The organism is Streptomyces sp. VRA16 Mangrove soil (assembly GCF_017377775.1).
GTDB lineage: Bacteria > Actinomycetota > Actinomycetes > Streptomycetales > Streptomycetaceae > Streptomyces.
The window spans coordinates 113,973-226,815 of record NZ_JAFVLN010000010.1 but is presented as its reverse complement, the minus strand read 5'-3'; the positions used below and the strand labels follow the sequence as shown (position 1 = coordinate 226,815).

103 protein-coding genes and 1 pseudogene (2 of these 104 only partly in view) are annotated in these 112,843 nt (G+C 71.5%); 56 read left to right on the top strand and 48 right to left on the bottom strand.

Annotated features, from left to right (window positions below):
• Positions 1-958, top strand: partial view of an amidohydrolase gene (locus tag J3486_RS26570; RefSeq protein WP_207824549.1) — the 3' portion only. The gene continues 314 nt to the left of window position 1, outside the view; only the last 958 of its 1,272 coding nucleotides appear in the window; its start codon lies off the left edge, out of view; it ends in the stop codon at positions 956-958.
• A gap of 31 nt (positions 959-989) precedes the next feature.
• Here the strand turns inward: J3486_RS26570 and J3486_RS26565 are convergent, their stop codons facing one another.
• Positions 990-1,934: a hypothetical protein gene (locus tag J3486_RS26565; RefSeq protein WP_207824547.1), complete on the bottom strand. Its 945-nt coding sequence runs from the start codon at positions 1,932-1,934 to the stop codon at positions 990-992.
• Positions 1,935-2,211: 277 nt separating this feature from the next.
• Here J3486_RS26565 and J3486_RS26560 point away from each other — a divergent pair, with 277 nt between their 5' ends.
• From J3486_RS26560 to J3486_RS26530, 7 genes are all read left to right on the top strand, one after another.
• On the top strand, positions 2,212-3,273 hold the full coding sequence (locus tag J3486_RS26560; protein WP_207824544.1) for a BMP family protein: 1,062 nt from the start codon (positions 2,212-2,214) through the stop codon (positions 3,271-3,273).
• A 256-nt stretch (positions 3,274-3,529) separates the two neighbouring features.
• A complete protein-coding gene (locus tag J3486_RS26555; protein ID WP_207824542.1) occupies positions 3,530-4,579 on the top strand; it encodes a BMP family protein in 1,050 nt (349 codons plus the stop codon).
• A 223-nt stretch (positions 4,580-4,802) separates the two neighbouring features.
• The gene (locus tag J3486_RS26550) at positions 4,803-6,380 is read left to right on the top strand and encodes an ABC transporter ATP-binding protein (RefSeq protein ID WP_207824720.1); all 1,578 of its coding nucleotides are present in this window, start codon (positions 4,803-4,805) and stop codon (positions 6,378-6,380) included.
• A gap of 2 nt (positions 6,381-6,382) precedes the next feature.
• Positions 6,383-7,522, top strand: coding sequence for an ABC transporter permease (locus tag J3486_RS26545; protein WP_207824540.1), 1,140 nt, complete (start codon positions 6,383-6,385; stop codon positions 7,520-7,522).
• Positions 7,522-8,784, top strand: a complete 1,263-nt coding sequence (locus tag J3486_RS26540) for an ABC transporter permease (protein WP_207824538.1) — start codon at positions 7,522-7,524, stop codon at positions 8,782-8,784. Before J3486_RS26545 ends, J3486_RS26540 begins: the two co-directional genes overlap by 1 nt.
• Positions 8,781-9,179: a cytidine deaminase gene (locus J3486_RS26535; protein ID WP_207824535.1), complete on the top strand. Its 399-nt coding sequence runs from the start codon at positions 8,781-8,783 to the stop codon at positions 9,177-9,179. Before J3486_RS26540 ends, J3486_RS26535 begins: the two co-directional genes overlap by 4 nt.
• Positions 9,180-9,319: 140 nt before the next feature.
• On the top strand, positions 9,320-10,078 hold the full coding sequence (locus tag J3486_RS26530; protein ID WP_207824534.1) for a class I SAM-dependent methyltransferase: 759 nt from the start codon (positions 9,320-9,322) through the stop codon (positions 10,076-10,078).
• A gap of 10 nt (positions 10,079-10,088) precedes the next feature.
• On the opposite strand, the gene J3486_RS26525 is transcribed toward J3486_RS26530, so the two are convergent.
• Entirely contained in the window at positions 10,089-10,469 is a 381-nt protein-coding gene (locus J3486_RS26525) for a hypothetical protein (RefSeq protein ID WP_207824532.1), read from the bottom strand.
• A 133-nt stretch (positions 10,470-10,602) separates the two neighbouring features.
• Between J3486_RS26525 and J3486_RS26520 the strand changes: the two genes are divergently transcribed.
• The 3 genes from J3486_RS26520 to J3486_RS26510 all read left to right on the top strand — a co-directional run bounded on the left by J3486_RS26520 (position 10,603) and on the right by J3486_RS26510 (position 13,897).
• Positions 10,603-11,823 (top strand): beta-ketoacyl synthase, encoded by a 1,221-nt coding sequence (locus J3486_RS26520; RefSeq protein WP_207824530.1) that lies wholly within the window; start codon positions 10,603-10,605, stop codon positions 11,821-11,823.
• 110 nt (positions 11,824-11,933) lie between these two features.
• Positions 11,934-13,211, top strand: coding sequence for a thymidine phosphorylase (locus J3486_RS26515; protein WP_207824528.1), 1,278 nt, complete (start codon positions 11,934-11,936; stop codon positions 13,209-13,211).
• 95 nt (positions 13,212-13,306) lie between these two features.
• The gene (locus J3486_RS26510) at positions 13,307-13,897 is read left to right on the top strand and encodes a Uma2 family endonuclease (RefSeq protein WP_207824526.1); all 591 of its coding nucleotides are present in this window, start codon (positions 13,307-13,309) and stop codon (positions 13,895-13,897) included.
• Between the two features lie 2 nt (positions 13,898-13,899).
• Here J3486_RS26510 and J3486_RS26505 read toward each other — a convergent pair whose 3' ends face one another.
• Positions 13,900-14,829: an AEC family transporter gene (locus J3486_RS26505; RefSeq protein ID WP_207824525.1), complete on the bottom strand. Its 930-nt coding sequence runs from the start codon at positions 14,827-14,829 to the stop codon at positions 13,900-13,902.
• Positions 14,830-14,919: 90 nt separating this feature from the next.
• Here J3486_RS26505 and J3486_RS26500 point away from each other — a divergent pair, with 90 nt between their 5' ends.
• Positions 14,920-15,378, top strand: coding sequence for an STAS domain-containing protein (locus tag J3486_RS26500; RefSeq protein ID WP_207824523.1), 459 nt, complete (start codon positions 14,920-14,922; stop codon positions 15,376-15,378).
• Here J3486_RS26500 and J3486_RS26495 read toward each other — a convergent pair.
• Both J3486_RS26495 and J3486_RS26490 read right to left on the bottom strand, forming a co-directional pair.
• On the bottom strand, positions 15,286-16,266 hold the full coding sequence (locus J3486_RS26495; RefSeq protein WP_207824521.1) for a sigma-70 family RNA polymerase sigma factor: 981 nt from the start codon (positions 16,264-16,266) through the stop codon (positions 15,286-15,288). The genes J3486_RS26500 and J3486_RS26495 overlap by 93 nt on opposite strands.
• A gap of 131 nt (positions 16,267-16,397) precedes the next feature.
• Positions 16,398-17,696 (bottom strand): MFS transporter, encoded by a 1,299-nt coding sequence (locus J3486_RS26490; protein ID WP_207824519.1) that lies wholly within the window; start codon positions 17,694-17,696, stop codon positions 16,398-16,400.
• A gap of 62 nt (positions 17,697-17,758) precedes the next feature.
• Here J3486_RS26490 and J3486_RS26485 point away from each other — a divergent pair, with 62 nt between their 5' ends.
• Entirely contained in the window at positions 17,759-18,727 is a 969-nt protein-coding gene (locus J3486_RS26485) for a LysR family transcriptional regulator (protein ID WP_207824517.1), read from the top strand.
• A 54-nt stretch (positions 18,728-18,781) separates the two neighbouring features.
• Positions 18,782-19,588 carry a hypothetical protein gene (locus tag J3486_RS26480; protein ID WP_207824515.1) on the top strand — a complete coding sequence of 269 codons (807 nt, stop codon included), beginning with the start codon at positions 18,782-18,784 and terminating at the stop codon, positions 19,586-19,588.
• On the opposite strand, the gene J3486_RS26475 is transcribed toward J3486_RS26480, so the two are convergent.
• Positions 19,576-20,328 carry an alpha/beta hydrolase gene (locus J3486_RS26475; protein ID WP_207824513.1) on the bottom strand — a complete coding sequence of 251 codons (753 nt, stop codon included), beginning with the start codon at positions 20,326-20,328 and terminating at the stop codon, positions 19,576-19,578. The genes J3486_RS26480 and J3486_RS26475 overlap by 13 nt on opposite strands.
• A 167-nt stretch (positions 20,329-20,495) precedes the next feature.
• Here J3486_RS26475 and J3486_RS26470 point away from each other — a divergent pair, with 167 nt between their 5' ends.
• Positions 20,496-21,644 carry an adenosine deaminase gene (locus J3486_RS26470; protein ID WP_207824511.1) on the top strand — a complete coding sequence of 383 codons (1,149 nt, stop codon included), beginning with the start codon at positions 20,496-20,498 and terminating at the stop codon, positions 21,642-21,644.
• A 142-nt stretch (positions 21,645-21,786) separates the two neighbouring features.
• The gene (locus J3486_RS26465; protein ID WP_207824508.1) at positions 21,787-22,146 is read left to right on the top strand and encodes an ATP-binding protein; all 360 of its coding nucleotides are present in this window, start codon (positions 21,787-21,789) and stop codon (positions 22,144-22,146) included.
• 70 nt (positions 22,147-22,216) lie between these two features.
• Here the strand turns inward: J3486_RS26465 and J3486_RS26460 are convergent, their stop codons facing one another.
• The 5 genes from J3486_RS26460 to afsQ1 all read right to left on the bottom strand — a co-directional run bounded on the left by J3486_RS26460 (position 22,217) and on the right by afsQ1 (position 25,951).
• Entirely contained in the window at positions 22,217-22,417 is a 201-nt protein-coding gene (locus tag J3486_RS26460; protein WP_207824506.1) for a PspC domain-containing protein, read from the bottom strand.
• Positions 22,418-22,496: 79 nt separating this feature from the next.
• Positions 22,497-23,039 carry a VanZ family protein gene (locus tag J3486_RS26455; RefSeq protein WP_207824505.1) on the bottom strand — a complete coding sequence of 181 codons (543 nt, stop codon included), beginning with the start codon at positions 23,037-23,039 and terminating at the stop codon, positions 22,497-22,499.
• A 67-nt stretch (positions 23,040-23,106) separates the two neighbouring features.
• Positions 23,107-23,712 carry a hypothetical protein gene (locus tag J3486_RS26450; protein ID WP_307804947.1) on the bottom strand — a complete coding sequence of 202 codons (606 nt, stop codon included), beginning with the start codon at positions 23,710-23,712 and terminating at the stop codon, positions 23,107-23,109.
• Positions 23,709-25,277: a HAMP domain-containing sensor histidine kinase gene (locus J3486_RS26445; protein ID WP_207824503.1), complete on the bottom strand. Its 1,569-nt coding sequence runs from the start codon at positions 25,275-25,277 to the stop codon at positions 23,709-23,711. Before J3486_RS26445 ends, J3486_RS26450 begins: the two co-directional genes overlap by 4 nt.
• Entirely contained in the window at positions 25,274-25,951 is a 678-nt protein-coding gene (gene afsQ1, locus J3486_RS26440; protein WP_207824500.1) for a two-component system response regulator AfsQ1, read from the bottom strand. Before afsQ1 ends, J3486_RS26445 begins: the two co-directional genes overlap by 4 nt.
• Before the next feature lie 192 nt (positions 25,952-26,143).
• Between afsQ1 and J3486_RS26435 the strand changes: the two genes are divergently transcribed.
• Positions 26,144-26,908, top strand: coding sequence for a SigE family RNA polymerase sigma factor (locus tag J3486_RS26435; RefSeq protein WP_207824498.1), 765 nt, complete (start codon positions 26,144-26,146; stop codon positions 26,906-26,908).
• A gap of 160 nt (positions 26,909-27,068) precedes the next feature.
• Here J3486_RS26435 and J3486_RS26430 read toward each other — a convergent pair whose 3' ends face one another.
• Positions 27,069-27,761: an ATP-binding protein gene (locus J3486_RS26430; protein WP_207824495.1), complete on the bottom strand. Its 693-nt coding sequence runs from the start codon at positions 27,759-27,761 to the stop codon at positions 27,069-27,071.
• 97 nt (positions 27,762-27,858) lie between these two features.
• Between J3486_RS26430 and J3486_RS26425 the strand changes: the two genes are divergently transcribed.
• Positions 27,859-28,269, top strand: coding sequence for a hypothetical protein (locus tag J3486_RS26425; RefSeq protein WP_207824494.1), 411 nt, complete (start codon positions 27,859-27,861; stop codon positions 28,267-28,269).
• A 3-nt stretch (positions 28,270-28,272) separates the two neighbouring features.
• Here J3486_RS26425 and J3486_RS26420 read toward each other — a convergent pair whose 3' ends face one another.
• Positions 28,273-29,703, bottom strand: a complete 1,431-nt coding sequence (locus J3486_RS26420) for a DHA2 family efflux MFS transporter permease subunit (protein WP_207824491.1) — start codon at positions 29,701-29,703, stop codon at positions 28,273-28,275.
• 7 nt (positions 29,704-29,710) lie between these two features.
• A complete protein-coding gene (locus J3486_RS26415; RefSeq protein WP_207824489.1) occupies positions 29,711-30,304 on the bottom strand; it encodes an NADPH-dependent FMN reductase in 594 nt (197 codons plus the stop codon).
• 130 nt (positions 30,305-30,434) lie between these two features.
• Between J3486_RS26415 and J3486_RS26410 the strand changes: the two genes are divergently transcribed.
• Positions 30,435-31,184: a TetR/AcrR family transcriptional regulator gene (locus J3486_RS26410; protein WP_307804946.1), complete on the top strand. Its 750-nt coding sequence runs from the start codon at positions 30,435-30,437 to the stop codon at positions 31,182-31,184.
• A 79-nt stretch (positions 31,185-31,263) separates the two neighbouring features.
• Here J3486_RS26410 and J3486_RS26405 read toward each other — a convergent pair whose 3' ends face one another.
• The 6 genes from J3486_RS26405 to J3486_RS26380 all read right to left on the bottom strand — a co-directional run bounded on the left by J3486_RS26405 (position 31,264) and on the right by J3486_RS26380 (position 39,134).
• Positions 31,264-32,163, bottom strand: a complete 900-nt coding sequence (locus J3486_RS26405; RefSeq protein ID WP_207824485.1) for an aldehyde dehydrogenase family protein — start codon at positions 32,161-32,163, stop codon at positions 31,264-31,266.
• The gene (locus J3486_RS26400) at positions 32,156-33,592 is read right to left on the bottom strand and encodes an aldehyde dehydrogenase family protein (protein WP_207824484.1); all 1,437 of its coding nucleotides are present in this window, start codon (positions 33,590-33,592) and stop codon (positions 32,156-32,158) included. The genes J3486_RS26405 and J3486_RS26400 overlap by 8 nt, the downstream gene beginning before the upstream one ends.
• A 6-nt stretch (positions 33,593-33,598) precedes the next feature.
• Positions 33,599-34,567, bottom strand: coding sequence for a deoxyribose-phosphate aldolase (gene deoC, locus J3486_RS26395; protein ID WP_207824718.1), 969 nt, complete (start codon positions 34,565-34,567; stop codon positions 33,599-33,601).
• Positions 34,568-34,717: 150 nt separating this feature from the next.
• Positions 34,718-36,178, bottom strand: a complete 1,461-nt coding sequence (locus tag J3486_RS26390) for a M20/M25/M40 family metallo-hydrolase (RefSeq protein WP_207824482.1) — start codon at positions 36,176-36,178, stop codon at positions 34,718-34,720.
• Positions 36,171-37,235: a DUF917 family protein gene (locus tag J3486_RS26385; protein ID WP_207824479.1), complete on the bottom strand. Its 1,065-nt coding sequence runs from the start codon at positions 37,233-37,235 to the stop codon at positions 36,171-36,173. Before J3486_RS26385 ends, J3486_RS26390 begins: the two co-directional genes overlap by 8 nt.
• Positions 37,236-37,502: 267 nt before the next feature.
• Positions 37,503-39,134, bottom strand: coding sequence for an OPT/YSL family transporter (locus J3486_RS26380; RefSeq protein WP_207824477.1), 1,632 nt, complete (start codon positions 39,132-39,134; stop codon positions 37,503-37,505).
• A gap of 236 nt (positions 39,135-39,370) precedes the next feature.
• Between J3486_RS26380 and J3486_RS26375 the strand changes: the two genes are divergently transcribed.
• Entirely contained in the window at positions 39,371-40,156 is a 786-nt protein-coding gene (locus J3486_RS26375) for an IclR family transcriptional regulator (RefSeq protein ID WP_207824475.1), read from the top strand.
• A gap of 203 nt (positions 40,157-40,359) precedes the next feature.
• Positions 40,360-40,983 (top strand): PH domain-containing protein, encoded by a 624-nt coding sequence (locus J3486_RS26370; protein ID WP_207824473.1) that lies wholly within the window; start codon positions 40,360-40,362, stop codon positions 40,981-40,983.
• 84 nt (positions 40,984-41,067) lie between these two features.
• On the opposite strand, the gene J3486_RS26365 is transcribed toward J3486_RS26370, so the two are convergent.
• From J3486_RS26365 to J3486_RS26350, 4 genes are all read right to left on the bottom strand, one after another.
• Positions 41,068-42,267, bottom strand: coding sequence for a glycosyltransferase family 39 protein (locus tag J3486_RS26365; protein ID WP_307804945.1), 1,200 nt, complete (start codon positions 42,265-42,267; stop codon positions 41,068-41,070).
• A gap of 152 nt (positions 42,268-42,419) precedes the next feature.
• The gene (locus tag J3486_RS26360; RefSeq protein WP_207824469.1) at positions 42,420-44,192 is read right to left on the bottom strand and encodes a phospho-sugar mutase; all 1,773 of its coding nucleotides are present in this window, start codon (positions 44,190-44,192) and stop codon (positions 42,420-42,422) included.
• A gap of 49 nt (positions 44,193-44,241) precedes the next feature.
• Positions 44,242-45,078: a purine-nucleoside phosphorylase gene (locus J3486_RS26355; protein WP_207824467.1), complete on the bottom strand. Its 837-nt coding sequence runs from the start codon at positions 45,076-45,078 to the stop codon at positions 44,242-44,244.
• Positions 45,079-45,250: 172 nt separating this feature from the next.
• Positions 45,251-45,688: a gamma-glutamylcyclotransferase gene (locus tag J3486_RS26350; protein ID WP_207824465.1), complete on the bottom strand. Its 438-nt coding sequence runs from the start codon at positions 45,686-45,688 to the stop codon at positions 45,251-45,253.
• Between the two features lie 77 nt (positions 45,689-45,765).
• Between J3486_RS26350 and J3486_RS26345 the strand changes: the two are divergent.
• Together J3486_RS26345 and J3486_RS26340 are read left to right on the top strand one after the other, a co-directional pair.
• Positions 45,766-47,244, top strand: a pseudogene (locus tag J3486_RS26345) (NAD(P)H-quinone dehydrogenase); the annotation flags it as partial.
• Between the two features lie 222 nt (positions 47,245-47,466).
• Positions 47,467-48,399: a DeoR/GlpR family DNA-binding transcription regulator gene (locus J3486_RS26340; protein ID WP_229378650.1), complete on the top strand. Its 933-nt coding sequence runs from the start codon at positions 47,467-47,469 to the stop codon at positions 48,397-48,399.
• A gap of 24 nt (positions 48,400-48,423) precedes the next feature.
• On the opposite strand, the gene J3486_RS26335 is transcribed toward J3486_RS26340, so the two are convergent.
• Entirely contained in the window at positions 48,424-49,038 is a 615-nt protein-coding gene (locus J3486_RS26335; RefSeq protein ID WP_229378603.1) for a TetR/AcrR family transcriptional regulator, read from the bottom strand.
• A 115-nt stretch (positions 49,039-49,153) separates the two neighbouring features.
• Between J3486_RS26335 and J3486_RS26330 the strand changes: the two genes are divergently transcribed.
• Both J3486_RS26330 and J3486_RS26325 read left to right on the top strand, forming a co-directional pair.
• The gene (locus J3486_RS26330) at positions 49,154-50,146 is read left to right on the top strand and encodes a response regulator transcription factor (protein WP_207824458.1); all 993 of its coding nucleotides are present in this window, start codon (positions 49,154-49,156) and stop codon (positions 50,144-50,146) included.
• Between the two features lie 129 nt (positions 50,147-50,275).
• A complete protein-coding gene (locus J3486_RS26325) occupies positions 50,276-50,995 on the top strand; it encodes a hypothetical protein (RefSeq protein WP_207824456.1) in 720 nt (239 codons plus the stop codon).
• A 110-nt stretch (positions 50,996-51,105) separates the two neighbouring features.
• Here J3486_RS26325 and J3486_RS26320 read toward each other — a convergent pair whose 3' ends face one another.
• A complete protein-coding gene (locus tag J3486_RS26320; protein ID WP_207824453.1) occupies positions 51,106-52,878 on the bottom strand; it encodes a biotin carboxylase N-terminal domain-containing protein in 1,773 nt (590 codons plus the stop codon).
• A gap of 353 nt (positions 52,879-53,231) precedes the next feature.
• Here J3486_RS26320 and J3486_RS26315 point away from each other — a divergent pair, with 353 nt between their 5' ends.
• Positions 53,232-53,723 (top strand): hypothetical protein, encoded by a 492-nt coding sequence (locus J3486_RS26315; protein ID WP_307804954.1) that lies wholly within the window; start codon positions 53,232-53,234, stop codon positions 53,721-53,723.
• Here the strand turns inward: J3486_RS26315 and J3486_RS26310 are convergent.
• The 4 genes from J3486_RS26310 to J3486_RS26300 form a co-directional block, all read right to left on the bottom strand.
• Complete coding sequence (locus J3486_RS26310; protein ID WP_207824450.1) at positions 53,695-54,303, bottom strand: nucleoside triphosphate pyrophosphatase; 609 nt, start codon at positions 54,301-54,303, stop codon at positions 53,695-53,697. The two genes, J3486_RS26315 and J3486_RS26310, sit on opposite strands and share 29 nt — an antisense overlap.
• Positions 54,304-54,316: 13 nt before the next feature.
• Positions 54,317-54,445, bottom strand: coding sequence for a morphogenic membrane protein MmpB (gene mmpB, locus J3486_RS44760; protein WP_267878239.1), 129 nt, complete (start codon positions 54,443-54,445; stop codon positions 54,317-54,319).
• A gap of 71 nt (positions 54,446-54,516) precedes the next feature.
• Positions 54,517-54,720, bottom strand: a complete 204-nt coding sequence (locus J3486_RS26305) for an acyl-CoA carboxylase epsilon subunit (RefSeq protein WP_207824447.1) — start codon at positions 54,718-54,720, stop codon at positions 54,517-54,519.
• Positions 54,721-54,731: 11 nt separating this feature from the next.
• Positions 54,732-56,339, bottom strand: coding sequence for an acyl-CoA carboxylase subunit beta (locus J3486_RS26300; RefSeq protein ID WP_207824445.1), 1,608 nt, complete (start codon positions 56,337-56,339; stop codon positions 54,732-54,734).
• Positions 56,340-56,461: 122 nt separating this feature from the next.
• Here J3486_RS26300 and J3486_RS26295 point away from each other — a divergent pair, with 122 nt between their 5' ends.
• The 5 genes from J3486_RS26295 (at position 56,462) to hutH (ending at position 62,485) form a co-directional block, all read left to right on the top strand.
• On the top strand, positions 56,462-57,334 hold the full coding sequence (locus J3486_RS26295) for a biotin--[acetyl-CoA-carboxylase] ligase (RefSeq protein WP_207824443.1): 873 nt from the start codon (positions 56,462-56,464) through the stop codon (positions 57,332-57,334).
• Between the two features lie 286 nt (positions 57,335-57,620).
• Complete coding sequence (locus J3486_RS26290) at positions 57,621-58,742, top strand: adenylate/guanylate cyclase domain-containing protein (protein ID WP_207824440.1); 1,122 nt, start codon at positions 57,621-57,623, stop codon at positions 58,740-58,742.
• A gap of 40 nt (positions 58,743-58,782) precedes the next feature.
• Entirely contained in the window at positions 58,783-59,586 is an 804-nt protein-coding gene (locus tag J3486_RS26285) for an enoyl-CoA hydratase/isomerase family protein (protein WP_207824438.1), read from the top strand.
• A gap of 96 nt (positions 59,587-59,682) precedes the next feature.
• Positions 59,683-60,834 (top strand): diguanylate cyclase domain-containing protein, encoded by a 1,152-nt coding sequence (locus tag J3486_RS26280; RefSeq protein ID WP_207824436.1) that lies wholly within the window; start codon positions 59,683-59,685, stop codon positions 60,832-60,834.
• 58 nt (positions 60,835-60,892) lie between these two features.
• Positions 60,893-62,485, top strand: coding sequence for a histidine ammonia-lyase (gene hutH / locus J3486_RS26275; protein WP_374194770.1), 1,593 nt, complete (start codon positions 60,893-60,895; stop codon positions 62,483-62,485).
• A 63-nt stretch (positions 62,486-62,548) separates the two neighbouring features.
• On the opposite strand, the gene J3486_RS26270 is transcribed toward hutH, so the two are convergent.
• The gene (locus J3486_RS26270) at positions 62,549-62,833 is read right to left on the bottom strand and encodes a hypothetical protein (RefSeq protein WP_207824425.1); all 285 of its coding nucleotides are present in this window, start codon (positions 62,831-62,833) and stop codon (positions 62,549-62,551) included.
• 109 nt (positions 62,834-62,942) lie between these two features.
• Here J3486_RS26270 and J3486_RS26265 point away from each other — a divergent pair, with 109 nt between their 5' ends.
• The 8 genes from J3486_RS26265 (at position 62,943) to J3486_RS26230 (ending at position 73,927) form a co-directional block, all read left to right on the top strand.
• Complete coding sequence (locus J3486_RS26265; RefSeq protein ID WP_207824424.1) at positions 62,943-63,290, top strand: hypothetical protein; 348 nt, start codon at positions 62,943-62,945, stop codon at positions 63,288-63,290.
• Positions 63,291-63,557: 267 nt separating this feature from the next.
• Positions 63,558-64,826 carry an Ig-like domain-containing protein gene (locus J3486_RS26260; protein ID WP_207824422.1) on the top strand — a complete coding sequence of 423 codons (1,269 nt, stop codon included), beginning with the start codon at positions 63,558-63,560 and terminating at the stop codon, positions 64,824-64,826.
• 138 nt (positions 64,827-64,964) lie between these two features.
• Complete coding sequence (locus J3486_RS26255; RefSeq protein ID WP_207824419.1) at positions 64,965-66,449, top strand: ABC transporter permease; 1,485 nt, start codon at positions 64,965-64,967, stop codon at positions 66,447-66,449.
• Positions 66,450-66,480: 31 nt separating this feature from the next.
• The gene (locus J3486_RS26250) at positions 66,481-67,170 is read left to right on the top strand and encodes an ABC transporter ATP-binding protein (RefSeq protein WP_207824418.1); all 690 of its coding nucleotides are present in this window, start codon (positions 66,481-66,483) and stop codon (positions 67,168-67,170) included.
• A gap of 213 nt (positions 67,171-67,383) precedes the next feature.
• Entirely contained in the window at positions 67,384-68,883 is a 1,500-nt protein-coding gene (locus J3486_RS26245) for an ABC transporter permease (RefSeq protein WP_207824416.1), read from the top strand.
• Between the two features lie 57 nt (positions 68,884-68,940).
• On the top strand, positions 68,941-69,627 hold the full coding sequence (locus J3486_RS26240) for an ABC transporter ATP-binding protein (RefSeq protein WP_207824414.1): 687 nt from the start codon (positions 68,941-68,943) through the stop codon (positions 69,625-69,627).
• A gap of 108 nt (positions 69,628-69,735) precedes the next feature.
• Positions 69,736-73,071 (top strand): S8 family peptidase, encoded by a 3,336-nt coding sequence (locus tag J3486_RS26235; protein WP_207824412.1) that lies wholly within the window; start codon positions 69,736-69,738, stop codon positions 73,069-73,071.
• An 85-nt stretch (positions 73,072-73,156) separates the two neighbouring features.
• Positions 73,157-73,927, top strand: coding sequence for a group II truncated hemoglobin (locus J3486_RS26230; protein WP_207824410.1), 771 nt, complete (start codon positions 73,157-73,159; stop codon positions 73,925-73,927).
• On the opposite strand, the gene J3486_RS26225 is transcribed toward J3486_RS26230, so the two are convergent.
• On the bottom strand, positions 73,924-74,808 hold the full coding sequence (locus J3486_RS26225) for a helix-turn-helix domain-containing protein (RefSeq protein WP_207824408.1): 885 nt from the start codon (positions 74,806-74,808) through the stop codon (positions 73,924-73,926). The two genes, J3486_RS26230 and J3486_RS26225, sit on opposite strands and share 4 nt — an antisense overlap.
• A 128-nt stretch (positions 74,809-74,936) precedes the next feature.
• On the opposite strand from J3486_RS26225, the gene J3486_RS26220 reads away from it, so the two are divergent.
• Positions 74,937-75,980: an NAD(P)-dependent alcohol dehydrogenase gene (locus J3486_RS26220; RefSeq protein WP_207824406.1), complete on the top strand. Its 1,044-nt coding sequence runs from the start codon at positions 74,937-74,939 to the stop codon at positions 75,978-75,980.
• Positions 75,981-76,074: 94 nt separating this feature from the next.
• Entirely contained in the window at positions 76,075-76,449 is a 375-nt protein-coding gene (locus J3486_RS26215) for a DUF1330 domain-containing protein (RefSeq protein WP_207824405.1), read from the top strand.
• Here the strand turns inward: J3486_RS26215 and J3486_RS26210 are convergent.
• The 3 genes from J3486_RS26210 to J3486_RS26200 all read right to left on the bottom strand — a co-directional run bounded on the left by J3486_RS26210 (position 76,400) and on the right by J3486_RS26200 (position 80,852).
• Positions 76,400-79,273, bottom strand: coding sequence for a family 43 glycosylhydrolase (locus tag J3486_RS26210; protein ID WP_207824404.1), 2,874 nt, complete (start codon positions 79,271-79,273; stop codon positions 76,400-76,402). The two genes, J3486_RS26215 and J3486_RS26210, sit on opposite strands and share 50 nt — an antisense overlap.
• Before the next feature lie 248 nt (positions 79,274-79,521).
• Positions 79,522-79,881, bottom strand: coding sequence for a GntR family transcriptional regulator (locus tag J3486_RS26205; RefSeq protein ID WP_207824402.1), 360 nt, complete (start codon positions 79,879-79,881; stop codon positions 79,522-79,524).
• On the bottom strand, positions 79,875-80,852 hold the full coding sequence (locus tag J3486_RS26200) for a DUF1648 domain-containing protein (protein ID WP_207824400.1): 978 nt from the start codon (positions 80,850-80,852) through the stop codon (positions 79,875-79,877). The genes J3486_RS26205 and J3486_RS26200 overlap by 7 nt, the downstream gene beginning before the upstream one ends.
• Positions 80,853-81,140: 288 nt before the next feature.
• Between J3486_RS26200 and J3486_RS26195 the strand changes: the two genes are divergently transcribed.
• Positions 81,141-81,626 carry a carboxymuconolactone decarboxylase family protein gene (locus J3486_RS26195; protein ID WP_207824398.1) on the top strand — a complete coding sequence of 162 codons (486 nt, stop codon included), beginning with the start codon at positions 81,141-81,143 and terminating at the stop codon, positions 81,624-81,626.
• Here J3486_RS26195 and J3486_RS26190 read toward each other — a convergent pair.
• Positions 81,587-82,222, bottom strand: coding sequence for a DUF4291 domain-containing protein (locus tag J3486_RS26190; protein ID WP_207824397.1), 636 nt, complete (start codon positions 82,220-82,222; stop codon positions 81,587-81,589). The genes J3486_RS26195 and J3486_RS26190 overlap by 40 nt on opposite strands.
• 252 nt (positions 82,223-82,474) lie before the next feature.
• Between J3486_RS26190 and J3486_RS26185 the strand changes: the two genes are divergently transcribed.
• Complete coding sequence (locus J3486_RS26185; RefSeq protein ID WP_207824395.1) at positions 82,475-84,535, top strand: restriction endonuclease; 2,061 nt, start codon at positions 82,475-82,477, stop codon at positions 84,533-84,535.
• A 34-nt stretch (positions 84,536-84,569) separates the two neighbouring features.
• Here the strand turns inward: J3486_RS26185 and msrA are convergent, their stop codons facing one another.
• The 3 genes from msrA to J3486_RS26170 all read right to left on the bottom strand — a co-directional run bounded on the left by msrA (position 84,570) and on the right by J3486_RS26170 (position 87,949).
• Positions 84,570-85,238 carry a peptide-methionine (S)-S-oxide reductase MsrA gene (gene msrA / locus J3486_RS26180; RefSeq protein ID WP_207824393.1) on the bottom strand — a complete coding sequence of 223 codons (669 nt, stop codon included), beginning with the start codon at positions 85,236-85,238 and terminating at the stop codon, positions 84,570-84,572.
• A 445-nt stretch (positions 85,239-85,683) separates the two neighbouring features.
• A complete protein-coding gene (locus tag J3486_RS26175; protein WP_207824392.1) occupies positions 85,684-86,673 on the bottom strand; it encodes a hypothetical protein in 990 nt (329 codons plus the stop codon).
• Positions 86,674-86,851: 178 nt separating this feature from the next.
• Positions 86,852-87,949, bottom strand: a complete 1,098-nt coding sequence (locus J3486_RS26170; RefSeq protein WP_207824390.1) for a hypothetical protein — start codon at positions 87,947-87,949, stop codon at positions 86,852-86,854.
• 56 nt (positions 87,950-88,005) lie between these two features.
• On the opposite strand from J3486_RS26170, the gene J3486_RS26165 reads away from it, so the two are divergent.
• Positions 88,006-89,175, top strand: a complete 1,170-nt coding sequence (locus tag J3486_RS26165; protein WP_207824389.1) for a cystathionine gamma-synthase — start codon at positions 88,006-88,008, stop codon at positions 89,173-89,175.
• A gap of 4 nt (positions 89,176-89,179) precedes the next feature.
• On the opposite strand, the gene J3486_RS26160 is transcribed toward J3486_RS26165, so the two are convergent.
• From J3486_RS26160 to J3486_RS26150, 3 genes are all read right to left on the bottom strand, one after another.
• Positions 89,180-89,434 (bottom strand): hypothetical protein, encoded by a 255-nt coding sequence (locus J3486_RS26160; protein ID WP_207824386.1) that lies wholly within the window; start codon positions 89,432-89,434, stop codon positions 89,180-89,182.
• Complete coding sequence (locus J3486_RS26155) at positions 89,431-89,922, bottom strand: sigma factor-like helix-turn-helix DNA-binding protein (RefSeq protein ID WP_207824384.1); 492 nt, start codon at positions 89,920-89,922, stop codon at positions 89,431-89,433. The genes J3486_RS26160 and J3486_RS26155 overlap by 4 nt, the downstream gene beginning before the upstream one ends.
• Positions 89,923-90,001: 79 nt before the next feature.
• Positions 90,002-90,490 (bottom strand): MarR family winged helix-turn-helix transcriptional regulator, encoded by a 489-nt coding sequence (locus J3486_RS26150; RefSeq protein ID WP_207824715.1) that lies wholly within the window; start codon positions 90,488-90,490, stop codon positions 90,002-90,004.
• 175 nt (positions 90,491-90,665) lie between these two features.
• Here J3486_RS26150 and ilvA point away from each other — a divergent pair, with 175 nt between their 5' ends.
• The 3 genes from ilvA to J3486_RS26135 all read left to right on the top strand — a co-directional run bounded on the left by ilvA (position 90,666) and on the right by J3486_RS26135 (position 93,971).
• A complete protein-coding gene (gene ilvA, locus J3486_RS26145) occupies positions 90,666-91,913 on the top strand; it encodes a threonine ammonia-lyase (RefSeq protein ID WP_207824382.1) in 1,248 nt (415 codons plus the stop codon).
• Between the two features lie 229 nt (positions 91,914-92,142).
• On the top strand, positions 92,143-93,129 hold the full coding sequence (locus J3486_RS26140; protein ID WP_207824380.1) for an ATP-binding cassette domain-containing protein: 987 nt from the start codon (positions 92,143-92,145) through the stop codon (positions 93,127-93,129).
• Complete coding sequence (locus J3486_RS26135; protein ID WP_207824375.1) at positions 93,126-93,971, top strand: ABC transporter permease; 846 nt, start codon at positions 93,126-93,128, stop codon at positions 93,969-93,971. The genes J3486_RS26140 and J3486_RS26135 overlap by 4 nt, the downstream gene beginning before the upstream one ends.
• A gap of 80 nt (positions 93,972-94,051) precedes the next feature.
• Here the strand turns inward: J3486_RS26135 and greA are convergent, their stop codons facing one another.
• Entirely contained in the window at positions 94,052-94,549 is a 498-nt protein-coding gene (gene greA, locus J3486_RS26130) for a transcription elongation factor GreA (protein WP_207824374.1), read from the bottom strand.
• A 163-nt stretch (positions 94,550-94,712) separates the two neighbouring features.
• Positions 94,713-95,120 (bottom strand): DUF4307 domain-containing protein, encoded by a 408-nt coding sequence (locus tag J3486_RS26125; RefSeq protein WP_207824373.1) that lies wholly within the window; start codon positions 95,118-95,120, stop codon positions 94,713-94,715.
• Positions 95,121-95,251: 131 nt separating this feature from the next.
• Between J3486_RS26125 and mca the strand changes: the two genes are divergently transcribed.
• The gene (gene mca / locus J3486_RS26120) at positions 95,252-96,133 is read left to right on the top strand and encodes a mycothiol conjugate amidase Mca (protein ID WP_207824372.1); all 882 of its coding nucleotides are present in this window, start codon (positions 95,252-95,254) and stop codon (positions 96,131-96,133) included.
• Positions 96,126-96,368 (top strand): hypothetical protein, encoded by a 243-nt coding sequence (locus tag J3486_RS26115; RefSeq protein WP_207824371.1) that lies wholly within the window; start codon positions 96,126-96,128, stop codon positions 96,366-96,368. The genes mca and J3486_RS26115 overlap by 8 nt, the downstream gene beginning before the upstream one ends.
• A 209-nt stretch (positions 96,369-96,577) precedes the next feature.
• Here the strand turns inward: J3486_RS26115 and J3486_RS26110 are convergent, their stop codons facing one another.
• Positions 96,578-99,775, bottom strand: a complete 3,198-nt coding sequence (locus J3486_RS26110; protein ID WP_207824714.1) for a tetratricopeptide repeat protein — start codon at positions 99,773-99,775, stop codon at positions 96,578-96,580.
• Positions 99,776-99,894: 119 nt separating this feature from the next.
• Between J3486_RS26110 and J3486_RS26105 the strand changes: the two genes are divergently transcribed.
• The 6 genes from J3486_RS26105 to J3486_RS26080 all read left to right on the top strand — a co-directional run bounded on the left by J3486_RS26105 (position 99,895) and on the right by J3486_RS26080 (position 108,990).
• Positions 99,895-101,934 carry a thioredoxin domain-containing protein gene (locus J3486_RS26105; RefSeq protein WP_207824370.1) on the top strand — a complete coding sequence of 680 codons (2,040 nt, stop codon included), beginning with the start codon at positions 99,895-99,897 and terminating at the stop codon, positions 101,932-101,934.
• Between the two features lie 220 nt (positions 101,935-102,154).
• Entirely contained in the window at positions 102,155-103,384 is a 1,230-nt protein-coding gene (locus J3486_RS26100; protein WP_207824712.1) for a glycosyltransferase, read from the top strand.
• Positions 103,381-105,018: a phospholipid carrier-dependent glycosyltransferase gene (locus J3486_RS26095; RefSeq protein ID WP_207824368.1), complete on the top strand. Its 1,638-nt coding sequence runs from the start codon at positions 103,381-103,383 to the stop codon at positions 105,016-105,018. The genes J3486_RS26100 and J3486_RS26095 overlap by 4 nt, the downstream gene beginning before the upstream one ends.
• Entirely contained in the window at positions 105,015-106,205 is a 1,191-nt protein-coding gene (locus J3486_RS26090) for a glycosyltransferase family 2 protein (protein WP_207824362.1), read from the top strand. Before J3486_RS26095 ends, J3486_RS26090 begins: the two co-directional genes overlap by 4 nt.
• Positions 106,202-108,631 carry a galactose oxidase early set domain-containing protein gene (locus J3486_RS26085; RefSeq protein ID WP_207824361.1) on the top strand — a complete coding sequence of 810 codons (2,430 nt, stop codon included), beginning with the start codon at positions 106,202-106,204 and terminating at the stop codon, positions 108,629-108,631. The genes J3486_RS26090 and J3486_RS26085 overlap by 4 nt, the downstream gene beginning before the upstream one ends.
• A 50-nt stretch (positions 108,632-108,681) precedes the next feature.
• Positions 108,682-108,990: a hypothetical protein gene (locus J3486_RS26080; RefSeq protein WP_207824360.1), complete on the top strand. Its 309-nt coding sequence runs from the start codon at positions 108,682-108,684 to the stop codon at positions 108,988-108,990.
• A 42-nt stretch (positions 108,991-109,032) separates the two neighbouring features.
• Here the strand turns inward: J3486_RS26080 and J3486_RS26075 are convergent, their stop codons facing one another.
• The 3 genes from J3486_RS26075 to J3486_RS26065 form a co-directional block, all read right to left on the bottom strand.
• Positions 109,033-109,644, bottom strand: coding sequence for a TetR/AcrR family transcriptional regulator (locus tag J3486_RS26075; protein ID WP_207824359.1), 612 nt, complete (start codon positions 109,642-109,644; stop codon positions 109,033-109,035).
• A gap of 11 nt (positions 109,645-109,655) precedes the next feature.
• Positions 109,656-111,221, bottom strand: coding sequence for a DHA2 family efflux MFS transporter permease subunit (locus tag J3486_RS26070; RefSeq protein ID WP_207824357.1), 1,566 nt, complete (start codon positions 111,219-111,221; stop codon positions 109,656-109,658).
• Positions 111,222-111,344: 123 nt separating this feature from the next.
• Positions 111,345-112,043 carry a hemolysin III family protein gene (locus J3486_RS26065; RefSeq protein ID WP_207824354.1) on the bottom strand — a complete coding sequence of 233 codons (699 nt, stop codon included), beginning with the start codon at positions 112,041-112,043 and terminating at the stop codon, positions 111,345-111,347.
• Positions 112,044-112,354: 311 nt separating this feature from the next.
• On the opposite strand from J3486_RS26065, the gene J3486_RS26060 reads away from it, so the two are divergent.
• Positions 112,355-112,843: the 5' end (the start) of a phosphoenolpyruvate carboxykinase (GTP) gene (locus J3486_RS26060; protein WP_207824345.1), read on the top strand. Its footprint extends 1,353 nt past the window's final position; only the first 489 of its 1,842 coding nucleotides appear in the window; the start codon lies at positions 112,355-112,357; its stop codon lies beyond the right edge, outside the window.

Genomic DNA, 112,843 nt, shown 5'->3' with positions numbered 1-112,843 from the left:
CGACGCGCTGCCCATCCCGGACACCAAGCTCAACTGCGCGTACCGGTCCACGGTCCCGGACCGCGCCCACGCCTGCGGCCACGACGTGCACACCACCGTGGTGCTCGGCGCCGGGCTCGTCCTCGCCGCCCTGCACCGCGAGGGCCGGCTGCCGCACCCGGTGCGGCTGATCTTCCAGCCCGCCGAGGAGGTGCTGCCCGGCGGCGCGCCCGACGCCATCGAGTGCGGGGTCCTGGACGGCGTACGGAAGATCGTCGGGGTGCACTGCGACCCGAAGGTGGAGGCCGGGCGGATCGGGCTGCGGCACGGCGCGATCACCTCGGCCTGCGACCGTCTGGAGGTCACGCTCGACGGGCCCGGCGGGCACACCGCGCGTCCGCACCTGACCACCGACCTCGTCATCGCCGCCGCCAAGGTCGCCACCGAGGTGCCCGTGCTCGTCGGCCGCCGGGTCGACGCGCGCTCCGGCCTGTCGGTCACCTGGGGCCGCCTGGAGACCGGCCACGCGTGCAACGTGATCCCGCAGCACGCCGAGCTCTCCGGCACCGTGCGCTGCCTCGACCTCGACGCCTGGCGGCAGGCGCCCGACCTGGTGCACGCCGCGATCTCCGAGATCGCCGACCTGTACCGGGCCAAGCCCGTCGTGAACTACGTGCGCGGAGTGCCGCCCGTCGTCAACGACCCGGCGGTGACGGACCTGTTGCGGGACGCGATGATCGCCCGGCTCGGCCCCGACTCCGTCGAGGACACCCAGCAGAGCCTGGGCGGCGAGGACTTCTCCTGGTACCTGGAGCACGTCCCCGGCGCCATGGCCCGGCTCGGCGTGAAGGCGCCGGGCGACCGCACCAGCCGTGATCTGCACCAGGGCGACTTCGACGCCGACGAGTACGCGATCACCGTGGGCGTGGAGCTGTTCACGGCGGCCGCGCTGCTGGACGCGGCGACCCCCGACGACTGACCGTCCGCGCGCCGCCGTCGCGCGGCGCGCGTCACGTGCAGTGCGGCCCCGAGCGCGCCGCCCCGGTGAGGGCCTTCGCGAGCGAGCGCCCGGAGAGGGCCTTCGGCCCCGCGGGGGCCCCGGGGGCCGGGCGGGGCACGTCGTAGGCGAACACCGTGGGGCGGTCGTCGCAGACCGCCCGCGGGAAGTCGCGGTCGTCGAGGAGCGCGGTGAGAGCCGGCTCGTTCACCACGGCGATCCGGGCGACGACGACCCGGCCCGTCCCGCCCTCGTACGACAGATCACAGTTCAGTCCCTCGGACAGCGAGCCCACCGTTTGCTCCCGCACTCGTTCGCCGTGGGGGCCGGTGAGCGGGCCGAGGGTGAGGCCGGGGATCCCGCAGACCCGGGACGGGTCGGGGGAGCGGGCGGGCCACGGCACGAAGTAGCGGCCCGAGGCCGAGGTGCGGCCGTCGAGCCCGCCGCCCGCGCAGCGCTGCGTCGCCGCCATCAGGAGCCGGGCCATGCCGCCCGCGTCCCCGGCGCCCCGCGTGACCGCCACCTCGACGACCGGCAGCGGGCCGCCGCCCGACGCCTTGCGCGCGCACGCCGGCGACGGCAGCGTCCAGCCGCCGGACGCGTCGAAGACGCCGGGCGCGGCGGCCTCCGCGTAGAAGTGCCGGGCGCCCGAGACCTGCCAGTCGCCGCGCGTGAACGGGAAGCCGGCCCGCTCCCCGGTGACCGCGACCCGCAGCCGCCGCTCCTCGGACCCCGGCACCCAGCTCGCGTAGGTCACCACGCACGACGCGGCCGACGTCTCGCGCGCCGTCACCCGCCCCAGCGGGCCGCCGCCGAGCGCCCCGGCCGCCTCGTCCGGCGCGACCGTGCCGTGGCAGAGCCGGTCGGGCACGAAGAGGTTCGTGCTGAAGTACAGGAACCCGGCGACGAGCGTGATCTGCGCCGCCAGGGCCACCCCCGCCACCCCTGTGAGCAGCACGGACCGTCTGCTTCGCCGCCCGTCGCGCCGCGTCATGCGGAATCCCCCTCCGAAAGGTGTGTCGCCCAGGCACACAAGTGTCCTACGGTGGCCGGATGTTGCCCGCGATACGTCCCCTCTTCGCGCCGTTCGTCACGCTCTTTCACGCGGACGTAACCGACCCCCGGCACGAATCGGTAACGGCGGGAGCCAAGGACGTTACGGAGGGGTTCTACGCGCGTTATCGTGCGCCGAACTGAGCGCCGTACCGGGCGTGTTGGAGAATGGGGAGATTCTGATGCGTCGAATATCGCGGGTCACGCGAATCGCCGTCGCCGTCACCGGCCTGGCGCTCGCCGCCACGGCCTGCGGCGGCACCAGCAGTGAGAAGAACAGCGGGGGCGGTTCGGGCAAGAAGGACCTGGGGCTCGCCATCGCCTACGACGTCGGCGGCCGCGGCGACCAGTCGTTCAACGACTCCGCCTACGAGGGCGTGAAGAAGGCCGAGGCGGAGTACGGCTACAAGACCGCCGAGGCCGAGCCGAAGGACGGCGAGTCCGACGACGACAAGGCGGCCCGCCTCGCCAACCTGGCGAAGGCCGGCTACAACCCGGTCATCGGCATCGGCTACGCCTACGGGCCGGCGATGAAGACGGTCGCCGCGAAGTACCCGAAGACGACCTTCGGCATCGTCGACTCCGTCGTCGAGGGCAAGAACGTCGCCTCGCTGGTCTTCGCCGAGAACGAGTCCTCGTACCTGGTCGGCGTCGCCGCGGCCAAGGCCACCAAGTCGAACCACGTCGGCTTTGTCGGCGGTGTCGACAACGAGCTGATCAACAAGTTCCAGGCCGGCTTCGAGCAGGGCGTCGCCGACACCAAGAAGGGTGTCAAGGTCGACGTCCAGTACCTCGACGACGACCCGGCCAAGGGCTTCGCCAGCCCCGACCTCGGCGAGGCCGCCGCGGACAAGCAGCTGGAGGACGGCGCCGACGTGATCTACCACGCCGCCGGTCTCTCCGGGCAGGGCGTGATCAAGGCGGCCGCCGCGAAGAAGAAGTGGGTCATCGGCGTCGACTCCGACCAGTACGGCCAGAGCACGCTGGCCGCGTACAAGAAGTACATCCTCACCTCCGCGCTCAAGGAGGTCGGCGGCTCGGTCTACGCGCTGGCCAAGTCGGTCCACGACAAGAAGCCGCTGACCGGTGTGCAGACCTTCGACCTCAAGGTGAACGGCGTGGGCGCCGCGGAGTCCAACCCGGAGTTCAAGACGATCCCCGGCCTGGCCGACGCGGTCGCCAAGGCGAAGAAGGGCATCGTCGACGGCACGATCAAGGTGGCGACCAAGCCGAAGAAGAAGTGACCCGCTGATCCCGCACCGCGGGACACGGACGTCATACGTACAACGCCAGGCGGCGTCAGGGGCGGGCGCGGAATCTCTTCCGCGCCCGCCCCTCGTTGCGTTCGAAAACGGCCGCCGATCGCAGGTATGCGGCTTTGCATCGCCCCGATAACGAGATGGACAGAAGGGGTTTTATGTTCTGTCTACGCGCGTTACTCTGCGGCGAACTCAGCGTCGGCCCCTGTCCCTCCGGCGCTTGTACGAAGGAGCTCTTCCCATGCGCCGGGTTTCCCGCATAGCGGTCGCAGGCACCGCCACCGCCTCTCTCGCCCTTGTCCTCTCTGCCTGTGGCGGCACCTCGTCCGACGCCTCGTCCAAGTCCTCCGGCGGCAAGGACAAGGGCCTCGCCATCGCGTACGACGTCGGCGGCAAGGGTGACCAGTCGTTCAACGACGCCGCGTACGAGGGCCTGCAGAAGGCGAAGGCGAAGTTCGGCTACGAGGTCGCCGACCAGGAGCCGAAGGACGGCGAGTCCGACGACGACAAGACCGCCCGCCTGGTGAACCTGGCGAAGGCCGGTTACAACCCGATCGTCGGCATCGGCTACTCCTACGCCCCGGCCGTCGCCGAGGCCGCGAAGAAGTACCCGAACACGACCTTCGGCATCGTCGACGACGCCTCGGTCAAGGGCGACAACATCGCCGACCTGGTCTTCCAGGAGAACGAGGTCTCCTACCTCGCCGGCGTCACCGCCGCCCTGAAGACCAAGACGAACACGGTCGGCTTCGTCGGCGGTGTCGACAACGCGCTGATCAACAAGTTCCGGGCCGGCTTCGAGCAGGGCGTCAAGGACACCAAGAAGGGCGTCAAGGTCGAGAAGCAGTTCCTCGACGAGGACCCCGCCAAGGGCTTCGCCTCCCCGGACCTGGGCAAGGCCGCCGCCGAGAAGCAGATCGAGGACGGCGCCGACGTGGTCTACCACGCGGCCGGTCTCTCCGGTCAGGGCGTCATCGAGGCCGCCGCGGCCGAGAAGAAGTACGCGATCGGCGTCGACTCCGACCAGTACAGCCAGAAGGCGCTCGCCGCGTACAAGAAGTACATCATCACCTCCGCCACCAAGGGCGTCGCCGAGTCGATCTTCAAGCTCGCCGAGTCGGTCAAGGACGGCAAGCCGCAGACCGGTGTCATCACCGGCGACCTGAAGTCCGGTGAGGTCTCCCTCGCCGACTCCAACCCGGAGTTCAAGAACGACAGCAAGCTCCAGGCCGCGCTGAAGAAGGCCGAGGCGGGCATCATCGACGGCTCCATCAAGGTCGCCGCCAAGTAAGGCAGCTCAGCAGTAACCCTGCGAAGGGGGCAGCCCGGACCGCGCGTGCGAAGCGGTCCGGGCCGACCCGTCGGGCCCGTGGGCAGGACACATTTCGTAACCGGGGGAGACTTCTTCCCCCCTTCCCGCCCATGGGATCCTGCTCGGACCCGAACTCACTTCTCGCACACCGCTGTTGGGGCGCTACGCGTGTAGGCGGCCCCCCTTCCCAGGAGAGTGCGCCATCGCCACGTCAAGCTCCCCGCCGGCCGACGCCGTCACCCCCGCCTCCGTAGCCGCCGTAGAACTCAAGGGCATCACCAAGCGGTTCCCCGGAGTCGTCGCCAACCACGACATCTGCCTGACCGTCCGCAAGGGCACCGTGCACGCCCTCGTCGGCGAGAACGGCGCGGGCAAGTCCACGCTGATGAAGATCCTCTACGGCATGCAGAAGCCGGACGAGGGCACCATCGCCATCGACGGCGAGCAGGTCAGCTACTCGTCGCCGGCCGACGCCATCGCGCGCGGCATCGGCATGGTCCACCAGCACTTCATGCTCGCGGACAACCTCACGGTCCTGGAGAACGTCGTCCTCGGCAGCGAGAAGCTGTACGGGATCGGCTCCAAGGCCCGCCGCAAGATCCTGGAGATATCCGAGCGGTACGGCCTCGGGGTGCGCCCGGACGCCCTCGTCGAGGACCTCGGCGTCGCCGACCGGCAGCGCGTGGAGATCCTCAAGGTCCTCTACCGCGGCGCCACCACCCTGATCCTCGACGAGCCGACCGCCGTGCTCGTCCCGCAGGAGGTCGACGCGCTCTTCGCCAACCTGCGCGAGCTCAGGGCCGAGGGCCTCTCCGTCATCTTCATCTCGCACAAGCTCGGCGAGGTCCTCTCCGTCGCCGACGAGATCACCGTCATCCGGCGCGGCACCACGGTCGGCACGGCCGTCCCCGCCGAGACCACCCCCAAGCAGCTCGCCGAGCTGATGGTCGGCAGCGAACTGCCCACCCCCGAGACCGCCGAGTCCACCGTCACCGACCGCCCGGTGATCGAGGTCGAGGAGCTGCGGCTCGCGGCCCCCGGCGGCGGCAAGCCGCTGCTCGACGGCATCACCTTCACCATCCACGCCGGTGAGGTGCTCGGCCTCGCGGGCGTCGAGGGCAACGGCCAGACCGAACTCATCGAGGCCCTCATCGGCCTGGAGAGCGCGGACAGCGGCGTCATCAGGATGCTCGGCGACGACATCACGGGCCTGCCCACCCGCAAGCGCCGCGAGAACGGCGTCGGCTACATCCCCGAGGACCGCCACCGCCACGGCCTGCTGCTCGACGCGCCGCTGTGGGAGAACCGCATCCTCGGCCATGTCACCGAGCGGCCCAACAGCAAGGGCTTCTGGCTCGACCCGAAGTCCGCGCAGGCCGACACCGCGCGGATCGTCGAGGAGTACGACGTGCGCACCCCCGGCATCGACGTCACCGCCGCGTCGCTGTCCGGCGGCAACCAGCAGAAGCTGATCGTCGGCCGCGAGATGTCGCACAAGCCGAAGTTCCTGATCGCCGCCCACCCCACCCGCGGTGTGGACGTCGGCGCGCAGGCGCAGATCTGGGACCAGATCCGCGAGGCCCGCCGCGAGGGCCTCGCCGTGCTGCTCATCTCGGCCGACCTCGACGAGCTGATCGGCCTGTCCGACACCCTCCGGGTCATCTACGACGGCCGCCTGGTCGCCGACGCCGACCCGGCCGCCATCACCCCGGAAGAGCTGGGATCCGCCATGACCGGTGCCGCATCGGGCCACCTGGAGCACACGGAAGACGGTGCCTGACCATGAACATCAGCAAGCGCTGGGATTCCGAGCGGATCCTGCTCGCGGCGGCCGGACCGGTCATCGCCCTCGTCGTGGCGTTCGTCCTGACCTCGGCCGTGCTGCTCGCTTCCGGGGTCAACCCGGTCGAGCCGTTCTCGATCATGTTCGAGCAGGCGACGTTCTCCGACGTCCAGGTCCTTATCATCAACAACGCCGCCGGTCTCTACATCGGCGCGCTCGCGGTGGCCATCGGCTTCCGCATGAACCTCTTCAACATCGGTGTCGAGGGCCAGTACCGGCTCGCCGCCTGTGTCGCCGCCATCGTCGGCGCGCACGTCGCCTTCCCGGCCTTCCTGCAGATCCCGCTGCTGATCCTGTCGGCCGCCGTCACCGGCGCGCTGTGGGCCGGCATCGCCGGTGTCCTCAAGGTGACCCGCGGCGTCAGCGAGGTCGTCTCCACGATCATGCTGAACTCGATCGCGGCCTCCGTGATCGCGTACCTGACCCTGGAGGACGCCTTCGGCGTCGCCGTCGGCAACAACCGCACCACCGGCGTCATGGACAAGGCCGGCTGGTTCCCCGGCTTCGACCTGGGCGCCGAGGTCGGCACCGTCTACGGCTTCGTGGTCGTCGCCGTCCTGCTCGGCGTCGTCTACTGGGTGATGCTCAACCGCACCCGCTTCGGCTTCGACCTGCGCACCTCGGGCGCCTCGGAGACCGCGGCCGCCGCCTCCGGCGTCTCGGCGAAGAAGATGGTCCTCACGGCCATGCTGCTGTCCGGCGCCGTCGCGGGCCTCGCCGGTCTGCCGACGCTGCTCGGCTCGACGCACACCTTCTCCGACTCCTTCCCGGCCTCGCTCGGCTTCAACGCCATCACGGTGGCGCTGCTCGGCCGCAACAGCCCGGGCGGCATGGCGTTCGCCGCGCTGCTGATGTCCTGGCTCTTCAAGTCGGCCGACCCGCTCGACCTCCAGGGCTACAGCTCGGAGATCGCCACGATCATGCAGGGCCTCATCGTGATCGCCGTCGTCGTCTCCTACGAGGCCGTACGCGTCTGGGGCACCCGCCGCCAGCAGCAGCGGGTCGGCGCCGAACTCGCCGCCGGCCATGTCCTCGGCACCACCGACTCCCACGACAAGACCCAGAAGGTGGCCGCCTGATGAGTACGGCTCCCGTCCTCGACAAGACGCCGGCCGCCGCCCCCGCGGCCCGCCGCAAGCTCAGCCTCCCGGTCCTGCTGCTGATCGTCGCCGGGCTGCTCTGCCTGGTCTCCGCGGTCCGGCTCATCACGGACGCGAACGGTCTGACCTCCGTCAGCCAGATGTCCACCGCGCTCCAGCTCGCCGTCCCCATCGGCATGGCGGGCCTCGGCGGCCTGTGGGCCGAGCGGGCCGGCGTGGTCAACATCGGCCTCGAAGGCATGCTGATCCTCGGCACCTGGTTCGGCGCCTGGGCCGGCTACCAGTGGGGTCCGTGGGTCGGCGTCGTCGCCGCCCTGATCGGCGGCGCGCTCGGCGGCCTGGTGCACGCCATCGCCACCGTCACCTTCAACGTGAACCACATCGTCTCCGGTGTGGCCATCAACATCCTCGCCCTGGGCGCGACCCGCTACCTCTCCGTCCTCACCTACGACGGCATGGAGGGCGCCACCTCCCGGCAGTCCCCGCCGGTGCCGAGCCTCGGCGAGTTCACCGTCCCCGGCATCGCGGACGCGCTCGACGACATCAACAAGCACGGCTGGTTCCTGGTCTCCGACGTCGCGGGCCTGCTCGGCGGCGTCATGACCGGCGTCTCCTGGCTGACGCTGATCGCGGTGCTGCTGATCCCCGCCTCCTGGTGGATCCTGTGGCGCACGTCGTTCGGTCTGCGGCTGCGCTCCTGCGGCGAGAACCCGACGGCGGCCGAGTCCCTCGGCGTCAACGTCTACAAGTACAAGTACCTGGCCGTGCTGATCTCCGGCGCCCTCGCGGGCCTCGGCGGCGCGTTCCTGTCGATGGTCTCCTCCAACTACTACCTGGAGGGCCAGACCGGCGGCCGCGGCTACATCGGCCTCGCCGCGATGATCTTCGGCAACTGGATGCCCGGCGGACTCGCGCTCGGCGCGAGCCTGTTCGGCTACAGCGACACCCTCAAGGTCCGCGGCGGCACGGAGAACACCCACGCGCTGCTCCTGCTCATCGCGATCCTCGCGCTCCTCGCGGTCGCCTGGCTGATCTGGAAGAAGAAGTACGTCGGCGGCGTCGTCACGCTCGCCGTCTCCGTCCTGCTCTTCTTCTGGTACGCCTCCACCGACTCGGTCCCGAGCCAGGTCGCCACGGCCATGCCGTACGTCCTGACCATGATCGTGCTGGCACTCTCGGCACAGCGCCTGAGGATGCCGAAGGCGGACGGACAGCCGTACCGGAAGGGCCAGGGCAAGTGACCTCCTCGACCGATGCCGACTGGGAGTCGCTGCGGCAGGCGGCGCGCGAGGCGATGGCCCGCGCCTACGCCCCGTACTCCGGCTTCCCGGTCGGCGCGGCCGCCCGTGTCGACGACGGCCGCACGGTCACCGGCTGCAACGTCGAGAACGCCTCGTACGGGCTCGGCCTGTGCGCCGAGTGCGGCCTGGTCTCCCAGCTGGTGTCCACCGGCGGCGGCCGCCTCACGCACTTCACCTGCGTGGACGGCAAGGGCGACATCCTGATGCCGTGCGGCCGCTGCCGTCAGCTCCTGTACGAGTTCGGGGGCAAGGAACTGCTCCTGGAGACGTCGGCCGGGGTGCGCACCCTGGGCGAGATGCTGCCGGACGCGTTCGGGCCCGAGCACCTCGACTGACTCCGTCGCGTCCGTGACGCGCGATTCCGGCCGTCTCTCCTTCGGGAGGGGCGGCCGTTCCGCGTTCCCCGCGGGACCGGGGGATCAACGTTTCGGCAAAGTGCGGGCCCGCCCGGCGGCCGCGCGGCGATCATGACCGTATGACGCCCCGTCCCCAGGGCCTGGCCTTCGACCGGGCAGCCGCCAGTTACGCCGCCAACCGCCCCTCCTACCCGCCCGCCCTCCTCGACGCGGTCGAGGAACTCGCGGGCCGCCCGCTCAAGGGCGCCAGGACCGCCGACATCGGCGCCGGTACGGGCATCGGCACCGCCCTGCTCCACGCGCGCGGCGCACAGGTCGTCGGCGTCGAACCGGGCCCCGGCATGGCCGCCGAGTTCCGCCGCACACTGCCCGGCGTCCCGCTGGTCCGCGGCGACGGGGACCGCCTCCCGCTCGCCTCCGCCTCCTTCGACCTGCTCACGTACGCCCAGTCCTGGCACTGGACCGACCCGGCCAGATCCGTCCCCGAGGCGCTGCGCGTGCTGCGTCCCGGCGGCGCGCTCGCCCTGTGGTGGAACGACCAGGACAGCTCCGCCGGCTGGGCCGCCGACCAACTCGCCCGGCTGCGCCGCTTCCTGGGTGCCGACGACACCGCGGCCGCGACGACGCCCGACCCGATGGCCCGCTTCCACCGGCTGCCGCCCGGCCTCGACTTCGCCCGCCGCCAGGTCGACTGGCTCCGCCGCTCCACCCTCGACACCCATCTGGCCACGCTCGCCAGCTACTCCGACTTCCTCGTCCGCGACCCGTCCGACGTCGCGGCGTTCCTGGCCGCCGAACGCGACCTGCTGACCGGGCTGTTCCCCGCCGGGGTGGTCGAGGAGCGGTACGTGGTCAGCCTGGCGGTCGCCAGGCCCTGAGCGCCGTCGCTCACTCCACCAGGCCGCGCTCCTTCAGGACACCGGCGCACTCCGTGGGCACTACCACGGCCGAAAGCCTGAAGGTGGGCCCGGCCGATGAGAGGGGGACCGGGGTCGGGCCCGGGGTGGGCAGGCCCTCCCACTCCGCCTTGTGCTCCTGCTCCGCCAGCCGCTCCCGCTCCGCCTTCCGCTCCCGTTCGGACTCGGCGAGGCCCTTCGCGACGTTGTCGGCCACCTCCCGGCAGTCCACCGGCGGCGCCGATGCGCGGTCGTCGGGCCGGGCGGCACCTGCTGACCCGTCGGATTCGAGGACGGCGGTCGCGGCCAGTCCGAACAGGCACAGGCCGACCCACGCCCCGATGACTCGTGGGCCTGCCGCAACCGACACCATTGTCACTTCCCCATAAATCCGGCGCCCGGAATTGCTCAGATGCCGAGCTTAGTTCTCCACGGTTTCCTGTGATGGTGTCAGGGGAGGGCGAGGTCTGCCTTGTGAACTGTCTATAAGGCTGGAGGAGTGCGAGATGCCCGAGAACAGTGCCGTACTGGTGACCGGGGCCGGCGCGACGACCCCGCTGGGGCCCGACGCCGCGTCGACCTGGGCGGGGCTGCTCGCCGGGCGGTCCGGGGTGCGGGCGCTCACGCGGGAGTGGGCCGACGGGCTGCCGGTGCACGTCGCCGCCGCGCTCGCCGAGGACCCGGCGGCCGCCCTGTCCCGGGTCGAGGCGCGCAGGCTGGACCGCGTCGAGCAGATCGCGCTGGTCGCCGCCCGTGAGGCGTGGCGGGACGCGGGCGCGCCCGACGTCGACCCGGTGCGGCTCGCCGTCGTGATCGGCACCGGCACCGGCGGCGTCCTCACCACCCTCGGCCAGGACGACGTCTTCGAGCGGTCCGGGCCCCGCAAACTCTCCCCGCACACCGTGCCGATGCTGATGCCCAACGGGCCCGCCGCCTGGGTCTCCATGGACCTCGGCGCCAAGGGCGGCGCCCGCACCCCGGTCAGCGCCTGCGCCTCGGGCGCCGAGGCGCTCGCCCTGGGCCTGGACCTGATCAGGGCGGGCCGCGTCGACGTCGTCGTCGCCGGGGGAGTCGAGGCGTGCCTGCACCCGTTCACGCTCAGCGCCTTCGCGCAGATGAAGGCCCTGTCGACGCGCGCCGACGACCCCGAGTCGGTCTCCCGCCCCTTCGACGTCGACCGCAGCGGCTTCGTCATGGGCGAGGGCGGCTGCGTCATGGTCCTGGAGCGCGCCGACTTCGCGCGGGCCCGCGGCGCCCGTGTCCTCGGCGCGCTCGCCGGGGCCGGGGTCGGCTCCAGCGCCGACCACATCACGGCGTCGGACGTCGCGGGCCAGACGGCGGCGATCGAACTCGCCCTGCGGGACGCCGAGTTGACACCCGCCGACATCGGTCACGTGCACGCCCACGCCACCTCCACCCCGTCCGGCGACCTCGCCGAGGCCGAGGCCGTGCTGCGGGCGATCGGTGACCACGCCTGCGTCTCCGCGACCAAGTCGATGACCGGCCACATGCTCGGCGCGTCCGGCGCGCTGGGCGCCCTCTCCGCGCTGCTGACCCTCCGCGACGGCGTCGCCCCGGCCGTCCGCAACCTCGACGAGGTCGACCCGGCCGTCGCCGTCGACGTCGTACGCGGCGAGAACCGCAAGGGCCACTGGAATGCGGCCCTCGCCAACTCCTTCGGGTTCGGCGGCCACAACGTCAGCCTGGTGTTCACGGCCGACTCCTGACACCCCGCCCGCCCGGGGTGGCGCCCTCGCCGCCCCGGGCATCTTCCCGCGCGGCATCTATGCGCGTAGAGTCAGCTGCGTCACCTACGCCGCCCCTGGAAGGAAGTGCCATGGACGTCATCTCCGTCATCCGTACGAAGCGGGACCGGGGCCGGCTGAGTGACGAGCAGATCGACTGGGTCGTCGACGCCTACACGCGCGGCGCCGTCGCCGACGAGCAGATGTCGGCCCTCGCCATGGCGATCTTCCTGAACGGCATGGACCGCGCGGAGATCGCCCGCTGGACCGCCGCGATGATCAACTCCGGTGAGCGGATGGACTTCTCGGTGCTGCCGCGCCCCGCAGCCGACAAGCACTCCACGGGCGGCGTCGGCGACAAGATCACGCTGCCGCTCGCCCCGCTGGTCGCCGCGTGCGGCGCCGCCGTCCCTCAGTTGTCGGGGCGCGGCCTCGGTCACACCGGCGGCACCCTCGACAAGCTGGAGTCGATCCCCGGCTGGCGCGCGGACCTCACCAACGAGGCGATGATGCGCACCCTGGAGGACGTCGGCGCCGTCATCTGCGCGCCGGGCAGCGGCCTCGCCCCCGCCGACAAGAAGCTGTACGCGCTGCGCGACGTCACCGCGACCGTCGACTGCATTCCGCTGATCGCCTCCTCGATCATGTCGAAGAAGATCGCCGAGGGCACGGGCTCGCTCGTGCTCGACGTGAAGGTCGGCACCGGCGCGTTCATGCGGGAGCTGGAGCAGGCGCGTGAACTCGCCCGCACCATGGTCGGATTGGGGACCGACCACGGTCTGCCGACCGTCGCCCTCGTCACCGACATGAACACCCCGCTCGGTCTGACGGCGGGCAACGCGCTCGAAGTGCGGGAATCCGTCGAGGTGTTGGCGGGCGGCGGCCCCGCCGACGTCGTCGAGCTGACCCTCGCGCTCGCCCGCGAGATGCTCGACGCCGCAGGACTCAAGGACGCCGACCCGGCCAAGGCGCTCGCCGACGGCTCCGCGATGGACGCCTGGCGCCGGATGATCGCGGCGCAGGGCGGCGACCCGGACGCGGCGCTGCCCACGGCCCGCGAGACGCACGTCGTCACGGCGCCGGCCTCTGGCGTGCTCACCCGCCTCGACGCGATGGGCGTCGGTCTCGCCGCCTGGCGCCTGGGCGCGGGCCGCTCCCGCAAGGAGGACCCGGTCCAGGCCGCGGCCGGCGTCCAGCTGCACGCCAAGCCCGGCGACTCCGTCTTCGCGGGCCAGGTGCTCATGACCCTGCACACGGACACCCCCGAACGCTTCGCCTACGCGCTCGAAGCGTTGGACGGCGCGTACGACGTCTCCCCGGCCGGTACGGGGTTCACGGCGGGTCCGATTGTGCTGGAACGTATCGCCTGACCTGCGGTTTCCTCATTCGGGTGAACGGGACCGGTGGACTGCCACTGGTCCCGTTCGGCATGCTGGTATGGGTGACGACCGATAGGAGCACCGCCATGAGCGCACTCGCCGTCGAGCCCGGGCCCGCCCGCGGCTCGGACTGGGACGCGACCGTCCGCCTCTGGGAGGAGACGGATGCCCCCGAGGGCAGCAAGGTGGAGATCATCGAGGGGATCGTCACCTTGGCACCGCCGCCTTCCGAAGAGCACAACGACGCCGCTGAGCTGGTCACCGAGATCCTCTGGCCCGCACGGCCGGAGGGCTGCGGGATCTACCAGACCCTCGGCCTGATCGCCGCCGACGCCGAAGGCCTCTACATCCCCGACCTCTGCGTCGTCCCCCGCGCCGCGCTGCGTGAGCGCCGACGCGTCCAGGCCGCCGAGGCCGAGCTCGTCGTCGAGATCACCTCGCAGAGCAACGCCAACCACGACCGGGTCAAGAAGGCCCATGGCTACGCGAAGGCGGGCGTGCCCCTCTACCTGCTCCTGGACCCCTGGCACTCGGGGCGTCCGACAGCGACGCTGTACGGCGAACCCGCCAACGGGACCTATCGGGTCCTGGACTCGGTCGAGTACGGCGAGGAGCTGAGGCTGCCCGCCCCCTTCGACGTCACCCTCGACACCAACGTGCTCCCCCTCAACGACTGACGTCACCCGAGCAACGCCGCCACGACGACCAACACAGGCACCGCCGCCATTGTCGACAGCAGGATCGACTCCCGCGCCAACCGCTCGCCCACCCCGTACCGGCTCGCGTACGTGAACAGGTTCTGGGCCGCCGGGAGCGCCGACGTCACCACCACGTCAAGGAGCCGGTCCCCGCGCAGGCCGAACACCAGCGAGGCCAGCGCCCACGCCGCCACCGGCTGGCCCACCGACTTCAGCGCCGTCGACAGCAGCACCGGCACCCGGTCAGCGCCCCGGCCGCCCGGCCACGAACTGCCGCACAGCGAGATGCCGAACGCGATCAGAATCGCGGGCACCGACACGTTCGCGATCAGTTCCAGCGGGTCGAAGACGGGGGAGGGCACCGTCCAGCCCGTCGCCGACACCACCACCCCGGACAGCGAACCGATCGCGATGGGATTGCGGAACGGAGTGAGCAGCCGCTGCGTCCACGTCAGCCGCGCCCCCGCCGACGCCTCCGCCAGATCGAGGACCGTCAGCGCGACCGGTGTCACGAACAGCTGCTGGAAGAGCAGCACCGGCGCCACCAGCGAGGCGTCCCCGAGGACGTACACGGCGATCGGGATACCGAGATTCCCCGAGTTCACGTACGAGGAGCAGAGCGCGCCGATCGTGGTGCGGCCCACGCCCCAGCCGCGTACGACACCGACCGCGACGAAGATCCCGGCCGTCGTCGCCGTGCCGAGCGCCGTCACCACCAGGCTCGGCGACAGGATCAGCGAGAGGTCCGCCTTCGCCAGCATCGTGAAGAGCAGGGCCGGGGTCGCCACATGGAAGGCCAGCTTGGTGAGGACCTCACGGCCGCCCTCGCCGAGATAGCCGCGCCGGCCGATGACGTAACCGACCGCGATGACGATCGCGATGACCGCGAACCCGTTGAGTACCCCCTGCACGCATCCACCCTCGGATGCGTGAGAAGCCCAGGTCAACGTTGATCCGGGTCAACGTGACCCAGCACACCCCGCAACCACCGGCCGGCACCGATGAGTTCCGCCGTGCCGCCCGGTCTCTGCTACGTGGCTGCTTCCTCGTCTTCTTCCGCGTCCTCGTCGTCCTCGTCGTCCTCGTCGTCCTCGTCGTCCCCGTCGAACACCGCCGTCGTGGTCGTCGCCGGGCCGATCCGCTCTGCCGACGTCCCCGGCCTGTGCGACCGTGTGCGCCGCGCCGCCGGACGCGGCGACGTGGTCTGCGACGTCTCCGGCGTCACCGGCACCGGCCTCGCCACCGTCGACGCACTCGCCCGGATGCAGCTCGCCGCCCGGCGGGCCGGGGGCCGGATCAGACTGCGCGACCCGTCCCCGGAACTCGCCCTGCTGCTCCGCCTCACCGGACTCGCCGGAACCCTCGGCCTAGGCGTCGAGACGCTCGGGGATGCCGAACAGCGGGAACCACCGCTTGCTGAGGTCCAGGAAGCAGTGGAAACCGGCGATCCGGCCCTCTGAGATCTCCAGGACCTGGATGGCCCAGAGCGTGAACCCGCCCTGCTCCGGGTCCGGCTTGTAGTGCGCGAACGCCGGCGTGCCGTTGGCCGAGACCGGGACCAGCCGCGAGTTCTCGCACTCGTGGCCGAGGGTGACCATGAAGCCCGTGATGTCCTCCGTGCCGCGCAGCCAGAGGTCGAACGGCGGCATCGTCATGACGGCGTCCTCGGCGAGCAGCGCGGTCAGCGCCTTCATGTCGTAGCCCTCGAAGGCCGCGACATAGCGGTCCAGGAGCTTCTGCTGCTCCTCGTCCAGCGGGTCCGTCGTCGCCGAATCCGCGGGCGGCGCCTCCGCGAGCGTCGCCCGCGCCCGCTGCAGCGCGCTGTTCACCGACGCCACCGACGTGTCGAGCAGCTCGGCGACCTCGCTCGCCTTCCACGCGAGGACCTCGCGCAGGATGAGGACCGCCCGCTGCTTCGACGGCAGCTGCTGCAGGGCCGCCACGAACGCGAGCCGCACCGACTCGCGGGCGACCGCCGCCTCCGCCGGATCGTGGACCGTGGGCAGCATGCGGGCATCGGGCATGGGCTCCAGCCAGACGTTGTCCGGGCGCGGGTTCAGCGCCGCCTGCGCCAGGGGCGCCGCCGCCGTCAGGTCCATCGGACGCGCCCGCTTGTTCCCCGCGTTCAGCGCGTCCAGGCAGACGTTCGTCGCGATGCGGTACAGCCACGAGCGCAAGGACGAGCGGCCCTCGAACTTCTCGAAGCTGCGCCAGGCCCGGACCATCGTGTCCTGCACGGCGTCCTCCGCCTCGAACGCCGAGCCCAGCATCCGATAGCAGTAGCCCGTCAGCTCGACCCGGTACTTCTCCAGGTCCTCAAGACGCGGCTGCGTCGCGGTGTCGCTCATGATCCAACGCCCCCATCCCCACGGTGACTTCCACCACTGGGCAAGCTACCGCAGCCCACTGACAACGGCCTCCGGACCTGGAAAAACCGCAGGTCCGAAGGGTGTGATGGAAAGCTGTGGGGCGGATGTGGTCAGTGCGCCCCGGCCAGGGTCCCGCCGTGCCGGGCCTGGACCCGCGCCGCGTACGTGCCCCACACCGTGAGCGCCACGACACCGAGCACGGCGGCGAAGCCGAGCCCCACCGTGCCGCCCCAGCCCGCCGCGTGGAAGGCGACGGCGCCCACCGCCGAGCCGACGCTCGACCCGATGTAGTACGCGGACTGGTAGAGCGCCGACGCCTGGGCGCGGCCGTGCGTCGCGGTCCGGCTCACCGAGGAGGACGCCGTGGCGTGCCCGGCGAAGAAACCCGCCGTGATCAGCACGAGGCCGAGCAGGACGACGACGAGCTCCGGCATCAGGACCAGCACCAGACCGGCCGTCGTGGTGCCCGCGGCCAGGTACAGCGTGCCGCGCCGCCCGAGGCGCGCGACGAGCCTGCCCGCCGCCGACGAGGAGACCGTGCCCACCAGGTAGACCAGGAAGATCGAGCCGACGAAGCCCTGCGAGAGGGAGAACGGCGCCGCCGTCAGCCGGTAGCCGATGACCGTGTAGGTCGCCCCGAACACCATCATGAACAGCGCGCCGATCACGTACAGGCGGCGCAGCAGCGGGTTGGCGAGGTGGTCGCCGACCGTACGGGCCAGCGCCCGCGGGTGCAGCGAACCCGGCGAGAAGTGCCGCGGTGCGGGAAGCAGCGCCCGGAAGGCGATCGCGCAGGCCACGGCGATCACCCCGATGGTGCCGACGGCCACCCGCCAGCCCCACGCCTCGGCGATCCAGCCGCCGATGATGCGGCCGCTCATGCCACCGATCGAGTTGCCCGCCACGAACAGGCCGATGGCCGTCACCAGCGCCCGCGGCCGGACCTCCTCCGCCAGGTACGCCATCGCGGAGGCCGGGAGCCCGGCGAGCGCGGCGCCCTGCAGCACGCGCAGCGCGACCAGCACCTCCAGGCTCGGCGCGAACGGGACCAGCAGACCCACCGTGACCGCCACCGCCAGCGACGCCGTCATCACCGTACGGCGGCCGAACCGCTCCGAGAGCGCGCTCAGCGGCAGCACGCACACCGCGAGCGCGAACGTCGCACCGGACACCGTCCAGCTCGCCGCGCTCGCGCTCGCGCCGAAGTCGGCGGAGACGAGGGGGAGCAGCGCCTGCGTGGAGTACAGCAGGGCGAAGGTGGCGATCCCGGCGAGGAAGAGGGCGAAGCTCATCCGCCGGTAGCCGGGCCCGCCCGGAGACATCCGGGTGTCGGGGTTCTCGACAGGGGCGACAGGGGGAACGGCGACCGCGGGGAGGGAGGCGGCCGCCTGGCTACTGGCAGGAGACATGCCATGAACGTAGGACCGTCCCACTCATGCGTCCAATGCATGGACAGTCCATAATCGTTCCCATGGAGCATGAGCGCAGGTCACGGGGGTGGCCGTCACCATCCAGTGACGCAGAAGACATGGTCACGTCGCTCGCGCCGCGGCTCTCCTACTTCGCCGCGGTCGCCCGCACCGAGCACGTCACGCGCGCCGCGCAGGAGCTGGACGTGCCGCAGTCGACGCTCTCGCGCGCGCTGGTCAGGCTCGAACGGGACCTGGGCGTCGACCTGTTCGCCCGGCACGGCCGCACCGTGTCGCTCACCCCCGCGGGCCGCACCTTCCACGCCTCCGTGGAGCGCGCGCTCGCCGAGGTCGAGAAGGCCGCCGAGTCGGTGCGCGCCGACGCCGACCCCGCCTCGGGGAAAGTCGCCTTCGGCTTTCTCCACACCATGGGTGTGGAAACGGTGCCCGGCCTGATCCGCGCCTTCCGGGCCGAGCATCCCCGGATCCGCTTCAGCCTCGTGCAGAACTACGGCGAGGCGATGCTGGAGCGGCTGCGCGCCGGGGAGCTCGACCTGTGCCTGACCTCGCCCGTGCCCGACGCCCCCGGCCTGGTCGCCCGCCGCCTCGACGAGCAGCGCCTTCGCCTGGTCGTCCCCGAGGACCACCGGCTCGCCGCCCGCAAGCGGATCCGCCTCGCCGAGTGCGCCGACGAAACGTTCGTCACCCTGGAGCCCGGCTACGGGCTGCGCCGCATTTTCGACGACCTCTGTACGGAGGCCGGCTTCAAACCCCGCGTCGCCTTCGAGGGCGAGGAGGCCGAGACGCTGCGCGGCCTGGTCGCGGCGGGCCTCGGCGTCGCCCTGCTGCCCCCGCCGACGGTGCCGCGACCCGGCGTCGTGGAGCTGGCCGTCACGGGCCAGCGCGCGGTCCGCGAGATCGGCGTGGCCTGGCTGGACGGGCATCCCGACACGCCCCCGGTGGCGGCGTTCAAGAAGTTCCTGCTGTCGCGGCGGGGGCGGCTGCTTCCGGAGCAGGCCGAGGCGGAGTAGCGCGCGCGGCGCCGCCCGCCGCCGATGTCAGTGGGACGCGCTTCACTGTGGGGCATGGAACACACCCAGGCGACCGTCCACGACCTGCTGACCCGACTCGGGCCGGGAGGTGGGCACATGTACCTGCCGCTCGACACCGACTCGCAGCAGGTGATCGACCTGCTCTCGTCCATGTACGGCGCACCGCGCACCCTCGTCCTCGACGGCTTCACCGACCCCACGCTCGACGCGAGCGGCGGCCTCGACGTGCTGGCCCCCTTCGAGGACCGCGCCGAGACCATACGGGTGTGGGCGTACGGGAACCAGTGGTTCGGCGCGGGCACGGCGCAGGACGAGGACGGCGTCGTGCGCGGGGTGCTGGCGGTCGCCGAGCGGGCGCTGCCCGAGCCGCTCGCGGCGGCCCCGGGCGAGGACGTCGACTGGGTGGAGCGGCTCGTCGGCATCACCGGGTGGACGCCGCCCGGGACACCGCTGCCGCGGACGGACTGGGCGGATGTCGAGCGCCGCCTCGGCACCGAGCTGCCGGGCGACTACAAGAGGATCGTGGACACGTTCGGACCGGGGCTGTTCGACGCGTGGTTCTGGGTGAACGAGGAGCCGTGGACAGACCTGCGCGAGGACGGCCTCCTCATCTGGGCCGGCACCGAGCACGAGGAGCTGTACTGCTGGCGGGTCCCCGCCCCCGGGAAGCCCGTCGACGACCGGCGGATCGTGGTCCGGAGCTTCGACGGCGAGATCCAGGAATTCCCCGGCTCCACCGCCGCGTTCATCTGCCGCATCCTCACCGACCCGCACCACCCGTACACGCTGGCCCGCTACTTCGACACGCACTGGTTCCTGAGCCACAGCTACAGCGACTGACCGAACCCGGCCGCCAGCGGCATCCGCAGCCCGATCGGCGGCGGCGCCGCCAGCGCGTCCTGCAAGGGCCGCGAGAAGGGGCGGCCGAAGAGCGCGCCCAGCACGAAGTCCACGGCGAGCGCGCCGACTTCGGACCGGTGCTGGGCCAGGCTGTGCCCGTCCGAGTGCACCTCGAAGCGGCACACGTCCCGGTTCGCCTTCTTCGCACGCCCGGCGAGGCGGAACGACAGCTCCGGATCGCTGCGCCGGTCGTCGGTGCCGTGCACGATCAGCACGCTGCGGCCCGCGAGCTGCTTCACCGGTTCGGGCGGCGCCGCGACATCGTCCTCCGGCAGCCAAGGGGCGAGCGCGAGCACGGAGTTGACGGCCTCGTGGCCGCCCGCGTGCAGCGCCGCGCGCCCGCCCATGTCCACGCCCGCGAGACAGATCGGCACGTCCCCGTAGCGGCGCACCACCTCGTCCGCGGCCCACTCGGCGTCCCGGGCGAGCCCGGCCTGCGCCCCGTTCCAGCCCCGGCACCGGTAGTGCACGGCATGCGTGACCAGGCCCTGGTCCCGGCCCGCCCGCGTGAGCCTGCGCGCCAGCGGGCGCAACAGGGCGGCCGCGAGCGACGAGGGCCCGCGGGTGGACGTCTCCTCGCCGGGGGGCAGCAGCAGCACCACGCCACCGACCGCCCCGGGCACCGGCCCGACCGCCTTGCCGAGCCTGGCCTCTCGGGCCGGCATCGCTCGCTGCTGCATGACAGAACAGTGTCAGAAGCCCGGATGTACGCCACCCGTCCGCAGGGTCACTGTTATGTATCGGCGGATCATGACCGCCGCGCCGTCCCCGCGTTCTCCCGGCTTTCGCCCGGCGGGAATTGCGCGGATCCGGTGCGATCTACGCGCGTAGGGTTTAGGGTGCGGAAATGACGAGCCAGACAGCGAACGTGCCCACCGCGGAACAGATCCGGCGCGCCCCCAAGGTGCTCCTCCACGACCACCTCGACGGCGGGCTGCGCCCCGGCACGATCGTCGACATCGCCCACGCGGAGGGGTACGCGAACCTGCCGGAGACCGACCCCGACAAGCTCGGCGTCTGGTTCCGCGAGGCGGCCGACTCCGGTTCCCTGGAGCGGTACCTGGAGACCTTCGCCCACACCTGCGCCGTCATGCAGACCAAGGAGGCGCTGTTCCGGGTCGCCGCCGAGTGCGCCGAGGACCTCGCCGAGGACGGAGTCGTCTACGCCGAGGTGCGCTACGCCCCCGAGCAGCACCTGGAGAAGGGCCTCACCCTCGAAGAGGTCGTCGAGACGGTCAACGACGGCTTCCGGGAGGGCGAGCGGCGTGCGCGGGAGAACGGCCACCGCATCCGCGTAGGGGCCCTGCTCACCGCGATGCGGCACGCGGCCCGCGCCCTGGAGATCGCCGAACTCGCCAACCGCTACCGCGACCTGGGCGTCGTCGGATTCGACATCGCGGGCGCCGAGGCGGGCTTCCCTCCCACCCGGCACCTCGACGCGTTCGAGTACCTCAAGCGCGAGAACAACCACTTCACGATCCACGCCGGTGAGGCCTTCGGCCTGCCCTCCATCTGGCAGGCGCTGCAGTGGTGCGGCGCCGACCGCCTCGGCCACGGCGTGCGCATCATCGACGACATCAAGGTCGCCGACGACGGCACGGTCCAGCTCGGCCGCCTCGCCAGCTACGTACGCGACAAGCGCATCCCGCTGGAGCTCTGCCCGACCTCCAACCTGCAGACGGGCGCCGCCGCCTCGTACGGCGACCACCCCATCGGCCTGCTGCGCACCCTGCACTTCAGGGCCACGGTCAACACGGACAACCGCCTGATGTCCGGCACGTCGATGAGCCGCGAGTTCGAGCACCTGGTCGACGCCTTCGGCTACACGCTCGACGACATGCAGTGGTTTTCCGTCAATGCGATGAAGTCAGCATTCATTCCTTTCGACGAACGACTGGCGATGATCAATGACGTCATCAAGCCCGGACATGCCGAGTTGAAGTCCGAGTGGCTGTTCCGGCAGACCGCTTCGACCAGCGGTTCTGCCGACGAATAGCGGCAATTCGCAGGTCACGGAAGGGGTTACGGGTCTCGACACGCGACCGCTTTTCGTTGTTTGCGACCGCGCCGATGGCGTGTTTACGGTCGTGGACCGCTCAAGCCCCGTCTACGACATACGTCATGAGGACGCACTCAACATGAAGCAGTCTGCTGCCAAGACCCTCGGTGTCGCCGCTCTCGGTGCCGCCTTCGCCGCCGCCGGTGCCGGTGCCGCGAACGCCGCCCCGGGCGTTCCGGACGCCGCCGCGACCCTGGGCTCCGTGACCCAGAACCTCCCCACCGAGTCGGTCACGAAGGTCCTGCCCGCCGGTGCCCCCGAGTCCCTGGCCGCCGGGCAGAACGCCCTGGACAGCACGCTCAGCACCGCCAAGCCCATCGTCGACCGCGCCGCCCCCTCGGCTCTCCCCACCGACGGCGGCGACCCGGTCTCCGGCCTCCTCGGCGGCCTTCCCGTGAACGGCCTCACCGGCGGTCTGCCGGGCGGCCTGGGCGCCTGACCCGCACGCACACCGAAGGGGCGCACCCGCGATCTCGCGGGTGCGCCCCTTCGTGCGCGGACAGCCGGTGTCACCAGGCCTGACGGGCCTTGTCCTCGCTCGGGAGCAGCAGCCACAGGGCGAGGTAGACGAGGAACTGGGGGCCGGGCAGCAGACACGAGGCAACGAAGATCACGCGCATCGTGGTCGCGGAGGTGCCGAAGCGCCGTGCCAGCGCTGCGCACACTCCGCCGATCATCCGTCCGTTGGTGGGGCGGGCCAGGGCGGTCATGGTGGGCTCCTTCGCGAACCGTTGCGGTGAGGTCCTTACGTCTTCGAAGGTACGGTCACGAAGGGGGCAAAACGTCAGCTCACGGGGCGATGCCGACCCTGGTAATCGTCGGGGTCCGACCCTGAGCCGGCTCCTCCAGGGGGAGGGGCACCGTCTCGCTCCTGTGGCGGAGCCTGGCCCGCAGCGCGGGCACCACGGCCGCATGGGCGACGGCCACGCCCACCGTGTTCAGCAGCAGCGAGTCGACGTCCACGACCTGTCCCGGCACCCCGGTCTGCAGCAGTTCGATGCCGAGGGAGATCAGGGCGCCCGCCGCGACCGTACGCACCAGCGAACCCCACACCGACACGTAGAGCCGCCCGCCCGCGAGCGGCAGCAGCACACCGAGCGGCGCGAGCAGCCCCAGCCCCTCACCGATGCGCTTGGCCCCCTCGGCCCAGCCGAGCGCCAGATCGGCGCGGATACCGGCCAGCGGTTGCAGATTGGCGGCGCTGACCCACGGCACGTCCAGGGGGCGCAGCGTGATCCATGCGACGAGCAGGAGATGTACGGCGAGGAGAGCGAAGCCTGCCGTACGGATGCGGACGGCGGCCCTGTGGCCGCCCGAGCGATGGCGCTGCACGCACCCCAAGACGCCGCCCCCGGGACGATCGGTTCCACACCCGTCCCGCCCGGTCCGCCGACCGGGCTCAGCCCACCGTCTCGGCCGGCGCCGGAATGTTCCCCGGCCGGGCCTTCACCGCGTCCGTGCACTCGTAGTCGCGCAGCGGATCGTCCCCGGGCCCGCCGAGCACCACATGGGCCCCGCTCTGCGTCGTCGTCATCTTGCTGTTCGCGAAGGTGCAGACGATCTGGGCGAGGGCGAACGGCGACAGGTCGTCCGGCGGGGTGCTCAGCCGCAGCGCCTCGGCGGGGTCGTCCTTGCCGGGCCCCGACACCTTGAGCTTGGCGCTCACGTCCGTGGAGTAACCGGCCTGCGACTCCTCGGCCGACGGCCGCTGCGCCAGCTGCGCCAGGAGCTGCTGGGCGACCATGGTGCGCTCGGAGGACTGGCCGCGCTCCAGGGTGACCGTACGGTCGACCGTCACGAGCTGCGACGTACAGACGAGATAGATCTGCACGGGGAACTGGCCGCCCGTCCGCGTCTCCACCCCGTCCGTGCCCGACAGGGAGCAGCCCACGCGGGTGGGCGCCGCGCCGAACTCGGTGGGGACCTCGGTCGGCCTGATCCCGCACCCGGCGAGCAGCAGCGCCGACAGACCGAGCAGGCCCGCCAGCCTGGTGTGCGGCCTCACGTGGCGGCACCGCCTTCCTGGGAGTCGTCGACGAGATTCTCGCCCTCGTCCTCGTCGTCGCGCGTGTCGCGCGGCAGCCGCAGCGAGAACACCGCCCCGCCGTCCGGCGAGTTGGTGGCGGTGATCTCACCGCCGTGGATGTGCGCGTTCTCCAGGGCGATGGAAAGACCGAGCCCCGAGCCCTCCGAACGCGGCCGGGAGGCACTGGCCTTGTAGAACCGGTCGAAGACGTGCGGCAGCACGTCCTCCGGGATGCCGGGCCCGTGGTCGGTCACGTCGATGAGGAGATCGTCGCCCTCCACGCGGACGGCGACCCGCACCGGGGAACCGCCGTGCTTGAGCGCGTTGCCGATCAGATTGGCGAGGATCACGTCCAGGCGGCGCGGGTCGAGCCGCGCCATGGTGCCGCGCTCGGCGTCCAGCTCCACCGCGTCCAGCCAGGCGCGGGCGTCGATGCAGGCGGTGATCTGGTCGGCGATGTCGACGTCGTCGAGGACGAGCCGGGCGGTGCCCGCGTCGAAGCGGGTGACCTCCATCAGATTCTCGACCAGGTCGTTCAGGCGCCGGGTCTCGCTCACCACGAGCCGCACCGCGGGCTCGATCATCGGGTCCACCGAACCGGTCTCCGCGTCGAGCTCCTCCTCCAGGACCTCGGTGACGGCGGTGATCGCGGTCAGCGGGGTGCGCAGCTCGTGCGACATGTCGGCGACGAACCGGCGCGAGGACTCGTCCCGCGCGCGCATGTCGGCGACCTGCTTCTCCAGGTTCTCCGCCGTCTTGTTGAACGTACGGGACAGCTCGGCCAGTTCATCGGTGCCGGAGACCCGCAGGCGGGTGTCGAGCTTGCCCTCGCCCAGCCTGCGGGCGGCGACACCCAGGCGGTGCACGGGCTTGAGGACGGTCGTCGCGGCGGCCTGCGCGAGCAGCGCCGAGCCGATCAGCGCGAGGCCGGTGGCGATCCCGAGCGACCAGGCGAGCGAGTTGAGGTCCTTGGCCTCCGGCTCCAGCGACTTGAGCATGTAACCGGTCGGCCCGCCGGCCACCCGCGCGCCGCCCACCAGATAGGGGTCGCCGCCCTGCGTGGTGCGCTGCCAGTACAGGTGGTACCCGTCCTTCTTGCCGCCGGAGGACGACTGCTTGCGGTTCACCGCGTCCTGCAACGAGTCCGGCACGTCGGCAAGGGTGAAGGCGTCGAGATCCGAATTGCCCTCCACCTGGCGGCCGTTCTCGTCCGTGCCGATGAGCAGCACGCTGAAGTGCTGGCTGCTGTCGGCCATCAGGTTCGCCGCGTGCTGGAGCTCGCCCTGCGTGGGGTGCTCGGGCAGCACGGCCGCCCGGTTCTGCATCTCCTGCTGGAAGTCGCTCAGCGCCGCGTCCTGGGTCCGGGTGAGGACCGCCTCGCGGTTGAGCCAGTACGCGATCCCGGACGCGGAGACGGCGGCGGTCAGCGCCACGAGGGCGAACACCACGACGAGCCGCAGGCGCAGGCTGGTGAAGCGCAGGCCGGCCAGTATCGCCTTCTTCGCCGCGGCCCAGCCACGGAGCTTGTGGTGCGGTTCGGTCACTGAGGCGTGTCCAGCCGGTAGCCGACGCCGCGCACGGTACGGATCAGGGTCGGCGACGACGGCACGTCCTCGACCTTCGCGCGCAGCCGCTGCACACAGGCGTCGACGAGCCGCGAGTCACCGAGGTAGTCGTGCTCCCACACCAGACGCAGCAACTGCTGCCGGGACAGCGCCTGACCGGGCCGCCGGCTCAGTTCGAGCAGCAACCGCAGCTCGGTGGGCGTCAGTTGAAGGTCCTCGCCGTTCTTCGTGACCGTCATCGCGGAGCGGTCGATGACCAGCGAGCCGAACGACGCCGAGTCGTTGGCCTCGCGCTCGCCGCGGCGCAGCACGGCACGGATACGGGCGTCGAGCACCCGCCCCTGCACCGGCTTCACCACATAGTCGTCGGCCCCGGACTCCAGGCCGACCACCACGTCGATGTCATCACTGCGCGCGGTGAGCAGGATGATCGGCAGCTGGTCCGTGCGCCGGATGCGTCGGCACACCTCGAAACCGTCGATGCCCGGCAGCATCACATCGAGCACGATCAGATCCGGCCGCTGCTCACGCAGCAGCTTCAGACCGTCCTCGCCGGTGGCAGCGGTGGCCACCCGATGGCCCTGGCGCGTCAGAGACAGCTCCAGTGCCGTACGGATGGCGTCGTCGTCCTCGATCAGCAACAGGGAAGGCACGAGCGCCATTCTGGCCCATGACAGGCCCTTAGTTCGACCGCCGGAGCCCTCCCACACGCGACGCACACAGTGGGAGGCGCTGTGACAGGTCTGTGACAGTCGACGGACACCGTCATGAAGTCCCCCGGGCAAGCTTTTGGACATCGCAAGGAACGCAAGCGAAGAACCGGACTCCACGACGGGGGGCGCGAGATGAACACGCTGCACAGCACCAGCTCGAGCGCAGTTGTCACGCGCCTGCACGATGTCGCGGTCCGGCACGAGAAGTCCGGTGCCGTGAGCGGGCGGGGGTGCGCTCGCGGCACCGGGCGTCAGCACACCACGTTCATTTCGGTGGTTGACGCGTACGAGGCGGTGGCCGACGAGGGGCACGGGGGTGGCCACGGGGGAGCCGCGTACAGGGAGGAATCGGGGGAGCAGCGTCGTACGTCCTTGTCGGAGGCCGAGTTCACGGCCTACGTCCAGGAGCGCCGCGCCTCCCTGTACGCAACCGCCTACCACCTGACCGGGGACCGCTTCGAGGCGGAGGATCTCCTCCAGAGTGCTCTGTTCTCGACGTACCGGGCCTGGGACAGGATCAGTGACAAGGCGGCCGTGGGTGGCTACCTGCGCCGCACCATGACCAACCTGCACATCAGCGCGTGGCGCCGCCGCAAGCTGAACGAGTACCCGACCGAGGAGCTGCCGGAGACGGTCGGCGACACGGACGCGATGCGCGGCACCGAGCTGCGGGCGGTTCTCTGGCAGGCCCTGGCCCGCCTTCCCGAACTGCAGCGCACGATGCTCGTGCTCCGCTACTACGAAGGCCGTACCGACCCGGAGATCGCCGAGATCCTCGACATCAGCGTCGGCACGGTGAAGTCCAGCATCTGGCGCTCGCTGCGCCGGCTGCGCGACGACGAGGTCCTGAGCTTCGGCCGGGACCAGGAAGAGTCCTTCGGCGAGCTCGTCGCCTGAGGCAGGGGGGGAACGGGGGCCCGCTTCGGGGGAGGCGGGGAGTTCCGGGGGGAACACCGGGGGGAAGCACGGGGGAGAGCGGGGAAAACGGAAGGTCCGGGCGGACGGGGGGTCTGCCCGGACCTTCTGCCGTGTTCGGCCGCCCGGTGCCGGGCGAGGTCTACAGCGCCGTGCTGCGCGCCTTCACACAGCGGCCCGCCGCCGCGGCCGCCACCCGGCCCAGCGCCTCCTCCTTGCCGCAGGCGTGCGCCCCGAGCGCCACCTGCCGGGCCACGATGGTGCGCTCGGCACGCATCAGGCGCCAGCCGCGGCGCAGCAGGAACGGGACCGACTTGCGGCCCTCCTTCAGATCGCGGAGCAGCCGGCGGCGGAACGTCGTCGAGGGGCGCCCGCGCAGGCACAGCGCGTCCGCCAGCACACCCAGCTCCCCGCACCGCGTCACGATGTCCGCCGCGAAGATCCCCTCGGCGATGAACAGGGGCGTGCGCTCGATGTCGAGTGCTTCCTCGCCCACCCGCGAGCTGGTCGAGATGTCGTACACCGGGACGGTCGTCCGCCCCTTCTCGCACAGTTCGACGATCGCGGCGAGCGCCGTCTCGGTGTCCCAGGAGTCCGGCGAGTCCCAGTCGATGTCCGAGGTGCCGGGCACCAGCGGCAGCGTCGGGTCGTCCGCCTCCTTGTAGAAGTCGTCGAGACAGAGCACGGGAAGCCCGGAGCGGGCGGCGAACGACGACTTGCCGGAGCCGGAGGGGCCGGACAGCAGGACGACCCGGGTCGGTATCGGAGGATGCGAACTCACGAGAGACCAGTGTGAGGCATCAGGGCCCGGGTGCCGACCTCGCGTCGCGGCCATGTGGCGGGCGCCACGTCAACTACGCTGTGTCGCCGAACGGTTACCCGAGCCGTGCGGCAAGTTCCGAAGACGTACCCGAGGATCCTGGCGGAATCACATGTCCCGACACTCAGCCCCCAAGTCCCCTTCCCGCGCCCGTGGTTCGCTGCTCCGCGTCGGCCTCACCGTGACCGCGGCCGGTGCGGTCGTCGCGGGCGGCGGCGGTGCCGCGAGTGCCGCGGCGCCGCAGGACGCCGGGCCGGCCGCGACCTCCGGTGACGTCTCGCCGGGGCAGGCGGTGTCGAACGCGCTGCACTCCTCGACGGTCGGCGGCCTCGGTGTCGTCAAGGGGCTGCGCCTCGACCCGCTGGCCGGCACCGGCGTCGACCCGCTGGACAACGCGGTCGGCACCCAGATCGCCGACTTCAAGCCGGTCAGCACGGCCGCCGTCACGGCCCCGATCACGTCCGGCGGCGCGCTGAAGGACCTGCCGGTGGTCGGCCCCGCCACCGGTGTGCTGCCCGGCTGACCCTCAGGACTCGCGTACGGACCGCTGTGTGCGGAGCGGCACTTCGCGTACGAGGCGCGCCGCCCCGAACGCCACCGCGCACAGCACCGCCGTGCCGACCGCGACCCCGTGCAGTCCGGCGACGATCGCCGCGGGCCCGGCGCCGCCGTGCGCCCGCTGGATGAAGACGGACCCGAGCACCGCCACCCCGAGCGAGCCGCCGACGGTCCGCAGCAGCGTCTGGGTCCCGCCGGCCGCGCCCAGGTCGCGGGGCTCGGCGCTGTTCATGGTGATCAGCAGCGAGGGTTGCAGCAGGCAGCCCAGGCCGACTCCGAGCGCCAGGGTCAGGGCGGACGCCGCCCAGGCCGGGGTCTGCGTGCCCAGCAGGAGCAGGGACAGGGCGCCCGCCGTCGCCAGCGCGCCGCCCGCGAGCGGGTAGGGCCGGTAGCGGCCGCCGCCGCTCACCCGGCGTCCGATGGCCAGTTGGGCGCCCATCATGCCGAGCATCAGGGGGAGCAGCAGCAGTCCGCTGCCGGTCGACGACATGCCCCGTACGTGCTGCATGTACTGCGGCAGATAGGTGGCGGCCGCGAGCATCGCCGCCCCCGCGGTGAAGCTCAGCACCTGCGCGACGCCGAAGTTGCGGTCGCGGAACAGGCGGGGCGGGATCACCGGCTCGGCCGCGCGCCGCTCCACCGCGACGAACCCGGCGAGGGCCGCCACCGCGACCACGGCGAGCGCCGCGATCGGGGGCGACGTCCAGGCGTACGTCGTCCCGGCCCAGGACGACAGCAGCGTCAGGGCGAGGATCGTGACGGTGAGCAGGGCCGCGCCCGCGAGGTCGACCCGGGCCCGCACGCGCTCGGTGCGCACGTGCACGCCCGCTCCGACGACGGCGAGGGCGACCGCCCCGATGGGCACGTTGACGTAGAACACCCACCGCCAGTCCAGCTGGTCCGTGAGGAAACCGCCGATCAGCGGGCCGCCGATCATCGCGGCGGGCAGCAGCACGCCGATGACGGACTGCGAGCGGCCCGCCCCCGCGGGCCCGAGCAGCGTGCCGACGAGGGAGAGCGCGCCGACGAACAGGCCGCCCGCGCCGATGCCCTGCACCGCCCGGAACGCGATCAGCTGTCCCATGTCCTGGGCGAGCCCGCAGAGCACGGAGCCGGCGAGGAACACGGCGATCGAGGTGAGATAGCTGCCCTTGCGGCCGTAGAGGTCGCCGATCTTTCCCCAGAGGGGAGTGGTGACGGCGGTGGCCAGCAGATAGGCGGTGACCACCCAGGACAGGTGGTCCAGGCCGCCGAGGTCGTCGACGATGACGGGCAGGGCCGTGCCGACGATCGTGCCGTCCAGCGTGGCGAGCACGATGCCGAGCAGCAGCCCGGCGATCACCAGCCGGGAGGGCGTGCGCTGCGTGGTGTCCCGGATCTCCCGGGTGAGAGTCGTCATGGCTGCCTCAGGCCGCGTACGGGCGGACGGACTTGGCGTCGCGCAGGGCGTGCGCCCACCAGGCGAGCTGGTCGAGCATCGCCTTGGCGGCGGCGTCCACGGCCGGGTCGTCGACGCGGCCGTCCGTGTCGAAGGCCGCGTACGCGTGGTGGAAGCTGACCGTGTTGCGGATGGTCACGGCGTTCAACTCGGCCATCACGAGCCGGAGTTGCTCGACCGCGCGCAGTCCGCCGGACAGCCCGCCGTACGAGACGAACGCGATCGGCTTGCCGTGCCACTCCCGGTTGTGCCAGTCGATGGCGTTCTTCAGGGCCGCCGGAAAGCTGTGGTTGTACTCGGGCGTGACGAAGACGAACGCGTCGGCCGCGGCCAGGCGCGGCGAGACCGCCGCGAGGGCCTCCGTCGTGCCGGGTGGCGGCGCCTCGCCGAAGGCCGGCAGGACGGTCGGCAGCGGCGTCTCGGTGAGGTCGACGACATCGGCGGACAGATCTCCGTGCTGGGCGAGACGGCCGGTCAGCCACCGGGTGACGACCGGTGCGAAGCGGCCCTCGCGGGTGGAGCCGACGAGGACGGCGACGCGGAGCGCAGTGGTGCCCGGCATGGTGGAACCCCCTGGATGTGTACGGCGTACTCATTGGCGTACAACGTACACATCAATGTGTACGGCGTCTACTGGGGATACGCTGTACACGTCGGTGGGTGGGAAACGAGCAGCGAGAGGGGTCGATGGCGTGGTGGCGCAGAAGAAGACCGAGGGCGGCGAGGGGGAGCGCCTGGTCGAGCCTTCGCTCTGGGAGCGCCTTGAGCGGCCCGCGCCCACCCGGCGCGCCGCGCTGACGCTGGAGCGGATCGCCGCGGCGGCCGTGGAGCTGGCCGACGAGGAGGGCGGCGCCGCCGTGACCATGCGCCGCCTGGCCGCCAGGCTGGGCGTCGCGCCGATGGCCGCCTACCGGCACGTCTCCGGCAAGGAGGATCTGTGGGCGCTGATGTTCGACCGGGTGTCGGCCGAGCTGACGGTGCCCGACGACGTGGCCGACTGGCGCGAGGTGCTGCGCTCGTTCGCGCTGCAGACACGGGAGCTGATGCTCCGGCACCCCTGGCTCGGGGGCGCGCCGCTGCCGCTCATCCAGCTCACCCCGGCGCGGATGGCCGTGGCGGAGCGGCAGTTGAGTGCGCTGGGAGGGCACGGCCTCGACGCGGACGAGATGGTGGCCGCGTTCCGTGCGGTCGGCGCGTTCGTGCACGGGGCCACGCAGACCGAGATCGCGCTGCGTCAGTACCGCGAGCAGCACGGCTGGAAGAGCGGCGACGAGACGCGGGAGGCGCTCGCCCCGCAGATGAACTACCTGATGCGGAGCGGCCGTTACCCGACCTACAAGAAGTACGCCCTGTCGGCGACCCGCAAGGACGACCCGGCCTGGGAGTTCGAGTTCGGCCTCGACTGCGTGCTGGACGGGATCGCGCGGCGGCTCGGTATCTGAGCCCCGGTGGGCGTGCGGAAGCCCCGGCCCCTCCTGGACGGAGAAGGGGCCGGGGCTTCCGGTTCCGCGGGGCCTCGGGCTAGTACGAGGACCCGGACGCGCCCAGCGAACCCGTCGGGTGCCAGACCGTCTTCGTCTCCAGGAAGGAGGTCAGGCGGTCCGTGCCCGGGTCCGCCGTGAAGTCCTCCACAGGCTGGGGACGGCGTACGCGCTTCAGGTTGTCCGCGGCCGCGATCTCCAGCTCCTTCGCGAGGTCCGCGTCGGCGCCGGTCAGGTCGATGCCGTTGACGTCCTGGTGCGCGGCCAGCGACGGGGCGATCTCCGCCGCCCGGCCGGAGAGGATGTTGACGACGCCGCCGGGCACGTCGGACGTGGCGAGCACCTCGCCGAGGGAGAGCGCGGGCAGCGGGCTCTTCTCGCTCGCGACCACCACGACCGTGTTGCCGGTCGCGATCACCGGGGCGATCACCGAGACCAGGCCGAGGAAGGACGAGTCCTGCGGCGCGAGGACCGTGACGACGCCGGACGGCTCCGGGGTCGAGAGGTTGAAGAAGGGGCCGGCGACCGGGTTGGCGCCGCCGACGACCTGGGCGATCTTGTCGGTCCAGCCCGCGTACCAGACCCAGCGGTCGATCGCCGCGTCCACGACGGCCGCCGCTTTCGACCTGCCGATGCCCTCGGCCTCGGAGACCTCGCGCACGAACTGCTCGCGGCGGCCCTCCAGCATCTCGGCGACGCGGTAGAGGACCTGCCCGCGGTTGTACGCCGTCGCGCCCGACCAGCCGCCGAACGCCTTGCGCGCGGCGACCACCGCGTCACGGCCGTCCTTGCGGGAGGAGAGGGGCGCGTTGGCCAGCCAGTCGCCGCTCTTGCCATCGGTCACTTCGTACACCCGGCCGCTCTCGGAACGCGGGAACTTCCCGCCCACGTACAGCTTGTAGGTCTTGAAGACGGACAGACGCGCCTGGGAATCAGACATCGAGGTAGGCCTCCAGACCGTGACGGCCACCCTCGCGGCCGAAGCCCGACTCCTTGTAGCCGCCGAACGGCGAGGTCGGATCGAACTTGTTGAACGTGTTGGCCCAGACGACGCCCGCACGGAGCTTGTTCGCCACCGCGAGGATGCGGGAGCCCTTCTCCGTCCAGATGCCGGCCGAGAGGCCGTACTGCGTGTTGTTGGCCTTGGCGACGGCCTCCTCCGGCGTACGGAACGTGAGGACGGAGAGCACCGGGCCGAAGATCTCGTCGCGGGCGACGGTGTGCGCCTGCGTGACGTTCGTGAACAGCGTCGGCGCGAACCAGTAGCCGGACGACGGCAGTTCGCACGGAGCGCTCCAGCGCTCGGCGCCCTCGGCCTCGCCGGTCTCCGCGAGCGCGGTGATCCGGGCCAGCTGCTCGGCCGAGTTGATCGCGCCGATGTCCGTGTTCTTGTCCAGCGGGTCGCCGAGGCGCAGCGTGGACAGGCGGCGCTTGAGCGCGTCGAGCACCTCGTCCTGCACCGACTCCTGGACCAGGAGGCGGGAGCCCGCGCAGCAGACCTGGCCCTGGTTGAAGAAGATGCCGGTGACGATGCCCTCGACGGCCTGGTCGATCGGGGCGTCGTCGAAGACGATGTTCGCGCCCTTGCCGCCCAGCTCCAGGGTGAGCTTCTTGTCCGTGCCCGCGACCGTGCGCGCGATCTGCTTGCCGACGGCCGTGGAGCCGGTGAAGGCGACCTTGTTCACGTCGGGGTGCGCGACGAGCGCCGCGCCCGTGTCGCCGTACCCGGGAAGGATGTTGACGACGCCCTTCGGCAGGCCCGCCTGGCGGCAGATGTCCGCGAAGAAGAGGGCGGACAGCGGGGTCGTCTCGGCGGGCTTGAGCACCACCGTGTTGCCGGTGGCGAGCGCCGGGGCGATCTTCCAGGCCAGCATCAGGAGCGGGAAGTTCCAGGGGATGACCTGGCCGGCCACGCCCAGCGGCTTCGGGTTCGGCCCGAACCCGGCGTGGTCCAGCTTGTCCGCCCAGCCCGCGTAGTAGAAGAAGTGCGCGGCGACCAGCGGGAGGTCCGCGTCGCGGGTCTCCTTGATCGGCTTGCCGTTGTCGAGCGTCTCCAGGACGGCCAGCTCACGGCTGCGCTCCTGGATGATGCGCGCGATACGGAACAGGTACTTGCCGCGCTCGGCGCCCGGCAGCGCCGACCACTTCTCGAACGCCTTGCGGGCGGCCTTCACGGCCCGCTCGACGTCGGCCTCGCCGGCCTGCGCGACCTCGGAGAGGACCTCCTCGGTCGACGGGGAGACCGTCTTGAAGACCTTGCCGTCGGCGGCCTCGGCGAACTCGCCGTCGATGAACAGGCCGTACGACGGCGCGATGTCGACGACCGAACGCGACTCGGGCGCGGGGGCGTACTCAAATACAGATGCCATGGGTGATCAGTCCACCGTCACGTAGTCGGGACCGGAGTAGCGGCCGGTGGCCAGCTTCTGACGCTGCATCAGCAGGTCGTTGAGGAGGGAGGAGGCGCCGAACCGGAACCAGTGGTTGTCGAGCCAGTCCTCGCCCGCCGTCTCGTTCACCAGCACCAGGAACTTGACGGCGTCCTTGGAGGTGCGGATGCCGCCCGCGGGCTTCACACCGATCTGGACGCCGGTGGCCGCGCGGAAGTCCCGTACGGCTTCCAGCATCAGGAGGGTGTTCGCGGGCGTCGCGTTCACCCCGACCTTGCCGGTCGACGTCTTGATGAAGTCGGCGCCCGCCAGCATGCCGATCCAGCTCGCGCGGCGGATGTTGTCGTACGTGGACAGCTCGCCGGTCTCGAAGATGACCTTGAGCCGGGCGGACCCGCTGGCCTCCTTCACGGCGCGGATCTCCTCGTAGACCTTCATGTAGTGACCGGCCAGGAAGGCGCCGCGGTCGATGACCATGTCGATCTCGTCGGCGCCGGCCTCGACGGCGTCCCGCACGTCCGCCAGCTTCACGCCGAGCGCGGCGCGCCCCGCCGGGAAGGCGGTGGCGACGGAGGCGACCTTCACGTCCGTCCCGGCGACGGCGGCCTTCGCGGTGGCGACCATGTCCGGGTAGACGCAGACGGCGGCCGTGCGGGGCGTCGTGCGGTCGGTCGGGTCCGGGTTGACGGCCTTCGCGCCGAGGGCCCGGACCTTGCCCGGGGTGTCGGCGCCCTCAAGGGTCGTCAGGTCGATCATCGAGATGGCCAGGTCGATGGCGTACGCCTTCGCCGTGGTCTTGATGGATCGCGTGCCGAGCGCGGCGGCCCTGGCCTCCAGGCCCACCGCGTCGACGCCGGGCAGCCCGTGGAGGAAGCGGCGCAGGGTGGCCTCGGATGCGGTGGCGTCGGTCAGCGCGTGTTCTTTGGCATGGGCGGATGCGGGTGCAGTGGACATGGTCACGAGGGGAGCATATCTACGCGCGTAGCGGCTGTACAGGGGGCCTTGGTCCCGGGGGCGGCGCCTTCTCGTCCGGCGGTTGCCCGCGCCCCTGGGACGCGCGTCTGTGGTGCGGCATCTCGTCGATGGAGGCGCGGGGATCCCGCGTCAGGCCGTGCGGTGCGCGAACGCGTTCAGGGTCAGGGCCAGGGCGGACGTCAGGCGGCGGGCGTACGGGACGTGGAGGGACTCGTTGGGGCCGTGGGCGTTCGCGCCGGGGCCGAGGACGCCGCACGCCAGGAACTGCGCGGCCGGGAACTGCCGGCTGAGCCTGCCCATCAGGGGGATCGTGCCGCCCTGCCCGATGTGCGCGAGGTCCGCCCCGTCGAAGCAGGCCCGGCTCGCCCCGGCGAGGGCCGCCGCGAGCCAGGGCTCCTCGGCGGGCGCGTGCCAGCCGTCGGCCAGGACCCGGTCCGGGGTGAACCGCACCGATACGCCGTACGGAGGGTCGGCCTCCAGGAGCCGGGCGACCTCGGCGACCGCCGCTGCGGCGTCCACCGTCGGAGGCAGCCGCAGCGACAGCTTGAGCCGGGTGCGCGGGCGCAGCACATTGCCGGCCGAGGCGACGGGCGGCAGGCCGTCCGCGCCGGTCACCTCCAGGCTCGGGCGCCAGGCCCGGTTCAGGAGCAGTTCCTCGGGGTCGGCGGTCACCGGGGACGCGTCCGCGTGCCAGGCGAAGCGGCGGGCGACCTGGTCGCCGAGGATCCGGGCCGCGTCCCGGGCCTGGGCGCGGCGCGCGGCGGGCACCTCGCCGTGCAGGGCCGCGCAACGCAGCTCGCCGGTCGCGGCGTCCTCCAGGCGGTCCAGGAGCAGCCGGGCGACGCGGAACGTGGAGGGCACGACCCCGCCCGCGTCCCCGGAGTGCGCGCCCTCGTCCAGGACCCGCACGTCGAGCGTGCCGCCGCAGGCGCCGCGCAGCGAGGTGACCAGCCACAGCCGCTCGTAGTCGCCCGCGCCCGAGTCCAGGCAGAGGACCAGGCCCACCTCGCCGATGCGCGGGGCGAGCGCGCCGAACCAGTGGTCGAGGTCGGGGCTGCCCGACTCCTCGCCCGCCTCGAACACGCCGACGCAGCGCGGCCGGGCCGCATCCTGCTCGGCCAGCGCGCGGACCGCGGTGAACGCGGCGAACAGCGCGTATCCGTCGTCGGCGCCCCCACGCCCGTACAGCCGGGTGCCGTCGAAGACCGGCTCCCACGCGGAGCGGCCCTCGCTCCAGCCGTCACCCTCGGGCTGCTTGTCGAGATGGCCGTAGAACAGGACTGTCTCGTCGGTGCGGCTGCCGTGTCCCGGCACCTCGAAGAAGACCAGCGGGGTGCGGCCGGGGGACCGGAGCACCTCGACGCGCAGTCCGGGCAGGGCCGGTGCCTGCGTGCGCAGCCAGGCGGCCGCCGCCCGCGCCGCCCGGTCCAGGAAGCCGTGGGCCTCCCAGTCCGCGTCGTAGGCGGGGCTGACGGCGGGAACGCGGATGTGCTCCTCGACGAGCGGCAGCAGCTCCGTGTCCCAGCGGCTGTCGCAGAAGTCCCGTACGAGAACGGGGTCGGCGGCCGGCGCGGGTGCGGGCTCAGGCATCGGCCAGGACCTTCGAGGCCGGGGCGAACGTGATACCGAGCAGGTCCTCCAGCGGCGTGTACAGCTCGGGCATGTACATCGTGCGGGAGAGGGGCAGGCGCGCGGCCGGGGCGACCAGCACGCTGATCCTCTCGCCCGCCGTGACGTGCGCCGACGCGAGGGGCTGTCCCTCCGCGTCGAACGTCGTGATCAGGTCGGGGAACGCGGCCCGGCGCTCGCCGTCCAGCTCCAGCGCCATGTACTCGTTGACGAAGTGCAGGGTGGTGCCCGCGGCGTCGTCGAGCACGACGACCCCCACGTCCAGGCCCTCGCGCTGCTCGCAGCGGTACGTGCGGACCGTGCCGGTGACGGCGATCTCGCCGCCCAGGTGCGCGGCCGCGCCCTCGGGGCCGTCCGCGAGGAAGCGGCGGCCCAGCTCCATGGCGAAGCTGATGGCGCCGGGGGCGCCGTGCTCGACGGCGTAGCCGACCTCGACCGGGTTGCGGGCCGCGCCCACCCAGCCGCCTGCCTCGACGGAGGCGCGCCGCACGACGTTCGACGTGGCGTCCAGCCGGCCGCCGGTCGACCCCTCGACGTAGGCGCCCGGCTTGCCGCCCGCGTAGCCCTGGTAGGAGCGGTAGCCGTCCTCGGCGTGCAGGCCCATCGCGCCCATCTGGCTGGAGGGGTGGGCGCGGCCGTTGCAGGCCAGGTCGATGACGGGCAGGCCGGTCATCGCAGAGTGGAACCAGCCGTTGATGGTGGTCTCGGCGCCGTTCTCGTTGGTGTGGATCGCGGCGAGCGGGCGCGGCAGGTCGCGACGGAGCAGCTCCAGGGCGCGCAGCAGCTGGGTGGGGAGCACCAGCGGGTCGGGTGCGGCGGGGGCGCCGACCAGGGCGACGGTGGCCGTCAGCGCGTCCGGGGCGAACTCGTCGGCGGACCACAGCTCGGGCGTGCCGACCTGGAGGGCCAGTTCCGCGGTGCGCAGGCCTCGCTCGACGAACCCGCCGCCGCCCCCGCCGAGCACGGCGCCGCCGTAGACCGCGGCCTTGATGTCGTCGTGGGTCAACTGTCGCTTCACGGGGGCTCCTTGGGGTGGTGGTGCAGGTGGTGCAGGTGGTGCAGGCAGTGCAAGTGGTGCGTGGGGCGGTTGTTTGGTGGCGGGTGGTGATGCTGTTGCCGGAGGGGTGGGCGGCTGCTCGGCGGCGGCGACGCAGTTGCCGGAGGGGTGGTCGGCCGCTCGGCGGCGGTGGTGACGTTGTTGCCGGAGGGGTGGGCGATTGCTCGGTGGCGGTGGCGGTGGCGGTGGCGGTGGCGACGCCGGTGGCGTCGCCGGAGGGGTGGGCGGTTACTTGGCGGCGGTGACGACGCCGTTGCCGAAGGAGTAGAGGGCGTCGCCCGCGATGGCGCCGCCCGCGAAGATCTCCAGGTTCTCCTTGGCCTTCGCGCCGAGGATCCGGGGTGCGAGGACGCGCACGGCGAGGCCCGCGACGACCATCCAGCCGGCCATCGGGGTGGTGATCAGCAGGCCGGTGGCGAGCATGATGCCGAGCTGGCGCCGCGGCCCGCCGAGCAGTTGGACGATCGCGCCCGGGACGGCCCAGAGAGCGAGATGGCGGGCCGTCTCCGCCGACGGCCCCGCCTTGATGGCGGCGACGTACGCGGCGTCGATCGGCGCGGTCCGCCCGCTGTCGAAGAACATCCGGTACGAGACGGCCACGACGGCGATGGCGACGACGAAGCCGATCATCGCGGCGATCAACTGCTGGCGGCGGCCCGCCAGTTCGAAGGCGGGGTCGGCGTTCTCGCCGCGCAGCAGATAGCCCGCCTTGAGGTCGTAGCCCATGTCGGCGAAGGCGGGTCCGGTGGCCGCGGTGAAGCCGGAGAGCACGACGAGCGCCTCGGGCGGGAAGCCGACGACGATGCCGATCAGCAGCGTGATCAGGGCGATGGCGAAGGCAGGGAACCAGCCGGAGTGCATGGAGGCGATACCGACCAGCAGCTCGTGCAGGAACGCGGCGACGGTCGCGTACAGCACGAAGCAGGCCAGCATGCCGAGGCTCATGTGGGTGACCAGGCCGGTGCCGAGCGCGAGCGCCACCGAGATGGCGAGGTACGCGCCGAGGCCGAGCCGCATCGAGGTGCCCAGGCGCCGGGCGCCGTCCCTGGTGGCGGCGGGGGTGTCGGCGCCGCCGCGGCGGGCCTTGAGGATGGTGCGGCCGACCTGCACCAGGGCCACCAGACCGGCGCCGATCATCATGCCGTGCGGCAGGTACAGGGAGTTCAGGTCGAGGCCGAACAGCGGCTCGGCGTAGCTGATGATCAGCAGTCCCGCGCCGAACGCGGCCATCGCGGCGAGCCCGCCGATCAGGGCGACACCGAAGGCCGACATGGGCAGCGCGAACACGGCGCCGAGCAGGCCGGTGACCAGGCCGAGGCCGAGCACCCCGGCGCGCCGGCCGCCCTCGTCGCCCGCCTTGATCGCCTCGGCCGCCGCGAGCCCCGGCGGCCAGGGGTTGCTCGCGGGGAAGGCCGGGGTGTCGTACATCCGGTAGAGCAGCCAGGCGTCTACCAGCATCGCAGCGGAGACGCCGATCAGCATCGGCACGATCATGTCGTGCAGCCCGAACAGGAACGGGATGCCGATCGGCAGGAAGAGGCTGTTGGCCGCGCCGAAGGTGGCCGAGGAGATGCTCGTCTGCGCCAGGTTCTGGGCGTGCACCGAGCGGAAGCCGCGGAAGGCGGCGAGCGGGATCCGGGCCAGCGTCATGGCGGCGAGAGCGCCGATCAGCGACGTCGACGGCGTGACACCGAGCGTGGCGAGCAGCTGTACGCCGACGATTGCGCCGAACACGCTCAGCACCAGCGTCAGCAGCAGATTGCCGGGGGCGAGGGCGCGGGGGTGGCGGCGCCCGGTGGCGGTGCCGTCCGTGCTCGGGGCGTCGGACCGGACCTGCCGGGCGGTGTCGGCGGTGCTCATGGGTGCTCCTGAAGGGCGGGCGGGGCGTGCGCCTCGCGACCAACCTTGGTGAGTTCTATAATCTGGAACTTAATCCGAATATCTGGAATAGCCGGATCATCCATAGGGGGCGGGTCGTCCGTCAAGGTGTCGGGATGTGGTCTCAGCATGTGAGCGGCCCGCGGGTGCGTCCCGGCGCTCACGCGGGCCGCATACGATCGTCACCGGCCCGGATCGGCAGGGGGAGGACGAAGACGGTGAGCACACTCGCCAACGCACGGGACGTGCTGCGCCTGATGGCGCATCTGCAGCGGGACGTCACCGTGACCGACGTCGCGGCGGAGCTCGGGCTGCCCAAGAGCTCGGTCTCGCGGACGCTGAGCATGATGGCCGAGTACGGCTTCCTCGACCGCGATCCGCTCACCCGCGCCTACCGGCCCGGCGGCCTGATCATGGAGGCGTCGTACCACTTCCGCACCTCCCGCGGCACGGTCTCGCTGCTGGAGGAGGAGGCCGCCCGCCTGGTCGCCGACACCGGCTACACGGGATACGTGGACGTCCTGGACGGCTCCGAGTCGCTGGTGCTGCACATGCGGATCGGCACCGGAGCCCTTCAGGCGTACACCCCGGCCGGCACCCGGGCTCCCGGCTACGCCAGCTCCATGGGCCGCGCCCTGCTGGCCCGCCTCGACGACGCCGAGGTGCTGCGCCTGTACGACGACGGGCCCACGCGCCTCGAACACAGCACCGGCACCGCCCCGGCCACCCGCAGGGAACTGCTCGCGACGCTGGCCCGCGTTCGCGCCGACGGCTGGGACGTCTCGCGCGGCGAATGGGTCCAGGGCGTGGGCGGCATCTCCAGCGCCGTGCTCGACTCCGACACCGGGCAGATCTTCGGCATCGGCATCGCGCTGCCGGCCTCCGACCTGCGCGACGACGCCGTCGCCACCCGCTACGGCCGGGCGGTGCGCGAGGTGGCCCGGCGCGTGGGCAAGCGCATCGGCGACCCCTACTGGTTGCGCTTCACCGAGCCTGGGGACTGACCTCCCGGGCCACGGTCTCCCGGCCCGGCCCGCCGGTCACCGTGCGACCAGCGGGCCGATCTCTTCGAGTTCTAGAATCCGGTACCAAGTTCTAGAAACATAGACATGGCTCGGCCGCCGCGGAACCCCGTGCGGTGCCCGTGACGCCTCCTGACCCCGGGCTCGCGGGCGGCGTCAGGCACACGTCAGGCACAATCGTGCGCATGACGAGCGAAACCCCGACCGCCGACCGCGTCCACAGGTCGCCCATGGGCATCGCGGGTGGCGTGCTGCTGCTCGCGCTCGGTGCCTGGCTCGGCCTCGACGCCGTGATCAGCGGCTCGGGCCGCACCCCGTGGCTGGCGCTCGCGGGGCTGCTCCTCGTCGTGCCGCTCGTCGTGGCGTTCACCATCCGCCCGGCCGTCTTCGTGGGGCGCGACCGGCTGCGCGTCCGCAACCCGTTCCGGGTGATCACGCTGCCGTGGGCGGCCGTCGCCGGGTTCCGTTCCGGGTACTCCAACGAGGTCCTCGACCAGGCCGGCACCAAGTACCAGCTCTGGGCCGTCCCGGTGTCGCTGCGCGCCCGCAAGAAGGCCCAGCGCAACCTCGCCAGGGCCGCCGCCGCGAACGACCCGGGCCGCGGCTCGCTGGTCGGCACCGGCCGTACCCAGGACCGCCCCACGCGCGCCGCCACCGACCAGTTCATGGACGAGCTGCGCGACCTGAGCGAGACCCGCGCCGCGGAGCCGGCGGCGCAGGGCGAGCCGACGGTGCGCTGGTCCTACGAGATCATCGCGCCGGCCGCGGCGGGTGCGGTCCTGCTGGCGGTACTGCTCCTCACTCGCTGAAACCCGCTGAACCCGCTGAACCCGCTGAACCCCTACGAGCGCACCGTCGCCGAGATCTGAACCGGCTCGACCCGCTGAACCGGGTCACGGCGCGCTGGGCCACACCAGCGCCATGTACGCCCCGAAGTACGCGGCCCCCAGCACCGCGCCCGTCACCCCGATCACCCGCACCCGGCGCGACGTCGTCCGGGCCAGGGCGAGCGCAAGCGGCAGCAGCAGGGGGAAGCCGGGGATCAGGAAGCGGGCCCGGGGGAAGTAGACCCCGCCGCTGCCGAGGACGATGACCAGCAGCACCCCGGTGAAGACCAGCAGGGGGAGCGGCTGGCGGTCCAGGAGCGAGAACAGCCACAGCACCGCCGACACGATCAGCGTCAGCGAGACCAGGACCAGGAACAGCTCGGGCGTGGAGTCGTACGCGAACAGCTCCCGCATCCGGCGCAGCGTCTCGACGCCGCCGTCCAGCTGGTTCCACCACAGGCGCTGCACGGCGAAGTAGCCGTCCCAGCGGTGCAGGCGCAGCCCCACCCAGCCGACGTACGCGCACCAGCCGAGCGGCGCGAGCAGGCCGCCGGCCAGTACCCGCCAGGAGAAGCGGCGCCGCAACGACACCAGCGCCGTGAGGGAGACCGCCGCCGCGACGGCGATCCCGGTCGGACGGGTCAGGCCCGCGAGGGCGGACAGCGTGCCCGCCCACACCCAGCGGCCGGTCAGCACCGCGTACAGGGACCAGGCCACGAACGCGGTGAAGAGCGATTCGGTGTAGCCCATCCACTGGACCAGGCCGACGGGCAGGCACGCCCACAGGAAGGTCAGCGTGATGCCCACGCGGCGGCCGTACAGGCGGTCGCCGACCGCGAAGATCCCCCACGCGGCGACGAAGGAGCAGCCGATCGCGAGGATCAGGCCGACGGTGGCGCGCGAGCCCGGGGTCACCGCGGCGACGGCCTTGACGAGGCTCGGGTACAGCGGGAAGAACGCCAGGTTGTTGGCGTTGTGCCGGGTGCCGAGGGTGCGGGCGTAGCCGTGGTCGGCGATGCCCAGGTACCACTTGGAGTCCCAGTCGTGGGCGAGCGTCGGCCAGACGCCGTGGCCCTGCTTGTGCGCCCACACACCGAGGACGAGGAGCGAGAAGAGCCGGACGGCCGCGTACGCGTACAGGGCGGGGGCCGCGCGGCGCAGCGAACGGGCCGCTCGGGCCCGGAACCTGGTCATCGCCGCGGGGGCGGGGCGGCTCCTTCTGGCGCGCGGGAGAAGGGGGGCCTCGGGGGCGGCGGTCGGGGGCACGGCTGCGGCTCCTGGGGGCGGGAGGGGGATGGGCCGGGGGCAACGTTCCCGTTGCTCCCGGCCCATCCCTGCCAGGGTTCCGTCAACTGCCGTGCAGGAATCACTCGTGCGAGGGACAAATGAAGTCCCGGGCCGGACAGACCCCAGAGACCCTAGATGCCCGCCGCGGCGGCGAGGTCCCGCTTGATCGCCGTCAGCAGCTCGGCTCCCCGGGCCCTGGCGGCCTCCAGGCCGGCCTCGTCCGCGACGGGGACCACGACCTCCAGGTAGCACTTCAGCTTCGGCTCGGTGCCGGACGGGCGGACGATGACGCGCGCCCCGTCGAGCGTGTACCGCAGACCGTCGGTGGGCGGCAGGCCCGCCCGTCGCCCACCGCCACCCTGGCCCGAGAGCGCTTCGCGCTCGCCCCCCTGACTGGCGCCCCGGGACAGGTCCTCGGCCGCGGTCACCGCGAGACCGGCCAGCTCCGCCGGAGGCGCCTCGCGCAGCCGGCGCATGGCGTCGGCGATGACCGACAGGTCCTCGACACGGACGCTCAGCTGGTCCGTGGCGTGCAGCCCGTGGGCGAGCGCCAGGTCGTCGAGCGCGTCCAGGAGCGTACGGCCCTGCTCCTTGAGCTCGCTCGCCAGCTCCGCGACGAGCAGCGCGGCCGTGATGCCGTCCTTGTCGCGCACGCCCTCGGGGTCGACGCAGTAGCCGAGCGCCTCCTCGTAGCCGTAGCGCAGGCCCTCGACGCGGGCGATCCACTTGAAGCCGGTCAGCGTCTCCTCGTAGGGCAGCGAGGCCGCCTCCGCGATCCGGCCGAGCAGCGACGACGACACGATCGACTCGGCGAGAACAGTGGCGTCGCCGGTGACGCCCCGCTTCACCAGGTGCGCGGCGAGCAGCGCGCCGACCTCGTCGCCGCGCAGCATCCGCCAGTCGCCCCGGTCCGGGACGGCCACGGCGCAGCGGTCCGCGTCCGGGTCGTTGGCGATGATCAGGTCCGGGGCCTCGGGCAGCGCGCGGGCCGTCGCGAACGACAGGTCCATCGCGCCCGGCTCCTCCGGGTTCGGGAACGCCACCGTCGGGAAGTCCGGGTCGGGCTCGGCCTGCTCGGTGACGAGCACCGGCTCCGGGAAGCCCGCGCGGGCGAACGCGGCGAGCAGGGTGTCCCGGCCGACGCCGTGCATCGCCGTGTAGACGGTGCGGGCGGTGCGCGGCGAACCGGCCGCCAGGACCGCGTCCGTACGCGCCAGGTACGCCTCCAGGACGCTGTCGTCCAGGATCTCCCAGCCGGAGTCCGGACGCGGGACGTCGTGCAGCGAGGCCACCGCGTCGATCTCGGCGGCGATCTCCGCGTCGGCGGGCGGCACGATCTGCGAGCCGTCGCCGAGGTACACCTTGTAGCCGTTGTCCCGCGGCGGGTTGTGCGAGGCCGTCACCTCGACGCCCGCCACCGCGCCCAGATGCCGGACGGCGAACGCGAGCACCGGGGTGGGCAGCGGGCGCGGCAGCACCGCGGCGCGCAGCCCCGCCCCGACCATCACCGCGGCCGTGTCGCGCGCGAAGTCCGCGGACTTGTGGCGCGCGTCGTACCCGATGACGACGAGCCCGCCGGCCCGTCGCTCACCACCGCCCTCGCCCGAGAGCCCTTCGCGCTCGCCCCCCTGATCCTGGCCCTTGGCCTTGAGGTACCCGGCGAGCCCCGCGGCCGCGCGGACGACCACCGCGCGGTTCATCCGCATCGGGCCCGCGCCGAGCTCACCGCGCAGCCCGGCGGTGCCGAACTGCAGGGTGCCGCTGAAGCGCTCCCGGAGCGCCGAGAGGTCCCCGGTCTCCCCGGCCTCGATGAGCTTCGCCAGCTCCTCGCGGGTCTCGGGGTCGGGGTCCTCGGCCAGCCAGGTCTTCGCCCGGTCGAGCAGTTCGCTGCCTTCAGCGGTCACGGTGGGTTTCCTTCACACGTACGGGTACGGGGGGCGGGGGCGCTGCCGCTCAGATCCTGGCAACGACCTTCGTCAGCAGCTCGCCCATGCGGACGGCGGAGTCGCGGCCGGCCTGGAGGACTTCCTCGTGGTTGAGCGGCTCGCCGGACAGGCCCGCCGCCAGGTTCGTGACCAGGGAGATGCCGAGGACCTCCGCACCCGCCTCACGGGCCGCGATGGCCTCCAGGGTGGTGGACATGCCGACCAGGTCCGCGCCGAGGATGCCGGCCATGCGGACCTCGGCCGGGGTCTCGTAGTGCGGGCCGGGGAACTGGGCGTACACGCCCTCCTCCAGCGACGGGTCGATCTCCTGGCACAGCGCGCGCAGCCGCGGCGAGTACAGGTCGGTGAGGTCGACGAAGTTGGCGCCGACGATCGGCGACGTCGCCGTCAGGTTGATGTGGTCGGAGATGAGGACCGGCTGGCCCGGACGCATCCCGTCGCGCAGACCGCCGCAGCCGTTGGTCAGCACGATGGTCTTGCAGCCCGCGGCGGCGGCGGTGCGCACGCCGTGCGCGACCGCGGCGACGCCACGGCCCTCGTAGTAGTGGGTGCGGCCCAGGAAGACCAGGGCGCGCTTCTGGCCCACCTGGTAGGAGCGCACCTTGCCGCCGTGGCCCGCCACCGCGGCGCCGGTGAACCCGGGCAGCTCGGTGAAGGGGAATTCGGCGGCCGGCGCGCCCAGCGCCTCGGCTGCGGGCGCCCAGCCCGAGCCCATCACGAGGGCGACGTCGTGGGTCTCGGCACCGGTCAGCTCGCGCAGGCGCGCGGCGGCGGCGTCGGCGGCGACCCTGGGATCTTCTGGGGTGGCGCCCTGGATGTGGTCCGGAGTAACAGATGCGTTCACGCGTTTGAGAGTAGCCGCTGAAGTCCTACGCGCGTAGATGTCGATGGTCCCCGGATCGCGATCGTTGTCTTGTCGTTTCCGACGAAAGCGCTCCGCTCGGGTGCCGGGTCCTGGTCGGGTGCCGGTCACGTCGACCGGCTCCCACCGGGCCGCACCCGCCGGGCAACCCCACTCAGCAGGGCCGCTTGCGCATCTCCATGACGTAATCGTGCGGGGCCCCGGCCGACTCGGCGGCGTCCGCGATCTCCCCGAGATAACGCGCGGACGGCAACCCGCCCTCGTACCCGTTCAGTACGTACACCCAGGCGGGCTCCTCACCCTCAAGGGTGTCCACGCGTACCCGCATGCGCCGGTATATGTCGAGGCCGACACCCTCCCAGCGGTCCATGGAGTCCTCGTCCATGGGGGCGATGTCGTACAGCGCGACGAAGACCTGTGAACGCGGTGCCTCCACGATGGTGGCGAGCGAGCCCTCCCAGCCCATCTGCTCGCCGCCGAACGTCAGCCGCCAGCCGTTGAGCCAGCCCGTCGAGCGCAGCGGCGAATGGGGGGCGCGGCGGCTCATCAGCCGCGCGTCGAGGTTGCCGGCGTACGCGGCGTAGAGCGACATGGGACCGAGGGTACGACAGCGACGGCCGGGACCCCGGGTGAAGTCCGTACCAGGCAGGATCCGCGGCTCGCACCCCGACAGGACGTCCACTTGTTGCGTGCGGGACAATGGGGCATGTGACTCGGATCGTGATCATCGGTGGCGGACCTGGCGGATACGAGGCGGCACTGGTGGCCGCCCAGCTCGGCGCGGAGGTGACCGTCGTCGACTGCGACGGTCTGGGCGGTGCGTCGGTGCTCACCGACTGCGTGCCGTCGAAGACCCTGATCGCCACGGCCGAGGTGATGACCACCTTCGACTCTTCGTACGAGGAGTTGGGCATCATCGTCGAGGACGACACCCCGGACCCGGACTCCCCGGCCCGCGTCGTCGGCGTCGACCTCGGCAAGGTGAACCGCCGTGTGAAGCGCCTCGCGCTCGCCCAGTCCCACGACATCACCGCATCCGTCACGCGTGCGGGCGCGCGCGTGCTGCGCGGCCGCGGCCGCCTGGAGGGCCTCCAGGACCAGGACGGCTCGCGCAAGGTCGTCGTCACCGCCGTCGACGGCACCGAGGAGACCCTCACCGCCGACGCCGTGCTGATCGCGACCGGCGGCCACCCGCGCGAGGTCCCCGACGCCCTCCCGGACGGGGAGCGGATCCTGAACTGGACGCAGGTGTACGACCTGGACGAGCTCCCCGAGGAGCTCATCGTGGTCGGTTCCGGTGTCACGGGTGCCGAGTTCGCGGGTGCGTACAAGGCGCTCGGCTCGAAGGTCACCCTGGTCTCGTCGCGCGACCGCGTGCTGCCCGGCGAGGACCCGGACGCCGCCGCCGTCCTGGAGGACGTGTTCCGGCGCCGCGGCATGAACGTCATGGCCCGCTCGCGCGCCGCCTCCGCCAAGCGCGTCGGCGACCGCGTCGAGGTCACCCTCTCCGACGGCCGGGTCATCTCCGGCACGCACTGCCTGATGGCCGTCGGCGCCATCCCCAACAGCGCGGGCCTCGGCCTGGAGGAGGCCGGCGTCAAGCTGAAGGAGTCCGGTCACATCTGGACCGACAAGGTCAGCCGGACGACCGCTCCCGGCGTGTACGCGGCCGGTGACGTGACCGGAGTCTTCGCACTCGCGTCGGTCGCGGCCATGCAGGGCCGGATCGCGATGTACCACTTCCTGGGTGACGCGGTGGCCCCGCTGAACCTCAAGACGGTGTCGTCGAACGTCTTCACCGACCCCGAGATCGCCACGGTCGGTTACACACAGGCCGACGTGGACGCGGGCAAGATCGACGCCCGTGTCGTGAAGTTGCCGCTGCTGCGCAACCCGCGCGCGAAGATGCAGGGCATCCGCGACGGCTTCGTCAAGATCTTCTGCCGTCCCGGAACGGGCATCGTGGTCGGCGGTGTGGTCGTCGCGCCCCGCGCTTCGGAACTGATCCATCCCATCTCGATCGCGGTCGACAACAATCTGACGGTCGAGCAGATCGCGAACGCGTTCACGGTGTACCCCTCGCTGTCCGGCTCGATCGCCGAGGTGGCGCGGCAGCTGCACACGCGGAAGATCGCGGAAGAGGGCTGATCCGGGCCCTCATGGCCCCAACTGCCGTGTGGTGACGGTGAGTTGCGGCCCATGCGGGAGGCATAGGCGCGGCGGGTAGGCACCCGGTCCGCGCCTATACCACTTCCAGGGGTTCTGTATGAACAGAATCTGTAATTCGGCGCAAACTGCTGAAAGCAGACGGTCGTTGGGGTTACTGTCAGTTTCGTGTTCGCTGCAGAACGTCGTCAATTGATCCTCGAAATGGTGCGAGCCAACGGAGCCGTTTCGCTCCGTGAGCTCGCCCGCGTCGTCCAGACCTCCGAAGTGACCGTACGGCGGGACGTGCGCGCACTGGAGGCAGAAGGACTCCTCGACCGCCGGCACGGCGGTGCGGTACTGCCGGGCGGATTCACGCGGGAGTCCGGCTTTCCGCAGAAGTCACATCTCGCGACCGCAGAGAAGACGGCCATCGCCGATCTCGCCGCGGGACTCGTCGAAGAGGGCGAGGCCATCGTGGTGGGTGCGGGGACGACCACGCAAGAGCTGGCCCGCCGGCTCGCGCGTGTGCCGGGCCTGACCGTCGTCACCAACTCGCTCCTCGTCGCCCAGGCGTTGGCCCATGCCAACCGGGTCGAGGTCGTCATGACCGGTGGCACGCTGCGGGGTTCCAACTACGCGCTCGTGGGCAGCGGGGCCGAGCAGTCCCTGCAGGGCCTGAGAGTGTCGCGGGCGTTCCTGTCCGGCAGCGGTCTGACGGCCGAGCGCGGGCTCTCCACGTCCAACATGCTCTCGGCGTCCGTGGACCGGGCCCTGGTGCAGGCCGCGGCCGAGGTCGTGGTCCTCGCCGATCACTCCAAGCTCGGTACGGACACCATGTTCCAGACCGTGCCCACGGACGTGATCACGCGGCTGGTCACCGATGAACCGCCCGCACACGACGACCGTGCCGCCACCGAGCTGCAGGCACTGGCCGATCAGGGTGTGCAGATCGCGGTCGCCGGCGCGGGGTCGGCGTCCGCCGGTTCATCAGGGGGCGGCGATTCCGTCCCGGCGCGCCAGCCGCGCCGGGATGTCCCCCTCCCCGGCCAGCGCCGGACCCAACTCCCCGGCGGGGGACACCCGTTGCGGAGTGCTGCCGCGATGGACCCGGGTCCCGAGCGGTCGGCGAGAGTGGCGGATCTGCGGCGGCGGTAGACGCCGGCTCCTCAAGCTCCCCGGCTAGCGCTGGGAGGTGTCCCCTGCGGGACCTGAGGAGTGGGTGATCCCCCGCAGGGTCAGTTTCAGCAGGCGGTCCGCCAGGTCCGGGTCCGACGGGGTCTCCTCCGCCGCCAGGGCGATGGCGTTGGTCAGCTGCAGCAGGTCCGAGATCGACACGTCCTGGCGCACCGCGCCCGACTCCTGGGCCCGCGTCAGCAGTGCCTGCCCCGCCGCGCGCATCGGCGTACTGCACGAGGCCAGGGCCGAACTCGCGTCCTGGGACGCCGACATCAGCGCCCGGGACAGGCCCCGGTACTCGCTCGCATGCGTGATGATCTCGCGCAGCCACGCCACGAGCGCCGAACAGGGCTGCGGTGCGTCGAGCAGCGCCCGGGAGCGGGCGAGCAGCTCGGCCACCGCCTCCTCGAAGACGGCGCTCATCAGCGCGTACCGGTTCGGGAAGTGCCGGTAGAGGGTGCCGATGCCGACCCCGGCGCCCCGGGCCACGTCCTCCAGGGACGCCCCCGTGCCGTGCTCGGCGAACGCCGTGCGGGCCGTGGCGAGCAGCCGCTCGTAGTTGCGGCGCGCGTCCGCACGCATGGGGCGGGCGCGATCGTGCTCGGTGCCTGATGCCATCGGGCCTCCCTGGGCGTGCGCGGGCATTCAAGGATGCCTGATCGTCGCGGCGCGCCGGTGCGGAGGGCCGCCCACCGCAGTAGCGTCGACCTCAGGGAACGTCCTGGAGCGGGGCATGAACATCAGGGACATCGGCGACACGGACCGGCACGGCGTCGACCGGCTCGTGCACGAACTGGAACAGAGCACGGACGTCGAGGAGTTGCGGACCCGCGCCGTGCGGGAGCTGATCCGGCTCATCCCGGCCGACGGCGCCCAGTGGTACCACTTCGACCGCACGGGCGGGGTCCACGCGCTGGCCCTGCCCGCCGACTCCTTCCACGCCGACCCCAGGGTGATCTACGACCATCCCGTGGACCACCCCCTCACCGAGGCGATGCTCGTCGAGGGCACGTCCGGCGCCTGGCGGGTCAGTGACGCGGCCGCCGACCGCGAATGGCGCCGCACCCACTGCTACAACCTGGACTTCCGCCCGTTCGGCATGCGCCGCCACCTCGTCGCCAGCAGCCGCGACGAGGCGGGCGTCACCGGGTACGCGCTGGTGCGTGGCGGCACCGACTTCACCGACGGGCAGCGCGACCTGCTCGGCTACGCCAAACCGCGCATCGCCGCCGCCGAGCGGCTGCTGACCCAACGGCAGTGGCTGCTCGCCCTGGTCCGCTCCGCCCTGGACTCGGCGGGCCGTCCGGGCCAGGGCGTCGCGGCGGTCGGCGAGGACGGTGTCGTACGGGCCCTGGACAGCGCGGCCGAGGCGCTGCTGCCCCGGCTGCGCGACGACCCGCGCCTGATGCTCACCGGAACCTTCCGGACGCGGGACGCGGTGGTGCGGGTGGTGCCGTGCGCGGCGCCTGGCGTGGCCCGACTGGTACTGATCCGCGACCTCGGCGCGGCCCGCGCGGCCGCCCGCCGGCTCGGCCTGACCGAGCGCGAGCACCGCACCCTGGAGCACATCGACGCCGGCCGCACCCCGGCCGAGGCGGCCCGGGCGATGGGCATCTCCCTGACGACCGTACGCGGCTACGTGGCGTCCCTGCACCGCAAGCTGTCCGCCGGGCACACGGCCCAACTACTGCGCAAGGGGCGGGAGTCGGGCCTGCTCGGCGAGTGAGAGCAGAGGGTGCGCACGCTCCTCAGAATTGACGGATGGCCCGCGCCGGACACCCCGGCTTCACTGTGAACAGGTCAAGTCGGCCATGCATCCATGGCCCGGCCGTCCACGGCATCAGGGGGAAACGCCATGACCGCGACACCGTCGTCCGCGCACGTGCCCGCAGCCTCCTCAGGGGCCGCCGTCGACCGCGTACGCCCGGCCCGGGCCGTGATGGGCCTGGTGACGGCGCTCGGACCGCTGCTCTTCATCCTGGCGTTCGTCTTCGAACCGTACGCGCTCGACGCCGACGACAAGGGCATGGTGCGCGGCATCGCCCAGCACCCGGGCCAGATGAAGGGCGACCTGTGGATCTGGCTGGTGGCGTCGTTGGTGCTCACCGCCGCCGTCCTGATCGTCGGCGTCTACGCGATGGCCCGCTCGCCCAAACTGGGCCTGGCCGGAACGCTGTTGTTCGGCGGCGGGGTCATCCTGATCAACGGCACCCCGTCCACCGACGTCGTCACGCTGAGCGGCCTGGAGAAGGGGCTGCGGCAGCCGACCCTGGTCACCCTCCAGAAGGGCATCGAGTCGCTGCCCCAGGTGAACACCGCGGTCGCCCTGTTCATCGTGGGCCACGTCCTCGGTTCGATCCTGCTCGGTGTCGTCCTGCTGCGCAGCGGCGCGGTCCCGGCCTGGGCGGCGTGGGCGACGATCCTCGCGATGCCGGCGAACGTGGCCGGCTGGATGACGGGCGTGGAGGCCCTGGCCGTGGTCGGCTTCGCCCTTCTGACGGTGGGCTTCACGATGGTGGGCCTGAGCATCGCGAGGAACGGAACCGGCTGGGTGAGGGGGACGAGCGCCCCGTAGGGGGGCGATCCGTAGGAGGGGCGATCCGTCCCCGGCCCCGGCAAGGACGAAGCGCCCGCCACCCCGTCGAACGGCGGGGTGGCGGGCGCTTCGGACAACCGACGTGAACGTCAGTCCTTGATCTCGCAGATCGCGGCGCCGGAGGTGAGGGACGCGCCGACCTCGGCGGACAGGCCCTTGATGGTGCCGGCCTTGTGCGCGTTCAGCGGCTGCTCCATCTTCATGGCCTCCAGGACGACGATCAGGTCGCCCTCCTTGACCTCCTGGCCCTCCTCGACGGCGACCTTGACGATGGTGCCCTGCATCGGAGAGGCGAGGGTGTCGCCGGAGGCGGCCGGACCCGACTTCTTGGCGGCGCGGCGCTTGGGCTTGGCACCGGCGTTCAGCCCGGTGCGCGCCAGCGACATGCCCATCCCGGCGGGCAGGGAGACCTCAAGGCGCTTGCCGCCGACCTCGACGACGACGGTCTCGCGGCCGGCCTCGTCCTCCTCACCGTCGGCCGCGGGCGCGGCGAACGGCGGGATGTCGTTGGCGAACTCGGTCTCGATCCACCGGGTGAAGACGGTGAACGGCTCGGTGGAGCCGGTCAGTTCGGGCGCGAACGCCGGGTCGGTGACGACCTTGCGGTGGAACGGGATGGCGGTGGCCATACCCTCCACGTGGAACTCGGCCAGCGCGCGCGAGGCCCGCTCCAGGGCCTCCTTGCGGGTGCGGCCGGTGACGATCAGCTTGGCGAGCAGCGAGTCCCAGGCCGGGCCGATCACGCTGCCGGACTCCACGCCCGCGTCCAGACGGACACCGGGACCGGTGGGCGCGTCGAACCGGGTGACGGTGCCGGGCGCCGGCAGGAAGCCCCGCCCCGGGTCCTCGCCGTTGATCCGGAACTCGAAGGAGTGACCGCGCAGTTCCGGGTCGCCGTAGCCGAGCTCCTCGCCGTCGGCGATACGGAACATCTCGCGGACCAGGTCGATGCCGGCGACCTCTTCGGTGACCGGGTGCTCGACCTGGAGGCGGGTGTTGACCTCCAGGAAGGAGATCGTGCCGTCCGCACCGACGAGGAACTCCACGGTGCCGGCGCCGACGTAGCCGGCCTCCTTCAGGATCGCCTTCGAGGAGGCGTACAGCTCGTCGAGCTGGGCCTGGCTCAGGAACGGGGCCGGGGCCTCCTCCACCAGCTTCTGGTGGCGGCGCTGCAGCGAGCAGTCACGGGTCGAGACCACGACCACGTTGCCGTGGGTGTCGGCCAGGCACTGGGTCTCGACGTGGCGGGGCTTGTCGAGGTAGCGCTCCACGAAGCACTCGCCGCGGCCGAACGCGGCGACGGCCTCGCGCACCGCGGAGTCGTACAGCTCCGGCACCTCTTCGAGGGTCCGGGCGACCTTCAGACCACGGCCACCGCCACCGAAGGCGGCCTTGATCGCGATGGGCAGGCCGTGTTCCTCGGCGAACGCGACGACCTCGTCCGCACCCGAGACCGGGTCCGGGGTGCCGGCGACCAGCGGGGCCCCGGCGCGCTGCGCGATGTGACGGGCCGCCACCTTGTCGCCCAGGTCACGGATCGCGGACGGCGGCGGGCCGATCCAGATCAGGCCCGCGTCCAGCACGGCCTGCGCGAACTCCGCGTTCTCCGACAGGAATCCGTAGCCCGGGTGGACGGCGTCCGCACCCGAGTCCGCGGCGGCCTGCAGCACCTTGGCGATGTCCAGGTAGCTGGTGGCGGGGGTGTCACCACCCAACGCGAAGGCCTCGTCGGCCGCGCGGACATGCAGAGCGTCCCGGTCCGGATCTGCGTAAACGGCAACGCTCGCGATCCCGGCGTCCCGACACGCCCGGGCCACGCGGACAGCGATTTCGCCACGGTTGGCGATGAGCACCTTGCGCACGATGGCTCCCTCCTTGAAACAAGCCGAGTTTAGGGACAGCCGACACGGGCTTACGACCCGTCCCCAATGGTGAGCTTGCCCACACGGAGTGTGACTCGAGGGCTGCTCGGTCCCTGAAATCCCTTGTCGCGCCTGGCCGCGCGGGATCCCTCGGTGGAACCCTAACCCCGTCATGTGGTCAAGGTCTCTGTGAGACCGCGCTGCGGCCGGTCGCCTTTCTTTGTGGAGTCCCTACGAATGGCCCAACGATTCTTTGCCTTCGGCAGAACCCTTGTCCGGAGGTTTACCCGTTAGTAGCGTTCGCGATGTCTCGACCGTACTCGCAGTAACAGGCGATGGCTCAAGGGAAGTGGGTGGGACCGGTGGCACGCAGGCCGGTGGCGTGGGTGGCGGCGATCGTGCTCTTCGCGGAGGCGCTCGGGATCGTCTTCCTGAACTGGTTCCTCGGTCTGGTCGTCGACCACCAGGAGATGTCCCTCGCCGGACTCGACCCGCGCGCGATGTCGATCGGCGCCTGGGTGGCGGGCGGTCTGTTCGGGCTCTATCTCGCGCTGTGCGGCCTGGTGCTGCTGCGCACGGCGGTGTCCGACCGGGCGCCGGGCGGCTTCGGGCGGATCCTGCTGATCAGCGTGGCCGTGGTGCACGGGCTGCTCGGCGCGTTCTGCGTCGGCCTGGTGGGCTGGCTCGCCTTCGTCGGCATGATGGTGGTGCTCGGGCTGGTCGTCCTGACGCTGGTCGCCTACGACCGGCACGAGAACGCGAACGGGGCCGACGGCGGGGGCAACGGCGGCGCCGCCACCCCGCCGTCTGCGCCGGCTAGCTCGCCGGAGCCCACAACTCCGTGACGCCGACGCCCAGTCGGGCCAGCAGGCGGCGCAGCAGCGGCAGCGACAGGCCGATCACGTTGCCGTGGTCGCCGTCGATGCCGTCGATGAAGGGCGCCGAGCGGCCGTCGAGCGTGAAGGCGCCCGCCACGTGGAGCGGCTCGCCGGTCGCCACGTACGCGGCGATCTCCTCGTCGCTCGGCTCGCCGAAGCGGACCACGGTGGAGGCGGTCCCGGACGTGTACCGGCCGCTCGTCGTGTCGTACACGCAGTGGCCCGTCTGGAGCGTCCCCACGCGGCCCCGCATCGCCTTCCAGCGGGCGGTGGCCTCCTCGGCGTCGGCGGGCTTGCCGAGCGCCTCCCCGTCGAGGTCCAGGACGGAGTCGCAGCCGACGACGATCGCGTCCCGCGCGTCGGGGCGGGCCGCCACGACGGAGGCCTTGGCCTCGGCGAGGGCGAGGGCGAGCTCCGCGGGGGTCGGTGCGGTGACGGCGTCCTCGTCGAAGCCGCTCACGATGACCTCGGGCGCGAAACCGGCTTGCTTCAGAAGGGCGAGGCGGGCGGGGGACTGGGAGGCGAGGATCAGACGGCGGGCTGTCATGCGGCCAGATTAACTACAGGACGCCCAGCACGAACATCGCGATCACCATCGCCAGAGCCAGCACGAAGCTCGCACGCCGCAGCATCGCCTGCGTCTCGCGGAGCTCCTCGGGGGGCTCGTCCTCGGGGTCTGACCACAGCACGACACCGATACTGCGACGCACGCGCGCGGGGCGCCTGAGTACGCGTACTCAAACGCCCCGGACGGATCGGCTCACGCGGGCCAGTAGGTGCGGGTCCAACTCGTCGGGCCGGGGGCGGGCAGCCGGGTGCGGGCGACGCGCGACGGGTCGGCCCACGCGTCCCGCTCGGCGACCGCGGGGGCCTCGGGGGCCGCCGCGGCCCGCGCCCTGACCACCGCCAGTGCGGCGGCCAGCTCCTCGGGGGTCGGGTTTCCCCGTACGACCTTGATCATCATGACCGGGGCTCCTAGAGGGGGATGTTGCCGTGCTTCTTCGGGGGCAGTGATTCCCGCTTGGTGCGCAGCTGACGCAGGCCCCGTACGACGTGGGCGCGGGTGTCGGACGGCAGGATCACCGCGTCGACGTAGCCGCGCTCGGCCGCCGTGTACGGGTTGAGGAGCGTGTCCTCGTACTGCTGGATCAGCTGCGCGCGCGTGGCCTCGCGCTCTTGGGGGTCCTCGGCGGCGGCCAGGGTCTTGCGGTGCAGGATGTTGACCGCGCCCTGCGCGCCCATGACCGCGATCTGCGCGGTGGGCCAGGCCAGGTTCAGGTCGGCGCCCAGGTGCTTGGAGCCCATCACGTCGTACGCGCCGCCGAACGCCTTGCGCGTGATGATCGTGATCAGCGGGACCGTGGCCTCCGCGTACGCGTAGATGAGCTTCGCGCCGCGGCGGATGATGCCGGTGTGCTCCTGCTCGACGCCCGGCAGGAAGCCCGGCACGTCGACGAAGGTCAGCACGGGCACGTTGAAGGCGTCGCAGGTGCGCACGAAACGCGCGGCTTTCTCGGACGCGTCGATGTCCAGGCAGCCCGCGAACTGCATCGGCTGGTTGGCGACGATGCCGACCGGGCGGCCCTCGACGCGGCCGAAGCCGGTGAGGATGTTCGGCGCGAACAGCGACTGCGTCTCGAAGAACTCGGCGTCGTCCAGGACGTGTTCGATCACCGTGTGCATGTCGTACGGCTGGTTCGCGCTGTCCGGGACGATCGCATCCAGCTCGCGGTCCTCGTCGGTGAGGGTGAGGTCCGCCTCCTCCGGGTACGCCGGGGGCTCGCTCAGGTTGTTCGACGGCAGGTAGGACAGCAGCGACTTGACGTACTCGATCGCGTCCTTCTCGTCGCCCGCCATGTGGTGGGCCACGCCGGAGGCCGAGTTGTGGGTGCGCGCCCCGCCCAGCTCCTCGAAGCCGACGTCCTCACCGGTGACCGTCTTGATGACGTCGGGTCCGGTGATGAACATGTGGCTGGTCTGGTCGACCATCACCGTGAAGTCGGTGATCGCCGGGGAGTAGACCGCGCCGCCCGCGCACGGCCCGACGACCAGGCTGATCTGCGGGATGACGCCGGACGCGTGGGTGTTGCGGCGGAAGATCTCGCCGTACATACCGAGGGCCATGACGCCCTCCTGGATGCGGGCGCCGCCGGAGTCGTTGATGCCGATCACCGGGCAGCCGGTCTTCAGCGCGAAGTCCATCACCTTCATGATCTTCTGGCCGAAGACCTCGCCGAGGGCGCCGCCGAAGACGGTGAAGTCCTGCGAGAACACGGCGACCGGGCGGCCGTCGATGGTCCCGTACCCGGTCACCACGCCGTCGCCGTACGGCTTGTTGGCGTCCAGGCCGAAGTCGGTCGAGCGGTGCCGCGCGAACTCGTCCAGCTCCACGAACGAGTCCTCGTCGAGCAGCAGGTCGATCCGCTCACGGGCCGTCAACTTGCCCTTGGCGTGCTGCTTCTCGACCGCGCGGGCCGAACCCGCGTGGGTCGCCTCGTCGATCCGGCGCCGCAGATCCTCGATCTTGCCTGCGGTGGTGTGGATGTCGGGCCCTGCGGCCTGCTGCTGTGCCAACTCGGACATCGGGATGCGGCTCCCTGCCTGAACAGTCGTGGTGGGGACGGTGCGGTGGGCTACTGACTCGTAGCGTAGTGGCGCGTATACGGCTCGGCACTGCGTCGTTTGCCACACCTACGCTGGGTTGCATGACGCCGCGAGATGGTTCAGAAGCGCACGACGACAACCGCTGGTCGGACTTGGACCGGCCGCCGCTGGGCGAGACGGGGCTGCGCCGCTCCCTGCTCCGCGGCGACGGTTTGTGGTCGTCCCTGGAAGTGGTGCCCCGCACCGGCTCCACCAACACGGACCTGGTGGCGCGGGCCGCCGCGGGCGCGGCCGAGGGTGCCGTGCTGATCGCCGAGGAGCAGAGCGCGGCGCGCGGCCGCCTCGACCGGCGCTGGTCCGCGCCCGCGCGCTCGGGCCTCTTCTTCTCCGTCCTCCTCAAGCCCGGCGAGCACGAGGTGCCGGTGGCGCGCTGGGGCTGGCTGCCGCTGCTGGCCGGTGTGGCGCTCGCCACGGGCCTGTCCGCGACGGCCGGCGTCGACACCGCGCTGAAGTGGCCCAACGACCTGCTGGTCACCGTGGACGGCGAGGAGCGCAAGGCGGCGGGCATCCTCGCCGAGCGGGCCGGGGCGGACGGGATCGTGGTCGGTATCGGCCTCAATGTCTCGCTGCGCGCGACGGAGCTGCCGGTGCCCACGGCCGGCTCGCTGGCATTGGCCGGAGCCAAGGTGACGGACCGGGAGCCGTTGCTGCGCGGGGTGCTGCGGTCCTTCGAGCGCTGGTACCAGGAGTGGTGCGCGGCGCAGGGGGACCCGGGGCTCTCCGGGCTCCAGGAGACGTACGCGGCGGGCTGCGCCACGCTGGGCCGCCAGGTGCGGGCGCAGTTGCCGGGGGACCGGGATCTCGTGGGCGAGGCCGTTGCCGTGGACGGGGACGGGCGCTTGGTGATCGCCGGGGCCGACGGTGCGCGTGAGGCGGTCGGGGCGGGCGACATCGTCCATTTGCGACCCGCGTAGGGGGAGCGTCTTCGGGTGCGGGTGGTCGGTGGCTGGTCGCGCAGTTCCCCGCGCCCCTGAGATGCGCACCTGCGGTGCGGCATCTCAGGGGCGCGGGGCCGTGTCCATCAGCGGCTCCGCCGCGGGGCGCGACCGGCCCCCACCGAGCCGCACCCGCCCACCCGCAGACGGACGCACCCCCAATAGGCGGAACCCGCTCCCGAACGGAGTGACCTGGCACACAGGGGCTGCCGTAGAGTTGAGCCCGGTCGATACCTGACCGCGGCAGATCGGAAGGGCAGCAGGCGTGACCGTCGACGACTCGGGCTCCGGCACGGGTGGCCAAGGCGACCCCGAGAAGTCGGAGGGGGCCGAAGAAGAAACAGAAGACCCCCTGGCGTTGCGGCTCGAAGGGCTGATCCTCGGCGCCGAGCGCCGCTACACCCCGTTCCAGGCGGCCCGCAGCGCGGGCGTCTCCATGGAGCTGGCCTCACGGTTCTGGCGGGCCATGGGCTTCGCCGACATCGGGCAGGCCAAGGCGCTGACCGAGGCGGACGTGCTGGCGCTGCGCCGGCTCGCCGGTCTCGTCGAGGCGGGGCTGCTCAGCGAGGCGATGGCCGTGCAGGTGGCCCGGTCCACCGGGCAGACCACCGCGCGGCTCGCCGAGTGGCAGATCGACTCGTTCCTGGAGGGGCTCACCGAGCCGCCGGAGCCGGGCATGACCCGCACCGAGGTCACGTATCCGCTGATAGAGCTGCTCCTTCCCGAGCTGGAGGAGTTCCTCGTCTACGTGTGGCGGCGGCAGCTGGCCGCGGCCACCGGGCGGGTCGTCCAGGCCGGGGACGACGAGGAGATGGTCGACCGGCGGCTCGCCGTCGGCTTCGCCGACCTCGTCGGGTTCACGCGGCTGACCCGGCGCATGGAGGAGGAGGAACTCGGCGAGCTCGTCGAGGCCTTCGAGACCACGGCCGCCGACCTGGTCGCCGCGCACGGCGGACGGCTCATCAAGACGCTCGGCGACGAAGTCCTCTTCGCCGCCGACGACGCCGGGATCGCCGGTGAGATCGCGCTGCGGCTCATCGAGACGATGAGCAACGACGAGACCATGCCGGAGCTGCGCGTCGGCATGGCCTTCGGGACCGTGACGACCCGCATGGGCGATGTCTTCGGGACCACCGTGAATCTCGCGAGCCGCCTCACGTCGATAGCGCCCCGGGACAACGTGCTGGTCGACGGCGCCTTCGCCGAGGAGCTGGTGCGCACCGGGGACGCGCCGACGTCGGAGGCCGAGGCCGCCGTCGAGGCGCAGAAGGCCGAGGCGGACGGCGCCGAGCCGCCCTCGTACCGGTTCGCGCTGCAGCCCATGTGGCAGCGGCCGGTCCGCGGTCTCGGTGTCGTGGAGCCCTGGACGCTGACCCGGCGCGCCTGACACCCTCCGGTTAACGTCAGTTAACCGGAGGTGCGGTCATATGCAGGATGAGCAGCGGTTCGGGGAGTTCGTCGGGGTACGGCGTCACGAGGGCGGCACCGTCGCCGAGTTGGTGCTGGACCGGCCGAAGGCCATGAACGCGGTCTCCAGCGCCATGGCCCGGTCCATCGGCGCCGCGTGCGAGGCGCTGGGCGCCGACAAGGACGTACGGGTCGTGGTCGTCACCTCCAGCAACGAGCGGGCGTTCTGCGTCGGGGCCGACCTCAAGGAGCGCAACTCGTTCTCCGACGCCGAACTGGTGCGCCAGCGGCCGGTCGCGCGGGGCGCCTACACGGGCGTACTGGAGCTGCCGATGCCGACGATCGCGGCCGTGCACGGGTTCGCGCTCGGCGGCGGGTTCGAGCTGGCGCTCGCCTGCGATCTGATCGTGGCCGACGCGAGTGCCGTGGTCGGGCTGCCCGAGGTGTCGGTCGGGGTGATCCCCGGTGGCGGCGGTACGCAGTTGCTGCCGCGCCGGGTCGGGGCCGCGCGCGCCGCCGAGCTGATCTTCTCGGCCCGCCGGGTCGAGGCCGCCGAGGCCGGTGAACTCGGGCTCGTGGACCAGGTGGTGACGGCCGGTGCGGACCGGGACGAGGCCCTTGCGCTCGCCGCCCGGATCGCCGCCCACTCTCCCGTGGGGCTGCGGGCCGCCAAGCGCGCGCTGCGGCTCGGGCACGGGCTCGACCTGCGGGCGGGCCTTGAGGTCGAGGACGCGGCGTGGCGGTCGGTGGCGTTCTCCGGCGACCGGGCGGAGGGCGTGGCCGCGTTCAACGAGAAGCGCAAGCCGCAGTGGCCCGGTGAGTGACGCCGGGTGACCGGTACGTGGGCGAGCGCCACGGAGACAACCGGTACGGGTGTACACGATTCACCGTAATGCCCGAAACCTCCCTAGCCTGGAGTAATGGGAGAGGATGTCCGGCTGCGGGCCGTCGTGATGCTCGCGCAGGGCATGGCCGCCGCGCAGTCCCCGCGCGAGTCCTGGCGGGCGGCCGCGCTGGGGGCCTGTCACGCGCTGTCGGGGAACTTCGCCGCGCTGTCCGTGTGGGAGCGCGAGCGCGGGCGGCTGCGGGTCCTGGTGAACGTGGGGGAGCGGGCGGCGGGGGAGGCGGAGTTTCCCGAGGACGAGACGTATCCGGTGCACCAGTTCCCGGAGATCACCGAGTTCCTGCACGAGCGGTGGGCCGCCGGCGGTGAGCCCGACGCGTGGGTGGAGACCGCCGCCGGGCCCGTCGAGCGCAGCGGCTACTGCCACCAGAGGGTGGCGGCGCTGCGGCGCCGGGGGCGCGGCTGCTGTGTCGTCGCGCCGGTCGTGCTGCACGGCCGGGCGTGGGGCGAGCTGTATGTGGCCCGGCCGCCCGGCGTGCCCGTGTTCGGTCCGCAGGACGCCGACTTCGCGACCGTCCTCGCGTCGGTCGCGGCGGCCGGCGTCGCGCAGACCGAACGTCTTGAGGAGGCGCGCAGGCTCGCCTTCACCGACGCGCTGACCGGGCTCGCGAACCGGCGGGCGGTCGACATACGTCTCGACGAGGCGATCGAGCGGCACCGCGGCGGGGGTGCCGTGGTCAGTCTCGTCGTCTGCGACCTGAACGGTCTGAAGAAGGTCAACGACACCCTCGGGCACGCCGTCGGCGACCGGCTCCTCGAACGGTTCGGGTCGGTCCTCTCGCTGTGCGGGGCGATGCTCCCCGGCGCCCTCGCCGCGCGGCTCGGCGGCGACGAGTTCTGTCTGCTGGCCGTCGGCCCCCCGGCCGACGAGGTCGTCCGCGTCGGCGACGAACTCTGCTCAAGGGCGGCGGAGTTGGAGTTCGGGGACGGGGTCGCGGTCGGGATCGCCTCGACCGGCGACCCGATCGGGGAGGTGCGCAGCGCGCGCAGGCTCTTCCGGCTCGCGGACGCCGCCCAGTACAAGGCGAAGGCGCTGCGGGCGGTGCGGCCCGTGGTCGCCGGGCGGGACGGCGGCCTCGACGACCCGGTCGTCCGGCTCGCGGACGCGCCCCCGCCGGCCGCCGGGGGCGGGGAGCGGCGGCGCATCCGCGGCGGGCGCGAACGGTAAGGGTCCTTCCCGGAACTCGGTCGTGACATCTTGAGATTCACTGCGTACGCTCCTGAATATGGATATGCACACTGTGGTGAGTGGGGAAGGCGCGAAGCGCGGCCTTGAAAGGGTGGTGGTGGGAGACGGGCGGGCGACCGGGGTCACCGCTGCCGATGTCGTCGCTGTCGCGCGCCGTAACGCCCGGATCGAACTCGCCGACGAGGCCGTGGCGGCCCTGGCCGCGTCCCGCGAGATCGTCGACGCGCTCGCCGCGAAGCCGGAACCCGTGTACGGCGTCTCCACCGGGTTCGGCGCACTCGCCACCCGGCACATCAGCACCGAGCTCCGCGGCCGGCTCCAGCGCAACATCGTGCGCTCGCACGCCGCGGGGATGGGCCCGCGCGTGGAGCGCGAGGTCGTCCGCGCGCTGATGTTCCTGCGCCTGAAGACCGTCTGCTCCGGCCACACGGGAGTGCGCCCCGAGGTCGCGCAGACCATGGCCGACGTCCTCAACGCCGGGATCACCCCGGTCGTCCACGAGTACGGCTCCCTCGGCTGCTCCGGCGACCTCGCCCCGCTCTCGCACTGCGCGCTCGCGCTGATGGGCGAGGGCGACGCCGAGGGCCCCGACGGAACGGTTCGCCCCGCCGGTGAGCTGCTCGCCGAGGCCGGTATCGCGCCGGTCGAACTGCGCGAGAAGGAGGGCCTCGCGCTCCTCAACGGCACCGACGGCATGCTCGGCATGCTGGTCATGGCCCTCGACGACCTGGACACGCTCTACAAGTCCGCGGACGTCACGGCGGCGCTGTCCCTGGAGGCGCTGCTCGGCACGGACAAGGTGCTCGCGCCCGAGCTGCACGCCATCCGCCCGCACCCGGGGCAGGCCGCGTCGGCCGCCAACATGCTCGCCGTCCTGAAGGGTTCGGGCCTCACCGGTCACCACCAGGACGACGCGCCGCGCGTGCAGGACGCGTACTCGGTGCGGTGCGCTCCGCAGGTCGCCGGTGCCGGGCGCGACACCATGGCGCACGCCCGCCTCGTCGCCGAGCGGGAGCTGGCGGCGGCCGTCGACAACCCGGTGGTGCTGCCCGACGGACGCGTCGAGTCCAACGGCAACTTCCACGGCGCGCCGGTCGCCTACGTCCTCGACTTCCTCGCGATCGCCGCCGCCGACCTCGGCTCGATCGCCGAGCGGCGCACGGACCGCCTCCTCGACAAGAACCGCTCGCACGGTCTGCCGCCGTTCCTCGCGGACGACGCCGGGGTCGACTCGGGCCTGATGATCGCGCAGTACACGCAGGCCGCCCTGGTCAGCGAGATGAAGCGGCTGGCCGTGCCGGCCTCGGCCGACTCCATCCCGTCCTCCGCGATGCAGGAGGACCACGTCTCCATGGGCTGGTCGGCGGCGCGCAAGCTGCGGACCGCCGTCGACAACCTGGCGCGGATCGTCGCCATCGAGCTGTACGCGGCGACCCGGGGGATCGAGCTGCGGGAGGGGCTGACTCCGGCGCCGGCGTCCCGGGCGGCCATCGCCGCGGTGCGCTCCGCCGGGGTCGAGGGGCCTGGGCCCGACCGGTTCCTCGCGCCGGACCTTGCCGCCGCGGAGGCGTTCGTGCGCGGCGGGGCGCTGGTGGAGGCCGTCGAGTCGGTCACCGGGCCGCTGGCCTAGGTCGCGGACACGGCCTGGCGGGTGCGGGCCGGCCGTGCGTGGTCGGGCCCGCGCTGCGCCCCCTCAGAGCGCCCGCTGTCTCCGTACCGAATACGCCACGAAGCCCACGCCCAGGCCCAGGAAGGCCGAGCCGCCCACCACGTACGGGGTCGTGTCCACCGTTCCCGTGTCCGCCAGGCGGAGTTGGCGGTCGGACTGGGTGGAGAGCGTGGTGGACGTCGTCTGCTGCCGGTCGGCGGCGGCCTCGGTGTGGTCCGGGGTCGCGGTGGCGTTGGGCACGAACCACAGGGCAGCCAGGAGTGTCCCGGCGGCGGTGGCGGTGAGAATGGAACGGCGTGCGGCGGACACGGAAGCGATCCCCCTTGTGGCGCTGGCGAATTGGCCGTGTGCGCCGATCCTAGTGACAGGGGCGGGTCACAGGAAAGTCACGGGGGTCGCGGGCCGTACGCTCCGCCTCATGAGTACTGATGAGACGTCACGTTTTGTTCGGCTGAAGGTGGAATTGGTTCTGGAGATCGCCGATGTCGAGGCGCTCACGGGGGGTGCGTTGCAGCGGATCGCCGAGTCCGCCGGGTCGGGAGAGATGCCCGAGCAGGAGCGGGTGCACGCCGAGGGGGCCGTGCAGGAGGACGAGGCGGAGGCCGTTGCGTACCTCGTGGACCCGTTCGACCTGGTCGGAGACGTGCCGGGTGCCGAGCTCGTGCAGGCGTCGTGGTCCAGCGAGCAGGTCGACTACGACCCCGATTCGCCGGATTGGGACCTCGACGAGGATGATGACGGGGAGGACGGCGAGGACGTCGTGTAGCGAGGCGCGGTGCGGAGACCCCGGGCGGCTTTCGCTGCCCGGGGTCTCACCGTTTCCGAGGGGGTTCGCGGGGGTTCCGTTACCACGGGTGCATCGGTGGTCACCGCCGCCGCCGACGTGGCGTCTCCCACATCGGGGCCGATCGGGAACGGGGCGAAGCGGTCACTGCGTTATGTATGGGTAAGGGGAACCCCTGTGTTCTCTGTGACCGGGAGCGTGGGCCTCGGGAACTGGGGGAATCCGGCGAAAGCCGGGTAATCGGCGACTATGGAGAAGCGTGTGATGACGGACGGTAAGCGGCGCAAGGGTCTGATGGCCGCGTCCGCCCTGCTCGGCGGTGTTCTGGTGCTCTCCGCGTGCAGCGGCGGCGACGGGGACGGCTCCTCGTCGGGCAGCGGCACGAAGGAGACGCAGCAGCAGGCCGACGAGGCCGCGGCGAAGAAGACCTCCGAGGCCGACATCAAGATCGCGCCGAAGGACGGCTCCGACAACGCGAGCATCAACAACGCGGCCAAGGTCACCGTGAGCAAGGGCACGCTCACCGACGTCACCATGTCGACCGCCGACGGCACCAAGGTGGCCGGCCAGATATCTGCCGACAAGAAGAGCTGGAGGCCCACCAGCCAGCTGGAGCGCTCGACGACGTACAAGATCGCCGCCGAGGCCAAGGACTCCGACGGCCGCGTCGCGCACGAGAACGGGTCGTTCACGACCGTCTCCCCGGCCAACAGCTTCATCGGCAACTTCACGCCCGAGGACGGGTCCACGGTCGGCGTCGGCATGCCGGTGTCGATCAACTTCGACAAGGCCATCACGAACAAGGCCGATGTCCAGTCCCACATCACGGTCAGCTCCAGCAGCGGTCAGGAGGTCGTCGGCCACTGGTTCAGCGCGAACCGTCTGGACTTCCGGCCCGAGGACTACTGGCAGGGCGGCTCCACCGTCACCCTGAAGCTCGACCTCGACGGCGTCGAGGGCGCGAGCGGTGTGACGGGCGTGCAGCAGAAGACGGTCTCGTTCAAGATCGGGCGCAACCAGGTCTCCACGGTCGACGCCAAGACCAAGACGATGACCGTGACGCGCGACGGGAAGACGATCAAGACGATCCCGATCTCCGCCGGCTCGCCCGAGAACAAGACGTACGAGGGCCAGATGGTGATCTCCGAGAAGTTCAAGGAGACCCGGATGAACGGCGCGACGGTCGGCTTCACCGACGACGACGGCAAGGGCGAGTACGACATCAAGGACGTGCCGCACGCGATGCGTCTGTCGAACTCCGGCACGTTCATCCACGGCAACTACTGGGGCGCGAAGTCCATCTTCGGTTCCGTGAACACCAGCCACGGCTGCGTCGGCCTGTCCGACGCCAAGGGTGCCAACGACTCCAGCACGCCCGGCGCCTGGTTCTACGACAACTCGATGGTCGGTGACGTCGTCATCGTGAAGAACACCGGCGACAAGACCGTCCAGCCGGACAACGGCCTCAACGGCTGGAACCTGAGCTGGGCCGACTGGAAGGCCGGCTCCGCCGCCTGACCCCGTCCCCGCCGAAGCTTGTGCTGTGAACCCCGGTATGCGCCGCATGCCGGGGTTCATGCCGTTCTCATCCAGCCCTTATGAAGACCGCATGCAACGCACAGCTCGTTGCAAAGCAGCGTCCCTACTGTCCGCCTCATGTTCCTCACCTACCTCAGGCGCGAATTGAGGCGGCGCCGGAAGGCCGCCCTCGTCGTCGCCTCCGGGCTCGCGCTCGGCATCGCGCTGGTCATCACGGTCACGTCGGTCTCGGCCGGGATGAAGCAGGCCCAGAGCAAGGTTCTCGAATCGCTCTACGGCCTCGGCACCGACATGACGGTGACCAAGGCGGCCCAGGCGCCGTCGAAGAGCGGCGGAGACCGCCCCAACTTCACGTTCGACGCCAAGGGCGACGAAGACAGCTCGAAGACCCAGTCGACCGACCGCGTCATGACCTCGGGCGGCCAGACCCTGAAGTCGTCGCTGATCAGCGAGGTCGCCGAGCAGAAGGGCGTCGACTCGGCGACCGGCGCGCTGACCCTCGACGTCATGAAGGTCTCCGGCCGGTTCAGCCAGGGCCAGGCCACCCGGAACAGCGGCTCCGGCTCCTCCTCACAGGGCGGCGGCATGCCCAGCGGCGGTGAAGGCGGCGTGCAGGGCGGCGGCGCCGACTTCGACGTCAACTCGTACTCCGTGTACGGCATCGACGTCGCGCACCAGGGCCTCGGCCCGCTCTCCACGATGGAGATCACGAAGGGCCGTACGTTCAAGGCGTCCGAGACGAACGCCAAGATCGCGGTGGTCTCGAAGTCGTACGCCAAGGAGAACTCCGAGGCGGTCGGTGACACGCTCACCATCAGCAAGGTGAAGTACGAGATCGTCGGCATCGCGCAGGCGAGCAGCAGCGACTCCACCGGTGACGTCTACCTGCCGCTGAAGCAGGCCCAGACGCTCGCCGACAGCAAGAACAAGGTCTCCACGATCTACGTCAAGGCGACCGACTCCCAGAAGATCGACACCGTCAAGGCGACGATCAAGAAGAACATCCCGGGGACCACGGTCACCACGTCGTCCGACCTGGCCGACACCGTCTCCGGCTCCCTGTCGACAGCCTCCGACCTCGCCTCCAGCGTGGGCAAGTGGCTCTCCGTCGTGGTGCTCGCCGCGGCCGTCATCGTCGCCGCGCTGCTCACCTCCTCGGCGGTCTCGCGCCGGGTGCGCGAGTTCGGCACGCTCAAGGCGCTCGGCTGGAAGTCGGGCCGCGTCACCCGCCAGGTCGCCGGTGAGGCGATCGTCAACGGGCTCGTCGGCGGTGCCCTCGGCATCGCGCTCGGTGTCGCCGCGGCCTACGCCGTGACGGCCCTCAGCCCGACCCTGACCGCGTCCCTCGGCACGGCCGCGAGCGGTTCCGGCGGCACGGGCGGCGGCATGGGCGGCCCCGGTGGCGGCGGCATGGGCGGCCCCGGCGGTGGCGGCTCGTCCGCGGCCTCCACCATCGACGTCGCGCTCTCCGCGCCGGTCAGCCTCTCCACGATCGCGCTCGCCGCGGCCCTGGCCATCGCGGGCGGTCTGACCGCCGGCGCCTACGGCGGCTGGCGGGCCTCCCGGCTGCGCCCGGCGGACGCGCTGCGCCGCGTCGAGTAGTCAACCGCCTTTCCCGGAACAGGAGTTCACCATGTACGAACTGCGCGGTGTGACCAAGCAGTACAAGCGCGGCAAGGAGACCGTCGACGCCCTGCGCGGCATCGACCTGACCGTCGAGGACGGCGGCCGGCTGGTCATCCAGGGCCCGACCGGCGGCGGCAAGTCGACGCTGCTGCAGATGCTCGGCGGCCTGGACCGGCCGACGGCCGGCAGCGTCCACCTCGACGGCGTCGACCTCGCCCAGCTCTCCGAGGCGAAGCTGACGAAGGTACGCAGCGAGAAGATCGGCATCATCTTCCAGTCCTTCAACCTCATCCCGACCCTCAACGCCCAGGAGAACGTGGAGACCGCCCTGGTCCCGCTGGGCCTGAAGGTCGCAGAGCGGCGCGCACGGGCCGCCGAGGCGCTGAAGTCGGTGGGCCTGGGCGAGCGGCTCGGGCACCTGCCGTCCGAGATGTCCGGCGGCCAGCAGCAGCGGGTGGCCATCGCCCGCGCGCTGGTGAAGAACCCGAAGGTGCTGCTCGCCGACGAGCCCACGGGCAACCTCGACGAGTCGACCCGCGACGAGATCATGGACGTACTCGAAGGTCTGTGGCGCGAGCACGGGCTGACGTTCATCATGGTCACCCACGACTCGACGCTGGCGAAGGCAGCGCCCCGGCTCGCCACGATCCGCAAGGGTCGGATCACGGTGACGGAGAAGGCGCAGCACGCCGCCTGAGACGCAGGCGCCGGAACGGACAGGTGTGACACGGCGGATGACACCTGATGGGCGGGATCTCATCCCGTTCTCATCCGCACCTCACAGAACCCTTACAGCCCCTCCATACGGTTTCGCCGCAAGCGGGAGCCGGGACGTCCACGGACGGCCCGGCTCCCGCTGATTCCTGTCAGAGCCCCCGCGTTCCGTGGGCCGTCATCCGGCGAGGCTGCCATGTTCTTCACCTATCTCAGGCGTGAGTTGCGCCGCCGCAGAAAGGCGGCCCTCGTCGTCGCCTCCGGACTCGCGCTCGGTATCGCGCTGGTCATCGTCGTCAGCTCGGTGTCCTCGGGTATGAACAAGGCCCAGGACAAGGTCCTCCAGTCGCTGTACGGCCTGGGCACCGACATGACCGTCACCAAGGCCGCCGCCGCTCAGACCGGCGACAACGGGCGGCCGAACTTCAAGTTCGACGCCAAGGACAGCGACTCCGACAAGGCGCAGTCCACCGACCGCGTCATGGTCCAGGGCTTCCAGACGCTCGCCTCCTCCACGGTCACCGAGGTGGCCGACCAGAAGGGCGTCGCCGACACCGTCGGCGGTCTGAACCTCCAGGTCATGAAGGTCAGCGGGCAGTTCACGCGCGGCCAGTTCAAGCAGGACCAGAGCCAGGGGCAGCAGGGCGGCCAGGGCGGTCCCGGCGGCCAGAACGGCGGCGGCAGCGGCCGGCCGCAGGGCCGCGTCGAGGGCGGCGGCGCCAACTTCGACGTCAACTCCTTCTCGGTCTACGGCACCGACGTCACCAAGCAGAACCTCGGCCCGCTGACCACCTCGAAGATCACCAAGGGCCGTACGTTCACGACGTCCGAGACGAACGCCAAGGTGGCCGTCGCCGACGCCTCGTACGCCAAGGAGAAGAAGCTCGCCCTCGGCGACACCGTCACCATCCACGGCACCAAGTTCAAGGTCATCGGCGTCTCCACCGCCGACAGCGGCGACTCGGCCGCCAACCTGTACATCCCGCTGAAGCAGGCGCAGACCGTCGCCGACATGAAGAACAAGGTGACGACGGTCTACGTCAAGGCGACCGACTCGCAGCAGATCGACTCGGTGAAGTCGACCATCACCAAGAACGTCTCGGGCACGACGGTCACCACCTCGGCCGACCTCGCCAAGACCGTCTCCGGCTCGCTGTCCACCGCCTCCTCGCTCGCCTCGAACGTCGGCACGTGGCTGTCGATCGCCGTCCTCGTCGCCGCGTTCCTCGTCGCGGGCCTGCTCACCTCGTCCGCCGTGTCGCGGCGCGTGCGCGAGTTCGGCACGCTCAAGGCGCTCGGCTGGAAGTCGGGCCGCGTCACCCGCCAGGTCATCGGTGAGGCCGTCGTCAACGGGCTCATCGGCGGCGTCCTCGGCATCGCCGTCGGTCTCGCCGGCGCCTACGCGGTGACCGCGATCAGCCCGACCCTGTCGGCGTCCCTCGGCTCCACCGGCGGTGGCGGCTTCGGCGGGGGCGGCGGCTTCGGCGGGGGCGGCATGGGCGGCCCCGGTGGCGGCGGCCCCGCGCGGCAGACCGCGAGCAAGACCCTCGACATCGCACTGACCGCCCCGGTCTCCGGCACCACCATCGCGCTCGCCGTCGGCCTCGCCGTCGCGGGCGGTCTGATCGCCGGCGCGTTCGGCGGCTGGCGGGCCTCCCGCCTGCGCCCGGCGGACTCGCTGCGCCGCGTCGAGTAGTACCGCAGCCCTGCACGGCAGCACCCCAACATCCTCACGTACGGCAGGAGTTGCACCATGTATCAGCTCAGAGGCGTCACCAAGCAGTATCAGCGCGGCAGGGAACGCATCGACGCCCTCGCCGGGGTCGACCTGACCATCGGTGACGGCGACCGGCTGGTCATCCAGGGTCCGACCGGCGGCGGCAAGTCGACGCTGCTGCAGATGCTCGGCGGCCTGGACCGGCCGACGGCCGGCAGCGTCGAGCTCGACGGCACGGATCTGGCCAAGCTGCCCGAGGCCCGGCTGACCAAGGTCCGCGCCGAGTCCATCGGGTTCGTCTTCCAGTCGTTCAACCTCATCCCGACGCTCACCGCCCAGGAGAACGTCGAGTCCGCCCTCGTCCCGCTCGGCATCAAGACCGCCGACCGGCGCGAGCGGGCCGCCGAGGCGCTGAAGTCGGTGGGCCTCGGCGAGCGCCTCGGGCACCTGCCCGGCGAGATGTCCGGTGGTCAGCAGCAGCGGGTGGCCATCGCCCGCGCCCTGGTGAAGAACCCGAAGGTGCTGCTCGCCGACGAGCCCACGGGCAACCTCGACGAGTCCATGCGCGACGAGATCATGGACGTCCTGGAGGCCCAGTGGAAGGAGCACGGGCTCACCTTCATCATGGTCACCCACGACTCCTCGATCGCCCGCAAGGCGCCGCGGCTCGCCACGATCCGCAAGGGGCGGATCAAGGTCACGGAGAACGAACAGGCCAAGTAGCGGCTTTGCCCGCGTTCCAGGGAACCTTTGAACCCCCTGTGCCATCTGTAGGCGCAGGGGGTTCGTTCATGACCTCCGGTTGGTGAACCACCGTCACCAGGGGGAAAGTTGCACAGACAGTCACAGACCCGTACGCGGCGGGCCGGTCTCGTCGCGGGCGCCGCCGCCGTCGCCCTGACCGCGGGCGTCGCGCTGCCGGCGCACTCCGCGCCCGCGGCCACGGGCGCGCACAAGGCGGGCGTCGGGCGGCAGTTCACGCCCAGGACCCACGTCACGCTCATCACCGGCGACCGCGTCGCGCTCGACGCCAAGGGCAAGCCGGTCGGCGTCGAGCGGGCCCCGGGCCGCTCCCACATACCCGTGCAGACGCGCACGATCGACGGGCACACCTATGTGATGCCCCTCGACGCGCAGCGTCTGATAGCCGCCGGCAAGCTCGACCAGCGCCTCTTCGACGTCACCGAGCTGTCCAAGGCGGCGTACAAGAAGGCCCAGAAGAACGGCCTCAAGGTCATCGTCGGCTACCGGGGGGCGGCGACCACCGCCAAGGCCGAGGTGCGCGACGCGGGCGACACGACCGTGCGGCGCTCGCTGAAGACGCTCAACGCGGACGCGGTCACCACCCCGAAGACCGACGCGGCCAAGCTGTGGAACGCGGTGACCGACAAGGACGGCTCCACCGCCTCCGGCGTCAGCCGCATCTGGCTCGACGGCATCCGCCGCGCCAGCCTCGACAAGTCCGTGCCGCAGATCGGCGCCCCGACCGCGTGGGCCGCGGGCTACGACGGCAAGGGCGTCAAGATCGCCGTCCTGGACACCGGGATCGACGCGACCCACCCCGACCTGAAGGACCAGGTCGTCGAGTCGAAGAACTTCTCCACCGCGGCCGACGCCACCGACCACTTCGGCCACGGCACGCACGTCGCGTCCATCGCCGCCGGCACGGGCGCGAAGTCGGGCGGCACGTACAAGGGCGTCGCCCCCGGCGCGAAGCTGCTCAACGGCAAGGTCCTCGACGACCAGGGCTCCGGTGACGACTCCGGCATCCTCGCCGGCATGGAGTGGGCGGCCGCGCAGGGCGCCGACATCGTCAACCTGAGCCTGGGCGGCGGCGACACCCCGGAGATCGACCCGCTGGAAGCCGAGGTCAACAAGCTCTCCGAGGAGAAGGGCATGCTGTTCGCCATCGCGGCGGGCAACGAGGGCCCGCACTCCATCGGCTCGCCCGGCAGCGCGGACGCCGCCCTCACCGTCGGCGCCGTCGACGGCAAGGACAAGCTCGCCGACTTCTCCTCCACCGGCCCGCGCGTCGGCGACGGCGCGATCAAGCCGGACGTGACCGCGCCGGGCGTCGACATCACGGCCGCCGCCGCGCCGGGCAGCGTCATCGACCAGGAGGTCGGAGAGAAGCCCGCCGGGTATCTGACGATCTCCGGTACGTCGATGGCGACGCCGCACGTCGCGGGCGCCGCCGCGATCCTCAAGCAGGAGCACCCGGACTGGACGTACGCCCAGCTCAAGAGCGTGCTCGTCGGCTCGACCAAGGGCACGGCCGGGCTCACCCCGTTCCAGCAGGGCAGCGGCCGCATCCAGGTCGACAAGGCCATCGGGCAGACGGTGTTCGCGGAGCCGGTCTCCGTCGGCTTCGGCATCGCGCAGTGGCCGCACACCGACGACAAGGCCGTCACCAAGCAGGTCACGTACAAGAACACCGGCACGAAGGACGTCACCCTCGACCTCTCCGTCAAGGCGACCAACCCCAAGGGCCAGGCGGCCCCCGCGGGCTTCTTCGCGCTCGGCGCGACCAAGGTGACGGTCCCCGCGGGCGGTACCGCCTCGGTCGACGTGACCGCGAACACCAAGCTGGGCGGCACCGTCGACGGCGCCTACTCCGCGTACATCACGGCGAGCGGCGGCGGCCAGACCGTGCGCACGGCGGCCGCGGTGCAGCGCGAGGTCGAGTCGTACGACGTGAAGCTCAAGCACGTAGGGCGTGACGGGCAGCCCCTGTCGACGTACCTGAGCGACCTGATCGGCTACTCGGGTCTGGGCAAGGACCAGATCTTCTCGGCCGCGCCGAGCGACACCGGCACGGTCACCCTGCGCGTCCCCAAGGGCAACTACCTTCTGGACGCCTGGCTCGCCAAGGACCTGGAGCAGTTCAAGGGCGGCGTCGACTGGTTCGTGCAGCCGAAGCTCGCCGTCACCAAGAACGTCAGCCTGACCCTGGACGCCCGCACGACCAAGCAGGCCGACATCACCGTCCCGGACAGCGCGGCGAAGCCGCTCAGCGCCAGCATCGGGTACCTGTACGACCCGGCCGGGATCGGCGTCTCCCTGCAGCTCGACTCGTTCGCCGGCATCCGCATGGCCTCCCTCGGCAGCGATGTCACCAGCGGTCTGTCGCAGACCTGGTTCGGGCAGTGGAGCAAGGGCGGCTCGGCCGAGTACGACGTCGTCACCGGCGGCAAGGTCAAGCGCATCCAGAACGCCAAGGTCCGGCACTACAAGAAGTCCGAACTGGCCACCGTGACCAACAAGCTGGGCGCTTCGGCGGCCGGGAAGACCGGCGCGCTCCTGCCGGTCGCCCTGCTCCCCGACGACCTCGGTGTCGGCGTCCCGGTCGAGCAGAAGCTGCCGGGCTCGCGCACGCTGTACCTGTCGACCGGTGACAAGGCCCAGTGGACCTGGGACTTCTACCAGATCGCCGGCAAGGACAAGGACGGCAACCTGGTCCCGGACGCGTACTACACGCTCGGCAACCCGCAGACCTTCAAGGCGGGCAAGAAGTACGAGAAGACGTTCAACACCGCGGTGTTCGCGCCGCGCGTGGGCGGCGACTACGGCCTGTACCGCGACGGCAACGAGATCTACGGCTCGCTGCCGCTGTTCGCCGACGGCAAGACGCACGCGGGCTACTCGGACTTCACCAAGGTGACCACGACGCTGTACCGGGGCGGGGTCAAGGTCGGCACGAACGACGACCCGCTCTTCGGCGACGGCACGTTCAAGGTCCCCTCGGGCGACGCCGCGTACCGGCTGACCACCTCGGTCCGCCGGGACGCGAAGGTCGCCAAGGCCTCCTCGCGGGTCGACGCGAGCTGGACGTTCCGCTCGAAGAAGCCCGCGGACTTCGCCCAGCTGCCCGCCTCCGGCATCCGGTTCGACGCCGCGGTGGGCCTCGACAGCACGGTGCCCGCGGGCAGGACCCAGTCGGTCCCGGTGACCGTCACCGGCTCGGCGGCCGGCACCAACCTCAAGTCGCTGTCCCTGTACGTCAGTTACGACGGCGGCAAGAACTGGAAGAAGGCATCCGTCCAGCACGGCAAGGCGAGCGTCAAGAACCCGGCGGCGGGCAAGAGCCTCTCCTTCCGGGCGAAGATCACCGACAAGAAGGGGAACGGGTCGACGATCTCGGTCTACGACGCGTACTTCGGCAAGTGAGCTAGCGGGACGCCACCCTGATGGCGCACAGCGGCCCGCCCGGGACCATCGACCCGGGCGGGCCGCCCGTGTTTGGCTGGGCGCCATGACGACTCAGACGGTCGAGTACATCCGCTACCGCATCCCGGAAGACCGCTCCGCCGAGTTCCTCGCCGCCTACACCCGGGCGGCCCGCCAGCTGGCCGCGTCCGAGCACTGCGTCTCGTACGAACTCGCCCGCTGCGAGGAGGACTTCGCGCACTACGTCCTGCGTATCGTGTGGACGTCGACCGAGGACCACCTGGAGGGGTTCCGGCAGTCGGAGCTCTTCCCCGGCTTCCTCGCCGAGATCCGCCCGTACGTGGGCGCCATCGACGAGATGCGCCACTACAAGCCGACGACCGTCCGCGGGCTCGGCGCCGCCGAACCGACGCTGTACGAGTGGGCCGGGGGAGCGGAGGCCCTCGGCCGGCTCACCGCCGTCTTCTACGCGCACGTCGTCAAGGACGACCTGCTCGGCCCGCTCTTCGCCGAGCTGCCGGCCGAGCACGCCGAACACGTGGCGCTCTGGCTCGGCGAGGTCCTCGGCGGGCCGCCCGCCTACTCCGAGCAGGTCGGCGGGCACAGCCACATGGTCGCCCGGCACATCGGCAAGGGCATCACCGAGGCGCAGCGCCGGCGCTGGGTGAACCTGATGCACGACGCGGCCGACGAGGCGGGGCTGCCCACGGACGCCGAGTTCCGCTCCGCGTTCGCCGCGTACGTGGAGTGGGGGACCCGGCTCGCCGTGACCTTCTCGGCCCCCGGGGCGGACCGCCCCGACGAGCAGCCGGTGCCGGTGTGGGGGTGGGGCGCGGCGCCGCCGTACCGGGCCTAGGGCGCCTCGCTGCCTGCCCGGATCGCGTCCGTGCCCCAGCTGGCCAGCAGGCGCAGTGCCTGGGCCGAGTCCGAGCCGGGTTCCGCGTGGTAGACGCTCAGGAACTGGCCGTCGTCGTCGGGCAGGTGCAGGGTCTCGTACGAGAGCGTCAGCTCGCCCACCAGCGGGTGCCGCATCCGCTTCACACCGTGGCCCTTCTCCTTCACGTCGTGCGTGGCCCACAACTTCCTGAACTGCTCGCTCTTGACGGAGAGTTCACCGACGAGGGCGGACAGCTCGGGGTCCTCCGGGTTGCGGCCCGCGTACAGCCGCAGATAGCTGACCATGTCCGACGCCTTCGACTCCCAGTTGCGGAACAGCTCCCGGTAGTCGGGGTTGAGGAAGGTCAGCCGCGCCCAGTTCCGCTCGGCCGGCGGCATCTTTCCCCAGTCGCCGAAGAGCGCGGCCGCCATCCGGTTCCAGGCGAGGATGTCCGAGCGGGCCCCGCCGATGTACGCGGGCACGCCCTCCATCGAGTCGAGCAGATGGCGCAGCGCGGGCCGCACCTGCTGGCGCCGGGGCGCCGGGGCCTTCCGGCGGGTCTGCGTGGGCCGGGCCAGCTGGACGAGGTGGGCGTGCTCGGCGTCGGTCAGCTGCAGGGCGCGCGCGATCGCGTCGAGCACCTCCGACGACACATTGCGCCCGTTGCCCTGCTCCAGGCGCGTGTAGTAGGCCACGGAGACCCCGGCGAGCTGCGCCAGCTCCTCCCGGCGCAGGCCCGGCACCCGGCGGTGCCGGCCGGCCGAGGGCAGCCCGACGTCCTGGGGCTGGAGGCGGGCCCGCCTCGTCCGCAGGAACTCGCTGAGCTCGGCGCGCAGGTCCAGGGTGGGGTTGTCGTCCATGCTCTCCAGTATTCCCCGTGGTACGACCAAGAGCCTGACCCCGCCAGTAGTAGGACCACTGGTCGTACGCAAAGCGGTGACCTGCGTAAACGTCGAAGTCTGCGCGAGTGTGGGGCAGCCTTGAAGCCATGACCACTGTTGCTGCGTACGCCGCGCCCAGCGCCAAGGCTCCGCTGGAGCGCACCACCATCGAGCGCCGTGCCGTCGGTGAGCACGACGTGCTGATCGACATCAAGTTCGCCGGCATCTGCCACTCCGACATCCACCAGGCCCGCGAGGGCTGGGGCGAGGCCCTCTTCCCGATGGTCCCGGGCCACGAGATCGCCGGTGTCGTCGAGGCCGTCGGTTCCGGCGTCACCAAGTTCAAGGTCGGCGACCGGGTCGGCGTCGGCTGTCTCGTCGACTCCTGCCGCGCGTGCGAGAACTGCAAGGCGGGCATGGAGCAGCACTGCCTCAACGGCGGCATCGGCTCCACGTACAACGCGATCGGCCGCGACGGCACGCCGAACTACGGCGGCTACTCGCAGAAGATCGTCGTCGACGAGGGCTACACCCTGCGCATCCCCGACGGCATCTCCCTCGACGTGGCCGCACCGCTGCTCTGCGCCGGCATCACCACGTACTCCCCGCTCAAGCACTGGGGCGCCGCCCCCGGCAAGAAGGTCGCCGTGATCGGCCTGGGCGGCCTCGGCCACATGGGCGTCAAGATCGCGCACGCCCTGGGCGCCGAGGTCACCGTGCTCTCCCAGTCGCTGCGCAAGAAGGACGACGGCCTGAAGCTGGGCGCCGACCACTACTACGCCACCAGCGACCCGAAGACCTTCGAGGAGCTGGCCGGCACCTTCGACGTCATCCTCTCCACGGTCTCCGCCCCGCTGGACTTCGGCGCCTACCTGGGCCTGCTGAAGACGGGCGGCGCCCTGGTGAACGTCGGCGCCCCCGAGGAGCCCATCGCGCTCAACCTGTTCTCGCTGATCGGCGGCAACAAGACGCTGGCCGGCTCCATGATCGGCGGCATCGCCGAGACCCAGGAGATGCTCGACTTCTGCGCCGAGCACGGTCTGGGCGCCGAGATCGAGCTGATCGAGGCCGCGCAGATCAACGAGGCGTACGAGCGCGTCATCAACTCCGACGTGCGGTACCGCTTCGTGATCGACACCGCCACGATCTGAGCGCCCGGGGTCGTATGACCCCTGCGGTAATCGACGCCCTCCCCGGGGCCCGGCAGGATCTTCATATCCCGCCGGACCCGAGGAGGGCTCGCTCATGACCGCCTATGTGATCGCCGTGATGCGCCCGACGTCCGCACCGCACCCGGACGTCGCCACCTACATCGAACGCGTCGAGGCCACCTTCGCCCCGTACGGCGGCCGCTTCCTGGTGCACGGCGCCCAGGCCGACTGGGCGGAGGGCCCCGCGCTCGGCGACGTCGTCGTCGTCGAGTTCCCCGACGCGGCCGCGGCCCGCGCCTGGTACGCGTCGCCCGCCTACCAGGAGATCCTGCCGCTGCGCGCCGACCATCTGCCCGGGAGCCTGGTCTTCCTCGACGGCGTCCCGGACGGGTACGACCCGGCGCGCACGGCAGCCGCCCTCAGGAGCCGGGTATCCGGCGCGGCCGCACCCCGTCCAGTGTCGGCGTGACCGGCTTCAGCAGCCCGTCCGTCCCGAACTCCACCCGGTCGATCGTGGTCTCGCGGTGCGTGCCGTCGCCGCCCGGGATCGCGAACCGGTGGTAGGCCGTGTACCACTCGTCGGTCCCCGGCACCTGGAGCAGTGAGTTGTGTCCGGTGCCGAGGATGCCCTGCGCCGGATCCTTCTCCAGGATCACGCCGTGGCTGGTGAACGGGCCGTAGGGCGAGTCCGACGTGGCGTAGCCGACGCGGTAGTTCGCGCTGCGGGTGTCGTCGATGGAGTACGTCAGGTGGTACATGCCCTTGCGCTTGACGACGAACATCCCCTCGCGGAAGTCGTCGAGTCCCGTGATCCGCTTCGCCTTCGACGCGTCGTAGGACACCATGTCGTCGCCCAGCGGTACGACCCACGCCGATCCGTTGCCCCAGTACAGGTAGGCCTGACCGTCGTCGTCGGTGAAGACGGCCGGGTCGATGGCCTGCCCGCCGCCGCTCGGGTTCGCGGCGATCAGTACCTTGCCGGAGTCGGTGAACGGGCCGACGGGGGAGTCCGCCGTCGCGACCCCGATCTTCGCCTCGGCGCAGTAGTAGAAGAAGTACGTGCCGTCGCGCTCGGCGATCGTCGGCGCCCAGGCCCGCGACTCGGCCCAGCTCACGTCCTTGCCGAGATCGAGGATGACCCCGCGGTCGGTCCAGTCGACGAGGTTCTTCGACGACCAGACGCTGAACGTCGTGCCGCTCCAGCCGTCGAAGCCGTCCGTCGTCGTGTACAGGTAGTACGTGTCGCCGAACGCGACGATGTTGGGGTCGGCGTGGTACTTCGGCAGCACCGGCGTGCGCATCTCCACGGCCGAGACCTTCCAGGTGCGCCGCTCGCCGGACGCGGAGGTCACGGTGTATGTGACGGGCCGCCGCAGATCGATGCGCCGGCCGTTCGCGGGGCTCATCCGGGCGCCGGGCGCGAGGCTGAACCTCGGCTTCAGTGAGCGCAGTTGAGTGCCCGGGACGACGGGCAGCACCACGGTCCCGCCCTCGCCCTCGATGATCGCGGGCACCTTCAGCGAGTCCAGCTCGACGCCCCGGATGCGGGTGGCGTTCTCGGGCAGCGCGGCGATCTCGTCGTCCGACAGGGCGCGGTTGTACAGGCGCACGTCGCGCAGCCGCCCCTTGAGCCGCTTGTCGCCGGTGTACTGGGAGCGGCCCAGGTAGTTGGCGGTGGTGTGCCCGCCGCCGATGTCGCCCGGGGTGAGGTCCACGGCCGTGTTCGTGGCGACGACGGCCCCGTCGAGGTAGAGGCGCGCGGTGCCGCTGCCGTCGAGGGTGTACGTGACATGGGCCCAACGCCCGCGCGACAGACCGGTGTGGGATTCGGTCCCCGCCTCCCGCTTCCAGTTGCCGTCGGAGAGCGCGGCCCGGAAACCGGAGTCGGCCGAACCGCCGGTGGCGAACAGGTACCCGTTGCCGTAGCCGGTCGAGGCGGCCGTGTTCCCGAACCCGAACAGGAAGTACGGCGTGGCCTGGTCGGTGTCCACCCACACGTCGGCGGCGACGGTGACGGTGTCGAGCCCGGCCAGCATGTCGTCGGGCAGCTTGACGTGCCCGTCGGTGCCGCCGAGGACGAGCGCCCTGTCGGAGAAGGCGGCGTCACCTGCGGCGGTGCCGTGGTAGCCGTGCCCGGAGGTGTCCTTGGCGTCGTCGGCGAGCGGCCAGTGGGCGACCAGCCCGTCCTTGCCGGCCCGCACGGCGGGCACCGCCCACTTCGCCCGGAGCCGCTCGAACTCGGCCGCGGTGACGGGCAGGACGGTGCCGTGCCGGGGCGCGGCGGGCAGCCGGCGACGCTCGACCTCGGTCCACGTGCCGCCTGCGAGATCGTCGGAGACGAACGGCATGTAGCCGGTGTTGGTGTAGTCGTCGATGAACAGGTACCACTTGTTCTCGGTGTTGGACTTGAAGACCAGCGGCCCCTCGCCCTGCGCCATCGAGCCCATGCCGATGCCCTCGGCGACCGTGTCCCAGTCGGCGGCGAGCAGATCGGTCGCCTTCTCCTCCAGGATGAACTTCCCGTACGGCGACTGCGAGGCGGACCGCTCGTCCTTCGTGAACCGGTAGTACGTCCCGGCGTGCGCGATCACGGTGGAGTCGATGACCGAATACCCCGGGTCGTTCCACACCTTCGCCTCGCTGAAGGTCCGGAAGTCCTTCGTCGTGCAGTACAGCATCCGGTTGTACGTGTCGGCGGTGTGCCCGGTGTCGCTCGCCTCGTACAGCTTCGACGCCCAGAACACGACGTACTCGCCGAGCTCCTCGCTCCAATAGGCCTCGGGCGCCCAGGTGTTGCCGGCCGTCTCGGGCGAGACCTGCACGGAGCGCGGACCGTCCCAGGTGACGAGGTCGGACGACTCCCACACGATGATGGAACGGCTGCCGTGCCGCTGTACGTAGTCCCAGCTCGCGCCGCCGTTGATCTTCAGGTCGGTCGCGATGAGGAAGAACTTGTCGCCCTCGGGGGAGCGGATGATGAACGGGTCGCGTACGCCCTTGTCGCCGAGGTCCGAGGTGAGGACGGGGGCGGCGGCGTTCAGCTCCCGGAAGTGCACGGGATCGTCGCCGCGGCTGAGCGCCATGTAGATCTGCTCGCCGGTCGAGGTGCCCTCGCCGGTGAAGTAGACGAAGAGATACCCCGCGTAGTCGCCGTCGGTCCGCCCGCCCGCCGCGCGGGCGGAGGCCGCGGGCAGGGCGGTGGCGGTGAGGGCGAGGGCGCCGGTGACGAGGATCTGGCGCCGGGAGAGGGGGGAAGTGGGCAGGAAGGGGTGTCCGTTACGGGTGGGAGGCATGCGGTCAGTGAAGAAGCGGTGACGGTGAGGGGTCAAGATCTTCGACGCAGATCGGTACGAGAAATCGAAGGCTGGTCGGTATCCCGAACGGCAAGGTGGGGCGAAGGGGGCGAGTCGGGTTCCTGTGAGGCGGTTCTCAGGGGGGAGGAGGGGGAGCCCGCGCTGCACGGGGCGGTTCTCAGGGGGTGAGCCCGCCCTGTACGGGGCGGTTCTCGGGGGTGAGCCCGCCCTGCAGGGGGCGGCGGTTCTCAGGGGGTGAGCCCCCCCTGTACGAGCCCCACGATCTCCTCGTCGCTCAGTCCGAGCCGGCGCCCCTCCGCCACCAGTGATCGCACTTTCTCGGCCAGCCGCGCCCGGCCCGCGGCCGCCTCGCCGCCGAGCACGACGGCGCCCCGTCCGCGGCGCAGCTCGATGACGCCCTCGTCGCGGAGCTGCTGGTAACCCCGCAGCACTGTATGGAGGTTGACGCCGAGCGAGTCCGCGAGCGCGCGGGCCGACGGCAGCCGCTCGCCGGGCGCCACGGCCCCGTCGGCGACGGCCCGCCGGACCTGTGCGGCGATCTGGTCGCCGAGGGGGACGGAGGACCCGGGGTCCACACGGATCAGCACGAGGCCGCCTTCCCGCCGGTGCGGGCAAGGAGGGAGTTGACCAGCGCGGCGGCGGTCGCGGCGTCGTCGACGGTGACGGCGAACTCCCGCCCGCCCCGCTTCCGTACGACCAGGGCCTCCCCGGAGCGCAGGATCACGCCCGACGCGCGTGGCCGGATCCGGTACCCCCAGCCGCCGAAGTCCGTGAGGGCGCCGACATCGCGCCGGGAGGCGCTCTCGATGTCCTGCAGCGGGATCCGGATCCGCGGCCACGGGAGCCCGACCTGCGACACGACAACTCCCTTGGGGCCCACGACCACTTGGACCCAGCCGAACCCCGCCGTGGCCACCCCGGCGACGAGGAGCGCGCTGCCCCACCAGCCGCCCAGGGCCAGCGCGACACCGCCGGCGACGGCCAACGCCCCCGCGATCAGCCCGAGTTGCCAGGAGCCGGTGGTCCGTACCCACACGGCCTGCTCGCTCGCGCCCAGGGTGAGGGGGGTGCCCTCGGCCGCCTCGCCCGAGCCGACCCCGCCCCCGCGCGGCCATGTCCGGGTCAGCGCCCACCCGATCGCTCCGGCGACCGCTGCGACCCCGCAGGCCGCGACGAGGTGCCACCAGGGCAGCCGGGCGTCATGGGCGTCGTCCACCGCCGCGTTCACGCGCAGCACGGACACCGTCACGGACCCGAGCAGTCCCGCCGTGGCCCAGGCGAGCACCGCGGTCCACCGTGCGGGCGCCACGCGCTGCCAGGCGGCGGTCCCGCCGAGCAGCACCCCGGCGCCGAGCAGCACCGGCACCGAGACGGCGAGGAAGCCGCCGGTGGACGAGAACCCGTCGGGGTGGCCGTTGCCCGTGAAGTGGGTGGCCATGGGGTCGGGGAGCCGGTCGCGTACGGAGATGCGGACGAGCGCGGCGACGACGGCGGCCGCCACGAACGGCAGACCGGCGACGAGGGTGCGCAGCGGACGAGGGGCTCGGTGGTGGTTCACGAGGGCCTCCGGGGTGCTTCGACGTGCTCCGGATGTGCGTTACTTGTTAGCACCATACTAGAACAACTTGCGGGGCGTCCGGCGGCTGCCCCGCCGACGACACCGGCCGGGGCCCGCGCGTGACACGGCCGCCCGGTGCGATGTGCCACACCGGCGGGCTGTCACGTCCCCCGTCCGGCCGGGGTCTTGTGAGCGTCGGCGCACCGGCGCACGACACCGACCACCACGAGACTCCGCACTCCGCGCGGCACCGCGGGCGGATCTCCTCACGTGAGGATGTCTTTCACCATGAGCACACCCCGCTTCAACCTCTTCGACAGCCCCACCGCAGCGAAGATCGCCAAGCGCTTCTACAACGTCTCCCTGGCCCTGGAGGAGTCCACCCTCCCCAAGGCCCTCCAGGAACTGGTGGAGATGCGCGTCAGCCAGCTCAATGGCTGCGGCTTCTGCCTCGACGCACACACCAAGGAGGCCGCGGCGGCCGGCGAGAGCGCGGTGCGCATCAATCTCGTCGCCGCCTGGCGGCACACCAGCGTGTTCAGCGAGGCCGAGCGGGCGGCGCTCGCCCTGGCCGAGGAGGGCACGCTGCTCGGCGACAAGGGCGTGACCGACGAGACCTGGGAGGCGGTCCGCAAGCACTACGACGACGACCAGGTCGGCGCGCTGGTCTGCCTGGTCTCACTGATCAACGCGGCGACACGGATGAACGTCATCGTGCACAACGCCGGCGGCGCCTACGAGCCCGGCATGTTCAAGGCGTCGTCGCCCAGCTGAACCCTCAGGTGACCGAGTTCCAACCGTTCCCCGGGATAGGGCCGTTCGGCGGGAAGCAGCCGGGCGGCCCCCTCCAGGTCACCCGCGGCGACGGCCGCGTGCGTCTTCCGGGCGAGCGGCGTGACGTCACGGACGGCCACCGTCCACTCGTCGGCGTACCGCCGCGCCGCCTCCCCGCTCAGCCCCAGCTGCAGCGACCTGTACGACAGCGGCCGCAGCCGCAGATCCCGCTCGGGGTCCCACTGCACACGGGCCGGGGCCCGCTTCAACTCCCGCTTCCAGGAGGCCTGGTCGGTGTGCAGCCCGCGGGTGTAGCTGGACAGGCAGGCGTGCCGCAGCGCCCACTCGAACCCCTCGCGCCGGATGTCGACGGCGAGCACGACCTCCTGCCCGGTCTTCGTGGCCCACCCGCAGCGGTACATCATCCACAGGAACGACGGCTTGATCCACGTCATCCGGTCCCGCTTCCACACATCGGGAAACCGCCCGTCACGCGCGGCGGGCAGCCCGATCGCGGGGGAGTAGGCCTGGTAGACGGTGACGACGGAGTCGGTGTACGCGGCGCGGATCTCGTGGTGTGGCGGAGCGGCTGTCATGGCGTCCAGGGTGCGGTGCGTCGGCGCGGTGTGGCCAGCGGATTTCCGCGGCCGCCGGCCACCGGCCGCCAGTCACCGGCCACCGGCCACCGGCCTGCCCGGCGTCGACGCCGCCTCATCCGTCCGCCGCCGCTCGGCGAGCGTTCAACGACTCCTTCTGAATCGGCCGGGTGCCCCGGTACCGCCGGATAAAATCGCTCGATACACCTGGTTGTGGGGGCGACCGGAGCGGCTTGGGGAGGCACGCGGAACATGAGTCGTCGTTCTGGTGGCATGGTCGGCGCGTGGGCCGAGATACAGAGGCAGCAGCAGCGTCAGAGGGAGGCCGACGCCCGGCGGCAGCGTCGAGAGGAACAGCAGGCGCGTGCCCATCAACGGCGAGCAGCCCAGAGCTACCGCGAGTACCGGAAGGCCGAGGCGGCGCGCCGGACCGAGGAACTGGACGCGCAGATCGCCGCACTCCAGGGATTTCTTGTCACAGGGGCCCGGGCCCGTCCTTTCAGGGTTGCGTCGCTGGTGCGCCCCGAGCGCGTCGCGCCGTTCGCTCCTGGGGAGTTGGGGCAGCCCGTACCCATGCCCGTCGCCGACCACTACCAGGCACAGAGCGCCTGGACCGCCGCTCGACGTGCCCAGGCCCAGGCCGAGGCGCGGGCGCGCTTCGAGCGGGACTGGCACGCGGCACAGGCCGCCGAGACCCGGCGTCTTCAGCAACTCGCCGCGTACCAGAGGGAGTACGAACAGTGGGCGGATGCCCAACTGGCCGATGTCCGGCGTCACAACACAGGAATCGCCGAACTGACGGAGAGGGTGCGCCGACGAGAACCGGACGCGGTGGTCGAGTACTTCTCGGGAGCGCTCTACGCGTCGACCGCGTGGCCGGAAGGCTTTCCCCGCCAGGTCGCGGCTGCCTACGACGCGGCGGCCGGAGACCTGGTGCTCGACTGGGAACTGCCTGGCCTCGACGTGGTCCCCGAGGCCAAAGCCGTCCGCTACCTGCCCAGCACGGACCAGGAGAAGGAAACGGCGCGACCGGTCGGCCAGCGGCGCTCGGTCTACCGGGAGGTGCTGGCGCAGTGCGTGCTGCTCGCCCTGCATGACGTCTTCGCTGCCGATGAGTTCGGCGTCGTCGAATCCGTGGCCCTGAACGGCTTCGTGGACGGCCACGACCCGGCGACGGGCAGACCGGGGCGGATCTATCTGGCGACCGTGATGGCGCCGAGCGCCACCTTCCGGGGGCTGCACATCGAACAGGTAGAGCCCGTCAGTTGCCTGTCGGACGCGCTGCGCGGACAACTCTCCGCCCGCCCGGACCAGTTGGTGCCGGTGCGCCCGGGGCGCTCGCCACAGGACATCGGGAACCGCGTCGTCACTCACGGCACCGACGACGACCCGGACCTGTACGCCATGGACCCGATCACGTTCGAGGATCTGGTCGCCGAACTGTTCCGTGCCATGGGAATGCAGGCGGTCACCACCCAGCGGTCCAACGACGGGGGTGTGGACGTCGACGCGCTGGACCCCGCCCCTGTCCGGGGCGGCAAGATCGTCGTTCAGGTGAAGCGCTACCGCAACACCGTGCCGCCGACCGCGGTACGCGATCTGTACGGGACGGTGCAGGACGCCGGGGCCAACAAGGGTGTTCTCGTCACGACGTCGAAGTTCGGCCCGGGTTCGTACACCTTCGCCAACGGGAAGCCGTTGGAGCTCATCTCAGGGACGGAACTGGTCGACCTGCTCCACCGGAACGGGCTGCGCGGGCGCTTGGGCGGTGGTGACGCACCCGTACCGACGGTCGCCACGGCTGCCGTCCCCGGCCCGCGGCTCCCCGACGACTACAACGTTCTCGGCATGTCGTGGACCGGCGAAGTCGGGCTCGATGTCTGCGCTCTCGTCTGTCAGGGCAACCGGGTGCTCAGTGACGACCACTTCGTGTTCTACAACAACCCGCGGACCCCTGACGGGTCCGTGCGCGCCCTCCCTGCCACCGCGCCCGACAAGGCCGCCATCTGTGTCTCCTTCGACGCACTGCCCGCTGCGGCCGACCGATTCGTCCTGGCGGCGGCCGTCGACCCGGAGAGGAACCCTGATGCGGACCTCTCCGGCTTCACGGACGCCGGTATCCGGCTCCTGGACCCGGCACTGACGGAACTGGGGCGGCTGGAAGTCTCCGACGGCAGGCCCGGTGAGACAGCGCTGGTTCTCGGGGCGTTCCGACACCGGCCGAACGGTGACTGGGACTTCGTTCTCGGCGGCAAGGGCTATGCGGGCGGTCTGGAGGAGCTGGTTCGAGATTTCGGTATCGACGTCGAGTGAGCGGCACTGCGCCGCACTTCCTGCCCCAGGCGGCTCACCTCTCCGCGGGGGTCACCCCCACCGGGCACGACACCCCGGTCCCCCCGATGCCGCAGTACCCGCCCGGGTTCTTGTCGAGGTACTGCTGGTGGTACGGCTCGGCCGGGTAGAACGGGCGGCCCTGCGCCGGGAGGATCTCCGTGGTGATCGTGCCGTGGTGGCCCGAGCGGGTCAGGACCTGCTGGTAGGTCGCGCGGGAGGACTCGGCCGCGGCGGTCTGCTCGGGGGTGTGGGGGTAGAGGGCCGAGCGGTACTGGGTGCCCACGTCATGGGCCTGGCGGAAGCCCTGCGTCGGGTCGTGGTTCTCCCAGAAGACCTTGAGCAGTTGCTCGTACGAGACGGCGGACGGGTCGAAGACCACCCGCACCGCCTCCGTGTGCCCGGTCAGGCCCGAGCAGACCTCCTCGTACGCCGGGTTCTCGGTGAAGCCGCCCTGGTAGCCGACGAGCGTCGTCCACACGCCAGGCGTCCGCCAGAACACGCGCTCGGCCCCCCAGAAACACCCGAGCCCGAAGTCGGCCACGGCGAGCCCCTCCGGGTACGGGCCGGCCAGCGGGTTGCCGAGCACCGTGTGCCGCTCCGGCAGCGTGAACTCCGGCGCGGAGCGGCCACGCAGGGCCTGGTCGCGGGTGGGCAGGACCGGGGTGCGGCCGAACAGTGCCATGAGTGGTGCCTCCGGGGCGTCGACGTCACTCGGTGCAACGTCCTGAGGCCATCTCAGATTCCGGGCAGGGACCGGGCCGTCGCCCGTACGGCGCTGTGGTTGCGGGCGCGGACGAACGCGACGACCGGATCGGGCTGTCGGTTCCACGGGACGCACCCCGCATAACCATCCACGTGGCGGAACTGCTCCAGCGCCTCGACGTGCCGGTCCCGGAAGACGGTGGTCGTGCGGGTCCACGGCGTGTGCCGTATCCACGTCCAGGAGGGTCGTGTCGGACGCCGCGATCAACGGCGCGGCACAGAGGTCCCGTCACGCGACTGGAGACCTTCGGGGCGCAGGTCCAGGTGCAGATCCACCCGTCGAGTACGGACCGTGCTCCGCGAGAGGTCGCGTCAGAGGCCCGAAGGGGCACAGGGAGATTCAGCGGCGCGCCTCTCGGCGAGGTTCAGATCCCGCGGGCCCGGACCGCACTGCGATCGCGGGCGCGGACGAACTCGTGGGCGGGGTCGGGGTACACGCTCCAGGGCAGGCTGCCCGCATGCCCGTCCACCAGCCGGAACTGTTCCAGGGCCGCGTCGTGGCGGCCCTGGAGGTGCAGGGCGTACGCGAGCATGTGGCGGGCCTGGGGAAGACGCGGGTCGTGCGGGTCGGTGGCCTGTGCGGCCGCCACATCGACCAGAGCCGAGTCCGTCGCGGCCACCACGTCGCGGCGCCGGTAGAAGGAGCGCCGACGTGCGGGCCGCAGGCCCAGGGTCCGCTCGAAGCAAGCGGTGAGCGGTAGCACGGACAGGAGATCTCCGGGGTGTCCCGCGGCCGCCGCGGCGCGGGCGAAGGACTCCGCCTCTTTGTGCGACCCATGCCATTTCGCGCACAAGTACTGCAGGGCCTGGTGATGCGCCCTCGCATGGGTCGGCGCGCGCAGGGCGATCTCGGTCCACAGGGCGTCGAGGTCCTTGCGGGAGTAACCGAGGCCGCGGGCGACCGGCAGCTCGGCGATGTACGGGCACGGGTCGTGCCCGGCGTCCCGCTGCGCTGTGTGGCAGGCTTCCCGCGCCCGGTGCAGGACCCGGTGGAAGTCCGCGAACTGACCCTCCGAGGTGTGTGAGGCGGCGTGGGCGCCGCGCATCTGCCAGGCCGCGGTGACCAAACGGTGGGCGCGCACCAGGGCCATGTCGCGATCATCGGGACGGGCCGCGAGCCAAGCGGCCAGGTGACCGTCCGTGCCTCCGAGCAGCAGGGCGCGACGGTCGCGCTCCTGCCAGTCGTTCCCCGCCTCGGCCAGATAGCGGGGCGCGGCCTCCCAGTCGCCGTCCCGTACGGCCCGCACGACCTGCTGGTCCTCGGGCGTCACGACATCCGTACGGGCGCCGCTGACACGCTCGTACGGCACAAGACCGAGCCGCTCGGCGAAGGCTGCCGGACGGATTCCGAGCAATCGGACACGTACGCGCACAGCGCGCAGACATGAGCCCATCGAGCGTCCCCCCCCCACAGGAAGCGAGAAGTCATCAAGCCGGAGAAGTGGCTGGTGAGAGCTGGCGTGGGGGGACCCGGAGTATGGCACAACAAAGGGAGGGCCGTTTTCACGGGCCCTCCCTCGGCTGCGGGGTGCGTCAGGCCGACAGCGTCGCCGGGCTTCCGCCGTTCGCCTCGTACCCCGCGACCGCGAGCGCCCGGTACACCGCGTACGACGCCGCCGGGTCCTGCTCCGACGTCCACGGGACCGCGCCGACGTGGCCGTCGACGTGCACCAGCTGCTGCATCGCCTCGGCCCAGCGCTCGCTGCGGACCAGGAAGAAGACCAGGAGGTGGCGTACGTGGGCGAGCATCGGGTCGTCCGGTCGGGCCGCGCTCACCGCGAACAGGGCGCCGTGCAGCGCCTTGGTGACGACCTCGCTCTCGTAGAAGCCGCGCACCAGGTTCAGGTCGGGCAGGTGCTCGTAGAGGGCGAAGAGGGGGAGCGCGGCGAGCAGCGAACCGCGCGGGGCGCGCGCCGCGGCCGCCTCAGCGAAGGCGAACGCCTGATCGCGCGAGCCGTGCCACTTCTCGCACCAGTAGCGCAGCCCGGCGAGGTGCGCGCCCATGTGGCCGGGCGCCGTGTCGAGGATCTTCAGCCAGACCTGCTCGAACTCCGACTGCGAGTAGCCGAGACCACGGGCCACCGCGAGATGCGTGATGTGCGGGACCGGGTCACCGGGGGCGAGCAGCGCGGCCTGGTCGCAGGCGTTGCGGGCCTCCTCCAGGATGATCCGCTGCTCGTCGTCCGTGCCCCCGTTGCGCCAGGCCTGCTGCACCAGGAACTCGGCGAAGACCTGCGCCCCGCCCGCGTCCTTGGGCGCCTGCGAACGCCAGGCGTGCAGCCACCCCGCCCCGAGCCGCGGCGTCTGCTGGAGCTCGATCGCGGCCGCGCCGGCGATCGCCTGCACCCGCTCCCAGCGGGCCTCGGTCTCCTTGCCGGTCCCGGCGAGCAGCTGCTGCGCCGCCGTGAAGTCCTGATTGCGCTGGACCACGGCCATCACGTCGAGCAGATCCTGGTCGGGCCCGGGGAGCCGGACGTCCAGCTCCTCCTGGCGCATGAAGCCGTAGTTCGCCGGGTCGGCGGCGTCCGGCGATCCCGGCGCCACCTGACGGATGCCGCCGCCCCCGCGCCTGCGCAGCATCACCACCCAGGCGATCATCAGCACGGCCATCAGCCCCCAGAGAATTCCCATACCTTCAAAGCTAACCGAGCCCTGGCCGAGAGCCCCTCTGCCCTACGCTCGGCCCCATGAGCGACACGCACGGCAACCAGCCGGCCCCCAGGGGCTTCGAGACCACCGCCATCCACGCCGGAAACACGGCAGATCCCGTCACCGGCGCGGTGGTCCCCCCGATCTACCAGGTCTCCACGTACAAGCAGGACGGCGTCGGCGGTCTGCGCGGCGGTTACGAGTACAGCCGCAGCGCCAACCCGACGCGCACGGCCCTCGAAGAGAACCTCGCGGCGCTGGAGGGCGGCCGCCGCGGCCTCGCCTTCGCCTCCGGCCTCGCCGCCGAGGACTGCCTGCTGCGCACCCTGCTGAGCCCCGGGGACCACGTGGTGATCCCGAACGACGCCTACGGCGGCACGTTCCGGCTGTTCGACAAGGTCGTCTCGCGGTGGGGCGTCGAGTGGTCGGTCGCCGACACCAGCGACCCGGCCGCCGTCCGCGCCGCGCTCACCCCGAGGACCAAGGCCATCTGGGTCGAGACGCCGTCCAACCCGCTGCTCGGCATCACCGACATCGCCGCCGTCACCCAGGTCGCCCGGGACGCCGGCGCCCGCCTCGTCGTCGACAACACCTTCGCGAGCCCCTACCTCCAGCAGCCCCTCGCGCTCGGCGCGGACGTCGTCGTGCACTCCATGACGAAGTACATGGGCGGCCACTCGGACGTCGTCGGCGGCGCGCTCGTCGTGAGCGACACCGCGCTCGGCGACGACCTCGCCTACCACCAGAACGCCATGGGCGCCGTCGCCGGGCCCTTCGACGCCTGGCTGGTGCTGCGCGGCATCAAGACGCTCGCCGTCCGCATGGACCGGCACAGCGAGAACGCCACCCGCGTCGCCGACATGCTCACCCTCCACCCGCGCGTCACCAAGGTCCTCTACCCGGGCCTGCCCGACCACCCGGGCCACGAGACCGCCGCGAAGCAGATGAAGGCGTTCGGCGGCATGGTGTCGTTCCAGGTCGAGGGCGGCGAGGAGGCGGCCGTCGAGGTCTGCAACCGGGCGAAGCTCTTCACCCTCGGCGAGTCCCTCGGCGGCGTCGAGTCCCTCATCGAGCACCCGGGCCGCATGACGCACGCCTCGGCCGCGGGCTCGGCCCTGGAGGTCCCCGCCGACCTGGTGCGCCTCTCGGTCGGCATCGAGTCGGCCGACGACCTGCTCGCCGACCTGCAGCAGGCGCTCGGGGACTGAGCGTTCACAGGCCGGTCAGCGGTGGAGTCGTCGTCGACGGCGGCTCCACCCACGGCCGCGCCATCGTCGCCCAGACGATGAACGCCACCACAGCGGCGAACAGCACGCACCACAGCAGCCGCCGCGCGATCCGGTGCCTGCGCAGCGCCCGGCCGCCCCTGCGCATCGCCTCCGCGCACAGGTCCGGAGGGACCGGGGGCGGCGGCGCGGAGTCGAGGACGGCGCGCACAGACGCCTGTTTACGGTCTTCGAGGCTCATACCGACGCCGTCCCTTGCAGCGGTGGCGCGGGCGCGGGCCCGCGCGGCGGATGCAGGACCAGGCCCATCGCGCGCGTGTGCAGGGCCCTGACCCGCTCCACGGGGAGCCCGAGCAGCGCGGCCACCTGTTCCTCCCCGACGCCCTCGAACAGGCGCAGTACGAGGACGAGACGTTCCTGCGGGGAGAGCGCCCCGAGCACTCCGCCGTCGCGGCGGTGCCCCGGCCGGAGCGGCCAGGTGCCGCGGGCGAAACGGACGGCCAGGTCCTTGCGGGCACAGTCGTAGGGATCCTCCCCCCGAAGGCGGTCCCAGGACGCGTACGTCCGGGCGAGGGAGGCCGTGAGCAGCTTCTGTGCGCGGGGATTGCCGTCCGGCGGCTCGGCGGTCAGCAGCGTCGCGGCATGCAGCAGCCGCCCAGCCGCGCCCGCGACGAACGCCTCGAACTCACGGGCCCGGCGGGCATCCCTGGACGCCTGCCGTTCGCGCACCCTGTCATATGAGGCCTGCCGCGGCCCCCTGGTCAAGAGGTGGGAGCCGCGGCTGTGAGGACGTTACGGACGTACGGGGTCAGGAGGCCGCCGGCGGGGCCGCCTGGCCCGACTGACGTGCCGAGAGGGCGGAGTTGAAGCGCGTGAGGAGCGCGCAGAACTGTTCGCGCTCCTGCGGGTCCCAGTCCTGCGTCAACTGGGCCATCAACTCCCGCCTCGACGACCGTACTTCGTCGAGCCGGGCGAGGCCCCGAGGAGACAGCTGGAGCACCACGGCCCGGCCGTCCTCGGGGTGCGAGGTGCGCTTCACGAGGCCCGTGTCGACGAGCGGGGCGACCTGGCGGGTCACCGTCGAGGAATCGATCCCCATGCTCGCGGCGAGCGCTTTCACGCCCATCGGGCCTTCTTTGTCGAGGCGGTTGAGCAGCAGATACGCGGCTCGGTCCATCGAGTTGCGCACCTGCCCGACCCCGCCGAGCCGGGTCTGTTCGGCGCGACGGGCGAAGACCGCCACCTCGTGCTGCAGCGTTTCGAGGAGGCCGGTGTCGCCGGCGGTCGACATGTCCATCGTTTCCTGGGGTGTGGGCATGGCCGGGGGCTCACTTCATGCGTGGGTGGTGGATTGCACTGGATTGGGGCACAGGGTACGCGGCGAAAGCGCTGGCCGTACCGGCCGTGCGCAATCCGGTCTCGGAGCGTGAACATCACGGGTCACCTGCGGCGTGAGCTGCGAGACTTCGGTCATGAGCTACAGCGCGTCTGACTCCTTGCCGTTCCCGGCCGCCGTCACTCTGGACGACGTGCGCGGCGCCCAGAAGATGCTGTCCGGAGTGGCGCGGGTGACAACGATGGCGCACAGCCACCACCTCTCCCAGCTGCTCGGATCCCCGGTCCATCTGAAGTGCGAGAACCTCCAGCGGACGGGTTCCTTCAAGCTGCGCGGCGCGTACGTCAGGATCGCGGGGCTGCTGCCCGAGGAGCGGGCGGCCGGTGTGGTCGCCGCCAGTGCGGGCAACCACGCACAAGGAGTGGCCCTGGCGTCCTCGCTCCTGGGCGTGCGCTCCACGGTGTTCATGCCGGTCGGCGCGCCCCTGCCGAAGGTCGCCGCGACCCGCGACTACGGCGCGGAGGTACGGCTGCACGGCCAGGTGGTGGACGAGACCCTGGCCGCCGCCCAGGAGTACGCGGAGGAGACCGGCGCGGTCTTCATCCACCCCTTCGACCACCCGGACATCGTGGCCGGTCAGGGCACCCTCGGCCTGGAGATCCTGGAGCAGTGCCCGGAGGTGCGCACGATCGTCGTGGGCGTCGGCGGCGGCGGGCTCGCCGCCGGGCTCGCCGTCGCGGTCAAGGCCGTGCGCCCGGAGGTGAAGGTGATCGGCGTGCAGGCGGCGGGCGCGGCCGCCTATCCGCCCTCGCTCGCGGCCGGGCACCCGGTGTCGATCGCCGCCCCGGCGACGATGGCCGACGGCATCAAGGTGGGGCGCCCCGGCGACGTACCGTTCGGCCTCGTCGCGGACCTGGTCGACGAGGTCCGTACGGTGACCGAGGACCAGCTCTCCAGCGCCCTGCTGCTCTGCCTGGAGCGCGCCAAGATGGTCGTGGAGCCGGCCGGCGCGAGCCCGGTCGCCGCGCTCCTCGGCGACCCGGAGGGCTTCGAGGGCCCGGTCGTGGCGCTGCTGTCGGGCGGCAACGTGGACCCGCTCCTGATGCAGCGCGTCCTCACCCACGGCATGGCCGCCGCGGGCCGGTACCTCTCGCTGCGGCTGCGCCTGACCGACCGCCCCGGCGTCCTGGCCACGCTTCTCGGGGTGTTGTCAGTGGCCGACGCTAACGTCCTCGATGTGGGCCACGTACGGACCGACCCACGGCTCGGGATCACGGAGGCGGAGGTGGAGCTGCACCTGGAGACGAAGGGCCCCGCGCACTGCGCCGAGGTCGGCGCCGCGCTGCGGGAGGCGGGCTACACCGTCATCGACCAGGCTTCGTAAAAGCGTTGCCGATACGCGATACATCGCGATAGCTTATGGCCCCCGTCACACCTTGCCCCATGCTCCGCCGGGCATTCGAGGCCCGAAAATTCTAGACTTTCTTCGCATACAGGTGCGAAGTGTGCTCCCGACGCACGAGACACACAAGGCACATAAGGCACACGAGACACACGAGGAACAGCGCACGTAGATCGCTTCAGCAGACTCGCCCGACCATTGGGGGAACCACATGCCAGGCGCCATCTACGCCGAAGGGCTGGTGAAGACCTTCGGCGACGTAAGGGCTCTGGACGGCGTCGATCTCGACGTCCCGGAGGGCACCGTCCTCGGCCTGCTCGGGCCGAACGGCGCGGGCAAGACCACGGCGGTCCGCTGCCTGACCACGCTCCTGACGCCGGACAGCGGCAAGGCGGTCGTCGCGGGCATCGACGTCCTGAAGAACCCGAACGAGGTGCGGCGCTCGATCGGCCTGTCCGGCCAGTTCGCCGCGGTCGACGAGTATCTGACCGGCCGGGAGAACCTCCAGATGGTCGGGCAGCTCTACCAGATGCGGGCCAAGGAGGCGAAGGCCCGCGCGAGCGAACTCCTGGAGCGGTTCAACCTCGCGGACGCCGCGGACCGCCCCTCGAAGACGTACTCCGGAGGCATGCGCCGCCGCCTCGACCTCGCCGCCGCGCTCGTCGTCTCGCCGCCGGTGATGTTCATGGACGAGCCGACCACCGGCCTCGACCCGCGCAACCGGCAGCAGCTGTGGGAGGTCATCCAGGAGCTGGTGGCGGGCGGCACCACCCTCCTGCTCACCACCCAGTACCTCGAAGAGGCAGACCACCTGGCGCACGACATCTGCGTTGTCGACCACGGCCGCGTCATCGCCCGCGGCACCTCCGACCAGCTCAAGGCGCAGACCGGCGGCGAGCGCGTCGAGGTCGTCGTGCACGAGCGCGAGCACATTGCCACCGCTGCGGACCTCTTGAACAAATACAGTCTGGCCGGATTCGGCAAGGGCGAGGCGGCCGTCGACCAGCACACCCGCAAGCTGACCGTGCCGGTCACCGGCGGCGCCAAGCTCCTCGCGGAGGTCATCAGGGACCTCGACGCGCGGGGCATCGAGATCGACGACATCGGGCTGCGCAGGCCGACGCTGGACGACGTGTTCATCTCGCTGACCGGACACATGGCGGAGGACGCGGACGAGAACGAGGAGGCCGCGAAATGAGCGTCGTCACCGACACCGTGCGCGTCCCGCGGGCAGCGGGCGGCATCGGCCAGTCCGTCCGGGACTCCCTGGTCGTCGCCAAGCGCAACCTGATCAGGATGACCCGGATCCCCGAAATGGTGATCTTCGGCCTGATCCAGCCGATCATGTTCGTGGTGCTCTTCAGCTATGTCTTCGGCGGCTCGATGGTCGTCGGCAACTCCACGGACCCGGCCGACTACCGCAACTTCCTGATGGCGGGCATCTTCGCGCAGACGGTCACCTTCGCGACCGCGGGCGCCGGGGCGGGGATCGCCGACGACATGCACAAGGGCCTGATCGACCGGTTCCGCTCGCTGCCCATGGCCCGCGGCGCCGTGCTCACCGGGCGCACCATCGCCGACCTGGTGCAGACGGCGCTGACCCTGTTCGTTCTCGCCGTCGTCGCGCTCCTGGTCGGCTGGCGGATCCACGAGGGCATCTGGAAGGCGCTCGGCGCCTTCGGCCTGCTGCTCCTGCTCGGTTACGCGTTCACCTGGGTCGGCGCGCTCATCGGCCTGTCCGTGCGCACCCCCGAGGCCGCCACGTCGGGCGGCCTGATCTGGCTCTTCCCGGTCACCTTCGTGTCGAACGCGTTCGTGGACTCCAGCAAGATGACCCCCTGGCTGCGCCACGTCGCCGACTGGAACCCGTTCAGCGCCACCGTCCAGGCCTGCCGCGAGCTCTTCGGCAACCCCGGAGTGTCGAACTCACCGGCCTGGCCGATGCAGCACGCGGTCTGGGCCTCGCTGATCTGGTCCGTCCTGATCATCGTCGTCTTCCGCACCCTCGCCGTCCGCAAGTACCGCGGCGCCACGGCCTGAGAGCCTGTGTCCGACGCACAGAACGGCGGGGCCCCCGGAGTCTCTGCTCCGGGGGCCCCGCCGTCGTGTCACAGGGGCGGTCAGCCGTTGTACGGCTCTGCCTTCAGGATCCTGACCGACGCCTTCTTGCCGTTCGGCAGCTCGTACTCGGCGTCCTCGCCCACCTTGTGGCCGTTGACCCCGGAGCCGAGCGGCGACTGCGGCGAGTACGTCTCGATATCGGCGCTCGCGTACTCGCGGGAGGCGAGCAGGAACTCCAGGGTGTCGTCCTCGTCGCCGTCGAAGGCGATGGTGACGACCATGCCCGGCGCGACGACGCCGGACGTCGTCGGGGCCTCGCCGACCTTGGCCTTCTCCAGGAGCTGAGTGAGCTGGCGAATGCGGAGCTCCTGCTTGCCCTGCTCCTCCTTGGCCGCGTGGTACCCGCCGTTCTCCCGCAGGTCGCCCTCTTCGCGCGCCGCGGCGATCTTCTGCGTGACTTCCTCGCGCGCGGGACCAGACAGGTACGCCAGCTCGTCCTTGAGCTTGGTGTACGCCTCCTGCGTCAGCCAGGTGACGTCTTCGCTGGTCTGGGTCACAGGTCGCTCCTCGTAGGTACTGGGAATACAAAGCATCGCCCTACCCAGAAGGATGTTCCCTCACGGGTGGGCGAAACCACGAGCCTAACAATTCACACAGCAAAGGGGGAGGACATAAGTCATCAATGTTATGTCCGTGCAGGTCAGCCGAGCAGCCGAGCCGTCAGTCGGCGTGACAGCCGACGAGTTCGGCCGTCGTGCCCCGGCCACCGGCCGTACGCAGCGTGACGACCTTGTCGACGCGGCTCCGCTTCTGGTCGAAGTGGAAGTCGGCCCGGCCCACCTCGGCGCCGTCGGCGTCCTGCGAACGGATCGTGCAGTAGCCGGTGGCGTCGGTGTCCTTGCGGATCTCCAGGTGCACCTTGACGTTGTCGTCGTACGTCTTGAACGCGATGACCTCACCGCTGAACGTGTTCCCGCCCACGTAGTACCAGCCGAACCAGCCGATCAGCGCGGCGAACAGGACGCCGAGGACGATCCCGGCGATCTTCAGCTTGCGGTCGGCGCGGGCGTCGGCGGAACGGGCTGATCCGTAGCGGCCCTCGGGCAGGTGCTGCTGCACGGCGCTCATCGGCCAGTTCCTCTCGCATCGCCCGCCAAGATGTGGGCACCGGAATTTTCCGCCCCCCGGTTCGGTCACTATAGAAGCCGCCCATTGCGCCGATTCACACCAGGGCGCCTTATTCCACTGAGGATCTTGTCTTGACTGAGCAGCTGCGACTCATGGCCGTTCACGCCCATCCCGACGACGAATCGTCGAAGGGCGCGGCCACCATGGCCAAGTACGTGTCCGAGGGGGTGGACGTGCATGTCGTGACCTGCACGGGAGGCGAGCGCGGCTCGATCCTCAACCCCAAGCTCCAGGGCGACAAGTACATCGAGGAGCACATCCACGAGGTGCGCCGCAAGGAGATGGAGGAGGCCCGCGAGATCCTCGGCGTCAAGCAGGACTGGCTGGGCTTCGTCGACTCCGGCCTGCCCGAGGGCGACCCGCTGCCGCCGCTGCCCGAGGGCTGCTTCGCGCTGGAGGACGTCGATCAGGCTGCGGGCCGGCTCGTCCGGCAGATCCGCTCGTTCCGTCCGCAGGTCATCACGACGTACGACGAGAACGGCGGGTACCCGCACCCCGACCACATCATGACCCACAAGATCACGATGGTGGCCTTCGACGGCGCGAACGACCCGGTCAAGTACCCCGAGGACGAGTTCGGCCCCGTCTTCCAGCCCTCCAAGCTCTACTACAACCAGGGCTTCAACAAGCCGCGCACCCTCGCCCTGCACCAGGCGATGCTGGACCGCGGCCTGGAGTCGCCCTACGCGGACTGGCTCAAGCGCTGGGACGAGTTCGACCGCGTCGAGCGGACGCTGACCACGCACGTGCCGTGCGGCGACTTCTTCGAGATCCGGGACAAGGCGCTGATCGCGCACGCCACCCAGATCGACCCCGACGGCGGCTGGTTCCGGGTTCCGCTGGAGGTCCAGCGGGAGGTCTGGCCCACCGAGGAGTACGAGCTGGCGAAGTCGCTCGTGGACACTTCCCTCCCCGAGGACGACCTCTTCGCGGGCGTCCGTCACAATGCCTGATGTGAGCTACGTGAATCTGGCAATGTCCCATCTCGTCCCGCTGGCCGCGACCGAGGTCGACGAGGACAAGGTGACTCCGGGTGTGCTCGGTTTCATCGTCTTCGCCGTGATGGCGCTGGCCGTGTGGGGCCTGATGAAGTCCATGAACAAGCACATGCGCAAGGTCGACTTCAAGGAGAAGCCGGCGGAGCCGGCCGACGCGGTGCCGGGCGGCGACGCCCACAAGACGGCCTGATCCGCCGGCGCGCGGGTGCCGCCCGCCCCGCCCTCCACCGTCACGGACGGCGGGGGCGGGCGACGGCGATGCCCGGCCGTGCGCCGACCCGGTGGGCAAGCGCTGCTCCGCCGCGGAACTGGGGCGTGTCGAAAGTCCCTCCCCCAGCTACCGCTGGGAGGTGCCCCCGGCCCCCCTTCGGGCGGACGACGGGACTTTCGGCACACGGCCTAGACGGGGACGACCACCCCCATCACGTCCCGCGCGTGCCGGTTCGGCACCATGCCGAGCCGCCACGCCTGCCAGCCCGCGCTCAGGTCCACGCCGCGCTCCAGGAGCAGCCCGTACGCCTCCACGTAGTCGTCGAGCTTGCCGTCGCGCGTGGGGTTCGTGGTCCGGCCGAGCTGGGCCAGCTCCTCCTGGGCGACGGCCGCGCCGACCTCCGAACCGCCCGGTGACGCGTAGGGCAGGAGCGTGCAGCGCAGGAACGTCGCCCACTCCTCGCCGCGCACGTCGCCGTACGAGGCGAACAGCTCCCGCGCCTCCTCGCACAGCGCCACCGCCTGCTGGAGGCGCGCGTTGCCCGCGTCGACGACCGCGAGCTCCAGGCACGTCCACGCCTCGCCGTGCGCGACGCCGATGCGCTGGAAGTCCGCGCGGGCGTCCACGAGCAGCTGGCGGGCGAAGCCGGAGTTGCGCAGCGAGCCCGTCTGGAGGGCGCGCTGGTCGCGGGTGACGCGCGCCGAGTGGTGCCGGGCGCAGGCCAGCCCGTAGACGTCGCGCATCCGCGAGAACATCGTGCGGGAACGCTCCAGCTCACGGACCGCCTGGTCGAGGTTGCCGGACTCCTCCAACGCCTGGCCCAGGTAGTAGTACGTCCACGCCTCGCCCCGCGCGTCCTCGTTGTCGTGGTGGCGCGCCGCCGCCTGGCGCAGCCCGTCGACGGCCTCCGAGGCGTCGCCGTCGATGAGCCGGGCGCGGGCCAGCTGCGTCATCGCCCAGGCCTCGCCGCGGGAGTCCCGGGTGCGGCCGTACAGATCGAGGGCGGCGCGCAGCTGTTCGTCCGCGCGCGGCACGTCGCCCATGCGCAGGCAGAGCTGGCCGAGCTGGAAGTGCGCCCACGCCTCGCCGTGCAGCGACTCGTTCTCGCGGTGCAGGGCGAGGGCGTCGGTGAGCAGCTGGAGGGACTCGCGGACGTGGGCGCGGTCGCGCTCGACGGCCGCGAGCGCGTGCAGCGTCCAGCCCCGGTCGCCCTTCGTCTCCGGTGTCGTCTGCAGGTCGAGGGCCTCCCTCAGCTTGGCGGTGGCCTCGGTGAGCTGGCCCTGGTGGTGCAGGGTGATGCCGAGCGAGCACAGGGCGCGGGCCTCGCCCGCCTGGTGGTGGGCCTCGCGGTAGAGGTCGACCACCGAGGACAGCGTCGTACGGGCCTTGTCGAGCTCGCCGAGCTGGCGGGCCGCGATACCGGTGCGCCACTGGACCGAACGCACCAGCAGGCCCTGGTCGATGGCCTGCGTCAGCTCGCTGATCTCGCCGAGCCGGTAGAGGTCGCCGCGCAGCAGGCAGTAGTCGCACAGCGCGCCGAGCAGCCCGAGGACCGCGTCCTGGTTGACGCCCTCCGCGTGCCGCAGCGCCGCCGTGATGAAGCTCGACTCGTCGTCCAGCCAGCGCAGCGCGGCGTCGAGCGACGTGAATCCGTGCGGACCCATCTGTCCGGCCCGCGTCGACATGTTGCCGTCCACGAGGCGGATCACCGAGTCGGCGAGTTCCGCGTAGTTCTTGATCAGCCGCTCCTGCGCGGCCGTGCGCTCCTGCGGCTCCTCCTCGTCGGTGAGCCGGGCCTGCGCGAAGGCGCGGACCAGGTCGTGCAGCCGGTAGCGGCTGCCCCGGACGCGGTCGACGAGGCCCGCGCGGGCCAGCGCCGTCAGATGCCGGGTCGCCTCCGCGTCGTCCGTGGCCAGCAGGGCCGCCGCCGCTGCCGCGCCGAGCGAGGCCCGGCCCGCGAGCGCGAGCCGGCGCAGCAGGCGCCGGCCCGCCTCGGACTGGTCGGTGTAGCGCAGCCACAGGGCGCGCCCGACGGGGTCCACGGGCCCGTACGCGCTCAGGTCCGCGGCCAGCTGACGCGGTGAGCGCGGCCCGATGGCGGACCCCGCGATGCGCAGCGCCAGCGGGAGTCCACCGCACAACTCCCTGATGGCGTCCGCCGATTCGGCGTCGTAGGGGCCGCTCATGTCCTCGGCGGCCTCGCGCAGCAGCTCCTCCGCGCCCGCCGGGTCCAGCGCCTCGACCGGCATCTGGTGCACCCAGGCCGGCACGTCGCCCAGTTCGAGGGGCTCGCGGGCCGTCACGATGACGAGGCTGTCGGAGCGCTCGGGGACGAGGGTGCGCACCTGCGTGGCGTCGTCGGCGTCGTCGAGGACGATCGTCACCGGCAGGCCCGTCAGATGCTGGTGGTACAGCTCGCTGAGCCGCTTGACCTGCTGTTCCGGCGTGGAGCGCTCACGGAAGAGCAGCTGCTCGCGCGGCGCGCCGAGCCGGTTCAGCAGATGCAGCAGCGCGTCCCGCGTCGACAGCGCGGGCCCGTCCGCCCGGTCGCCGCGCAGATCCACCACGCACGCCCCGCGGAACTGGTCGCGCAGCTCGTGCGCCGCCCGCACCGCGAGCGTGGTGCGCCCCGCGCCGGGCTCCCCGTGCAGCACGACCACCGTCGGCCGGGTCTGCGTGCTGGCCCGCGCCGCGTGCACCCACTGCGCGATCTGTGCCAGGTCGGGCCTGCGCCCCGCGAACGGGCCCTCGGGCTGCGGGAGTTGGCCGAAAGACTGCTCCAGGACGCTTCTGCGCCGGGCGGCCGCGCTGCGGTCGGGCCTGCGTGCGCCCGGCCGTACCGTCTTGCCGGTCGGCCCCGTGGACGCGGCGAGCACCCGCTGCTGGTCCAGGAACGGCCGGATGCCCCGCACCTCAAGGGCGGTCAGCCACTGGAGCCTGAGCTGTTCGGGCCCGCCCGGCTGGTTGCGCGCCCCGGCGCTGCGGCTGGCCTCCGGCACGTGCGCCGCGGTCACCTTGAGGACGGTGGCGGCGGCGCCGAACACCGCCACGGCGGCGCCCGCGCCCAGGGCGACACCGGTCCCGGTCCCGAGGACCAGGTCCGCGAGGGCCGCGGCCACGGCCCCGACTCCCGCCACGGTCAGCGGGGTCGAGCCGCCCTCCTTGGCGAACCGCTCCCCGAACGACATCTGCCCGGCCTCGGCCTCGTCCAGGGCCTGGGTGTACGCCGTGTACTCCTCGGCCGCGCTGTTCGCCATGCCGTCCAGCGCGCCCCGCGCCCGCGTGAGCAGCACCCCGCCGTCGGCCCGTCCGCCGGACCTGCGCACTTCTTCCTCCACGGCCCGGGCCAACAGCCGCTCGGCCTCCGCCCGATGGCTGTCTCGCATCATCCGTCCCCCTCCGGTGGCGATACTTCCGCGTCAAGTGTCCTGCGTATGGGGTGCCCGCGCGAGAGCCCCGGCGATCAAAGACGGGACGGTGACCGGTATGCGCGAGGATGGGTGGCATGCCGAACCGACTGGCCCACGAGACGTCCCCCTACCTCCTCCAGCACGCCGACAACCCGGTGGACTGGTGGCCCTGGTCGACCGAGGCCTTCGAGGAGGCGAAGCGGCGCGGGGTGCCGGTGCTGCTCAGCGTGGGGTACGCGAGCTGCCACTGGTGCCACGTCATGGCCCACGAGTCCTTCGAGGACGCCGCCACCGCCGCCGTCGTCAACGAGAACTTCGTCGCCGTGAAGGTCGACCGCGAGGAGCGGCCCGACGTCGACGCCGTCTACATGGAGGCCGTGCAGGCCGCGACCGGCCAGGGCGGCTGGCCCATGACGGTGTTCCTCACCCCGGACGCCGAGCCGTTCTACTTCGGCACGTACTTCCCGCCGGAGGCGCGCCACGGCATGCCGTCGTTCACCCAGGTGCTCCAAGGCGTGCGGGACGCGTGGCGCGACCGGCACGGCGAGGTCACCGAGGTCGCCGCGAAGATCACCGCCGATCTGGCGGCGCGCGAACTGCCGTACGGGGACACGCGGGTGCCCGGCGAGGAGGAGCTGGGGCAGGCGCTGCTCGGGCTCGTGCGCGAGTACGACGCCACGTACGGCGGCTTCGGCGGCGCGCCCAAGTTCCCGCCGTCCATGGTCATCGAGTTCCTGCTGCGCCACCACGCCCGCACCGGCGCCGAGGGCGCCCTCCAGATGGCCGCCGACACCTGTGAGCGGATGGCCCGCGGCGGCATCTACGACCAGCTGGGCGGCGGGTTCGCGCGCTACTCGGTGGACCGCGAGTTCACCGTGCCGCACTTCGAGAAGATGCTGTACGACAACGCGCTGCTGTGCCGGGCGTACGCGCATCTGTGGCGCTCCACCGGGTCGGAACTCGCCAAGCGGGTCGCCCTGGAGACCGCCGACTTCATGGTCCGCGAACTGCGCACGAACGAGGGCGGGTTCGCCTCGGCGCTGGACGCGGACAGCCTCGACGCCGCCGACCCGGCGAGCGGCAGGCACGTCGAGGGCGCCTACTACGTGTGGACGCCGGAGCAGCTGACCGAGGTGCTCGGTGCGCAGGACGGGGCGCTGGCCGCCCGGTACTTCGGCGTCACGGACGAGGGGACCTTCGAGGAAGGGGCCTCCGTCCTCCAACTCCCGCAGAACGACGAGGTGTTCGACGCCGCGCGCGTCGACTCCATCCGGCAGCGCCTCGTCGCCGCCCGCGCCGAGCGGCCCGCGCCCGGCCGGGACGACAAGGTCGTCGCCGCCTGGAACGGGCTGGCGATCGCCGCGCTCGCCGAGACCGGCGCCTGCTTCGGCCGCCAGGACCTGGTGGACGCCGCCGTGTGCGCGGGCGATCTGCTGGTGCGGCTGCACATGGACCCGCTGGCCCGGCTCTCCCGGACCAGCAAGGACGGGCAGGCCGGCGCCAACGCCGGGGTGCTGGAGGACTACGCGGACGTCGCCGAGGGGTTCCTCGCCCTGGCCGCCGTGACCGGCGAGGGCGTGTGGCTGGAGTTCGCCGGGTTCCTGCTCGACCACGTACTGGACCGGTTCGTGGACCAGGAGAGCGGGGCGCTCTACGACACCGCCACCGACGCCGAGAAGCTCATCAGGCGCCCGCAGGACCCGACCGACAACGCCACGCCTTCCGGGTGGACGGCCGCCGCCGGAGCGCTGCTCTCGTACGCCGCGCACACCGGCTCCGAGCCGCATCGCAGCGCCGCCGAGCGGGCGCTGGGGGTCGTGCGGGCGCTCGGGCCGCGCGCCCCGCGGTTCATCGGCAACGGGCTCGCGGTGGCCGAGGCGCTCCTCGACGGGCCGCGGGAGATCGCCGTGGTCGGCGAGATCGGTGGCCGGATGCACCACACCGCGCTCACCGGCACCGCACCGGGCGCCGTCGTCGCGGCCGGACCCGAGGGCGGTGACGAACTCCCGCTCCTCAAGGACCGGTTGAAAGTCGATGGGCGAGAAACCGCCTATGTCTGCCGACACTTCGTGTGTGATGCTCCGGTGACCGAAGTCGACCAACTGGGACGGATCTTGGGCGAAACAAAGGCTTAACGCCCGCGGCGCGGGATTTATCGCAACAGGCTCCCGGCCTTCACAGAATTCCCATATCCTCACGACGTCGGTGGGGTGGGTGTGACCGCTCGTCGCACCTGGGGGATCTGGGGGGATCTGTTTGCTAGCGACCGATGGTGCCGTCGTGCTGGGACTGGCCGACGACGGCACCGTACTGAGCGCTGTTGTCGTGGCGGCCGTATCACTGGCCCTGTTCTGGATGGCCGCCTTCACCCTGTGGTGGCAGATGCACGCATGGCGCACGCCGGAAGTGCTCGCCTCCACTCGATTCGGGAACCCCGACGATCACGGGGCTCTCTCCTTCTCACTGCTCCTGCCCGCGCGGCACGAGCAGGCCGTGCTCGACCACACGATCCAGCGGCTGCTCGAATCCGGGCACCGCGACTTCGAGATCATCGTGATCGTCGGGCACGACGACCCGGAGACCGCGGAGGTCGCCGAGAAGGCCGCCGCCCGTGACCCGCGCGTGCGTGTCGTCGTCGACACGCACGCCCGCAAGAACAAGCCGAAGGCGCTCAACACGGCGCTGCCGCACTGCCGCGGCGACGTCGTCGGGGTCTTCGACGCCGAGGACCAGGTCCACCACGACCTGCTCGCCCACGTCGACCACGCCTTCCGCTCGACCGGCGCCGACGTCGTGCAGGGCGGCGTCCAGCTGATCAACTTCCACTCCAGCTGGTACAGCCTGCGCAACTGCCTGGAGTACTTCTTCTGGTTCCGCTCCCGGCTGCACCTGCACGCCCAGAAAGGTTTCATCCCGCTCGGCGGCAACACCGTCTTCGTCCGCACCGACGTGCTGCGCGAGGCGGGCGGCTGGGACCCCGACTGCCTCGCCGAGGACTGCGACCTGGGGGTGCGGCTCTCCTCCGTCGGCAAGAAGGTCGTCGTCGCGTACGACTCCGACATGGTGACCCGAGAGGAGACGCCGGGCACGCTGCTGTCGCTGCTGAAGCAGCGCACCCGCTGGAACCAGGGCTTCCTCCAGGTCTACCGGAAGAAGGACTGGAAGCAACTGCCCACGTTCGGGCAGCGGTTGCTCGCCCGGTACACCCTCATGACGCCGTTCATGCAGGCCTTCACCGGGCTGATCATTCCGCTGAACGCCGCGGTCGCACTGCTCATGGACGTGCCCGTCGGCATCGCGTTCATCACCTTTCTGCCCGCCGTCACCGCGTTCGTGACCTTCGTCTTCGAGGTCGTCGGACTCCATGACTTCGGCAAGCAGTACGGCCTGAAGGTCCGCCTCGTGCACTACCTGAAGCTGGTCGTGGGCGGGCCGTTCTATCAGCTGCTGCTCGCCGGCGCCGCCATCCGAGCCGTGTGGCGCGAACAACGCGGGCGCAGCGACTGGGAGTTGACCAGTCACGTAGGCGCGCATCTGCCGACCCAGAAAGCCATGAGTCCCGCCCGAGAGGACGTCCCTGCGTGACCACCACCCTTCCCGCGGCGGCCGACATCGAGGCCACCGCGCGGACCACACGTGTGCCCGCACGCCTGCGGACCCCGCAGCGCGCCGTCCGATTCCGCCGCTCACCGGCCGATCTCGCCCTGTGCGGCGCGCTGCTCGCCGCGATCGTGCTCGTGCAGGGCTGGAACATCGCCGGATACCCCAACTTCAGCGACGACGAGGGGACCTACCTCGCCCAGGCGTGGGCCGTGCAGCAGGGCGAGGGCCTGGCGCACTACACGTACTGGTACGACCACCCGCCGCTGGGCTGGCTCCAGCTGGCCACCGTCTCCTGGATCCCGTCGCTCGCCCACCCGTCCGCGATGACCGTCGGCACCATGCGGCTGATCATGCTCGGGGTCAGCGCCGTGAGCGCCGTCCTGCTGTACGTGCTCGCGCGCCGCCTGCGCCTGCCCATGTGGGCCGCGGGCCTCGCGATGGTCCTCTTCGGGCTCTCGCCGCTCTCCGTCGTGCTCCAGCGGGAGATCTTCCTCGACAACATCGCCGTGATGTGGATGCTGCTCGCGTTCTGCCTGGCCGCGTCCCCGAGCCGGCACCTGTGGCACCACTTCGCCGCGGGCATCGCCGCCGCCACGGGCGTGCTCTCCAAGGAGACGATGCTCGTACTGCTGCCCGCGCTGCTGGTCACCATGTGGCGGCACGGGCACCCGGCGACCCGCAAGTTCGCCCTCACCGGAGCCATCACGGCATGCGCCCTCGTGGGCCTGTCCTATCCCCTCTTCGCCCTGCTCAAGGGCGAGTTGTTCCCCGGCGGCGGACACGTGTCGCTGTGGGACGGCATCACGTACCAGATGAGCCGGCCCGGCTCCGGCTTCATCCTCGACCAGAGCTCCGGCTCGTACGGGGTCCTGCACTCCTGGCTCTACTACGACCGGGTACTGCCCCTGGGCGGGCTCGCCGCGGCCCTGTTCCTGCTGGTCGTGCTCCGCTGGTCGGTGACCGCGCGGGCGCTCGCCGGACCCGCCATGGCCGTCGCGATCCTCACCCTGGTCGCGATGCGCCCGTCCGGCTACCTGCCCGCCATGTACGTCGTCCAGGCCCTGCCGTTCCTCGCCCTCGTGCTCGCCGGGGCGGCGGCGGGCGTGGTGCACGCCCTCGTCCACCGCGGGCCCTGGATCCCCAGAGGCGTGCGGTTCACGGTGGTCGCCCTGCTCGCCGCGTGCGGGGCCGGGCTCGTCGTGCCGCCCTGGTACGACGGCGACCGCACCGCCATGACCGTCGACGCCAACGCGCCCTACCGCTCCGCCGCCGCCTGGATGGCGACGAAGGTCAAGGACCCGGCCAGGACCCGCGTCCTCGTCGACGACGCGCTCTGGCTCGACCTCGTGCACGCGGGGTACAAGCCCGGGCTCGGCGTCATCTGGTTCTACAAGGCCGACCTCGACCCCGCCGTCACCAAGACCATGAAGCACGGCTGGCGCGACCTCGACTACGTCGTCGCCTCGCCCACCGTCCGCCGCGACGCCGTCGACCTGCCCACCGTCAAGGCCGCGCTGCGGAACTCCGAGCCGGTCGCCACCTTCGGCACCGGCGAGGACCGGATCGAGATCCGGCGCATCCAGGACGCCACCGGCTCCCAGGAGGACGTGCGATGACCCTGCACCCCGAATTCGGCACGCAGCCCGCCCTGGGTGGGTCGGACGCCGCCGAGGTGTCCGAGCCCGGCGCCGTCACCATCGTCGTACCGACGTTCAACGAGGAAGAGAACGTGGGGGAGTTGCTGGAGCAGATCGCCGGCGCCGTGCCGGGGCGGCTGCCCTGCGAGGTCGTCTTCGTCGACGACTCCACCGACGAGACGCCCCGCGTCATCCGGGAGATCGCCCAGGACTGCCCGTTCCCGGTGACCGTCCTGCACCGCGACGAACCGGTCGGCGGACTCGGCGGCGCCGTCGTCGAGGGCATCAGGGCCGCCACCTCCGACTGGGTCGTGGTCATGGACGGCGACCTCCAGCACCCGCCGTCCCTGGTGCCGGAGCTGGTCGCGCAGGGCGAGGAGACCAACGCCCAGCTCGTCGTCGCCAGCCGGTACGTGAAGGGCGGCAGCAGGCAGGGTCTCTCGGGCGGCTACCGCGTCGCCGTCTCCCGCGCCTCGACCTGGCTCGCCAAGGGGCTCTTCCCGCGCGGCCTGCGCGGCATCAGCGACCCGATGAGCGGCTTCTTCGCGATCCGCCGGGCGGCCGTCCGCCCCGACCTGCTCAAGCCGAACGGCTACAAGATCCTGCTCGAACTCGCCCTGCGCGGACGGCGGTTGGAGGTCTCCCAGGTCCCGTTCGTCTTCCAGGACCGGTACGCGGGCGAGTCCAAGTCCACCGTCAAGGTGGGCCTGCGCTTCCTGCGCCACCTGGTCGAGCTGCGCACCGCGTCACCCGTCGCGCGGATGCTCGTCTTCGGGCTGATCGGACTCACCGGCTTCGCCCCGAACCTGCTCGCCCTGGCCGCCCTCACCCAGGTCGGCGTGCACTACCTGCCCGCCGAGATCCTCGCCAACCAGGCGGGCGTCGCCTGGAACTTCCTGCTCATCGAGGGCCTCCTCTTCCGCGACCGGCGCCGCCACCGGCACTGGGCCGACCGCACCCTGCGCTTCGCGCTGCTCGCCAACGCGGACCTGGTGCTGCGCATCCCGCTGATCGCCCTGTTCGTGAAGGAGTGGGGCATCGCGGTGCTGCCCGCGACGGCCCTCGCCCTCGTCACCACATTCGTCCTGCGCTTCGCCGGGACCGAGGCGCTGGTCTACGCAAAGGGAACCAAGCGCGTGAAGCGCGCCAGGGAGGTCGCCGTATGAGACGGATGAGAACGACCCGCGCAGCCGCGCTGCTGGGGGTGGGCACACTCGCCGCCGGGCTGCTGCTCGCCGTCCCGCAGCCCGCCGCCGCGGCCAACCTGATCACCAACCCCGGCTTCGAGACGGCCGGCGGCGACATGCCGGCCTGCTGGGAGAAGTCCGGCTGGGGCGACAACGACTACACGTTCACCACGACCGGCGACGCCCACACCGGCAGCAAGGCGATGAAGGTCGAGCTGACCCGCCGCGTCGACGGCGACCGCAAGGCGATGATCACCGAGTCCGCCGACTGCGCCCCGGCCGTCACCGCAGGCAAGCAGTACGACCTCGGGCTCTGGTACAAGACGACGACGCCGGACGCCTCGATCACCCTGTTCCGGCACGACACCACGGCCGGCTGGCAGTACTGGACCGACCTCAAGACCCTGGACCTGAGCGCGGGCTGGGCCGAGGCCACGGTGCGCACGCCCGAGGTCCCGGCCGGCACCGACCGCATCACCTGGGGCGTCTCCGTCTACGGCACGGGGTCCGCGACCACCGACGACTACACGATGAACCAGGTCGCCGACGTGCTGCCGCCCGCCGGGTGCACCGGCACGGCCGACGAGTGCGCGAACGGCAGATGGGACGTGCTGCCCACCCAGAACCCGGTCCGCTCCATGCACTCCGTCGTCCTCAACAACGGCAAGATCCTGCTGATCGCAGGGTCGGGCAACAGCGAGGAGATGTTCAAGGCGGGCACGTTCACCTCGGCGGTCTACGACCCGGTCAAGGGCACGTACAAGACCATCCCGACCCCGAAGGACATGTTCTGCGCGGGCCACGTCCAGCTCGCCGACGGCCGGGTCCTGGTGATGAGCGGCAACGCGGCCTATCCCGCCGCCGACGGCTCGCACGGCTACGAGGGCTTCAAGGACTCGTACATCTTCGACCCGGCCACCGAGACGTACTCCAAGACCAACGACCTGAACGACGGCCACTGGTACCCGTCGGCCACGGTCATGGGCAACGGTGACGTGATGTCGTTCGGCGGGCTGCGCGAGGACTCCTCCGGGTCGGTCACCGCCGAGCGGTTCGACGCGGCGAAGGGGGAGTGGCTGCCGCTGTCGCAGGTCCACCAGACCTGGTCGTACTGGGGCCTGTACCCGTCGATGATCCTGATGCAGGACGGCCGGCTCTTCTACTCCGGCAGCCATGTCTTCGGCAACGGCACCCCGGGCACCGGCTCGTCGATCTACGACTACGACAAGAACACCGTCACCGACGTCCCCGGGCTGCAGAACAAGGACGAGCGCGACCAGTCGGCGAGCGTGCTGCTGCCCCCGGCGCAGGACCAGAGGGTCCTCACCATGGGCGGCGGCAACATCGACTCCAACCCGGACGCGGGCCGGCTCGTGGACATCATCGACCTGAAGCAGGCCGGCCCGCAGTACGTGGCCGGGCCCCAACTCCCGCAGGGCACGGTGGACCTGGGCAACGGCCCGGTCGCGGAGACCGGCAACCAGGGCAAGATGTACGTCTCCGCGGTCCTGCTGCCCGACGGCAAGGTCCTGGAGACCGGCGGCGCCCTGCACAACCGCGCCAACCCGGTCTACGAGTCGTCGATCTTCGACCCGGCGACCACGACCTTCGACCCGGTCGCCCCGGACCCTCAGGCCCGCGGCTACCACTCCTCCGCGTTCCTGCTGCCCGACGGCCGCGTCATGACCACGGGCGACAACCCGGGCAACGGCACCTGGAACCACAACGTCTCGATCTACACCCCGCCCTACCTGCTCAAGGGCGAGCGCCCGTCGATCACCTCGGTCATCGACAAGGATTGGAAGTACGGGGACACCCAGCGCATCACCGTCGACCGGCCGATCGCCAAGGCGGAGCTGATCCGCCCGGCCGCGGTCACCCACTCCTCCGACCCGAACCAGCGGTACGTGGATCTGCCGCTGTCGGTGGACGGGAACAACCCCGACAACATCGACCTGAACGTCACGTCCAACCCGAACCTGGCGCCGCCCGGCTGGTACATGCTCTTCGCGGTCGATGCCAACGGGGTGCCGTCGGTGGCCCAGTGGGTGCATCTGACCGGACCGGACACGGCGACGGCGAGGTCGGCGACGACGGCCGACGCCCATGTGCACGACTTCGCCTCCGGTCTCGACGCCGCCCCGAAGAAGACCGGGAAGAAGCGCGCGTCGGCGCCCGTCAGCACCACGGTCGCGGGCTGCGACCGGCACTACGGTTCGGCCAACGTGTGCGTGCCGACCGTGTTCCCGCCGCAGGTGAAGCCCACGACCAAGGCCCGCTGCGGCTGGCTGAAGGCCCAGGACTACGGCCGCCTGAAGGTCAACGGCAAGGACGACCCGCTGCGTCTCGATCCGAACGGTGACGGCCGCGCCTGCGGGAAGCAGGACACCACCCGCAAGGGCTGATCCAGGGCACAGGCCGTTTCCCGTGCGGCGGTCGCTGAGATACGTAGGACATGATCCGCTCTCTCGCGACCGCCGCCCTGACCCTGTCGACGCTCGTCGGGGTCGTCCCGGCGGATGCCGCCGACACGGTCCACCGGGGCCGCACCGGATGCTTCTCCTGGTCCTGGAAGGACGGCGGCGTCCTCACGACGACCGTCTACTACCGCAACCGCTGCACCACCACGCACACCCTGCGCATCCACTGGTCCTCGGAGGCGTCGGGGGACGAGGACATCAAGGTCAAGGGCGGCGCCAAGGGCTCGACCTGGAGCTTCTACTCGCTCAGGCCGCTGGGGTTCGCTGATCTGGGGCGGGCCTAGGGCGATACACGCCCCGGGCCGGGCCCGACCCGGAGCGCACGCCTACAGGCCGTGCTGCACCGTGTCCAGGGCGCGCAGCACGAGGTCGCGCAGATCGCCCTCGTGGTCGTGCTCGGCCCAGTACATCGTGGCCTGCATCATCGCGCCGACCAGCGCCATCGCGTAGACCCGGACCTCCAGGTCGTCGGCGCCGCGGCCGGTGCGCTCCGCGATCACCCGGCACATCAGCCGGCCGGTGACCGACATCGACTCCATCATCCGGGAGCGCACCGCGGGCGTCTCGACCTGGAGGCGCAGCCGCAGCCGGGTCACCTGCGGGGGCTCCTCGGCGAAGGCGAGCTCCAGGCTGCGGTCGATGACGTGCCGCACGGAGTCGACGATCGACTCGTCCTTGGGCCGCTTGAGCAGTTCCCGCTCCAGGATCGGGTCGAACTCGTCCGTGAGGACGATGTCCTCCTTGGTCGGGAAGTACCGGAAGACCGTGGACGGCGACACCTCGGCGGCCTCGGCGATCTGCTCGACCGTCGTCGCGTCGTACCCCTGTGCCTCGATCAGACGGTACGTCGCCTCGCGGATCGCCATCCTGGTCTTGATCTTCTTGCGCTCGCGGAGCCCGACCTTGGGCTCCGCGGGCGTCTGTGCTGACGCGGCCATGGCGCTCATTGTCAGGCATCCGCGCTGACCGGGGCCACCTCCGTGCCGGAGGCGCGGTCCCCGGTGCCGCTCTTCGCCGCGCGGGATGGCAGCAGCGCCGCGGACAGCAGCGCGGCCGCCAGGGCGACGATCCCGATGACGACCAGGGCCAGGTCCATGCCGTGCACGAACGCGGAGTCCGCCGCGGCCGCGAGCGCCGGGTCGCCGAGCTTCCCGGCCACCACATGGGCGCCGACCACCGAGTCGCGGGCCGCGTCGGCGGCCGGGCCCGGCAGACCCGCGGTGCTCAGCCGGTGCGTGTACGCCCCGGCCAGCAGGGCGCCGAGCAGCGCGACGCCGAGCGCGCTGCCGGTCTGCCGGACCGTGGAGAGCAGGCCCGAGCCACGGCCGGCCTGGTCCTTGTCGAGCGCGGCCATGGCGCCGCCCATCGCGGGGATCATGGCGAAGGCGATGCCGACACCGGCGATCGACAGCCACAGCGCGGTGAACCCGTAGCCGGAGCCGACGGTCGTCCGGGCCCCGAGGAACGCGGCGAAGGAGAGCACGGCGAGCGCCGCGCAGACCACCGACCGCGCCCCGAACCGGACGACGAGCGGCTGCGCGAGACGCGCCGCGAGCAGCATGCCGGCCATCAGCGGCAGGAGCCGCACTCCGGTGCCGAGCGCGTCGGTGCCGAGGACGGCCCGCAGGTACTGCGGCAGCAGGAAGAGCACGCCGGACAGGACGAACATGCCGAGGGTGGCGGCCAGCGTGTTGCTGAGGAAGCCGCGGTGGGACAGGAGCGAGAGGTCGAGCATGGGCGCGGCGCTGCCGCGCTCGCGCAGCACCAGCGCGCCGATCAGCACGACGGCGGCCACGAAGGAGCCGATGACGGTGACGCTGCCCCAGCCCTTCCCCGGGCCCTCGATGATCCCGTAGATGAGGGAGCCGAGGCCGATCACGGTGAGCGCCGTGGAGACGGCGTCGACCCCGGGCGCGGCCGGGTCCCTGCTCTCCGGGAGCAGGAACAGGCAGGCGGTGATGCCGATCGCGACCATCGGTACGTTCAGCACGAAGACCGAGCCCCACCAGAAGTGGTCGAGCAGCCAGCCGCCGATGATCGGGCCGAGCGGCAGGCCGAGCGCGGAGGCCGCGGAGATCGCCCCGAGCGCCTTGGTCTGCTCCTCGCGCGGGAACAGCGACGGCAGGACGGACAGGGCGAGCGGCATCACGAAGGCGCCGCCGACGCCCATCAGGGCGCGGGCCGTGATGACCCAGGTGACGTCGCTCGCCAGGGCGCCCACCAGGGACGCGGCGAGGAAGACGCCGAGCCCGCCGATCAGCATCCGGCGCCGCCCGAACCGGTCGCCGAGCAGTCCGGCCGGGAGCATCAGCGCGGCGAACACCACGATGTACGCGTCCGCCATCCACTGCTGCTCGCCGGTGGTGGCGCCGAGGTCCTCGGCGATCGTCGGCAGCGCCACGTTGAGGATCGTCGTGTCGAATCCGAGCACCAGCATGCTCGCGACCAGGGCCCCGAGGGCCCACCAGCGCCGGGGGTCCGGGCGCGACTCCGTCTGCTCAGTGACAGTAACCATGAAATGAGAGTAGCTTTCACTTCCGTGTATCTGTCAATACGGAGTCGCTTTCAGTAGGTGTCAGCTCCCGGACACACGAAAGGGCCGCGGCTCGAAAGCCGCGGCCCGGGAAGGGGGTGGGGGTCAGGCGTGCTGGTACGCCACCAGCGAGATGCCGACGTAGTGCACGACGAACGCCGCGAGGGTCAGGGAGTGGAAGACCTCGTGGAAGCCGAACCAGCGCGGGGAGGGGTTCGGGCGCTTGATGCCGTAGATCACGCCGCCCGCGCTGTAGAGCAGCCCGCCGACGACGACCAGGACCATCACCGCGATGCCGCCCTTCTGCAGGAAGTCCGGCAGGAAGAAGACGGCGGCCCAGCCCATCGCGATGTAGCAGGGGGTGTACAGCCAGCGCGGGGCGCCGACCCAGAAGACGCGGAAGATGATGCCCGCCGCCGCGGCCGCCCAGATGCCCCACAGCAGCCACTCGCCCTTGGCGCCCGGCAGCAGGAGCAAGGCGAGCGGGGTGTAGGTGCCCGCGATGATCAGGAAGATGTTGGCGTGGTCCAGCCGGCGCAGCACGCCGCCCGCGCGCGGCCCCCAGTTGCCCCGGTGGTAGAGCGCGCTCACACCGAACAGCAGGCAGGCCGTCAGGACGTAGATGCCGCAGGCGATCCGGCCGCGTGTGGAATCCGCGAGCGCGGTCAAAAAGAGGCCGGAGATCAGTACCGCGGGGAACATTCCCGCGTGCAGCCAGCCGCGCAGGTGCGGCTTCACGGGGCTGGGATCTGCGGCGGCGACGGGTACTTCGGGCTGCTCTGCGGCGACGCTCATGCCCCGCATCGTACCTACGCGACCGTAAGTAACCGATAGGGAGAACCCCCGGTTCCACAGTGTGGGCAACCCCCTTCGCCGGCCGGGGCATCCCGAATTCGCCGATCGTTAAGCCTCTGTCGGCCTTGTCGCATGAGTGGCATTGCTCACGTCGCTCAGGTGTGAGGCCCCCTGGACAGATGGGCGAATCGGTCGGATGATCAAATGAGTGTGGTCGGCACCGGATGAGCGCTCACTGCGAACCAGTGGAACGGGAGGCGCAGCGTCCGGGTCGCAGCCCCCACGGGGCAACCAACTCAACACCCTCTTTAGGAGCGATCGTGGCGCGCGACATCGCGGCTCCCGTTTCGACTGACACCCTCCCGACCAACCACCAGGAACTGATCTCGTGGGTCAACGAGATCGCCGAACTGACGCAGCCGGACAGCGTGGTCTGGTGCGACGGTTCCGAGGCCGAGTACGAGCGCCTCGCGGACGAACTCGTCGCCAAGGGAACGTTCAAGAAGCTCGACCCGATCAAGCGCCCGAACTCCTACTACGCCGCTTCCGACCCCACCGATGTCGCGCGGGTCGAGGACCGGACGTTCATCTGCTCCGAGAAGGAGGCGGACGCGGGCCCGACCAACCACTGGAAGGCCCCCGCCGAGATGCGCGCGATCTTCGCGGGCGAGCAGGGCGAGGGGGGCATCTTCCGCGGGTCGATGCGCGGTCGCACGATGTACGTCGTCCCGTTCTGCATGGGCCCGCTCGGCTCTCCGCTGTCCGCGATCGGCGTCGAGATCACCGACTCGGCCTACGTCGCCGTCTCC

Excerpts from the sequence above, each read along its gene's own strand:
- J3486_RS26370 (WP_207824473.1), top strand. The coding sequence starts at position 40,360 with ATGACGAGCGAAACCCCGACCGCCGACCGCGTCCACAGGTCGCCCATG.
- J3486_RS26475 (WP_207824513.1), bottom strand. The coding sequence starts at position 20,328 with ATGCAGCAGCGAGCGATGCCGGCCCGAGAGGCCAGGCTCGGCAAGGCG.
- J3486_RS26080 (WP_207824360.1), top strand. The coding sequence starts at position 108,682 with ATGATCCGCTCTCTCGCGACCGCCGCCCTGACCCTGTCGACGCTCGTC.
- J3486_RS26540 (WP_207824538.1), top strand. The coding sequence starts at position 7,522 with ATGAGTACGGCTCCCGTCCTCGACAAGACGCCGGCCGCCGCCCCCGCG.
- J3486_RS26380 (WP_207824477.1), bottom strand. The coding sequence starts at position 39,134 with ATGAGCACCGCCGACACCGCCCGGCAGGTCCGGTCCGACGCCCCGAGC.
- J3486_RS26560 (WP_207824544.1), top strand. The coding sequence starts at position 2,212 with ATGCGTCGAATATCGCGGGTCACGCGAATCGCCGTCGCCGTCACCGGC.
- msrA (WP_207824393.1), bottom strand. The coding sequence starts at position 85,238 with ATGGCACTGTTCGGCCGCACCCCGGTCCTGCCCACCCGCGACCAGGCC.
- J3486_RS26125 (WP_207824373.1), bottom strand. The coding sequence starts at position 95,120 with ATGAGCGCCGTGCAGCAGCACCTGCCCGAGGGCCGCTACGGATCAGCC.
- J3486_RS26280 (WP_207824436.1), top strand. The coding sequence starts at position 59,683 with ATGGGAGAGGATGTCCGGCTGCGGGCCGTCGTGATGCTCGCGCAGGGC.
- J3486_RS26420 (WP_207824491.1), bottom strand. The coding sequence starts at position 29,703 with ATGACGACTCTCACCCGGGAGATCCGGGACACCACGCAGCGCACGCCC.
- J3486_RS26185 (WP_207824395.1), top strand. The coding sequence starts at position 82,475 with ATGAGTCGTCGTTCTGGTGGCATGGTCGGCGCGTGGGCCGAGATACAG.
- J3486_RS26340 (WP_229378650.1), top strand. The coding sequence starts at position 47,467 with ATGGTGCGAGCCAACGGAGCCGTTTCGCTCCGTGAGCTCGCCCGCGTC.
- J3486_RS26285 (WP_207824438.1), top strand. The coding sequence starts at position 58,783 with ATGCAGGATGAGCAGCGGTTCGGGGAGTTCGTCGGGGTACGGCGTCAC.
- J3486_RS26515 (WP_207824528.1), top strand. The coding sequence starts at position 11,934 with ATGGACGTCATCTCCGTCATCCGTACGAAGCGGGACCGGGGCCGGCTG.
- J3486_RS26490 (WP_207824519.1), bottom strand. The coding sequence starts at position 17,696 with ATGTCTCCTGCCAGTAGCCAGGCGGCCGCCTCCCTCCCCGCGGTCGCC.
- J3486_RS26085 (WP_207824361.1), top strand. The coding sequence starts at position 106,202 with ATGAGACGGATGAGAACGACCCGCGCAGCCGCGCTGCTGGGGGTGGGC.
- J3486_RS26160 (WP_207824386.1), bottom strand. The coding sequence starts at position 89,434 with ATGAGCCTCGAAGACCGTAAACAGGCGTCTGTGCGCGCCGTCCTCGAC.
- J3486_RS26300 (WP_207824445.1), bottom strand. The coding sequence starts at position 56,339 with ATGTCCGAGTTGGCACAGCAGCAGGCCGCAGGGCCCGACATCCACACC.
- J3486_RS26140 (WP_207824380.1), top strand. The coding sequence starts at position 92,143 with ATGCCAGGCGCCATCTACGCCGAAGGGCTGGTGAAGACCTTCGGCGAC.
- hutH (WP_374194770.1), top strand. The coding sequence starts at position 60,893 with ATGGATATGCACACTGTGGTGAGTGGGGAAGGCGCGAAGCGCGGCCTT.
- J3486_RS26115 (WP_207824371.1), top strand. The coding sequence starts at position 96,126 with ATGCCTGATGTGAGCTACGTGAATCTGGCAATGTCCCATCTCGTCCCG.
- J3486_RS26545 (WP_207824540.1), top strand. The coding sequence starts at position 6,383 with ATGAACATCAGCAAGCGCTGGGATTCCGAGCGGATCCTGCTCGCGGCG.
- J3486_RS26525 (WP_207824532.1), bottom strand. The coding sequence starts at position 10,469 with ATGGTGTCGGTTGCGGCAGGCCCACGAGTCATCGGGGCGTGGGTCGGC.
- J3486_RS26150 (WP_207824715.1), bottom strand. The coding sequence starts at position 90,490 with ATGGACATGTCGACCGCCGGCGACACCGGCCTCCTCGAAACGCTGCAG.
- J3486_RS26465 (WP_207824508.1), top strand. The coding sequence starts at position 21,787 with ATGAAGCAGTCTGCTGCCAAGACCCTCGGTGTCGCCGCTCTCGGTGCC.
- J3486_RS26480 (WP_207824515.1), top strand. The coding sequence starts at position 18,782 with ATGGAACACACCCAGGCGACCGTCCACGACCTGCTGACCCGACTCGGG.
- J3486_RS26305 (WP_207824447.1), bottom strand. The coding sequence starts at position 54,720 with ATGATGATCAAGGTCGTACGGGGAAACCCGACCCCCGAGGAGCTGGCC.
- J3486_RS26330 (WP_207824458.1), top strand. The coding sequence starts at position 49,154 with ATGAACATCAGGGACATCGGCGACACGGACCGGCACGGCGTCGACCGG.
- J3486_RS26460 (WP_207824506.1), bottom strand. The coding sequence starts at position 22,417 with ATGACCGCCCTGGCCCGCCCCACCAACGGACGGATGATCGGCGGAGTG.
- J3486_RS26255 (WP_207824419.1), top strand. The coding sequence starts at position 64,965 with ATGTTCCTCACCTACCTCAGGCGCGAATTGAGGCGGCGCCGGAAGGCC.
- J3486_RS26295 (WP_207824443.1), top strand. The coding sequence starts at position 56,462 with ATGACGCCGCGAGATGGTTCAGAAGCGCACGACGACAACCGCTGGTCG.
- J3486_RS26485 (WP_207824517.1), top strand. The coding sequence starts at position 17,759 with ATGGAGCATGAGCGCAGGTCACGGGGGTGGCCGTCACCATCCAGTGAC.
- J3486_RS26415 (WP_207824489.1), bottom strand. The coding sequence starts at position 30,304 with ATGCCGGGCACCACTGCGCTCCGCGTCGCCGTCCTCGTCGGCTCCACC.
- J3486_RS26220 (WP_207824406.1), top strand. The coding sequence starts at position 74,937 with ATGACCACTGTTGCTGCGTACGCCGCGCCCAGCGCCAAGGCTCCGCTG.
- J3486_RS26190 (WP_207824397.1), bottom strand. The coding sequence starts at position 82,222 with ATGACAGCCGCTCCGCCACACCACGAGATCCGCGCCGCGTACACCGAC.
- J3486_RS26555 (WP_207824542.1), top strand. The coding sequence starts at position 3,530 with ATGCGCCGGGTTTCCCGCATAGCGGTCGCAGGCACCGCCACCGCCTCT.
- J3486_RS26065 (WP_207824354.1), bottom strand. The coding sequence starts at position 112,043 with ATGCGGGGCATGAGCGTCGCCGCAGAGCAGCCCGAAGTACCCGTCGCC.
- J3486_RS26405 (WP_207824485.1), bottom strand. The coding sequence starts at position 32,163 with ATGTCTGATTCCCAGGCGCGTCTGTCCGTCTTCAAGACCTACAAGCTG.
- J3486_RS26135 (WP_207824375.1), top strand. The coding sequence starts at position 93,126 with ATGAGCGTCGTCACCGACACCGTGCGCGTCCCGCGGGCAGCGGGCGGC.
- J3486_RS26520 (WP_207824530.1), top strand. The coding sequence starts at position 10,603 with ATGCCCGAGAACAGTGCCGTACTGGTGACCGGGGCCGGCGCGACGACC.
- J3486_RS26225 (WP_207824408.1), bottom strand. The coding sequence starts at position 74,808 with ATGGACGACAACCCCACCCTGGACCTGCGCGCCGAGCTCAGCGAGTTC.
- J3486_RS26075 (WP_207824359.1), bottom strand. The coding sequence starts at position 109,644 with ATGGCCGCGTCAGCACAGACGCCCGCGGAGCCCAAGGTCGGGCTCCGC.
- J3486_RS26510 (WP_207824526.1), top strand. The coding sequence starts at position 13,307 with ATGAGCGCACTCGCCGTCGAGCCCGGGCCCGCCCGCGGCTCGGACTGG.
- J3486_RS26100 (WP_207824712.1), top strand. The coding sequence starts at position 102,155 with ATGGCCGCCTTCACCCTGTGGTGGCAGATGCACGCATGGCGCACGCCG.
- J3486_RS26390 (WP_207824482.1), bottom strand. The coding sequence starts at position 36,178 with ATGCCTGAGCCCGCACCCGCGCCGGCCGCCGACCCCGTTCTCGTACGG.
- J3486_RS26350 (WP_207824465.1), bottom strand. The coding sequence starts at position 45,688 with ATGTCGCTCTACGCCGCGTACGCCGGCAACCTCGACGCGCGGCTGATG.
- J3486_RS26260 (WP_207824422.1), top strand. The coding sequence starts at position 63,558 with ATGGAGAAGCGTGTGATGACGGACGGTAAGCGGCGCAAGGGTCTGATG.
- J3486_RS26090 (WP_207824362.1), top strand. The coding sequence starts at position 105,015 with ATGACCCTGCACCCCGAATTCGGCACGCAGCCCGCCCTGGGTGGGTCG.
- J3486_RS26425 (WP_207824494.1), top strand. The coding sequence starts at position 27,859 with ATGTCCCGACACTCAGCCCCCAAGTCCCCTTCCCGCGCCCGTGGTTCG.
- J3486_RS26325 (WP_207824456.1), top strand. The coding sequence starts at position 50,276 with ATGACCGCGACACCGTCGTCCGCGCACGTGCCCGCAGCCTCCTCAGGG.
- J3486_RS26110 (WP_207824714.1), bottom strand. The coding sequence starts at position 99,775 with ATGCGAGACAGCCATCGGGCGGAGGCCGAGCGGCTGTTGGCCCGGGCC.
- J3486_RS26495 (WP_207824521.1), bottom strand. The coding sequence starts at position 16,266 with ATGAGCGACACCGCGACGCAGCCGCGTCTTGAGGACCTGGAGAAGTAC.
- J3486_RS26335 (WP_229378603.1), bottom strand. The coding sequence starts at position 49,038 with ATGGCATCAGGCACCGAGCACGATCGCGCCCGCCCCATGCGTGCGGAC.
- J3486_RS26195 (WP_207824398.1), top strand. The coding sequence starts at position 81,141 with ATGAGCACACCCCGCTTCAACCTCTTCGACAGCCCCACCGCAGCGAAG.
- J3486_RS26230 (WP_207824410.1), top strand. The coding sequence starts at position 73,157 with ATGACGACTCAGACGGTCGAGTACATCCGCTACCGCATCCCGGAAGAC.
- J3486_RS26435 (WP_207824498.1), top strand. The coding sequence starts at position 26,144 with ATGAACACGCTGCACAGCACCAGCTCGAGCGCAGTTGTCACGCGCCTG.
- J3486_RS26250 (WP_207824418.1), top strand. The coding sequence starts at position 66,481 with ATGTACGAACTGCGCGGTGTGACCAAGCAGTACAAGCGCGGCAAGGAG.
- J3486_RS26240 (WP_207824414.1), top strand. The coding sequence starts at position 68,941 with ATGTATCAGCTCAGAGGCGTCACCAAGCAGTATCAGCGCGGCAGGGAA.
- J3486_RS26265 (WP_207824424.1), top strand. The coding sequence starts at position 62,943 with ATGAGTACTGATGAGACGTCACGTTTTGTTCGGCTGAAGGTGGAATTG.
- J3486_RS26210 (WP_207824404.1), bottom strand. The coding sequence starts at position 79,273 with ATGCCTCCCACCCGTAACGGACACCCCTTCCTGCCCACTTCCCCCCTC.
- J3486_RS26070 (WP_207824357.1), bottom strand. The coding sequence starts at position 111,221 with ATGGTTACTGTCACTGAGCAGACGGAGTCGCGCCCGGACCCCCGGCGC.
- ilvA (WP_207824382.1), top strand. The coding sequence starts at position 90,666 with ATGAGCTACAGCGCGTCTGACTCCTTGCCGTTCCCGGCCGCCGTCACT.
- J3486_RS26245 (WP_207824416.1), top strand. The coding sequence starts at position 67,384 with ATGTTCTTCACCTATCTCAGGCGTGAGTTGCGCCGCCGCAGAAAGGCG.
- J3486_RS26165 (WP_207824389.1), top strand. The coding sequence starts at position 88,006 with ATGAGCGACACGCACGGCAACCAGCCGGCCCCCAGGGGCTTCGAGACC.
- J3486_RS26215 (WP_207824405.1), top strand. The coding sequence starts at position 76,075 with ATGACCGCCTATGTGATCGCCGTGATGCGCCCGACGTCCGCACCGCAC.
- J3486_RS26500 (WP_207824523.1), top strand. The coding sequence starts at position 14,920 with ATGAGTTCCGCCGTGCCGCCCGGTCTCTGCTACGTGGCTGCTTCCTCG.
- J3486_RS26530 (WP_207824534.1), top strand. The coding sequence starts at position 9,320 with ATGACGCCCCGTCCCCAGGGCCTGGCCTTCGACCGGGCAGCCGCCAGT.
- J3486_RS26470 (WP_207824511.1), top strand. The coding sequence starts at position 20,496 with ATGACGAGCCAGACAGCGAACGTGCCCACCGCGGAACAGATCCGGCGC.
- J3486_RS26170 (WP_207824390.1), bottom strand. The coding sequence starts at position 87,949 with ATGGGAATTCTCTGGGGGCTGATGGCCGTGCTGATGATCGCCTGGGTG.
- J3486_RS26310 (WP_207824450.1), bottom strand. The coding sequence starts at position 54,303 with ATGACAGCCCGCCGTCTGATCCTCGCCTCCCAGTCCCCCGCCCGCCTC.
- J3486_RS26400 (WP_207824484.1), bottom strand. The coding sequence starts at position 33,592 with ATGGCATCTGTATTTGAGTACGCCCCCGCGCCCGAGTCGCGTTCGGTC.
- deoC (WP_207824718.1), bottom strand. The coding sequence starts at position 34,567 with ATGTCCACTGCACCCGCATCCGCCCATGCCAAAGAACACGCGCTGACC.
- J3486_RS26105 (WP_207824370.1), top strand. The coding sequence starts at position 99,895 with ATGCCGAACCGACTGGCCCACGAGACGTCCCCCTACCTCCTCCAGCAC.
- J3486_RS26430 (WP_207824495.1), bottom strand. The coding sequence starts at position 27,761 with ATGGCCGCGACGCGAGGTCGGCACCCGGGCCCTGATGCCTCACACTGG.